Genomic DNA, 111,375 nt, shown 5'->3' on the forward strand with positions numbered 1-111,375 from the left:
GCGCTGTCCGTGAAGGCCCCGGATCAAACTGCGGCCGGAAGCCAGTAGGTACCTGAGACACCCTTGGCTCTAACCCGTCCTTACCACTCACGAGGGCGTCAGCAGCTCTGCTTGTAGAAGTACTGCGCGTTCGCGTCCATGTTCGCCTTGGTGATGGAGTGCAGCGAAGCGGTCAGGTTCCGGGTCACCGGCTTGCCCTCCAGGGCCGCGATGGCCTGCTGGACGCCCTGCTGCCCGATGGCGGCCGGGTCCTGCGCGATGAGGCCCTGGTACTCGCCCTTCTTCAGCCCCTCGATCTCCGAGGGCGAAGCGTCGAAACCGATCAGGTTGACCGCGCCGATCTTGCCCGCGTTCCGCAGGCCGGTCGCGGCGCCCTCACCGGTGTTGAGGTTGGTCGCGAAGATGCCGATCAGGTCCGGGGTCGACGCCAGCGCGGCGGTCACCTTGGACGCGGCCTGGTCGGGCTCGTTCTGGGTGAACTGCACGCCCGCCGACTTCAGGTTCGGGTGGTTCTTCAGCTCGTCCTCGAAGCCCTTCGCGCGGGTGTTCGTGGTCGAGGTGCCCGCGATGGTGTCGAGCACCAGCACCGAGCCGGTCTTGCCCGCGGCCAGCTCCGACATGGTCTTCGCGGCGAGCTTGCCGCCCTCGGCGTTGTCCGACGAAATGGACGACTCCGCGACACTGGTGTCCTTCAGCGCCGTGTCGACCTCGATGATCTTCGAGCCGCGGTTCTTGACCTGCTGGATCGGCGCGAGCATCGCCTGCGCGTCGGTCGGCGCGATGAGCAGCGCGGCGGGCGGGTTGGAGCCCAGCGCGTTGACGAGCTGGGTCTGCATGGCCGCGTCGAACTTCTGCGGCGCCTGCGTGGTGAGCTCGTAGCCCGCCTTCTTGGCCTCGGCCTCGGCACCGCACTGCATCGAGATGTAGAACGGCTCGGCCTGCACGCCCGGGATGAGCGACAGCTTCTTGTTGTTGGTCTTGGCGCCGGAGTCGCCCGACGGCGCCTCGCCGACGGTGCCACCGCCGCACGCGGTGAGCAGGAGGGCCGCGGACACGGCGGCACCGGCGGCGAGCAGGGTCTTCTTCATGGGGATAGCACCTCTTTGTGCGTAGGGATCAGCGAGAGTTGCGGCGACGACGGCGCCGCTGGTCGAACCAGACCGCGGCGATCAGCACCGCGCCGACCGCGATCATCTGCCAGAAGTCCTGGACCTGCGTGATGTTGAAGCCCTTCTTCAGCACGGCCGGGATGAACACGCCGATCACCGTGCCCAGCACCGAACCGACCCCGCCGAAGAGACTCGTGCCGCCCATCACCGTGGCGGCGATGGCGTTGAGATTGTCGGTGGTGTGCGCCGAAATGGTCGTCGACGCGTAGTACGCCAGCGAGAGGAAACCGGCGACACCGGCGAGGAAACCGGTGAGCGTGTACACCTTCAGCAGATGCGCGGTCACCCCGATGCCCGCCCGGCGCGCGCCCTCGGCGTTGGAGCCGACGGCGTAGGTGTAGCGGCCGAATTTGGTGGTGTGCAACAGCCACGCGCCGATCAGCGTGATCACCACGGCCACCAGCACCAGGTTCGGCACGCCGCCGAACGACGTCCCGTAGCCGAGAGTCTTGTTCAGCTCGGTCGGCACGCTGCGCACGTCGGACCCGTTGTTCAGCAGGTACGCGGCGCCGAGCGCGGCACCCATCGTGCCGAGCGTGACGATCAGCGGCGGGATGTTCGCCACCGCGATCAGGAAACCGTTGATCAGCCCCCAGATCGTGCCCGCGACGACCGCCGCGACGAGCCCGGCGGTGATGACGCCCCAACCCGCCTTGGTGGCGTCGCCATCCGGGCTCAGCGCCTCCATCGTCTTGCCGGCCACCATGCCCGCGAAGATCAGCACGGAACCGACCGAAAGGTCGATCCCGGAGGTGATGATGACGAACGTCATGCCGACCGAGAGCACCAGCAGCACCGACGTCTCGATGAGCAGGGTCTGGAAGGTGAACAGCGTCGCGAACTCGGCGGGCGCGATCGCGGTGAACACGATGATCAGCGCCAGCAGCACCAGCGCGATCCAGAACGTGTTCGCCCCGATCATCCGCTGCCCGATCGACCGCTTGCCGAAGCCACCGTCCACTGTGGTCTGGATCTCGGGGCCGTTCTTCGTCGGGGTGGACACGGTCACGCCGCCTCCTCTTGTACGAGGGCGCCCGTCATCGCGGCGACCAGGTCTTCCAGTTTCGTGTCCGCGCCGGTGAACCGGGCGACGCGTTTGCCGAGCCGCAGCACCTCGACGCGGTCGGCCACCGACAGCACCTCGGGCATGTTGTGGCTGATCAGCACGACGGCGATGCCCTTGTCCCGCACCTTCTTGATCACGTCGAGCACCCGTTCGCGCTGCACGACGCCGAGCGCGGCCGTCGGCTCGTCCATGAACACGACCTTCGACGCCCAGACGACCGACCGCGCGACGGCGACGCTCTGCCGCTGCCCGCCCGAAAGCGAGCCGATCGGGACGTCGGTGCTCTGCAGGGTCACGCCGAGCCGCTGGAACTCCTCCACGGCCTGGCGTTTCATCTCCTTCTTGTCCAGCATCCCGAGCTTGCCGAGGATCCCCTTGCGGTGGATCTCCCTGCCGAGGAACAGGTTCGCGGCCGGGTCGAGTTCCGGCGCGACCGCGAGGTCCTGGTACACCGTCTCGATCCCCATCCGTCGTGCCGTGGTGGGGGAATCCAGCACCACCTCGGAACCGTCGAGCAGGATCTTCCCCGACGTCGGCTGCTCCGCGCCGGAGAGGCATTTGACCAAAGTGGACTTCCCGGCGCCGTTGTCACCGATCAGCGCGGTGACCTCACCGGCCCGCGCCTGGAAGGACGCGCCTCGCAGCGCCTCCACCGAGCCGTAGCGCTTGACCAGGTTCCGTGCGTCGAGCAGGAGTTCGCTCACGATCGCTCCCTCTTCTCGGGTGCGGGCGGCCGGCAGCGGATGACGGTGACGTCGCCATCCAAAGTGGACTGACCGGCGTCGTGCGGGACCACGTACGTCTCGCCCTTGCGCAGCGCGTACTCGCCGCCGTGTTCGGTGCGGAGTGTCCCCGAACCGTCCATGACGACCAGCACCGCGAACGACGGATCGAGTGACAACGTTGTCGACCTACCGGAAAGGCCGGGGCGCAGCTGGTCGGCACGGAAGAACGCGTCGCTGCCGTCGGCGATAAGGTCCACAGTGGACGCTTCGTCGCCCGCGGTGCGCTTGACGATCGAGCCGAGCCGTTCTTCGTCCCAGCCGGTGGTGTCCAGGGTTTCGATGGCCGTCTCGAAGCCGATGCCGAGGTGCGCCTTCTCCGGGTTCGCCAGGAAGTCCCGCCATTCCAGGGTCAGCGAGAAGTCCGTCGGCTGCTGGAGCTCGACGACGAAGACGCCTTCGCCGATCGCGTGCGGCAGGCCCGCCGGGATGTAGACCGTGTCGCCGGGGGTGACCGCGACGCTGTTCAGCGCCCCGAGCATCGCGGGCGCGTCCTGCGTGCGGGCCCATTCGTTGACCGTCGCTTTGTCGACGGTCTCCTTGAATCCCGGGTAGACGCGCGGGTCGTCACCGTACGTGCCGACCACGATCCACGCCTCGGTCTTGCCGAAGTGCGAGTCGAAGTGCCGCTTCGCGAACGAGTCCGACGGGTGGAAGTGCACCGGCAGGCGCTGGCCCGCGTCGAGCAGCTTCACCAGCAGGCCGGTCGAATCACCGAGGGCCTCGACGTGCTTGGCGCCGAGCCAGGCGGACGGGTTCTCGCGGACGGCGTCGCGCAGCCAGACCCCGCTGGGCAGCTTGGTCAGGCCGTTGGTCTCCTGGCCGAACATCGTGGTGGCCGAGCCGACCCAGTCCTCCGGGCCGTACTTGGACTCGGAGGAAGCGCCCCGCAAGGCGGCGATGGCGTCGCCGCCGCGGTAGAACTGCGGCGGCTGGTTCGCCGGCAGGCGGATCGGTTCGAGGTGGCCGCTCATGAAGGGGCGACCTCCCCGGAACCGCGGGCTACGAGATGCACGGGCAGAACTACCTTTCTCGGTGCGGATTGATCTCCCTGGACCCGGGCGAACAGCAGTTCCGCGGCCGCCCGGCCCAGTGCGCTCACGTCGTGCGCGATCACGGAGACCGGCGGATCCAGCAGATCCGCCAGCTCGAAATCGTCGAAGCTGATCATCGCGGGACGCCGCTCCGCGTGCGCCAGCGCGCGCAGCAGGTGGACGGCGACCCGGTTGTTGCCCGCGATCACGGCGGTGGCCGGATTCGGCCCGGTGAGCAGCCGCTTCACCGCGTCGCCGACGCTCTCGGCGGTCGGCGTCCGCATCACGACGAGGTGCTCGTCGTAGGGGATCCCGTTGCGGACACAGCCTTCGCGGAAGCCGCGCAGCCGTTCGCCCGCGGTGAAGATGTCCGGGCTGTCGGCGAGGAACGCGATCCGGCGGTGGCCGTGTTTAGCCAGCTGGGCGACCGCTTCGACGGTGCCGCCGATGTTGTCGACCAGCACCGTGTCGGCCACGATGTCGCCGGCGGGCCGGTCGAGGAACACCACGGGCGTGCCCGCGCGCATCTCGGGGACCAGGTAGCCGTGCTGCATCCCGGCCGGGACGACGAGGATGCCGTCGACGCGGCGGGAGCAGAACTCCAGGACCAGTTCGCGTTCGCGGTCGGAGTTCTCCTCCGACGAACCGGTCAGCACCTGGCGGCCGAACGAGGTCGCGATCCGTTCGACGGCCCGGTTGAGCTCGGAGTAGAAGGGGTTTCCGACGTCCTCGACGATCAGGCCGATCGTCCCGGTCGTCGAGCCGCGCCGCAGGTTCCGCGCGCCGAGGTTGCGCCGGAACCCGAGCTGCTCGATCGCCGCCATGACGCGCTCCGCGGTGTCCGGATGGACGGCGGGCTCGTCGTTCACCACTCGCGAGACGGTTTTGATGCTCACGCCCGCGAGCCGGGCCACGTCACTCATCGTGGCCCGTCGGCCGGTGGTGCGGTGGCCGTTGTCCGGTCCGCTGGAAGACAACGTTGTCATAGTGGCGGGAATTGAACGCCAGCGGCGCGACGATGTCAATGCCCGGTTCGTCCTCGGCCCGTTTTCCGAGTTCGAACCGTTACGGCCCGCGCGGGTCGCTGTCCGGAATCGGACAGGGTTTGACGGACCTCTTGACCAGGTGGTCCGTTCTTGTCGAAGGTGAGCGGGCAGCGACAACGTTGTCAGGAGGCGGCCTTTCCCATGCCTGCACGTACTTCGACCCGCGTCGCCGGGTTGCTCACCGCGCTCGTCGTCCCCGCCGGGCTGGTCACGCCCGTCGCGGCGGCGGCGCCCGGTGGCGACCCCGTGGACGCGGTCAACACCTTCATCGGCACCAAGGACGACGGCAACACCTTCCCCGGCGCTTCGGCTCCTTTCGGGATGACGCAGGTCAGCCCGATTTCCTCGCATTACGCCGGTTATCGCTACGACGACACCGCGATCCGCGGCTTCGGGCATTTCTTCCTGTCCGGCGCGGGCTGCTGGGAGCAAGGCGGCCTCGTGTCGTCCCTGCCCACCACCGGCGCGGTCGGGCCGGGCGCGGCGTTCGACACCACGAAACCCGAGACGTTCGACCACAAGAAGTACGCCTCGCCGTACACGCACGAGGGCGAGGTCGGCAAGCCCGGCTACTACAAGGTGCGGCTCACCGGCTACGGCGGCGTCGACGCGGAGACCACCGCGACCACGCGGACCGGTGTCGAGCGGTACACCTTCGCGAAATCGGGCGACGCAAACGTTTTCGTCAACGTCGGGCAGGCCAACGACAAGGAGCCGGTGACGGCGAGCCAGATCCGCGTCGTCGGCGACCGGACGATCGAAGGAATGGTGGAGTCGCAGGCGTTCTGCGGTGGGAAGCCGTACAAGACCTGGTTCACCACGACGTTCGACAAGCCGTTCAAATCCTTCGGCACCTGGTCGCCCACGGGCGGCACGCCGGGCTCGAAGGAATCCGCGGGCGGTGAAGGCCTGCGCGGAGCCTGGCTGACCTTCGGTGGCGGGCAGGTCACCGCGACGACCGCGATCTCCCATGTGGACGCTTTCGGTGCCCGGCTGAACCTGGCGTCCGAGAAGGGGCGCTCGTTCGACTCGGTCCGGGAAGGAGCCCAGCGCGCCTGGCGCAAGGAACTGTCCTCAGTGGACATCAAGGGCGGGACGAAGGACGACCGCACGGTCTTCTACACCTCGCTCTACCACGCGCTGCTGCAGCCGCTGACCGGCAACGACGCCGACGGCCGCTACCGCGGGTTCGACGACAAGATCCACCGCGCGCTGGGCTGGACCTACTACGAGTTCTTCTCGTTGTGGGACACCTATCGCACGCAGAACCAGCTGCTCGCGCTCTTGCGGCCGGCTCGCGCGAAGGACGTCGCGAAGTCCGTGCTCGCCATCCACGACCAGGGTGGCTGGCTGCCGCGCTGGGCGTACGCGAACCAGGAGACGAACACGATGACCGGCGACCCGGTCACGCCCTTCCTGGTCGACCTGTGGCGATTCGGTGCGCTGTCGGGCCAGGAGTTCAAGGCGTACCAGGCACTCCTGCAGAACTCGCGCGAGATCCCGCCCGCGTCCTCGCCGTTCCAGGGTCGCTCGGGGAACGCGAGCTACCAGAAGGACGGGTTCGTCCAGTACGACAAGGACTTCCCGAAGAAGGGGCAGGACACCGACCCGAACCACGGTGCTTCGGCCACGCTGGAATACGCGCTCGGGGACTGCTCGCTGTCCATCATGGCCGCCGGGCTCGGCAAGAAGGACGACGCGAAAGCCTTGGCCGAGAAGGGACGCAGCTACCGCACGCTGTGGGACTCCTCGGTGACCGACCGCGGCTTCACCGGCTTCTACCGTCCCAAGCTGGAAGGCGGCGAATGGTTCAGCCCGGCGGGCAAGCCGTTCGACCCGCAGAGCCAGGACGGGTTCCACGAGGGCACGTCGTGGCAGTACCAGTGGCTGACCCAGCAGGACGTCCCCGGGCTCGTCGAGCGGATGGGCGGCAAGGAGAACGTCGGCAAACGGCTCGACGACTTCTTCGCCTACGGGGATCTGGTCAAGGATCCGGCGAAGACCGTGCGCGAGGAGTGGGTCGTCGGCCCGTACAACTACTACAACCAGTTCCGCTACAACCCGAACAACGAGCCGGATCTGCACTCGCCCTGGATGTACACGCTGACCGGGCAGCCGTGGAAGACCTCGGCCGTGGTGCGCGCCGCGCACACGTTGTTCACCAACGCGCCGAACGGTGTCACCGGGAACGACGACCTCGGGACCATGTCCGCGTGGTACGTCTTCAGTGCGCTGGGCCTGTACCCGGCGGTGCCGGGCACCGGGCAGTTCGTGCTCAACGCGCCGCGGTTCGAGAAGTCCGTGGTGCGTCTGGAGAACGGCCGCGACATCACGATCAAGGCCGACGGCGCCGACGGGTCGAAGCTCCAGTACGTCCAAGGATTGGGAACCGGTTCGCAGCGGGCATACATCGGGTTGGAACAGCTGACGCGGGGGACCACTTTGGACTTCCGCCTCACGGACGACGCGGCGAAGGCGACCTGGGCGACCGGTCCCGAAGGGGCGCCGAAATCGCCCTGCGCCGGGTGATCCGAGTGGTTTAGACCGGTTCGCACCGGGGGTCGTGAGCAGCATCACGGCCCCCGGTGTTCCGGTGAGGGCCGTCACGCCTCACACTGGTATTACCACGTCCGACAGCGCTGTTGACGTTCTTGGCGAGTCCGCCTTGGACAGTGCTCGTCGGACGTAGTCATGTGCACACACATAGTGGTGAGACCCCACAGGAGGAGAAAGTGTCCAGCAAGGCCGCTCTAGTATTCCGCGTGGCCGCGGTAGCCGAAGCCCTCTCGTGGGCCGGGCTGCTGGTCGGGATGTTCCTCAAGCGCGTCGTTGGGCTCGGCGAGGGCGGCGTTCCCGTCCTCGGCATGGTGCACGGCGTCGTGTTCGTCCTCTACGTGCTGGTCTCCCTGTCCGTGGCGAAGCCGCTCGGCTGGCGCCCGAAGACCCTGATCCTCGCGCTGCTCTCCAGCATCCCGCCGCTGTTCACCTGGCTGTTCGAGTCCTGGGCGCTGCGCAACGGCAAGCTCGACGGCCCGCAGCGGCTGTCGCACGGCGGGGTCGGCCTGTTCGCCAAGACCCCGGAAACCGCCGCCGCCTGATCTTCTTTTAAGCGCGTGAAGGCCCCCTTCCCTCGGCTCAGCCGAGGGAAGGGGGCCTTCACGCGCTATTCGGTGAAGTCGCCGGTGGCCTTGCGGACCTTGGTGAGCAGCTCGGTGAGCTGCTCGGTCTGCTTGCCGGTGAGCCCGGTCAGCCCGAAGTCGATCTCGGTGACCGCCTTCGTGGCCTCTTCGCGGCGTACGCGGCCTTCGTCGGTGATCTCGACCAGCGTGGTCCGGCGGTCGGTCGGATGCGGCACGCGTTTGACCAGGCCGTCCTTCTCCAGCCGGTCGACGATGTTGGTGACGCTCGTCGGGTGCAGTTGCAGCCGCTCACCCATCACGCGCATCGGCAGATGGGACGCGCGGGCGAAGGTCAGCAGCACCAGCGCCTCGTACCGGGCGAAGGTCAGCCCGTGCGGTTTGAGCGCACCGTCCACCGCGGACTGGATGATCTGTTGCACGCGCATGATCCCGGTCACCGCGGCCATGGTCTCGGACGGCCCGATACGGGCCTCCCACAGCTGCGCCGCGCGGGCGATCGGGTCGAACGGCAACGGACGGCTCATGGCGCTCGAAGTTACCAGCGGGTACCCGTGCCATGCCGCACCACCGGGTGTTATGCGTGGGAAAAGTGTCTGAACGAGGAGCAGAAGATGATCGTGGCCTTCAGTGTCAGCCCGTCCGCGGCCGAGGAGGACGGCGGTGTCAGCGAGGCGGTCGCCCGCGCGGTGAAAGTGGTCCGCGATTCGGGCCTGCCGAACTCGACCAACGCCATGTTCACGAACATCGAGGGTTCGTGGGACGAGGTGATGGACGTCGTGAAGCGCGCCGTCGAGGCCGCGGGCGAGGGCTCGTCGCGGGTCGGGCTGGTGCTCAAGGCCGACATCCGGCCGGGTTACGAGGGGCAGCTGACCGCGAAGGTGGAGCGCGTCGAGAAGCACCTGAGCGAATGAGTCAGGGGAGCGGCGGGGTGAACGAGACCAGCCACAGCTTGTCCTTGACCGCGATGGCCACCGGGTAGCCGAAGGAACTGCCGTCGCCCAGTTTCCCGCTGACGGTCGCCGACGTCGGCGCGAGCTCGTCCGGGGCGAACTTCACCGTGACGTCGTGGGCGCCGCGTTCGGTCAGCGCGTCGATATAGGACTTCGCGAAGTCGCCTGCCGACGCGGGCGGGTAGTCGATGAGTTCGGAGAGGGCCTCGACGTCGTGTTCGTTGAGCGCGGCGGTGAGGCCCTCCCGGAGTTGCCCGGGAGTGGCGACACCGGGATCGGGTTGATGGGCGATCAGGACCGTGATGACGCTCACCCACGTGACGGCGATGGCGATCGCGACGGCCACGGTGGCCGTCCTGCGTGTCGGAATGTCGATCACCCCCTCGTGGCGAGCCTGCCGGAACACCGACGTCCTGCCAAGCGGGCAGCCGGGGGCATGCGGTGAAACGCTCGGGGATGCGTGCCAGGATGGAACCGTGACACACCCACGCGGATCAGCATCGAAGACGGCGGCCCTCTCCGCCGCGCTTTCCGGCGCGGTCGACCTTTCCGCGCTCAAGGCGCGTGCCGAGGCGCCCCAGAAACAGCCTCCTGCCCCGCCGCGGCCCGCCGACGGCGCCGCGCCGAGTGGCCCCGCCACGGCGGGTGCCGTGATCGACGTCACCGAGGCGACGTTCCAGGCCGAGGTCGTCGAGCGCTCCCTGCAGCAGCTGGTGGTCGTCGACCTGTGGGCCGAATGGTGCGGCCCGTGCAAGCAGCTCAGCCCGGTGCTGGAGCGCCTCGCCGCCGACTCCGGCGGTGCCTGGGTGCTCGCGAAGGTGGACGTCGACGCCAACCCGCGCATCGCGCAGCTGTTCGGCGCGCAGTCCATCCCGACGGTCATCGCCATCGGCGGCGGCCAGCCGGTCGACGCGTTCTCCGGCGCGCTGCCCGAACCCGAGATCCGCAAGTGGCTCGGTTCGCTGCTCGACGCGCTGCGCGACCGGCTGCCCGGTATCAAGGCCGCCGAGCAGAACAGCGGCGGTGTCGAGGTGCCGGAGGACCCGCGGTTCACCGAGGCCGAGGAGGCCTTCGAGCGCGGTGACTTCGCGGCGGCACAGGCGGCCTACGAGCGCATCCTCGACGTCGAGCCCGCGAACGAGGAGGCCAAGACCGCGCTCGCGCAGGTCAAGTTCACCGCTCGCGCCGAGGCCGCGGGCCCGGACGCGATCGCGAAGGCCGACGCGAACCCGGCCGACCTCGACGCCCAGCTCGCCGCCGCGGACCTCGAAGTCGCGGGGCAGCAGCCCGAGGCGGGCTTCGCGCGGCTGATCGCCGTCGTGCGGCGCACCGCGGGCGACGAGCGCAACCGCGTGCGGGAGCACCTGGTGGCGCTGTTCGACCTGTTCGACTCGGCGGACGAGCGCGTCATGAAGGCGCGGCGGGATCTGGCGAGCGCTCTGTACTGAGGTTTCTCCGCGGTACATGAAGGCCCCCTTCCTTGCGCCAGGCGCAAGGAAGGGGGCCTTCATGTACTTGGGCGGGCCCGATCAGCCGTACTGGGTCGAGCAGACCGCCGAGCTCTCCAGGTAGCCCTTCCGCAGCGCCTCGATCCGCTCGAAACCGTTGTCCACACGCTTGCCGTTGACGTCGGCCGAGACGAGGCTCTCCGGGCTCAGCAGGTCCGAGATAGCCTCGTCGAGGTCACCGGAAGAGAGCCGCAACGTCGCGCCGGGCACGGTGCTGGCCTTCGCCCAGGCGCCGACCAGGCAGGCGGTGCGCAGACCCGCGTTCGCGTTGTCGATCGACGCGCCGACACCCTTCTGGATGCCCATCGCGTACCGGGACGCGATTTCCGAGAACGCGGCGAAGTCGCCCTTGCCCTCGCTGTGCCCGCTTTCCCATTCCTCCTGCTGGTCGACCGGCTGGGCGAGCTCGCGCAGCTTGGCCAAGTCGATGCTGACGGTGTTGTTCGACGGGCAGTACGACGCGGGCGGGGTGCTCGGGCCGCCGGGGCAGCTGCCGTTGCCGTCCTCGGTGATCTCCGGGCCGGGGACGCCGGCGCCCACGAAGGCCTTGTCCAGGCTCTCCTTCAGGATCCCGATGATCTTCATGTCGAGCTTCGCGTCGCCCTTGCCCTTGTCACCCTTGTCGAACGGGCGCTCGGTGATCCGCGCCTTGATGTTCTCCTCGTTCATCGCCGCGCATTCCTTCGGCCCCTTCTCGAACCCGACCTGGAACGCGTACGTGCGGTCGAACGCCGTGCCGTGCGCGCCCTGTTTGGTCGCGCTGGTGCCCGCCTGGTCGCGGATCAGGAACAGCGACGCCATGACCTGGTTGAGGCCCTCGGACGTGGAGACGCGGTAGAACTTGCTCTTGTCCTCGGCGACCCAGCGGAAGTAGCCGCCGGCGAAGCAGTCGGCCTGCTGCTCCTTGACGATCGACGGGGTGTTCTTCTTGATGCTGGCCTTCTCGCCGAGCCGGTACTGCACGGCGTGCCCGAGTTCGTGGGCGAGGACGACGGCGCCCGCCATCTTCCCGAACCGTTCGCGCAGCATCGGCAGCAGCACGCCGCGGTCCCACGCCACCAGGTCACCCGGCGGGCAGTAGAACGCGTTGACGAGCTTCTTGACGCTGCCGCATTCGGTCTCTTCGTCGTCGGTCTTCGCGCTGTAGGACAGCAGCGACTTCAGCGGCTCGTACGGCTGGCCGAAATCACGCGGCATGACCTCGGTCCAGTAGGCCTGCGCGTCGGCGATCGCGGCGATGGCGAGCTGGTCGTCTTCGGAGCCGTCCTCGTTGCGGACCTGCAGATCCGGCTTGGGCGCGTTCGGCTTCAGCCCGCTCTCGAAATGCGTGACCGGCAGCCCGGCGATGTCACCGGCGCCCGGCTGGCTGCCCTGCTGGCCGGTCGAGCTTCCCTTGTCGCTGCAAGCGCTCAGCCCGAGGGCCAGCACCGTCACGACCGCGATCAGAGCCGGGCGCTTGAAACCCCGCGCTCCCCCTTGGATCATGTTCACTCGCTTGTCGTCAGGGCCCCGACCGGGCCGCGTACTCCGGCAAGCAGGGACCCTACCCAGCGCTTATGGCCCGCGTGCAGGTAATCCCCGAAGTGGGTCTTGAGCGGGGCGGGGGCCGTGCCGATATGGTCGCTCTTCATGAGAGCAGTCCGCCGGTTCACCGTCCGCGCGAGCCTGCCGGAGTCGCTCTCCGGCCTCGGTGACCTCGCCACGAATCTGCGCTGGACCTGGCACCCGCCCACGCGCGACCTGTTCGCGTCGATGGACGCGGAGCTGTTCAACCGCGTCCGCGACCCGCTGCGGATGCTCACCGCCCTGCCCCCGGCCCGGCTCGACGAACTCGCCGTCGACGACGCCTTCCTCGCCCACGCGCGCGAGGCGGTCGCCGATCTGGAGCGCTATCTCGCCGAGCCGCGCTGGTACCAGAAGCAGGACGACGCAGACCTCCCGCCCGCCGTGGCGTACTTCTCGATGGAGTTCGGGGTCACCGAGGCGCTGCCGAACTACTCGGGCGGCCTCGGCGTGCTCGCCGGGGATCACCTCAAGGCGGCGTCGGACCTCGGCGTGCCGATGGTCGGTGTCGGGCTGCTGTACCGCGCCGGGTACTTCCGGCAGGCGCTCTCGCTCGACGGCTGGCAGGTCGAGCACTACCCGGTGATCGACCCGAACGCCTTCCCGCTGGAACTCGTGGCCGACGGCGGCAAGCCGGTGCTGGTCGAAGTCGCGATGCCCGCCGGGCGCACGCTGCACGCCCAGATCTGGAAGGCCCGCGTCGGCCGGATCCCGCTGCTGCTCCTGGACACCGACACCGAGGCCAACGACGAAGACCTGCGCGCGGTCACCGACCGGCTGTACGGCGGCGACGCCGACCATCGCATCCGGCAGGAGATCCTGGCCGGGATCGGCGGCTTCCGCGCGGTGCGGCGCTACTGCCAGCTGACCGGGCATCCGCAGCCGAAGGTGTTCCACACCAACGAAGGCCACGCCGGATTCCTCGGGCTGGAACGCGCCCGCGAGATCATCCAGGCCGACGGGCTGGCGTTCGACGAGGCGCTGCCCGCCGTCCGCGCCGGCACCGTGTTCACCACGCACACCCCGGTCAGCGCCGGGATCGACCGGTTCCCCGTCGATCTGGTCCAGCGGTACTTCACCGACGGCAGGCTGGTCCCGGACGTCGACCCGCGCCGCGTGCTCGCGCTCGGCGCGGAGGACAACCCCGGCCTGTTCAACATGGCGCATATGGGACTGCGGCTCGCCCAGCGCGCGAACGGCGTCTCCGCGCTGCACGGCCGCGTGTCGCGGCGGATGTTCTCGCGGCTGTGGCCGGGATTCGACTTCGACGAGGTGCCCGTCTCCTCGGTCACCAACGGCGTCCACGGGCCGACCTGGGTGGCGCGCGAGCTGAGCGCGTTGCTCGGGCGCAATCACGAGGAGCTGGGTCTCGACGGCGCACAGGGCAAGCCGCTGCGGGACGGCGTCAGCGACGAGCAGTTGTGGGCGCTACGGCGGGAACTGCGCGAGAAACTGGTCGCCGAGGTGCGGCGCCGGGTGCGAGCCGCGTGGATGCAGCGCGGCGCGTCCGCGCTCGAACTCGGGTGGACCGACACGGTCTTCGACCCGGACGTGCTGACCGTCGGCTTCGCACGCCGCGTGCCGACCTACAAGCGGCTCACGCTGATGCTGCGCGACCCGGAACGCCTGCGCGCGCTGCTGCTGGACGAGCGGCGCCCGATCCAGCTCGTCGTCGCGGGCAAATCGCATCCGGCCGACGAGGGCGGCAAGCAGCTGATCCAGCAGATCGTCCGCTTCGTCGACGATCCCGAGGTCCGGCGCCGGATCGTCTTCCTGCCGGACTACGACATGTCCATGGCGCGCTACCTCTACCGCGGCTGCGACGTCTGGCTCAACACGCCGGTGCGGCAGCTGGAGGCGTGCGGCACCTCGGGGATGAAGTCCGCGCTCAACGGCGGCCTCAACCTGTCCATCCGCGACGGCTGGTGGGACGAGTGCTACGACGGCAGCAACGGCTGGGCGATCCCGACCGCGGACGGCGTCACCGACCCGCTGCGCCGCGACGAACTGGAGGCCGCGGCCCTGTACGACCTGCTTGGCCACCAGATCGCGCCGCTGTTCTACGACCGCGGCGCCGACGGTGTGCCCGGCGGCTGGATGTCGATGGTGTGGCACACGCTGGAGACCCTCGGGCCGCGCGTGCAGGCCGCGCGGATGGTGCGGGAGTACGTCGAATCGGGTTATCTGCCCGCCTCGCGCATGGTCGCCGAAGCCACGGGTGACGGATACCGCGGCGCGCTGTCGCTGGCCGACTACCGGACCAAATTGGACGTCGCCTGGCCGCGGGTGCGGATCTTCGACACCGAACTGCTCGTCGAGGGTTCCGCGCCGATGGTCACCGGGACCGAGGTGACCATCCGGGCGCGGATCGACCTCGCCGGTCTCGAACCGTCCGAAGTGGACGTTCAGGCCGTCGTCGGGAAGGTGGGCGACGGGGACGAACTGAGCGATCCCGTCACCGTCCCGATGTCGGGCGACGGGATCGGCGCGTTCGCGGCGCGGCTGAAACTGCCGCATCCGGGCTCCATCGGTTACACCGTCCGCGTGCTGCCGAAACACCGTCTGCTGGCGACGCCGGCGGAATTGGCGCGGGTCGTCCACGCCTGAATCACCTCAAGAACGGCGCACCGGTCCCGTGCGGGTACCGGTGCGCCGAGACGTATCCGGCGTACCGCGCGTATTCCCATGCCTGGGCGAACTGAACGAGTTCCGCCCGGCGGCGCTGATGCCACCGTGCCGAAACGAGCCAGCCGGCCGCGGCCCCGAGCAGCATCGCCAGCCCGACGATCACGACGAGTTCCATTCCGTACTCCTGATTCCTGGCCGCTCGATCAGCGGCTGTCGCTCCGACGCTAAGCGGATTGATCGTCTTCGCGCACCCTCTGCCGGGCCTTGGCCAGTAAGTGGTCATGAGACGTACGTACGGTTTTCATATGCCACGGATTGGTCACCGGCGTTCGTTGTCAATTCGGTGGCGAACAAAAGGGGAGTTCGGGCCCTGATGGTGTCCAAAAAATGGCAAAGACACAGGTGAAAGGCGCTTTGTCAGGCGGTTGAGGGCGATTCGTGCGGCATATCGTGATCGCCTAGGCTCTTCGTCCTTGAGGTCGCGCAGGGGAGGAATAGTGACTTCGACGAGGAAAAGAAAAAAACCCGAGGACAGTGTGCTCGGCATCCACAAGCGCAACGGCATCTGGCAGGACGGGCTCGCCAGGGTGATGGGCCCGGAGCTGCTCGAACGCTGGGGGATCGCGGAAGACGCCGGTGTGTCCCGCGTGCGGGAGATCGTGCTCCTGCGCTTGAACCGGGTACTGGACCAGTTCCCGAAACCCGAAATGCATCTGATCGTCTGGACCGCGTACAACCTCGGCGCCGCTTCGCCCGACGAGGAGAGCGGCGTCGTCCGGCGGCTCGAAAAGCTGGTCGAACAGGACGGCATCGGGTACAGCGTCCGGACCTGCACCCGCCGGTTCAACGACACTTTCCTGCCTGCCGTCGTGAAGAGCTTGAGCGCGGAACAGAGTGCGATCACCGACGAGGACCTCGGCCGGGCTTCGCGCTGGCTGGCCGCGAACATCCGGCCCGGACCCCCGGAACCCGCCGCGGTCGCCGACGGACTGTCCGCCGCGATCCGAGGGTTGCGGACCCCCATGGACCCGGTGCTGAAGATGTTCCTCGACGGCCCTGTCCACGGCCCCGCGGACCGCGACGGTGTGCCGCTCGCGGCGAAGCTCGATACCCGGGGCGAGTGGCTGTGCGTCTTCACCGGAGAGCGCCTGCTGGCCGCCTATCGCGAGTCCACCGGCGCGGGCTGGGCCCGGATCGGCCGGTGGACCGGTCGTGACGTCGTGCGGACGGCGGCAGGCCGCATCTTCCCGACCGGGATCCTGATCGATCCGAGTCCGGTCCTGGGCGCGGGGGCCGACGCCACGCTCCCCCTCCCGCCGGCGGAGATCGACCGGCTCGCCCGTGAGTGCTGACCCGAGACGAGGACACCGGACATGTTCGATTTCGAGGCCGTTCCCGGCGAGCTTGGCCGGGCGGGCGACCGGCTCCACGACATCACCGAGATGATCACCAGGCAACCCGCGCTGAAGTTCAAGGCCACGGCGAGCGAAGCGGGGGACCCCGTGCTCGTCGCGGCGCTGGAGAGCTTCCAGGAGGCTTCCGCGCACAGCGTCGCCGTGCTCGCCGAGGATGTGCGGCGCCTCGGTGACCGGCTGGGCGAGGCCGCGCGCGCCTACCGGAACGGCGAAGAAGCGGCGATCGAGAAGGTCACTGCGATCGGTGCCGCCGAAAGCCTTGCCCGGCGGACCGGCGACTCGGACGACGGCACCATCCGGGCCGTTCTCGGCTGAGCGAACAGGACGGACGATGAAGCCGGAAGACCCGGACGGGCCGAGCGCGCCCTGGACGGCCGGGACGGTCAGCGTGCTCCGAAGCGAGGCGGAACGCTTGCGAGCGGTTTCCCGGACGCTGGAGGACCAAGCCGTCGAGGTGCGCCAGATCGATCCTCATGGCTGGTCCGGCCCTGGACATGACGCGTATTCGGGCCGTCGGACCGAGTTGGCCGCCCGGTGCCGGATGGTCGCGGAGGAGCACGCCCGCGCCGCGCGGGCGCTGGACGATTACGTGGCGGTCCTGGAGCAGTTGACCCGGACCGCGCGGGACACCGCGGATCCCGCGCTCATCCGAGGGTTGATCGCCCAGCGGACCGAGGCGGCGGCACGGGCCGCGGCCACGCTCACCGAAGTGGGCAGGGATCTCGCCGCGTTGAAGACGGTGCTCGGTGAGGTCGACCGGCGCGGGGTCCGGGAATCCCGGCCCGCGCCTACCGCTGGGCCGATTTCACCGCCGCCCGACACCGTCCCGGCGCAAACTGAACTTGTGCCCGCTCTCCTGCTGGCCGATCCGGTCGAATTCGACCGGCGGGCGCAGGGACTGAGTGACGCCATGTGGCGATTCTGGTCCATGCCCCCGCTTGTCAAGCCGGTGGCGAACAAAGGAAACCCTTGATCCGCGATTTCCGCCGGACAATACGGAACGGCGTGGTGAAATACACTTTGCCGGGCCGATCCGAATGGCGGAGGAATGGTGGCTTCGGCTAAGGAAACGAAAACATCGCGCAGAGCCAAGGACCGGCTGCACCATGTCCACGCCCGCGCCGGGATCCGGCAGGACGGGCTGCTCCACGCGCTGGGGCCGGAACTGCGGGGCATCTGGGGGATCGCCGAGGACGCCGATCCCGGCCGGACGCGTGAAATCGTCCTTCTGCGGCTGAACCGCGTTCTCGACCGGTTCGCCGACCCGCTCATGCCCGAGATCGTCTGGACCGCCTACAACCTCGGCGTGGACCCGGTGCACGGCGGGGCGGGCATGGTCGGCCGGATCAGGACCATGGTCGGCCGCGGCCGGGTGCCGGTCTCGGAGCGCACCTGCACCCGGCGCTTCTACGACTTCCTGGGCAGCGTCAAGAACAGCCTCGACGGCTTCCAGGAGGACCTCACCGGCGAAGACTTCAGGCTCGCTTCGCGGTGGATCGCCGAGAACGTCCGTCCCGAGCGGGAGCGAAGCCCGCGAGAGCCCGTCCCTTCGGTCATGCGGATGTTCCTTGACGGAACGGTATGCGGACCGGCGGACGAGGCGGGCGCCCCGGTCCCGGCCAGGCTCGGCGCGCACGGCGACTGGCTCTGCGTCTTCACCGACGAGCGGTTGCTGGCCGAGTACCGCGCGGTCACCGGCGCGGGCTGGGGCCGGATCCGGCACCGGACCGGCCGCGAGGTCGTGCTCGCGGCCGCCGGCCGCGCCGCGGCGACGGGCGTGCTGGTCAACCCCAGGCCGACGCGGGGCACCGGGATCCACGCCGCTCTCCCGCTCTCCCCGGAGTCGGTCGCCAGGCTCGCGGTCCGGCGGTAGCGGATCAGGGAACGGCGGGGGTGCCGCCTTCCCGGACCGGGAGCCCCGCCGAACGCCAGGCCCGGAACCCGCCTTCGAGGTCGGTGGCACCCGGCAGGCCGAGCCGCTGCAGATCGGCGGCGGCAAGGCTCGACGAGTACCCCTCGTTGCACACGACGATCACCGTCGAGTCCGGTTTCACCTCCGGCAGCCGCCATTCGCTGTCCGGCGCGAGCCGCCACTCGAGATGGATCCGCTCGACGACCACCGAGCCGGGGATCTCGCCCTCTTCGGCCCGGTTGACGTGCGGGCGGATGTCCACGATCAGGGCGCCGTCCCGTTGCAGCCGCAGTGCCCGCTCGGGCTCCGCCCGGTCCAGTCCGGCCCGGGCGGTGGCCAGCAGCGTGTCGATCGCGCTCATGCCTGCTCCTCGTAGTGGGTCGCTTTGCGTCGCATGAGCAGGCGCACTGTGTTGATCGATTCGCTCGCAAGCTCGCTCATCGGCCCAGTATCGGGGCCAGCGAGGGGATCTCGGCGGGAACGTCGGCGAGCGTGGCGTATTCGCGGGTCGCGACCAGCGGTGGCGAGTAGGCGTGGACGCTGGCGGCGGGCTCGGTGCCGATGCCGGTCACCTGGTGCGCGCGCCCCGCGCCGAAGCCGATGCCCTCGCCCGCGACATGGGTGCGGCGCCGCACCGGGCCGCCGGGGTAGCGGTACTCCTCGCCGATCTCACCCTGCAGCACGGTGAACGAGCCGGACGCGCCGCCGTGGTCGTGCGGTTTGGTCTGCTGGCCGGGCAGCCACGACAGCAGCCACAGCTCGACGCCGTCGGTCAGCGCGAGCCGCGCCCACCAGCGGTGGTCCGGGTCGAAGCGCAGCAGGCCGCGCAGGCCCGAGGTCAGCTCCGTGGTGACCGTGGAGGTCAGCTCGGCCAGTTCGCGGGGCGTCCAGAGCAGACGGTCGGGGTGCAGCAGTTCGGGGAGCAGCGGGTCGGCCAGCTGCGGGTGGATCTCGAAATCCTGGCGGGGCGTGATGGACGTGGTCACGGAAAGGCTCCTCGTGAAGGTTCGCGGGCGCGGAAGGCAAGGCGCGGCGCGACACGGGGAGTGCCGTCGGAAGAGGAACTCAGCCGTGTCGCGCGGTGGTACACCCGCACGAGGCGACGAGGAGCAGATCGATGGCCCGGCGGCGCCAGAAAGAGCCCCCGATGACGGGGAAGGCGGCGGACACGGACCTGATCACGTCGCCGATGGTGCCACAGTGTCCTGCCCGGGGCCGCCTTGTCCCACTTCCTGGACCAGCCGCTTTCCCCCGACCGGCGGCCCGGTGCACACACGCGCGCGAGTGCGGACACAATGGGCGCGTGAGCGAGCCGATCCAGCCCAGCGAACTTGACGACCTCGTGGTGAGGATGACCGGTGTCGGGGTCCGCCGAACAGGCAACGACCTCCTCGCCGACCTCGATTGGACCGTGGAACTGGACGAGCGCTGGGTGGTGCTCGGCCCGAACGGCGCGGGCAAGACCACCCTGCTCCGGCTGGCCGCGGCCGAACTCCACCCGACCACCGGGACGGTCGATCTGCTCGGCGACCGGATCGGCAAGGTCAACATCTTCGAGCTGCGCCCGCGGATCGGGTTCACCTCGGCCGCGATCGCCCAGCGTGTGCCGGGCGAGGAGCGCGTCGTCGACGTCGTGGTGAGCGCCGGTTACGCCGTCGTCGGCCGCTGGCGTGAGGAATACGACAGCCTCGACACCGACCGCGCCATAGAGCTGCTCGGCGCCCTCGGCATCGCGCACCTGGCCGACCGCACCTTCGGGACGCTGTCGGAGGGCGAGCGCAAGCGGACGCTGATCGCGCGGTCGCTGATGACCGACCCGGAGATGCTGCTGCTCGACGAGCCCGCCGCCGGGCTCGACCTCGGCGGCCGCGAGGACCTCGTCGCCCGCCTTTCCGAGCTGGCCCTCGACCCGGAGGCCCCGGCCATGGTGCTCGTCACCCATCACGTGGAAGAAATCCCGCCGGGGTTCACCCACGCGCTGTTGCTGCGCGACGGCCGCGCGGTCGCCTCCGGTCTCGTGGACGACGTCGTGACCAGCGACAACCTGTCCAAGACGTTCGACCAGGACCTCCTGCTCGAACGATCCGGTGATCGCTTCTTCGCCCGTCGCCGCTGACGGGTCGTACTGACCGGTAGCCTGCACTCTGTCTTGGACGGTTAAGGAGGACGGCGTGGGAGAGTTCGTAAGTCTCGAGGTCGAAGGCGGGGTCGGCACGATCCGGCTGGACCGCCCGCCGGTCAACGCGCTGAACAACCAGGTGCAGGCCGAGCTGGCCGAAGCGGCCCGTGAGGCCTCCGAGCGCGACGACGTGCGCGCCGTGATCCTCTACGGCGGCGAGAAGACCTTCGCGGGCGGCGCGGACATCAAGGAGATGGCCGAGCGCACCTATCCGGAGATCGCGAAGTTCGGCGCGGCGCTGACGGCGTCGCTGGCCACCATCGCGAATATCCCGAAGCCGGTCGTCGCGGCCATCACCGGTTACGCGCTGGGCGGCGGGCTCGAACTCGCGCTGACCGCCGACCGCCGGATCGCCGGCGACAACGTCAAGGTCGGCCAGCCGGAGATCCAGCTCGGCGTCATCCCCGGCGCCGGCGGCACGCAGCGCCTGGCGCGGCTCATCGGCCCGAGCAAGACCAAGGACCTCGTGTTCACCGGCCGCTTCGTGAAGGCCGAGGAGGCACTGGCGCTCGGCATCCTCGACGAGGTCGTGGCGCCGGACGACGTCTACGCCGTCGCGCACAAGTGGGCCTCGCAGTTCGCGAACGGCCCGGCCGTGGCGCTGCGCGCCGCGAAGGCCGCCATCGACGGCGGTCTCGACACCGACCTCGCGAGCGGGCTCAAGCTCGAATCCCACCTCTTCGCCGCGCTCTGGGCGACCGAGGACCAGCGCAACGGCATGAAGTCGTTCATCGAAAACGGCCCTGGCAAGGCCACCTTCGAGGGGAAGTAGGCCCGATGACGCAGGTGAACGATCCGGCGCCGAACCCGCACGCCACCGCCGACGAGGTCAAGGCCGCCTTCGACGACCCCAAGCTCGCCAACGTGCTCTACCACGACTGGGAAGCCGGGACCTACGACCAGAAGTGGTCCATCTCCTACGACGAACGCTGCATCTCCTACGCGACGGACGTGTTCAACGCCGTCGCCGGTGAAGACGGCCAGCCGTACCCGACCGCGATGGAACTGGGCAGCGGCACCGGTTTCTTCCTGCTGAACCTGATGCAGGGCGGGGTGATCAAGAAGGGTTCGGTCACCGACCTCTCGCCGGGCATGGTCCAGGTGGCGCTGCGCAACGCCGAGAACCTCGGCCTCGACGTCGACGGCCGGGTCGCCGACGCGGAGCGGATCCCGTACGAGGACAACAGTTTCGACCTCGTCGTCGGGCACGCCGTGCTGCACCACATCCCGGACGTGCGCGCGGCGTTCGCCGAGGTGCTGCGGGTGCTGAAGCCGGGCGGCCGGTTCGTCTTCGCGGGCGAGCCTACGAAGGTCGGCGACTTCTACGCGCGCAAACTCGGCCAGATCACGTGGTACCTCACCACCAATCTGACCAAGCTCCCGGTGCTGAACGGCTGGCGCCGCCCGCAGGAGGAACTCGACGAGTCCTCCCGCGCGGCCGCGCTGGAGGCCGTGGTCGACATCCACACCTTCGACCCGTCCGAACTCGAGTCGATGGCCCGCGGCGCGGGCGCGCAGGACGTCCGCGCGGTCACCGAGGAGTTCGCCGCCGCGCTCGCGGGCTGGCCGATCCGGACCTTCGAAGCCGCCGTGCCGCAGGAGAAACTGACCCTGCGCTGGCGTCTGTTCGCGTACCGCCTCTGGCTGCGACTGTCCGCTTTGGACAAGAAGCTGCTCGCCAAGGTGCTGCCGCGCGAGCTGTTCTACAACGTGATGATCACCGGTACCAAGCGTCCGTAGGTGCCGTACCAGTTCACGCTCGACGACGTCGCCTTCCTGCGCTCCGGCGCGGGAAGCGCGGCGCTCGCCGAATGCTCTTCCCTGCCACTGACCGACAAGACCCGCATCGCCGACGTCGCCGCCGTGCGCCGGATCGCCCCGGACCACGCGGCCGCGGTGCTGGAAACCGTGGTGCTGCGGCGGAAATCGGCGTACAAACTGGGCGCCGCGGGCTCGTGGCTGTTCACCGGCGACGCCCTCCAGCAGGCCAGCGCCACACTGGTCGCCCGGCACCGGGCTTCGCGGCTGGCCGGTCGTGACGTCCACGACGTGACGTGTTCCGTCGGCGCCGACCTGATCGAGATCGCCCGCGTCGCCTCGAAGGCGCTCGGGTCTGATCTGGACGACGTCCGGCTGGCGATGGCGCGGCACAACGCCGCCGAGGCCGGGGTTTCGCCGGTGTTGCTCAAGGCCGACGCTTTGCGGCCGGTCAGCCGGGCCGCGGTCGTCGTGGCCGACCCCGCACGTCGTGACTCCGCCGGGCGCCGGGCGTGGAAACCCGCCGATTTCCTGCCGCCGCTGGACGGGCTGATCGACGCCTATCCCGGACGCGAGCTTTCGGTCAAATGCGCGCCGGGCCTCGATTTCTCCATCGCGCCCTGGGCGGACGAGGTCGAACTGGTCTCTTTGGACGGTCAGGTCCGCGAGGCGTGCCTGTGGCGCGGAGTGGGCTCGACGGTGTCGCGCCGGGCGACGGTGTTGCGTTCGGACGGTACACAATGGACGGTCACCGACGCCGATCCCGACGAGATCCCCGCGCGTGAGCCGGGCGAATGGATCGTCGACCCCGACGGCGCCGTCGTCCGGGCCGGGCTCGTGCGGCACTACGCGGCGCGGCACGGGTTGTGGCAGCTCGACGAGCGCATCGCGTACCTGACCGGGGACACCCCGCCGCCCGGGATCCGGGCGTTCCGGGTGTTCGAGCACGGACCGTACAGCGAGAAGAACCTTCGTCTCCTGCTGAAGAAGCACGACATCGGCCGATTGGAAATCCTCGTCCGCGGTCTCGACATCGACCCGGACGCGTTGCGGCGCAAACTGAAGCCTCGCGGTGGCGAGGAAGCGACTCTGGTGCTGACCAGGATCGGTCGTTCCGGAGTGGCGTTCCTCTGCCGCGCGCGGCTACCCGCCTGAGGGAATATCCGCGCGGCCGGCGTCGCTGTGCCCGGTATCGGAAACCCTCGAGGGAGCTGATCCATGTCTGACAAGAAGGTACTGAAGCCCAGCGCCGGCCACCCGATCACGGTGGAGCCGAACAAGGCGCGGGTGGTCGTCACGGTGGGTGGGAAGGTCGTCGCGGACAGCGCGAACGCGCTCACGCTGCGGGAGGCGAACTACCCGCCCGCGCAGTACATCCCACGCGCCGACGTCGACTTCGGCCTGCTGGAGCGGACGGACCACTCGACGTACTGCCCGTTCAAGGGCGACGCGTCGTACTACAGCATCCGCACCGTTGACGGCGTCGCCGAGAACGCCGTCTGGACCTACGAGGCGCCGCACGACGCGGTCGCCGAGATCAAGGACCACGTGGCGTTCTACCCGGCGAAGGTGGACGCGATCGAAGAGCGCTGACCGTCACGGGAGCTGGTTGATCCGGTCCCCGTCGGCAGCCAGCGAGGTATCGGACTCGATCGGCCAGACCTCCAACCCCGGCGCCTTGACCAAGGCGTCGACGAGGGCCTGCTCGCCCGCGACCAGGGTCGAATCGAAGTCGACTTCGGTGGCGACGCACCACGCGCGGTCGTCCGGCCAGAACAGGTTGGGCGACTGCGCCTCGAACCAGTTCGGCCGGGGCCGCCAGCCTAGTTCCGTGGCAGACGTCAGCGGGCCTTGGAAGAGCAGGTAGTCCCGGCCGGGGTGGCGCAGGCGTGGCGCGTCGAGGTGCTCGCGGGACAACGTCGCCTCGTCGGCCCAGCCGTAGCCGTCCCAGAGGCCGAACCAGGCTTCCGAAGCGGACGTGTGCTCGCTTAGGACGGCCAGCAGCGCGGTGAGGCTGTGCGACGGCAGCGTGCCGCGTCCCGGCGGCGAGCCCCGCCAGAGCGAGCCGGTGAGATTCACCGGATCCGGGGAGCCGACCAGCGCGTGCCACTGCATGGCGCCATGGGCGCGCCGTCCCGTCTCGGCCGCGGCTTCGCTCCAGCTCGCCCAGCCGCCGCGGTCGCGCTCGGCGGGGTGGCAGAGACGCGCGTATGCGGCGTAACCACGCGGAACCGTGCGACCGGCCGCGCCGAACGTCCCGCCGAGCCTGGGAAAGATCCACTCGGCGGGGGACGGGTCGAGCACCGGTCGCAGCACGGCGGCAAGTCTTCAGCAAGATCAGGTGGAGCGCATCTTGTCGGTGGGCGGGGGCATACTGCCGGTCGTGGGTGTTCCGCTGCGTCGCCGTTCGGGCCGTTCGGTGTACCGCGAAAGCACGCCGGGCGCGGCCGTGGCCGGCGTGGTCGAGAGCGCCTGGACGGGTCTGGTGGGCTGCCGTCGGCCGCTGAGGGTGTTCCCGGACGGCTGTGTGGACCTCGTCTGGGACGGCACGGTGCTCGCCGCGGTCACCACGGTGCGCGGGGTGCTGCGGCACGAGCTGCCGCCGGCGGAGTGGACCACCGGGCTGCGCCTGAAGTGCGGCGTCGGCGGTGCGGTGCTGGGCCTGCCGATGACGGAGCTGGGCGCGGGTGTGACGCCATTGCGCGACCTGTGGGCCGCTGGGGCGCGCCGCGCGGAGTCCGAGCTGGCCGGGTGTGGGACGCCCGGCGAGGCGCGCTCGGTGCTGGAAACACTGATCGCCGAGAGGCTCCGGGACGTCGAGGTGGACGGGCTGTCCCTCGCGGCCGCTCGGGCGCTGCGTGCGCCCGGGGCACGGACCGACCGGGTGGCCGCGAAGCTGGGTGTGAGTGAGCGCGGCCTTCGGCGGCATATGCGGCATGACGTCGGCGTCGGTCCCAAGGAGTTGCAGCGGGTGCTGCGGTTCCGCCGGTTCCTCGAGCGCGTCGGGGCCGTGGCCCGGGGGCAGGCGTCGCTGGCCGCCGTCGCCGCCGATGTGGGCTACGCGGATCAGTCCCATCTCGGGCGCGAATGCCGCCGGCTGTCGGGCACTTCGCCCGGCGCGCTCGTGCGGTCGTGGACTGGCCGAAACGTTCCAGACTGAGCGGTCCGCCGGGGCGAAGATCGGGAGGTGCCCGAACCTTTCCGCGTCACCATCGACATCCGCACGGACGATCTCGACATCAACGGTCACGTCCGCGGCCCCGCCTACCTCGCGTACGCCGATCACGCGCGCTGGGAGTGCGTGTGGGCGGCCGGCGTGGACCCGTTGGCGCTCAAGGCCGGAAACCTCGGCCCGGTCAACCTCGAAACGACGATCCGGTTCCGCCGGGAACTACGTGCCCGCGCGCGGATCGACGTCCTGACCAGGTTCGCCTGGGAGCCGGGCAAGGTGTCACGGGTCGTCCAGGAATTCGTGGCACCGGACGGCGCCGTCGTGGCCGAGGTCGAGAGCCTTTCCGGGCTGCTGGATCTCGAAAGCCGCCGCCTCGTCCCGGATCCCGGGCAGCACTGGCGGCAATACGCCTCACGGCCGGAGATCCTCGGCTTGCCGTGACCCTGCCCGCCTTTCGTAGAGGCTGGTGGGCCATTTCGCCTCGGGCGGGTCGGCCACGTGCTCGAAACCCATGCGCTCGTAGAACCCGCGCAAGGCGGCGTTGTCCCTCGTGGTCGCCACCCGGACGAAGGCCTTGTGGTGAACCGCGGCCTTCTCGCCGACCCAGTCGATGATCCTGTTCCCGAGCCCGGCTCCGGCCGCCTCCCGTGCCACCGCGAGGCGGCCCACATAGTAGGCCGGTTCTGTCTTTTCGCCCCAGAGCTCGGGTTCCGCCTCGGTCACCACACAGGTCGCGATCGGCCCGCCGTGCCCGACGACCAGCAACGCCTCGCCCGCCTGGATCTGATCGCGCACCGGCTCCCGGGGAAAGCGTTGCGGCCATTGGTGGATCCCGCGCCCGGCGAGCCAGGCGGCGGCTTCGGCGAGGAGTTCGAGTACGGCGTTTTCCTCGCCCGGCCGGGCTGGGCGGATGGTGAGCTCCGGGGTGAGCGGCTCGGGGCCGGTGAGGATCGGCATGGCTCGATGATGCCCGCGCGATGGTCGGATGTCCGTCGTGGTCGACGAGAACCTGGTGCGGAAGCTGATCGCGGCGCGGTTCCCCCGGTGGGCGGGGCGGACGGTCGAACGGTGGCAGTCGGGCGGCACGGTCAACGCCATGTTCAGGTTGGGCGATGACATGGTCGTCCGGCTGCCCCTGACCGAAGGCGGCGCGAAAGACGTGGCGCTGGAGCAGAAGTGGCTGCCGCGTATCGCGCCACGGCTGCCGACGCAGATCCCCGAGGTGCTCGGCGCGGGGGCACCGGCCGACGGCTACCCGTGGCCATGGTCGGTGTATCGCTGGCTGCCGGGCGAGAACCCGCGGCCGGACGCGCTCCGCCTGCCCGTACCGCTGGCCGAAGACCTGGCCGAGTTCGTGCTTGCGATGCGGCGAATCCCCATGGCGCAAGCGCCGAAAGCGCACCGCGGCGGACCGCTCACGACGCTGGACGCGGAGACGCGGTCGGCGATCGAAAGCCTGCGCGCGATCCCCGAGGAGAACGTCGACTGCGACGCCGTCCTCGCCGTTTGGGAGGAGGCATTACGGGTTCCGGCGTGGGAGGAAGCACCGGTGTGGCTGCACGCCGATCTGATGCCGGGCAACCTGCTGGTGGACGGCGACCGGCTTTCCGCGGTGATCGACTTCGGTTGCCTGGGCGCGGGCGACCCGGCCTGCGACCTGTTCCCGGCGTGGAACCTCCTGCCCGCCGACGCGAGGGAAGTCTTCCACGAGGCGCTCGGCGTGGACGAGGCGACCTGGAGCCGCGGCCGCGCGCGGCCGCTTTCGCAGGCACTGATCGCGCTGCCGTACTACCGCGGGACCAACGAAGCGATGGCGGGGAACGCGAGGCACGTGATCCGGGCGGTGCTGGACGAAGCGTAAATCGCTTGATCCTGCGAATTACGGTTCCAGCATGACGAAGACACTCCGGCTGGCCGAAGTCACCGCCGCCAACTTCGAGGCCGCGATCGAGCTGAGGGTCCACCCGGCGCAAGCCCATTTGGTCGCGCCGGTCGTGAAGTCCCTCGCCGAGGCCTACGTGCACCCCGGCGTCGCCTGGCCCCGCCTCATCTTCGACGGTGACCGGCTGGTCGGTTTCCTCATGGCCTTCCTGGACATCGACTTCGCCGGCGACGGCACGGGTACGGACATCCGCTCGGGCCTGTGGCGGCTCAACATCGCGGCAGGCGAACAGGGCCGAGGCTACGGCCGGTTCGCGGTCGAGGCCGTCGCCGCCGAGATCCGCCGCCAGGGCGGCGACCGGCTCACCGCGTGCTGGCACCCAGGCGACGACGGGCCCGAGCGCTTCTACCTGAGGCTCGGGTTCCGCTTGACCGGGGAGACGAGCGGGGACCAGGTGGTCGGGGAGTTGGCACTGGATTAGGGATTACGCCTGGCGCCGTGGGTTGGGTCGGGTAGGTGAGGTGAAGGGACTTTCCTCGCGTCGGATGTGGGGGAAGGGGCCTTTCGTGCGGTGGCTTTGATGGGTGGCGGGNTAGTCGGTGAAGGCGTCGCCGTAGCGTTCGTCCTGGGTGCGGGAGTCCCGGATTCCGTCGATGGCTTTGTGGGGTTTGGCCAGGGGGTCCAGATCGGATTTCAACCGGGCGTAGGTTTCGAGATCGAGCCGAGCCTTGAGGCCGAGGGTGCCGTCGCGGTGTTTGACGAACCGCAGCTCCGGCCGGGTGTCTTTGGGGTCTTCGTTGCGGGGTTCTTTGCCGTCGGGGTCGAGTTCGTCGAGCAGGCGGCGTCCGGCGCGGGCGATCTGCCGCGGCCCCGCCCGGCGCGCCAGCTCGACCAGGATCTTCTCCCCGGCCCGCACGTCGTCCTCGGGCACGCTGGAGGGGATGCGGGCGAGGGTGCGGATGATCGCGTCGATCTGGCCACCGCCGATCGCGCCCTCAGCGGCGGCCTGGGCGGTCAACGGTGCCAGGGGTGGTTCAGGCTCACCGCCGATGGACGGGCCGGGATGCAGGGCCAGGACCCGGTCGGCGCGGGCGCTGGCTTCCTTGTCGGTCACGAGGAAGTCCTCGAAAATCAGTGCCGCCAACGTCGAATGACCACTACAACCACGGACGCCTCGGGAATTGATTTCCGCCAGGATCGCGTTCTGTTCCGCATCTGCCCATCGCTTCAGGATTTCGAGTTCTTGTTTGCGGGCATGCAGCGTCGCGGTGTCGACGCGCCACCACTCGGTGGACGTCCCCGGGGGTGCATCGTTGCTGGCCACGACACCGACACTACTCTGAATCGAACACCTGCGCTAGCCCAAACGGCCCAACGAAGAAAATTGCCGGAAAATGGCAACAGTGAAGGAATATAAACGCAGCGAAGTGCCTTTACGTGCGCGAAGGAGCCTTAAAGCAGCGAAGCGCCTTTAAGTGCACGAAAAGTCTTAGCGTGCCTTTCGGCAAAGCGAAAGCGGCACCACGAGGAAGGTGGTGCGCACAGGTCCAGGCCCGTGCTAACGTCGTCCTCGAGCCCCGTATGGGCCTACGCATGGAGGTAGCGGCTACTCGGCCACCAGAGATCGGCACACACCGTCTCTCGTATTCAGTCATCCCCTCGTCGTGGGACGACGCCTTCATGTGATGCGCCCGAAACCGGGTGCGTCCAGGCTCGTGTGCGCTCTTCCGGTGGCGGTTCCGCGCCCTCCTGTCGACACATCGACGGGAAAGGACCGCATTGACCGGCTTCAACGACCAGGTGATCGAGGAATTCAGGCGGAGCAAGGGAAAGCTCGGCGGCATGTTCGAAGGGTGGCGGCTGATCCTGCTCACCACCACCGGCGCCAAGAGTGGTGAGCGGCGGACGAATCCGTTGGGCTATCTGGAAATCGACGGCAAGACCGTCGTCGTCGCTTCGAACATGGGGGCGCCGGCGCATCCGGGCTGGTATCACAACATCCGGCGTGACCACCGGGTCACGATCGAGACCGGGAGCGAGACCTACGAGGCCATCGCGGCCGTTCCGCCCGCGGCGGAGCGTGACGCGTTGTTCGCGAAGATCGTCGCCGCGGAGCCGGGTTTCGCCGAGTACCAGGCGAAAACGACACGCGTGCTGCCGGTCGTGATCCTGCACCGGATCGACGACCGGGTGCGGGGGCTGGGGGACTTCCTGGTGGAGGTCCACGACTGGCTGCGGGAGGAGCTCAAGACGCTGCGCGCCGGGGTGGACGACATCGTGGCCGGACGTGCGGACACGCTCCTGATGGAGAAATCCCTGCGGGCACACTGTATTTCGTTCTGCGAGGCGTTGACCAAGCATCACACCGGTGAGGACATGGGCGCGTTCCCCATGCTGGCGCAACGGTTCCCGGCGCTCGGGCCGGTGCTGACCCGACTCGGGGAGGACCATGTCGTCGTCGCGGGCCTGCAGAAGCGGATCCGGGAGCTCGTCGAGGGGTACGTCCACGGCGAGAGCGACCCCGTTCGCTTGCGCGACGAGTTCGACGCGCTCGCGGGGACGCTCGAAGCCCATTTCGCCCACGAAGAGCGGACGGTCGTGGCGGCGCTCAACGTGACGGCACCCGGCTGATCGATGCGGACGCCCTGGGGTTTCGGCCCCGGGGCGTGTATCGTGGGGATGGCGGCGCCTTCGCGGCGCGACGCCGTTCCGGCACGAGGCGGGTGGAATTCGCCCCCGGCCTCGCCGAAGACCGCGAACCCAGCGGTCCTTCCGAAAGGTTTCACAGTCAAAACTCACAGCACCGACAGTGCGCTGTTCAGCCACCCGCTCGACACCCAGGTCGAGCGCCACGACCCCGCGACTCCCCAAGGGGAGCGATACATGGATCTTTTTCGCGAACCTTCTTACCCCACACCGGAACCTTCGGCCGGCGCCGTTCGTTGACCGGATAGACCAACGTTTTGGGTGTCGTGTTGTCCAAGCACGCTCGCGCAGAATTCGTCGCGGGCGTCGCCTTTCGTGCGTCGCGCCGTGACATCGGCTGACACAGCCGATACCAGGCTGGCAAGAGGCACAGCTTGGCCATCGACAAAGAAGTGACGATATGACTTCAGTTCTAAACAACCCGGACAGCGCAGAGCGGCAGGCGCCACAGCCCCTGTTGTCCGGGGAGCAGACCAACACCGAAAACTTTCTCGTCAAGCTGTTCGCGGTGGTGCCGCTGCTGGCGCTCGCCGCCTCCGTCCCCTTCGCGTGGGGCTGGGGCCTCGGCTGGGTGGACCTCGGCCTGGCCGCCGGGTTCTACTTCCTCACCGGCCTCGGCGTGACCATCGGTTTCCACCGCTACTTCACCCACGGTGCCTTCAAGGCCAACCGCGGCCTGCGGATCGCCCTCGCGGTCGCCGGCAGCATGGCCATGCAGGGCCCGGTCATCGGCTGGGTCGCCGACCATCGGCGCCATCACGCCTTCGCCGACCGCGAGGGCGACCCGCACTCCCCGTGGCGGTTCGGCACCACCCCGGCGGCGCTGGCTCGCGGCTTCTGGCACGCCCATATGGGCTGGCTGTTCGACCGCGAGAAGACCAACGCGCAGCGGTTCGCCCCCGATCTGCTCGACGACCGTGACATCGCCCGGATCGATCGCCTGTTTCCGCTGCTCACCGTCGTCACGCTGCTCGCGCCCGCCGTCCTCGGCGGTGTGATCACGATGTCGTGGTGGGGCGCGGTCACCGCGTTCTTCTGGGCCAGCCTGGTCCGTGTGGCGCTGTTGCACCACGTCACCTGGTCGGTGAACTCGCTCTGTCACATGATCGGCGACCGCCCGTTCGCCGCCCGCGACAAATCCGCGAACTTCTGGCCGCTCGCCATCGCCTCGATGGGTGAGTCCTGGCACAACTCCCACCACGCCGATCCCACCGGCGCCCGGCACGGTGTCCGCCGTGGCCAGCTCGACATGTCGGCGCGGCTGATCTGGCTGTTCGAGAAGGCGGGCTGGGCGACGGACGTCCGCTGGCCCAAGGCCGATCGCCTCCGCCGGAAGCTCAACCCCGGCCACGCGCTGTCACTGGGCCGGAGCGCGAACCGGGCCTGAGCCCGTCAGCGAACCGCGCCCGTGATGGCGCCGATCAGTTCCGGTCCGTCGGACAACGCCGGATCGTTGTGATCGGCGCCGGGGACCTCGATCGCCTCGGCACCGGCGGCCCGCGCCACGGCGCGGCTCTGCTCGGCCGGGACGATCGAGTCCGCGGCGCCGTACACCACGGTCACCGGTGCCTTCACCCGGGCGACGTTGTCCCTCGTCGGGAACTCGTCCCGCAGCAGCCAGCGGACCGGCAGGAACGGATAGTGCCGCTGCCCGACCGACGCGAGGTCGACGAACGGCGAACGCAACACGAGCGCTGCCGGCGGCCGCTCGGCGGCCAGTTCGGTGACGACCGCGGAGCCGAGGCTCTCGCCGAAGTAGATCAGCGGTGTCCCGGCCTCGCGGACCAGGAAGTCCTGTGCGGCGCGGGCGTCCAGCGCGAGCCCGTCCTCGGACGGCTCACCGGGGTTGCCGCCATACCCGCGATAGTCCAGAAGCAGCACCGAGAGCCCGCGCGCGGTCAGCGCGCGGGCCATCGGCACGCGGTACGACCGGTTCCCGGCGTTGCCCGGCGCGACCAGCACGGCCGCTTTCGCGCCGGCGACCGGGAAGTACCAGCTCGACAGGTTCAGCCCGTCCGAGGTGGTGAGCGTGACGTCCCGGCCGCCGGGCAGTACGGCGGCGGCACCGGTGAGCGGACCCGCCTCGGGGAGGTAGATCAGCTTGCGCTGGAAGGCGAACGCGCCACCGAAGACCACGCCGACGATGGTGACGGTCACCGCCAGCGCGATCAACACCCTCTTGCGCATGCTCAGGCCTTCGCCGGGGGAAGGCCGAACCGCGCGAACAGGTCCGCGTCGAGGAACGAGGTGATCTCGCGGATCCGGTCTTCGCGCAGGGAAAGCACGCTGATGGACCAGGCGCGATGGACGGCGTCGGCCGATTCGCCCAGGTAGCAGGCGACGGCGGGCTGCCCGTTGGCGGTGAGGACCTCGGTGCGCCAGCTCGGGCACCGGCCCAGCGGGACCGCGACGGCGAAGCCGGTCACCGCGTCGATGCCGCTGTACCAGCGCATGAGCGGTGGCATGGACCAGGTGACGTCCTTGGTCAGCAACGCCACGAGCGCGTCGGTGTCGCCACGCTCCAGCGCGGAGGCGAAGCCCGCGGCGATCTCGCGTGTCTTGGTGTCCTGGAGCTTCTCGGGCGGCGGGATCTTCTCGGCCACGATCGCCCGCGCGCGTTGCAGCGCGCTGTTCACCGCCGAGACCGAAGTGTCCATTGTGGACGCTATTTCGGCGGCGGAGAAGCCGAGGACGTCGAAGAGCACCAGCGCGGCCCGCTGGTTGCCCGGCAGGTGCTGCAATGCGGCGACGAAGGCCAGCTCGATGACTTCGCGCCGCTCGTACCGGGCGTCCGGTGCGTCCGGGTACGGGCTGAGCCACGCCACCTCGGTCACCGGGGCGTCTTCGAGCACGACTCGCTCGCTCGACGGGCCCAGGTCCATCGGCAACGCCCGCTTGCCGCGAGCGGCCACGACGTCCAGGCAGGTGCGGGTGACGATGGTGTAGAGCCAGGAGCGCATCGAGCCGCGGCCCTCGAACCGGTCCATCCCCCGCCAGGCCCGCAGGAGCGCGTCCTGCAGCGCGTCGTCGGCGTCGTGGACCGAGCCGAGCAGCCGATAGCAGTGGGCGTGCAGTTCGCGGCGCAGCGGCTCGACCAGGCGATCGAACTCCGCGTCGTCGGTGGGCACGACGGCTACTTGGCGCGAAGCGCGGTGACGGCCGGGGTGAACATCGTCGTCTTGATCGCGGACAGCGTGCCGCGATCCTTGCCCGCCAGCGGGCGGACGAGGTCGGCCGCGTACTCCAGCAACGCGGGCTTCTCGGCGACGGCGTCGACGAGCCCCAGGTCCCGCGCGTCCGTCCCGCCGAACCGGCGGCCCGTGGTCATCGACGCGATCGCGGCGGCGGGGGTGAGCTTGCCCTGGATCAGCGCCGCCATCCCCGGCGTGAACGGGATGTTGATATCCGCTTCGGGGAAGCAGAAGTACCCACGGTCGGCGCGCATCACCCGGAAGTCGTGCGCCATCGCGAGCATGGCCCCGGCGCCGAACGCGTGCCCGTTGATCGCGGCGACCGTGTGCACGCCGAGGGTGAGCACGCGGGCCAGCAGTTCGTGGACGTCGGCGACGTACTGCGCGGCCTGGGCGGGGTTGCTGGTGAGCCAATCGAGGTCGAGGCCGTTCGAGTAGAACTTCCCGGAGCCGACGGTGACCAGCACGGCCGGATCCGGATAAGCGACGACGGTGTCCAGCTGGGAATGGACGGTTTCCAGCCAGGAAGGCGAAAAGCGGTTCTCGTCGTCTCCGAGGTCCAGCAGGAACACCGGGGCGTCGTGGCGCAGTGTGGGCATGTCAGTCCTTTCGTGGGGGCGGGAGCAGGAGTATTGCGCGCACCGCGGCGGCGAGCCGGGTGCGGGAGTCTTCGGAGATCGGCTCGCCCGCGGTGAACGCGCGGCGGAACAGGGCCGTCGGCAGATCGACGACGCAGGTGGTGAGCACCTCGACGGCCTGCGCGTCCTGCCGGTCCCAGAGCCGTCCGGCGAGCCGGACCAGGAGCGCGATCAGGCGTTTGTCGAGCACCAGGAGGTCGCCGGCGAGATCGTCGGGGACCTGCGGGCCGAGCAGGTGCTCCTTCTTGACCGTGATGAGCAGGCGGGCGGCCTCGGGCCTTCGGTCGGCGAACAGGGCCGGCGCGCTCGCGGCGGCGACGACCGCCGCGGCGGGGTCTTCCGCTTGATCGGCCAGCTCGGTCTGGAGGTCGAGGAACTCGCCCGCCGCGCGCAGCCAGACGCGGGCCAGCAAGGCGCCGAGCGAGCCGAAGGCGTGATAGATCGAGCCGTTGGACACCCCGGCGGCGGTCGCGAGCGACCGGACGGTGACGCCCTGGGCACCGGCCTCGACCACCAGGCGCTCGGCCTCGTCGAGCAGCCGGTCGAGGTCGTGCACGCGGGGGCGGGGCATGGGGCGACGGTAACAGAGCGCTTGCTCCAGAACAATAAGAGAGCGGTCGCTCTAAAACGTGTGCCATGAGGGAAGGCGGCCGCCGCCGAGCAGGACGACGGCGGGCCCGGAGCCCGCCTGTTCACCGGCGATCGGGGTGCCGTCGCGGGATGTGACGCGGGTCATGTCCACCTCCGCCGCCAGGTTGTCACATCCGGCGTGCGGCCGGGGTCAACCCGCTGAACAACCGATCCCGAGGAGAAACCGAAATGACCACCGCCTATGTCATCGTCACCATCGTCGGAGCGTTCATGGCCGCGTTCTCGGCCGCCTCGATCTTCTCCCGTGCCAAGTGGGTCGTGCAGCCGCTGGCCGACTACGGCGTCCCCCGCGGTTGGTGGACGCCGCTCGGCGTCGCCAAGGCGGCGGGCGCGCTCGGCCTGATCGCCGGCCTGTGGGTGCCCGCGCTCGGCGTCGCGGCCGGGATCGGCCTGGTGCTCTACTTCACCGGCGCCGTGATCACGGTGCTCCGCGCGCACTGGCCGTCGCACGTCGCGTTCCCGCTGATGTACATGGCGCCCGTCGCCGCCTCCTTGGTGCTCGGCTTCGCCGCTTGAGGTCAGGAATCCGGGGTCCACACCGCGAGTTCGGCGCCGCCGGGCTCGCGGAAGTGGAACCGGCGCCCGCCGGGGAACGAGAACGGCTCGGCCGTGACGACCCCGCCCGCGGCCTCGACGGAAGCCTTCGCCCGTTCGAGGTCGTCGGTGCGGATCGTCACCAGCGGCGCGGCCGTCTGCTGCGCGGTGTCCTCCTGGAAGCCGAACGAGACCACGCCGCCGCCCTGGACGTCGGCGTACGCCGGGCCGTACGCCGCCGCCGTCCACCCGAAGGCCGTTTCGAAGAACCTGCCCGAGCCCGTCGCCGAACTCGACGGGAACTCGACGAAGTCGATTTCGTACATGGGCGCAGAAGCTACCCCGGACCACCGACAGAAAAGTGTCAGACGCTGCGCAGGACCGACACCACGACGCCGAGCACGCTCGCGCGGTCCCCGTCGATGACGTCGTAGGCGGGGTTGCGCGGTTCGAGGTACACGTGGCCGTCGCGGCGGCGGTACACCTTGACCGTGGCCTCCTCGTCGATCATCGCGGCGACGATCTGGCCGGAGTGCGCCTCCTGCTGCTGCTTCACCACGACGATGTCGCCGTCGCAGATCGCCGCGTCGATCATCGAATCACCGCGCACCCGCAGCCCGAAGACGTTGCCGCGCCCGGTGAGTTCACGCGGAAGGGTCATCACGTCGTCGACGTGCTCGACGGCCGAGATGGGCGTTCCCGCGGCGATGTCACCGACGACGGGGACCGGCACGGAGTCCTCTGTGGACGCCTTCGACGAGGTGCCGTGCAGGAAGGCGCGGACGTCGATGGGGCGGGAGATCGAGCTGCTGCGGCGGAGGAAACCCTTCTCCTCCAAGGCCGCGAGGTGCTTCGACACCGAGGACGTCGAACGCAGCCCGACCGCTTCGCCGATCTCGCGCGTGCTCGGCGAGTATCCGTACTCCATCACCCATTCGCGGATGGTCAGCAGGATCTTCTGTTGCCGTTCCGGCAGGGAAGCGGCTTCCTCGAACAGCTCGGGATCTTGGTAGGCGGTCATCATCGGAATGTTAGTTCGTACAGGCCGCCGCGATCGCCGCGGTGTCCCAGTAGAACGGCCGCACCTCGGTGATGCGCCCGTCCTCGACGGTGATCGTCTGCAGGATCGGGAAATCGAGCTCGTCGCCGGTGGCCCTGGCGCGGGCGTGCACGTGGGTCAGCACGACCAGGGGGCTGGTCTCGCTCAGGAAGCTCTGCTCCACCATGTCGAAGACGTCCCAGGTGTCGCTCATCGCGGTGAAGAACCGCTCCATGCCGTCGTGGCCGCGCCAAATTCCGCCGTAGGGCAAGGAATCCGCCTGGTGCAGCACCACGCCGGGGGAGAAGAACGGGGCGAGCGGCGCGAAGGTGGCGCCGCCCGCGGCGAGGTACTCGGCTTCCGCCGCGTACATGCCCTTGGGGACGGAAAGGGCGTCTGTTGTCGTCGTCACGAGGACCACTGTGACGCGCGGCGCCGCCGATCGCTGGCGGATATCCGTCGTGGAGATCGGCCGGATGGCGGCCAGCCCGGGCCGAAAGTCCGATCCCGCGGCGGTTTCCGCGCGGTTGACTCGATCGTATGAACACGAAGATCACCGCGGCGGTCCTCGCCGCCGCGACGGCCACGGTCGCCCTGTCCGGATGCGGTCTCAAGGAAGGGCTGACCGAAAAGGCGAACGGGCACGTCAAGACGGTCGGCTACGCGACCGGCGCGGAGGGAAAGCGGGACGCGGACGCCCGCCTGCCGGAGTGGGTGCCGGACGGGGCGACGTCGATCACGGAGGTCATCCGGACCACGGGTTCGGAGCGGCTCCTGAAATTCACCGGCGGAACGCTTCCCAGCCTCTGCGTGCCGGGGGCGGCCGCGACCCAGGCGGCCACCCTTGCCGCCCAGTGGTGGCCGGCGGGGCAGGAGAGCCGGACCGACAAGGTCTGCGGTGAATGGCACGTGCTGGTCCAGGGCGCCGACGTGTACGCGTTCAAGCCCGAGACGTTGGTGAGCAAGCGGTCCTGAATCACTCTTCGGGGGTGAGCGCGTCGGCGCAGGCGGCGAGGTCGTGCAGCAGCCGGTCCCGCTGGTCCGCCGAAAACGGCGTGAGCATCCGGTCCTGGACCGCGCGCACGGCGCCGCTGGCGGCGCGGAGCCGTTCGCGCCCCTCGGGGGTGAGCGTGCTGGGCAGGGCCCGGCCCTGGGGCGCAGTCGCCGGGCGGGTGATGAGCCCTCGGTCCTGCAGTCCGCGCAGGACCAGGTTCATCGACTGCCGGGTGACGAACACGGCCCTGGCCAGTTCCGCGTTGGACAGCCCCGGACGCTGCGACAGCACTTCGAGGCAGGAGTACTGCGGCACGGTCAGATCGAGGGGGCGCAACGCGGCCTCCATCGCCGTCCGGAGCGCCGTCGCCGCTCGTTTCAGCATGTACCCCACCGCTTGGTCCAGGGGCCCGACCTGCTCGCCTTGACTCATGTCAGCATCATGACATACGTTGGCTATGTCAACACCCTGACATGGAGGACGACATGACCGTGACCGGACCCGATTTCTTCTCGCTGCAGGTACGCGACCTCGACCGTGCCGCCGCGTTCTACGAAACCCACCTCGGGCTGAGCAGACTGCCCGTCGCACCGCCGCACGCGGTGGTGTTCGGCACGAAGACGATCCCGTTCGCGGTGCGGGAACCCGTGCCGGGCACGGATCTCGACGCCATCTCCCCGCGGCCGGGATCAGGAGTGGCGATGTGGCTGCACGCCGACGACGCGCAGGGCCTGCACGACCGGCTGGCCGGTGCCGGCGTCACCATCCTCACGGAGCCGTTCGACGGGCCGTTCGGCCGCACGTTCGCCTTCGCGGACCCGGACGGCTACGCGATCACCGTGCACGACAAGGCCTGAGCCCGCTTGCCGCAGCAGCGCGAGTGCTTGCGCGTCTGAGGAACCGGCGGGGGTCGTGCACACGACCAGCAGCTGATCCGGTGACCGGGCGATCGACAGGGTCTGCTGGGACACCGTGACCGAGCCGACGACCGGATGCCGCAGTTCGTAGCTTTCGGCGTCACAGGGCCGCACGCGGTGGTCGCTCCAGAGCGCGACGAACTCGGGGCTCTTCATCGTCAGCTCGCCGATCAGCTCCGCGAGCAGCGGGTCATCGGGATATTTGCCGACGGCGATCCGCAGGTTGCCGACCACCGCGCGGATCTTCCGCTTCCAGTCGGCGTACAGGTCCCGGCAGTGCGGGTCCAGGAACAGCAGCCGGCTCATGTTCGGCCGTCGCGCCGGGTCGTCCGGCGCGTGGAAGTCCAGATGCCCGCCCAGCAGGGCGTGGCCGAGGTCGTTCCACGCCAGGACGTCCGAGCGGCGGCCGAGCACCAGTGCGGGAGCGTCGACGGTGCCCAGCAGATCCCGTGTCTCGTCGTGAAGCTTCTCGGACCGTGGACGGCGTGCCCGCGGGGCGCGGCGGGCGGCGGTGGCGAGCCGTTCGAGGTGTTCGCGTTCGTGGCCGTCGAGCCGGAGCGCGCGGGCGATGGCGTCGAGCACCTCGGCCGAGGCTCCGCGCGACATGCCCTGCTCCAGCCGCGCGTAGTAGGAGACGCTGACCCCCGCGAGCTGGGCCAGTTCCTCACGCCGCAGCCCGGCCACCCGGCGGCGCGCCCCGAAGTCACGCAAACCGACGTCTTCCGGGCGCAGCCGGGCCCGTCGCGCCCGCAGGAAGTCGCCGAGCGGGCCAGATCCGTCCATGAACCCGAGTATCCGTGCCGTGGCCACACTCAGCCACACCCTCCCAGTGGGAGGAAAAGCGGGGCGTGGTCCGGTCGCTCCCCGGCCTCCAGGCTCGGTGACATGGACGAGATCACCATCGGAGACGTCACCGTCACCCGGGTCAAGGAGTTCTACGGTTCGCTCGGCATGACGCCTGCCGAATTCATGCCGGACAGCCCCGGCGGCGCGTGGGACGAACACCGCGACTGGCTGGCGCCCGACTTCTGGAACCCCGAGACGAACGAGTGCCGCACGGCGCTGCAGTCCTGGCTGATCCGCAGCGAAGGACGCACGATCCTCGTCGACACCGGGGTCGGCAACCACAAGGACCGGCCCTACGCGGCGGTGTGGAACCGCCTCGACACCGCCTACCTCGACAACCTCGCGACCGCCGGGGTGCGGCCCGAGGACGTCGACGTCGTGGTCAACACGCATCTGCACATCGACCACGTCGGCTGGAACACGCGGCTCGACGGCCGCACCTGGGTGCCGACCTTCCCGAACGCCGAGTATCTGATGCCGCGGCCCGACTTCGACTTCTGGAATCCGGCCGAAGCGCACGATTCCGTGCTGGGGCGTGGGAATCAGAACGTCTTCGAGGACAGTGTCGCGCCGGTGCACGAGGCTGGGCTGACCCGCCTGTGGGACGGCACGCACCGCATCGACCGGAATCTGCGGCTGGACCTCGCGCCCGGCCACACCCCGGGCTCGTCCGTGCTCACCCTGGAATCGGGTGGGGAGCGGGCGTTGTTCGTGGGCGACCTCGTGCACACCGCGCTGCAGATCGTGGAGCCGGACACCAATTCGCCCTATTGCGAAGACCCGGCCGGATCCCGCGCCACCCGGCACAAACTGCTCGGCCAGGCCGCCGACGACAACGCTCTCGTCTTCCCCGCGCATTTCGGTGCCCAGGGCGCTTTGCGGGTCGAGCGCCGGGGATCGAAGTTCGCGATCGCGCGGTGGGCCGGGTTCTCCGCCCTCTCCTGAGGAGTTTTCGTGTACGTGCAAGCAGAAACCCCGTCCGGTGTCGTGCGCGGCCGACGCGACTCCTTCGGTGAGCTCTACCAGGCCGTCCCGTACGCGGCGGCGCCGATCGGACCTGGCCGCTTCCTCCCGCCGTCGCCGCATCCGGGCTGGCCCGGCGTCCGCGACGGCACGCGGCCCGGGCCGACGGCTCCCCAGCCGGTGCGCGACTTCGGCGGGCTCGACATGTCCCCGTATTTCGGACCCGGCTGGGTGCGCGGCGACGAGTACCTCACCGTCGACGTCCGGACGCCCGCGGCGGACGGCGGCCGCCGTCCGGTCATGGTGTTCGTGCACGGCGGCGGCTTCGTCACCGGTTCGGCCCGCGCCGCGCTGTACGACGGAAGAGCGTTCTCACGCGACGGCGTCGTCCTGGTGAAGGTGAACTATCGCCTCGGCGTCCCCGGATTCCTCGACCTGGAGGGTGCTCCGCCCAACCGGGGGCTGCTCGACGTGCTCGCCGCGCTCGGCTGGGTGCGGGACACGATCGCGGTGTTCGGGGGCGATCCGGGCAACGTCACCGTCTTCGGGCAATCCGCGGGGGCGACGCTCACCGCCGCGCTGCTCGCGACGCCGGAGGCCAAGGGAATGTTCCGCCGGGCGATCGTCCAGAGCGGCAGCGGAACCGGCGCCTTCACCCCGGAGCAGGGCGCCCGGGTCACCGCGGCGGCCGCTTCGGCGCTGGGAACCGAGCCGACCGCGCGAGCGTTCGGAGAGATCCCGGACGAGCGGTTCGTGGAGATCCTGCCCGCGCTGGCCGGTCTCGATCTGCGGACCGGAACCGCCGAGGACCCGCTGGCCGGGCTGAGCCCGTTCAGCCTCGTGTCGCCGGTCCAGCCCGCCGACGGTCCTCTCGACGGCGACGTCGCGCTGCTCATCGGCACCAACACCGAGGAAGGAAACCTTTACGGCCGGCCGGATCTCGGGCACACGCTGTTCGGCGCCGGTACCGAGCGGCTGGCGATGGCGCACGCGCGGATCTCGGGCGGCCGCACCCACCGGTACTCGTTCGGTCATCGCTCGACGGCGTTGAACGGACGGCTCGGCGCAGCCCACACCGTCGAGCTGCCGTTCGTCTTCGACGTCGCGGGCGAGCCGTGGTTGCACGGGGAGGCGGGCCTGCTCGGGCCCGATCCCGCCCCGGAAGGTCTCGCGGCAAGGATGCACGGCGCGTGGGTCGCCTTCGCGAGGACCGGCGACCCCGGCTGGCCGGCGGACACCGTCGAATTCTTCGGCTGACAGCGCCTGCCAGACCGGTGCCAGCGTCGTGTGCGCCGCCTGCCAGCGGCCGGGAGCACGCTCTGGAATGTCATTCCAGAAGCGATCCGAGGGGTCACCATGAACACACCTGTCACGATCATCGGCGCCGGTCTCGGCGGGCTCACCCTGGCGAGGGTCCTGCACGTCCACGGCATCCCGTCCGACGTCTACGAAGCGGAAGCTTCCCCGACCTCGCGCCTGCAAGGCGGGATGCTCGACATCCACGACTACAACGGGCAGCTCGCCCTCGAAGCCGCCGGGCTCATGGACGAGTTCCGCGGCATCGTCCTGGAGGGCCGTCAGGCAATGCGGGTCCTCGAGTCGGACGGGACCGTCCTGTTCGAACGGGCCGACGACGGCACGGGCGGCCGCCCCGAGGCACAACGCGGGGACCTGCGGCGGATGCTGCTCGACTCGCTCCCCGAAGGCACCGTCCGGTGGGGGCGCAGGGCCGCCGGCGCCCGGACGCTCGACGACGGCCGTCACGAGGTGACCTTCGACGACGGCACCACCGTCGTCGCGGGACTCCTGGTCGGCGCGGACGGCGCCTGGTCGCGGATCCGGCCGCTGCTCACCGACGCCGTGCCCGAGTACTCCGGCAGCTCGTACGTCGAGACCTACCTGTACGACTCCGATACCCGTCATGTCGCCGTGGCCGAGACGGTCGGGGGCGGATCGATGGTCGGGACGGGACCCACCGAGGGCACGAGTATCAACGCCCACCGGGAGAAAGGAGACACGCTGCACGCCTACGTGGAGCTCACCAAACCGCTGGAGTGGTTCGACGCCCTCGATCTCACCGACGCCGAAACCGCCAAGGCGCGGATCGCGGCGGAGTTCGACGGCTGGTCGCCGGAGCTGACCGCGCTGATCACCGAAAGCGACGTCGCGCCGATCCATCGCCCCGCCTTCGCCTTGCCGTCCGGGCTGCGGTGGGAACGCGTCCCCGGCGTGACGTTGCTCGGCGACGCCGCGCATCTCGCGCTGGCGAACGGGGAAGGCGCCAACCTGGCGATGCTCGACGGCGCCGAACTCGCCAAAGCCCTCGCCGCGCGCCCGGACGACGTCGAGACCGCCCTCGCCGAGTACGAACAGGCCATGTTCGTCCGCTGTGAAACGCCCATGGAGGAGGACTTCCTGCTCGAAAGCATCTTCGGGGAAGACGTCCCCGAGCGGCTGCTGAAGCTGTTCGGGATCGAGGAACGGAAGGCGTCACACGCACAGCGTCGCGATGGCTAATCTGGAGCGATGCTGGTGGGTGCGCGCGAAGTCGAGGTGTTCGAGGCGGCCCGTGGCCGGTTGGAGGCGATCGCGTATCGCTTGCTGGGGTCGGCGAGCGACGCGGAGGACGCGGTGCAGGACACGTTCCTGCGCTGGCAGTCCGCCGACCACGGGTCCGTCGAGACCCCCGAGGCCTGGCTGACGAAGGTGCTCACCAACCTCTGCCTCAACCGGCTCACCTCGGCGCGGGCCCGGCGGGAAACCTATGTGGGCCAATGGCTGCCCGAGCCGGTCTTCGCGGGGGACCGGATGCTCGGGCCGTCCGACACCGTCGAGCAGCGTGAGTCGGTCTCCATCGCGATGCTCACGCTGATGGAGCGGCTCTCGGCCAAGGAACGCGTCGTGTACGTGCTGCGCGAGGCGTTCGGGTACTCGCACGCCGAGATCGCCGAGGTCCTCGACGTCACCGAAGCGAACTGCCAGCAGATCTACCGGCGTGCCAAGGGACATCTGGCCGTCGACCGGCGCAGGGTGGAGGTCGACGAGGCCGCCGCCCGCGAGATCGTCGAGGAGTTCCTCGCCGCGGCGCTCAGCGGCCGGACCGACACGCTGGTACGGCTGCTGGCCGGCGACGCGGTCAGCATCGGCGACGGTGGCGGTGTGCTCTTCTCGCTGCCGCGGCCGGTCACCGGCGCGCTGCGGGTGGCGAGGTTCCTGCGTGGGCTTTTCAAGCCGAGCGCGGCCAAGTGGTCGTTGATCGGCGGCAAGCCCGTGCTGTTCCCCACCGTCGCCAACGGTGCGCCCGCGCTGGTGCTGATGGTGGAGGACCGGGTCGCCGGTGTCGTCTCCTTCGACCTGACCGCCGACGGCATCGCGGCGGTCCACGCCCAGGTGAACCCCGCCAAACTCGAGCGCGCGACGCGCCGGTGGGCCGAATCCGGGCACGGGGAGCCACTCGCCGTTGACTGGTGACCCGGATCACAGTCCGCCGCTGTCAGGTTTCGTGCCGCTGGCCGGTTCAGGAAGCGAACACCGACCGGACAGGAGTGAGACCATGAAGCACCGAATCGTCGTCCTCGGAGCCGGATACGCCGGAGCCAACGCCGCCGGACGCCTCGCGAAGCGGCTGCACCCCGCCGACACCGAGATCACCCTCGTCAGCGCCGATGCCGAATTCGTCGAGCGGGTCCGCATGCACCAGCTCGCCACCGGGCAGGACCTGAAGCCCCGCCTGCTGACCGACGTCTTCGCGGGCACGGGCGTGGGGGTGCGGATCGCCCGGGTCACCGCTGTCGACACCGAAGGCAAGACCGTCGCCCTCTCCGACGGCGAGATCGCCTACGACACGCTCGTCTACGCGCTCGGCAGCGCGGCCGCCGACCGCGGCGTTCCCGGCGTCACCGAGCACGCCCACCACATCGACGGCAAGGTTTCCGCGCTGCGGTTGCGTGACCGCCTCGCCGATCTCGCCGCGGGCGGAACGGTCCTCGTCGTCGGTGGCGGCCTCACCGGCATCGAAGGCGTCACGGAGATCGCGGAAGCCCGGCCGGATCTCGAAGTCTCTTTCGCGATCCGCGGCGGCCTCGGCGACTGGATGAGCGAGAAGGCCCAGCGTCACCTGCGCGGAACCTTCGGCCGGCTCGGCATCACCGTGCACGAGGACACCGACATCACGAGCGTCGGGCGGACCGGAGCGATGACCGCGGACGGCCGCGCCATCCCGGCCGAGGTGACCGTCTGGACGGCGGGTTTCGCCGTCCACCCCATCGCCGCCGCCACGACGCTGGAAGTCTCCGCGACGGGCCGGATCGTCGTGGACGACACGATGCGGTCGGTCTCGCACGCGGACGTCTACGCGGTCGGCGACGCCGCGTTCGCGACGGGCGTGAACGGGACGCCACTGCGGATGTCCTGCGCCTCGGGGGTTCCCACGGCCTACCGCGCGGCCGACGCCATCGTCGCCCGCCTGACCGGAGGCTCGCTCCCCGAGAACAAGATCGGGTACACCGGCCAGTGCGTCAGCCTCGGCCGCCGCGACGCCGTCGTGCAGTGGGTGACCCCGGACGACCGGCCCAAGGACTCCGCGCTCACCGGCAAGACCGCCGCCCGGCTCAAGGAGATCATCTGCAAGGCCGCGGCCTGGAGCATCTCGAATCCGACGTCGATGCTCCCGGCCCGTCGCCGCCGTGTCGTCCCGGCCGAAGCGCCCGTCACCGTCTGACCACCCACCCGCCGAACAAGGGAACGATCATGATCCTGCTCACCGGAGCGAACGGCGTCGTGGGACGTCAGGTGACGAATGTCCTGCTGAACCAAGGCATCGACGTCGCCGCGGTCACGCGTGGCGACGGGTCCGGGCTCCCCAGCAACGCGGAAGTCGTTGCTGGGGACCTGTTCCGTCCCGCCTGGATCGAGACGGCGCTGGAAGGCGTCGAAGCGATCCAGATCAGCCCGCGTGCCACCGGCCCCGGTCTCGAAGAGCTGCTGAAGCTCGCGGCCGGGCGAGGGGTACGCCGTGTGGTGCTCCTGTCGGCCACAACCGTGGAGTACCCGGCCGGGGAAGCGCGCTTCGCCGCACAGTTCCAGCACGCCGAAGATCTCGTCATGCGCTCAGGTCTGGAGTGGACGGTGCTGCGCCTGGCGGATTTCGCCGCCAACGCGCTGGCATGGGCACCACAGATCAAGGCAGGCGACGTGGTGCGCGGCGCGTACGGCCGGGCCTCCACGTCGCCGATCCACGAAACCGACATCGCCGAGGTCGCCGCGCAAGCCCTCCTCGGCGGCCTTCCGGCGGAGTCGGTGTACACGCTGACCGGTCCGGGATCGGTGGACCAGCGCGAAAAGGTGCGGCTCATCGGCGCGGCCGTCGGCAGGCCACTGTCCTTTCAGGAGCTTCCACCCGAGCAGGTACGGCAGGGGATGCTCGCGCAGGGACTCCCCGAGGAAGTCCCCGCCCGGCTGATCGGCTCACTGGCCGACTACAGCGAGCGCCCCGGGCCGACGACCACCACGGTGGAAGAACTCCTCGGCCGTCCGGCGCGCACGTTCGCCGACTGGGCGCGGGACAACGCTCCGGCTTTTCAGGCCCAGCCGACCTTCGCGTAGAACGGCGTGATCCACGCCCGGAACCGTTCCCCGTAGGCCTCCTGAGTGGCGGCCACGACGCCGTCCGGATCCTCGGCCGGCGTCAGGCCGCGCTCACGGAGCCACTCGACGAACCGTTCGTGCGAGCCGCTGTGGTCGTCGTCTTCCTCGCGGTAGTAGTACGCCGAGTCGTGGCCGACCATGATCTCGGCGTCGAAACCCAGTAGCCGCAGGAAATCCGTGAAGTCGCGCGCGACGACGTGCTCACCGCCCTCGTCGCCGAAGACCACGACGGGCGACCGGGCGAGGTCCGTCCCGTCGTCGGCCCGCCAGATCGCGTAGGTCGAGCCGCTGCCGTTCGCCTGGGCGAAGGGGATCAGCCGCGAGAGGAACGCGGGGTCGTCCAGCTCCTGCGGGAAGCCGCTCTTGTCGTCGTAATCGGACAGCTCGAAACCGTCGGCCAGGTAGTCGCGGGCCGAGTCGTAGAGGTCCTTCAGCTCGTTCAGGACCGGGATCGGTGAATACACGCGGTCACCCTATGCCGCTTCAGGCCGTCGGGCGGCCCGCTCCGGCGTAATCGTCGCCCTGTTTCCGGTAGGTGTGCACCTGCACCGCCTGCCCGGTCTGCGGGGCGTCGATCATCTGCTGGTTCCCGATGTACAGCCCGACGTGGTGGATCTTCGTGTTCGGCTCGCCGTAGAAGATCAAGTCGCCCAGCTGGGGATCGGTCACCTTGTTCACGCTGTGGTACTGCGTGTGGGCGGTGCGCATGAGCTTCACACCGGCGCTCGCGTACGCGGCCGTCGTCAGGCCGGAGCAGTCGAAACCGGGGTCGCCGCCGCCGGTGCCGTTGCCGCCCCAGACGTAGGGCAGCCCGATCTTGTCGATGGCGAAGTTGACCGCGCTCAGGGCCGCCGCGTTCGGCGGCTGCGGGCTCTGGCCGACCGTGCCGTAGACGTTCACCGTCGCGAGCGTGCGGTGCATCAGCAGCGGCGCGGGCTGCAGGGTGCTCACCGCGTTCCACCACGTCTGGCCCTGGCCGAGGTCACGGCCGCCCGCGCACAGGGCCCGGCCGGCGGTGAGGGTGGCGTCGTCGATGTTCTGCGGATCCGGCTTCCCGCCGGTGGCCGAGGCCTGGAACTGGTTCCATACCGACGGCGTCAGCTGCAGCGGGCCGCTGGCGTTCGCGGACGAGACGACCTTGTTGTAGAAGTCGCGGACCTCGACCGCGCCGAGCGGTTTGGTCAGCACGCCGTCGGCGTTCAGGCCCGAACCGGCGGCGCGGCCGTGATCGGAGGCGATCTTGCCGAGCGCGGCCAGCGTCACCCAGGAAAGGCGGCAGCCCGGCGTTTCCTTGCTCAGCGTGACGGTGGTCTTCGCGTAGCCGGTCATCGCGCGCAGCGGGATGTCGAGCCAGCCGCTGGTCTTCGACACCCAGGCGTCGAACTCCTGCCCCATCTGCTGCGGGACCTTCGGCTGTTCCTTCGGCATCTCCGCCGGGGCGGACGACGACGGCGGCGGCTCGGGCGGAGCCGAGGACTGGACGGCGGCGGCTTCGGTCTTCGGCTCGTCCTTCGGCGCGAAGGTGATGGCGGCGACCAGAGCCGCGGCCGCGACGACCACGGCCGCGCCGATCACCGGAAGTCTGCGGCGGCGCGAGGTTTCCTGCTCCATCACCGGCCCCCGGTGATCCGGCCGAGGACGAAGTCGCGGAAGGCGTCGACGTCGGTGGTCAGCGCGACGTCGATGGTGCGGCCGGGCACGGCCTGCGGGTCGGTGCTTCGCAGCCTTCGCCGGTCTACCAGCGTCGCGCCGCGGGCGGGGCCGAAGCCGCACTCGACGTCCACGGGGTACGCCTCGACGTCGAGGATGCCCGGCCGGATCGCTTCGGCCACCGCGACCGCGTCGTGCATGACCATCCCCGGCATGCCGAGGATCGGGGTGTAGTGCTTCACGTACGTCGGGGTCAAAGCTTCGAGCGCCGCGCCGAGCGGGCCGGAAGCGGCGAGTTTGCCGAGCCAGTCCGTGTCGACCGAGCACTGGTGCGTGATGTCCAGCGGGACCAGCACCGTCGGGATGTCCTCGTCGACCAGCACCCGGCGCGCGGCCTCGGGGTCGCTCCAGATGTTGAACTCGGCCGCCGTGGTGGAGTTCCCCTTGGTCACGCCTCCGCCCATGATGACGATCCGCCCGATCTTCTCGCGGACGTCCGGATGGGCCGCCAGCAGCAGCGCGATATTCGTCAGCGGGCCGATCGGGGCGATGGTCACCGGCTCGTCGGCGGCCTCCAGCAGATCCACCAGCAGGCGGACGGCACCGCGTTCGTCGAGCGGGCGCTTCGCCTCCGGCAGCGTCCCGGCGTGGCCGGACAGGCCGTCCTGGCCGTGGACGAACCCGGCGGGTTTGGCGTTGTCGTACACCAGCGGCCGCGCGGCGCCGGCGGCGACGGGAACGTCGTCGCGGCCGAAGAGTTCCAGCAGGCGGCGGGCGTTGGAGGTGGTGTGGCTCAGCGGGACGTTGCCGAACACCGTGGTCACGCCGAGGAGTTCGACGTCCTCGGACTGCGCGGCCAGCGCCAGCGCGAAGGCGTCGTCGACCCCCGGGTCGGTGTCGATGATCAGCTTGGTGCCCATGCGCGTGATCCCCTTTGCGGTCGGCGGCCTGAACACAGGTTACGGTCACCGGTATGACGTCCATGTGGGGTGCGCCCGCGCTGTCGCGGCTCCGCGCTTGGGGCCAGGCCCGTCGTGATCCGCGTCAGGCGAAGTTCCTGACCAGGGACTCGCTGCGCTGGGTGCTGCGAAACCGCGCGTACACGCCTTGGTACCTGGTCCGCTACTGGCGGCTGCTGAAGTTCCGGATCGCGAACCCGCACATCATCCTGCGGGGGATGGTGTTCCTCGGCAAGGACGTGGAGATCCACTGCCGCCCCGGCTACGGGCGGCTGGAGATCGGCCGCTGGGTGCACATCGGCGACGGCAACGCGATCCGCTGCCACGAGGGTTCGCTGCGCATCGGCGACAAGGCGGTGTTCGGGCGGCAGAACGTCCTCAACGGCTACCTCGACATCGAGCTCGGCGCGGCCACGCTCGTCGCGGACTGGGTGTACATCTGCGACTTCGACCACGTCACCACCGACATCACCGTCCCGATCAAGGACCAGGGCATCGTGAAGTCGCCGGTACGGATCGGGCCGGACACCTGGATCGGCACCAAGGTCTCCGTGCTCAAGGGAACCCGGGTCGGCCGCGGCTGCGTCCTCGGCGCGCACGCCGTGGTGCGGGGCGAGATCCCGGACTACTCGATCGCCGTCGGTTCGCCGGCGCGCGTCGTCCGGAACCGGCAGGACGACTACGCCGCCGACGCCGCCCGCCGCGAGGCCGTCGCGGACATGGCGCGCAAGGCGAACAAGGCACTGCAGAAGACCCTGGGCGTCGACTCGTAACTCGCGTGATCGAAGGCGTAACTCGCGTGATCAGAGCCGTAACTCATGAGTTACGTTCCTGATCACGCGAGTTACGCGAAAGCTAGCCGCGCAGCTGCTCCCGGACCTCCATGAGCGCGAAGCCCAGGAGGTTCTGGCCGCGCCAGTAGTCGGGGCGCGTGGCGTTCTTGTCCTCACGGGCGAGGCCGCTGCCCCAGACCAGGTCCATCCTGGACGCCTCGACGATCACCTTGTCGCCCGTGCTCAGCAGGAACTCGCGCTCCTCGGCGTGCTGGCGGAACTTCTCGAGGTTGCCGTCGATGACGATGTCGAAGCGGTGCCGCTCCCAGACCTCGGCGTCGAATCCGGTGACCTCGCGGCCGAGGATCTTGGCGGTCTTGGGGTCCGGCGCCTGACGGATGTTGGCCGCGGCCTCGTGATCGCCGAACAGCTCCGCCTTGCTCGCCATCATGTAGTGCTCGGCGGTCGGGTACCGCTCGCCGCCCGCGACGAACGGCGCGCGCCACCACTGGCTCAGGCAGGCCGCGTTGATCCGGCCGCTCTTGAGCGGGGTGTGGCCGTAGAAGAGCTGGTACTCGGGCTCCGCGCCGCTGTGGACCAGCTCGCGCAACGCATCGAGACTCCGGACTCCGTCGACCTTGCTCACCATGGCGACCAGTGGACCACAGGCCACCGACAAGTCCCTCAGTGGCCCACCGCGGCGGTTCAGACCAGGAAGTGGAACAGCGGGCTTCCCGGTTCCACCCGCTCCACCTGCAGCGGGCTCGCCTCCAGCCGGTGCAGCAGGCCTTCCAGGTCACCGGGCCGCGCGAGTTCGACGCCGATCAGCGCCGGACCGGTCTCCCGGCTGTTGCGCTTCACGTACTCGAACCGCGTGATGTCGTCGTCCGGCCCGAGGACCTCGTCGAGGAACCGCCGCAGCGCGCCGGGCTCCTGCGGGAAACCCACCAGGAAGTAGTGCTTCAGTCCTTCGTGGATCAGCGACCGTTCGAGCACTTCGCCGTAGCGGCTGACGTCGTTGTTGCCGCCGGAGACGACGCACACCACGATCTGCCCGGGGTCGATCTTCACCGCCGTGCCCAGCGCGGCGGTCGCGAGCGCGCCCGCGGGTTCGGCGATCACGCCGTCGGACTGGTACATCGCGAGCATTTCCGTGCAGATCGCGCCCTCGGCGACGTCGGTGAGCTCGACACCGCCGTCGCGGACCAGCGGATACGTCACCGATCCGGCCTGCGCCACCGCCGCGCCGTCGACGAAGGTGTCGACGTTTTCGAGCCGCACCGGCTCACCGGCCGCCAGCGCGGCCGCCATGCAGGTCGCGCCCGCCGGTTCGACGCCGACGATCCGCATCTCCGGCGCCCGTTCGGCGGCCCACGCGGCGATCCCCGCGAGCAATCCGCCACCGCCGACCGGCACCACCATGACGTCCGGGATGAACCCGAGCTGCGCGACGACCTCCATCGCGACCGTGCCCTGACCGGCGACCGTCTCCGGCGCGTCGAACGCGGGGACCAGCGTCGCGCCGGTGGTCTCGGCGTCGTGCTTCGCGGCGCTGAAGGCGTCTTCGTAGGTCTCGCCGACGACGATGACTTCGATATGCGAGCCGCCCAGCGTCGCGATCCGCTCGCGTTTCTGCCGGGGAGTCGTGCCGGGAACGTAGACGCGGCCGTTCGCGCCGAGGCGGCGGCACGCGTACGCGACGCCCTGCGCGTGGTTGCCCGCGCTCGCGCAGACGACGCCGCGCTCACGGTGCTCCGCGTCGAGCTGGACGATGAAGTTGTACGCGCCGCGGATCTTGTACGAGCGCACGGTCTGCAGGTCCTCGCGTTTGAGCCAGACCCGGGCGTCGACCCGCGCCGAGAGCCGCTCGTTCGGTTCGAGCGGCGTGCGGGTCACCACCCCGGCCAATCGCTTGGCGGCCTCTTCGACCGTTCGGGCGCTCACCGTTTCGATCCCATGCACGAATGCTGAATGTACTGACCGGCCACGGCCACGACGGAGAGACGTCCGCTTTCCGCCGGGCACGGTGCAACCGAACCGGGCACGAACACCGTCTCCCGGACATGACGGTGTTCACCCGGTCCTTCGCGCTCGGCCTGGTCGTGCTGCTCACGGCCTGCGGAGCGGAACCCGCCCGCGAACAACCACCAGCGCCGCTGCCCGTCACCCGGCAGGTGGACTCCGGCACGGCCGCGGCGGTCACCGCTGCCGACGCCTTCGGGCTCGACCTGCTCACCGCGCCGGCGTTGGCGAGCGAAAAGAACCTGGTGCTGTCACCGGCGAGCGTCTCCACGGCGCTGCAGATGGTCGGCGCGGGCGCGATGGGCGACACCGCCGCGCAGATCCGGAAGGTGCTGCGTCTTCCCGGAGACGGGCCTCTCGTCCCGCCGGTCACCGGCCACGAGGATCTGAAGGTGTCGAACACCGCCTGGATCCAGCGGGGCCTCCGGATCAAGCCCGGGTACCGGGACGCGTTGCGTGATCGGTTCGGTGCGGCGACGAGCGACGAGGACTTCGTCACCGACCCCGGCGGCGCCCGCGAGCGGATCAACCGGACGGTGGCGGACCAGACCCAGGGGAGGATCGAAGACCTGTTCCCGGAGAAGTCGATCACCGGCGACACCAGGCTCGTCCTCGCCAACGCCCTGTACCTGAAAGTGCCATGGGCGCGGGAATTCCCCCGCGACCTCACCGTGGACGCGCCGTTCACCCGGGCCGACGGGTCGACGGTGACCGTCCCGATGATGCGCACGGCGCCGGAGATCCAGCTGGGTTACGCCGAAGGACCGGGGTATCAGGCGGTCACGCTGCCCTACCGCGGCGGGCGGCTGGCCTTCACCGTGATCGTCCCGGCCGCGGTCGACGCCTTGCGCGGCAAGGGAATCGCCGCGCTGCTCGGCGAGATCCGGCCTGCCACCGTGGAACTGGCCATGCCCAGGTTCACCGTCAGGTCCGCGCTGGACCTGTCGGCGCCGCTCAAGGAGGCGGGTATGCCCACGGCGTTCGAGCCCGGTGCCGACTTCAGCGGCATCACCGACGAAGCCCGGCTACGGATCGCTTCGGTACAGCACAAGACCTTCGTCCAGGTCGACGAGGAGGGCACCGAGGCCGCGGCGGCCACGGGGGTCGACGCCCGCGCCGTGTCGGCCGAGCTGCCGCGCACCGTGACCGCCGATCGCCCGTTCCTCTTCGTCATCACCGACACGGCCACCGGGTCGCCGTTGTTCCTCGGGCGGATCGGCGACCCGGCCGCCGGCTAGCGGAACGCGGCCAGATGCGTCCGCGCCCAGGTCGCGAACGGCCGCGGCGCCCGGCCGGTGAGGTCCTGGACGGCGCCCGTGACCGCCGAGTCGTCGAACTCGCCCTCGGCGAAGAAGCGGAAGAAGGCGTCGACGTACTTCTCCGGCATCTCCACGCTCATCGTCACGCGGGCCTCGGCGTCCGAAAGCGGTTCCAGCCGTAGCTCCCGCCCGAGCAGTTCACTCAGGACACGCAGCCGGTCGGCGGGCCGGAGCGAACCCGGGCCGGTGATGGCGTACGCGAGCCCTTCGTGTCCCGGCGTGGTCAGCGACTCCGCGGCGACGGCGGCGATGTCGTACGGATCGATCGTCGCCACCGGGACGTTCGCGAACGGCTCGCGGACGACATCCCCGGCGCGAAGCTGCGGGATCCACTGCAGCGAGTTCGACATGAACCCGCTCGGCCGCAGGAAGGTCCACGCCAGCTTCGAAGCGCGCACCGCCGCCTCGGCCGCCATGTGCATCCCCGCGACGGCGTTGTCCGCGTGCCCGCCGACGACCGAACGGGATGACAGCAGCGTGACCTGCTCGACGCCCGCGTCCCGCATCACCGCGAGCGCGCCCGGCATGTCCTCGTAGCCGCCGAGCAGGAAGACCGCCCGGACACCCTCCAGCGCGGGTTTCAAGCTCGTCGGCTCGTTGAGATCTCCTGTCACTCCCTCGACGCCGTCCGGCAACAGCCGCGGCGTGCGGACCAGCGCCCGGACGGGATGCCCGCCGCGCGCCAGGATTCCGGTCAGTTCCGAGCCGACGTTGCCGCCTGCCCCGGTCACCAAGATCATCTGTTTCTCCCCAGTGCGGTGGCCGCCGTCACAGGCCGCGGCCGTCGCCGGTCACCCTGCCAGGGAGATCAGGACGGCTCAAGGCGACTTGGGCACCGCCGGGTACGGGACGAACGTGCTGGTGTTCTCGTCGACGGTCAGCTGCTTGCCGATCGTCGGGAACGCGCGCTGCGAACACGCCGGGCGTTCGCAGACTTTGCAACCCATGCCGATCGGGGTGGCCGCGGCGCGGTCGTCGAGATCGAGCCCGGTCGAGTAGATGAGCCGTTTCGCGTGCCGAAGTTCGCAGCCGAGGCCGACGGTGAACGTCTTTCCGGGGCTGCCGTAGCCGCCGATGTTGCGGGACACCGTCCGCGCGACCCAGAAGTAGCTCTTGCCGTCGGGCAGGGTCGCGATCTGGGTGAGGATCTTGCCGGGCTGGGCGAACGCCTCGTAGATGTTCCACAGGGGACACGCGCCGCCGACGCGGGAGAAGTGGAAACCCGCGGCGGACTGGCGTTTCGACATGTTCCCCGCCCGGTCGACCCGCACGAACGAGAACGGCACGCCGCGGTTCTTCGGGCGCTGCAAGGTCGAGAGCCGGTGGCAGACCGTCTCGAAGCCGACGCCGAAGTGGTCGCAGAGCCGCTCGATGTCGTAGCGGAAGCGTTCGGCGCTCGCCAGGAACGGTCCATAGGGGAGGATCAGCGCGCCCGCGAAGTAGTTCGCGAGCCCGACTCGGGCCAGCGAACGCGCGGCGGGCCCGGAGAACGCCCACGAGTCGGCGAGTTCGGTGATCAGGTCGTCGTATTCCAGCAGCGCGATCTGCGAAGCCATCCGGAACGCCTGCTGCCCGACGCGCAGGCTCGGCGCCAGCCGCAGCACTCGCGGCCCCGGTTCGTAGCGGTGCTGTTCGCCGTTGGTCTCGTCGATGCCTTCGCTCGTGACGTCGACGCCGTAGCGCTGGATCAGGGTCTCCTTCAGCGCCGCGAGCACCTGACCGCGTTGCAGCGGGATGTCGTGCGCCATCCGTTCGGCGCGTTCGTCCAGCTCGGCGACGTAGTTCTCCCGTTCGTAGAAGAAGTCGCGGACCTCTTCGTGCGGCAGGGCGGTCGCGGCGCTGCCGTGCAGGCCGAGGCCGTTTTCCGTGGTCAGCGCGGCGGTGTTCTCGACGGCGTTGCGGTAGCTGCGGTGCAGTTTGACCAGGGCCTGGGCGATGGTCGGCAGGTTGGTGGCGAGGTCGTTGAGCTCGCTGTTCGTGACGTCCACGCCGAGGACTTCGTCGAGCAGCGCCTCCTTCACATCGGCCACCAGCCGGGCGGTGTCGTTGTTCGCGAAGAACTCGGTGTCCACTCCGAACGCCTGCGTGATGCGAAGGAGCACCGGGACGGTCAGCGGACGCGAGTTGTGCTCGATCTGATTGAGGTAACTGGGTGAGATCTCCAGCACACGAGCGAGATCCGCCTGGCTCATCGACCGGCTTTCGCGCAGATGCCGCAGCTTCGCTCCGGCGAAGGTTTTGTCCACTGAGGCCTCTCTGTCCGCAAGGTTTCCGGGCCTGAACGATTCAGTGAACGGTCAAGCCCGTGGATTTTGCCTCTGCTTGCGAACCTGCGATTCGCAACCTTTGCAAGATGCTACGGAAGCTTCGCAGAAATTGGCAAATTGGAGGCCTGGATCGGATTTCCCCTGTCATGTCAGGGTCGGATCAGGAAAGGCGATCACTCGCAAACTTCGCAACACCGGGAGAATCCGATGACTCAGCACGCGCAGCAGCTGGAGCAGGCGGCCGCCGAACTGGCCAAGCAGTGGGAGACCGACCCCCGCTGGGCGGGCGTGAAGCGTTCGTACTCCGCGGCTGACGTGGTCAAGCTGCGCGGCAGCGTGGTCGAGGAGCACACGCTCGCTCGCCGCGGCGCCGAGAAGCTGTGGGACCTCCTGCACACCGAGGACTACGTCCACTCGCTGGGCGCACTGACCGGTAACCAGGCCGTGCAGCAGGTGCGCGCCGGCCTCAAGGCCATCTACCTGTCGGGCTGGCAGGTCGCCGCCGACGCCAACCTCTCCGGCCAGACCTACCCGGACCAGAGCCTCTACCCGGCCAACTCGGTGCCGGCCGTCGTCCGCCGCATCAACAACGCGCTGGGCCGCGCCGACCAGATCAACTGGGCCGAGGGCAACACCGACATCGACTGGTACGCCCCGATCGTCGCCGACGCCGAGGCCGGTTTCGGTGGCCCGCTCAACGCCTTCGAGCTGATGAAGGGCATGATCGCCGCCGGTGCCGCGGGTGTGCACTGGGAGGACCAGCTCGCTTCCGAGAAGAAGTGCGGTCACCTCGGCGGCAAGGTGCTGATCCCGACCAAGCAGCACGAGCGCACGCTGAACGCCGCCCGCCTCGCCGCGGACGTGCTGAACGTGCCTTCGCTGATCGTCGCCCGCACCGACGCGCAGGCCGCCACGCTGATCACCAGCGACGTCGACGAGCGTGACCGCAAGTACGTCACCGGCGAGCGCACCGCCGAGGGCTTCTACAACGTCACCAACGGCATCGACCCCTGCATCGACCGCGGTCTGGCCTACGCCGAGTACGCCGACCTGCTGTGGATGGAGACCTCCAAGCCGGACCTCGAGGTCGCCCGCCAGTTCGCCGAGGCGATCAAGGCCAAGTACCCGGACCAGATGCTGGCCTACAACTGCTCGCCGTCGTTCAACTGGAAGAAGCACCTGGACGACGCGACGATCGCGAAGTTCCAGCGCGAGCTCGGCCACATGGGCTACAAGTTCCAGTTCATCACGCTGGCCGGCTTCCACGCCCTGAACTACTCGATGTTCGACCTGGCGCACGGTTACGCCCGCGAGGGCATGACCGCCTACGTCGACCTGCAGGAGCGCGAGTTCGCTTCGGAGGACCGCGGTTACACCGCCACGAAGCACCAGCGCGAGGTCGGCACCGGCTGGTTCGACAACGTCGCGACCGCGCTGAACCCGGAGAGCTCGACCACCGCGCTCGCCGGTTCCACCGAGGCCGAGCAGTTCTGATCCCTCGCAAGTAGGTGACCGGTGGCGGTCTTTCGACCCCCGGGAGACCGCCACCTCCCTTCCCTTCTATCTCTCGCGAAGCCCCAGCGGAGGCATACCATGGTTGAGAAGCTGAACTACCGGATCGACGTCTGCGGACCTGCCGGTGACCGGTTCGACGAGATCCTCACCCCGGCCGCGCTGGACTTCGTGGCCAAACTGGACAACGCGTTCGCCGGCCGCCGCCGCGAGCTGCTCGACGCGCGCCGTCTGCGCCGCGAGAAACTGCAGTCCGGTGAGGAGCCGCTGGGCTTCCTGCCCGAGACGCGCTCCATCCGCGACGACAGCAGCTGGTCGGTCGCCCCGGCCGCGCCCGGTCTCGAAGACCGCCGCGTCGAGATCACCGGCCCGACCGACCGCAAGATGACGGTCAACGCGCTGAACTCCGGCGCGAAGGTCTGGCTCGCCGACTTCGAGGACGCGACCTCGCCGACCTGGCACAACGTCATCGACGGCCAGCTCAACCTGTTCGACGCGATCCGCCGCAACATCGACTTCACCACCGAGGCCGGCAAGCGCTACACGATCGGCGACGAGCCCGCGACGATCGTCGCCCGCCCCCGCGGCTGGCACTTGGTGGAGAAGCACATCCGCATCGACGGCCGCCCGGTCTCGGCGAGCCTGGTCGACTTCGGCCTCTACTTCTTCCACAACGCGCGCCAGCTGCTGGCCCGAGGCAGCGGCCCGTACTTCTACCTGCCGAAGCTCGAGAACCACCTCGAAGCGCGGCTGTGGAACGACGTCTTCCTGCTGGCGCAACGGGAACTCGGCATCCCGCGCGGCACCGTCCGGGCCACCGTGCTGATCGAGACGATCACCGCCGCGTTCGAGATGGAGGAGATCCTCTACGAACTGCGCGAGCACGTCGCCGGGCTGAACGCCGGCCGCTGGGACTACATCTTCAGCGTCATCAAGAACTTCTCGTCGCACGGCGCGGACTTCGTGCTCCCGGACCGCGCGCAGGTGACGATGACCGTCCCGTTCATGCGGGCCTACACCGAACTGCTGGTGCGCACCTGCCACAAGCGCGGGGCGCACGCCATCGGCGGCATGGCCGCGTTCATCCCGAGCAAGGACCCGGAGATCAACGCGACCGCGCTGGAGAAGGTCCGCCAGGACAAGGAACGCGAGGCGAACGACGGTTTCGACGGCTCGTGGGTCGCGCACCCCGGCCTCGTCCCGGTCTGCCGCGAGGTGTTCGACGAGGTGCTCGGCGGCTGGCCCAACCAGCTCGGCAAGCTCCGTGAGGACGTCGTCGTCACCGCCGAGGATCTGCTCGACGTCGCCAGCGCGGGCGGCGAGGTCACCGAAGCGGGTGTCCGCGCCAACATCAACGTCGCGCTGCGCTACATCGACGCGTGGCTGCGCGGCACCGGCGCGGCGGCGATCCACAACCTGATGGAGGACGCCGCCACCGCTGAGATCGCGCGCTGCCAGGTGTGGCAGTGGATTCGCAACGGCACGAAGCTCGAAGACGGCACCGCGCTCACCCGCGAGCTTGCCGTGTCCTATTTGGACGAAGAGCTGGCCTCGGTGCGGGCCGAACTGGGCGAGGGCAACCGGCTCGGCGACGCCTACGAGATCTTCACCGAGACCGCGCTGGGCGAGAAGCTGCCGAGTTTCCTCACCACCGGCGCGTACGCGCGATACCTGACCACTCACTGATCCAGGCTCCGGCCGCCTCTACCTGACGCGGGGCGGCCGGGTTCCACACCGGTTTGGGACGGTGTGGCCCAACGGGTCCGGTGGCGGCGGCTCCCCGCCACCGGACCCGCTTCACGCGCGCGCCCCTCCGGTAGCGCCTGTCGGGCGTGCGCCCGTCGCGGAGGCCCCGTCCTCACCACACCACCGTGGACGGGGCCTTCGCGGCTTTCTCATGCCGAACATGCGTGATCGAAGGCGTAACTCGCGTGCTTGGAGGCGTAACACGATGATCCGGCTCCAAGCACGCGAGTTACGGCTCTGATCACGCGAGTTACGGCTCTGATCACACTCACGGGACCGGACGAAACGGTCACGGACCGCGATTAGGTAGGGGTACGTAGTGATACCCCCGTTGTTTCGGCGGCGGGTCGCGCGGATGCTCTGCGCCGGGTGGGGATTCCGCCCGTTTCCCGAGGAGCCACCATGAAGAAGCAGTTGAGAACCCTCTTGGCCGCGACCTTCGCCGTCCTCGCCGTCGCCCTCGCCGCCCCGGCGGTGTCCGCTTCGGCCGGGGTCACGGCGCAGCCGGACTGTGTCCGGCCGTGCCACTTCTGACCGGCGTCACCTAGAGCAGCCCCGGGGGTCGCGCCCCTCGCGACCCGCGACGCTCGTGGAGGGGGTCCGGGTCCCCCGACGTCCCGGATTCCCCTCCGCCCTGCCTTCCCTCGGCGGCGCGCATGTCGCGAAAGCCACTTTCGGGACATCAGACGTCGCGAAAGTGGCTTTCGAAACGTCGGCGGGGTGAGCGGCCGGCCGTGTCGAGGCATGTCGCGAAAGCCACTTTCGCGACGTCTGATGTCCCGAAAGTGGCTTTCGNGTGGCTTTCGCGACATGCCTCGACACGGCCGGCCGCTCACCCCGCCGACGTTTCGAAAGCCACTTTCGGGACATCAGACGTCGCGAAAGTGGCTTTCGCGACATGCGCCCTGCCGCGTTTAGTCCTCTGAATGCGCCGGGGCATCAGGGCTCGAAGGCGTTCCCGGTCGCGATCTTCGGCCGCCCCAGTTCCACCGGCTCCCCGACGCGAGCCCGCCGGTAGACCGCGACGGTCGCCTCGGCGATCCGCCCCCAGTCGAAGTCAGCAGCCAGCCGCGACTGCGCGGTCAGCGCACGGCGGGCGGCGGCGACCTCGTCGTCCAGCACCGCCTCGACGGCGTCCCCGAGGGCGTCGACGTCGCCGGGGCTGAACGCCAGGCCGGTCTCGCCGTCGACGACGACCTCGCCGAGCCCGCCCGCGGTCGAAGCGACCAGCGGCGCCTTCGCCGCGGCCGCCTCCAGCGCGACGATCCCGAACGGCTCGTACCGGCTGGGCAGCACGACGGCGTCGGCCGCGGCCAGCACGGCGCGCAATTCGCGGTCGGACAGATGGCCGACGAAGTCCACCGCGCGGCGCACGCGCAGCTTGCGGGCCTGGTCGACCAGTTCCTCCAGATGCCGTCCCTTGCCGGCGACGACCAGCCGCGTCCCCGGTTTGGCGCGGCGGATCCGGGGGAGCGCGGCGAGCAGGTCCTGCACGCCCTTCTCCCACTCCAGCCGTCCGAAGTACAGCAGCAGCGGCGCGCCGGAGGGGCTGTAGACCTCGCGCGCGTGCGCGACCTCCTCCGCGGGCACCTGCCAGGTGCGTTCCTCGATGCCGTTGTGGATCACGGTGACCGCTTCGCCGTCGACCTCGAACAGGTGCGCCACCTCGCGGCGCATGGCCTGCGAACAGGTGATCAGCGCGTCCGAACGGTTCGCGAGCCACCATTCGACGGAGTGCACCTGCTGGTTCAGCGGATGCGAGAGCCAGCCGGAGTGCCGTCCGGCCTCGGTGGCGTGGATCGTGCCGACCAGCGGCACCCGCGCGGCCTCCGCGATCGCGATGGCGGGATGGGTGACCAGCCAGTCGTGCGCGTGCACCACGTCCGGCTGCCAGGTGCGCAGCAGGTCGGTGGCGGCGCGGACCATCGCGTGCCCCATGGCCAGCGTCCACGCGACGAGGTCCCGTTCGAAGGTCACGTGCATCGGATCCTCGGCGACCCGGATGATCCGGACGCCTTCGACCACGCGATCGGTCCTCGGGTGGGTCTCGGCGTCGGTGCCCGCCGTGTGACGGCACAGGACGACCACGTCGTGCCCCTGCCGGGCGAGATGCCTGGCCAGGGCGTGGACGTGCCGTGCGAGTCCGCCGACGACCACGGGTGGGTACTCCCACGACAACATCAGCACGCGCATGGGTGGAGGTTACTCGTGAGTCGGTCGTCACCGGGACGGGGCGATCACCCCTCCCGGTGAACCCGATCGAGGGCGACAGGAGCGACGATCTTTGCCACCATCGGGTCGATGACGTCTTCGGTGAACGCGGCCGGACCGGCCTTCAAGTCCGTCGAACCGGTGCTCTCGACGCCGTGGTCCGCGCACGTCGGGCCCGGCGACGCGCTGCCGGAGTACCCCCGTCCGCGGCTGGTCCGCGAACGGTGGCTGAACCTCAACGGCGTCTGGGAGTACGCGGGCAGCGGCGCGCCCGGCCGGAACGGGTACGGCGAGCGGATCCTGGTGCCGTTCCCGCCGGAGTCGGCGCTCTCCGGTATCGGACGGCGGGACGAAACCCTCTGGTATCGCAGGGTTTTCGAGGTCCCGTCCGGCTGGGACGGTCAGCGCGTGCTGCTCCACTTCGGCGCCGTCGACCAGTCCGCCGAGGTCTGGCTCAACAACCAGAAGGTGGCCGTCCACGAAGGCGGATACACGGCCTTCAGCGCGGACATCACCGACGTGCTGCGCCCGTCGGGATCGCAGGAACTGACCGTCCGCGCGACGGACCGCACCGACGCCTCGACCCACCCCGTCGGCAAGCAGCGGAACGACCCGGAAGGGATCTTCTACACCGCCGCGTCGGGTATCTGGCAGACCGTCTGGCTGGAGCCCGTGCCGTCCGCGCACGTCCGGGATCTCCAGACGACGCCGGATCTCGAAGGAGTGACGGTTGTGCCGAAGGTCACAGGCGGCGCCCGGGTGGAGCTGATCGTGAGCGAGCCCGACGGCCCGGAAGTGGCACGCGTCGAGGGAGAGGCAGGACAGCAGTTGCGCGCGGAGGTCCCTTCGCCGCGCCTCTGGACACCCGACGATCCGTATCTCTACGACCTTCAGGTCCGCCTACTCGATGAAAGCGGCAACGCGCTCGACGTCGTCGAGTCCTACACCGGGCTCCGCACGATCGGGACGGTCACCGACGTCCAGGGCAGGCCGCGGATCGCGCTCAACGGCCGGATCACCTTCCTCCACGGCCCGCTCGACCAGGGCTATTGGCCGGACGGGATCCACACCGCCCCCACCGACGAGGCGTTGCGGTTCGACCTGGAGAAGACCAAGGAACTGGGCTTCAACTTCGTCCGCAAACACGTCAAGGTCGAGCCGGAGCGCTGGTATCACTGGGCGGATCGGCTGGGCCTGCTCGTCTGGCAGGACATGCCGTCGCTCACCGTCTCCTTCGACGGCCCGCCAGGGACGGCGCCCGATCCGGTGCCGGAGGCGAAGGCACGGTTCGAAGCCGAACTGATCGAGATGATCGAGCAGCTGCGCGGGGTGACCTCGATCGTCGGCTGGGTGCCGTTCAACGAGGGCTGGGGCGAATTCGACACCGCGCGGATCGCGAAGCTGGTGAAGGATCTCGACCCGACCAGGCTCGTCGTCGCGAACAGCGGGGTGAACTGCTGCTTCTCGCGGCCGGACACCGGCGCGGGCGACGTCTACGACGACCACACCTACGTCGGTCCGGGGAAACCCGTGGTGAAGGACGGCAGGGTGATCGTCGACGGTGAGTACGGCGGCCTCGGCCTGGTCCTCGACGAGCACCGCTGGCCGGGGGAGCCGCAGGCTTACGAGATGACGCCGACCTCGGCAGAGCTGACGAAGCGCTATGCCGAGGTCAGCGAACGACTCGAACGGATCATCGCCGGAACCGGCCTTTCCGGCGCGATCTACACCCAGACCACCGACGTCGAGAACGAGGTCAACGGCCTGCTCACCTACGACCGGCGGGTGGTGAAGGCGGACGCGGCGACCGTCGCGGCCCGCAATCGCGCGGTCATCGAAGCGGGTCAGTCCGGCTGAGCCTCCACCGGACCGCCCGAATCCCGGACCCGGACGGGCACCCCGAGCAGCTGAGAAGGCAGCTGCCCGGGGTCGTGACCGGGGTTCATCCACACGTCGACCGTGGGTGTCCCCTCGGCCTCGCCCTGCCCGACGCCGACCACTCCCGGGACGTCGTCGAGCCACCGGGACGCCGCCACCAGCGCGGCGTCGATGTCGGAGACTTCGTCGGCCACTACGGGTGCACCCGGATCCCGAGCGACGCTTCGACCAGCGAGATCCGGTTGATCACGGTGACCACCGGCGAGCCGGCGAACAGCAGGCCGACGGCGTTCTCGCTCAGGTCCGCCACGAGGCTGCCCGAGTCGCCGCCGGCCGACATGTCGGTGGTCAGCAGCTGCTGCGCGAACCGGGCCACCCGGCCGCCGCCGTAGTTCACGTCGACGGTGGCGTTGATGTTCGTGATCCGCCCGGTCGTCCAGTTCGTGGTCCGGCCGGTCTTCTGCACGAGCGTGCCGACCGCGGGCGCCACGTTGGTGCCCTTGAGTTCGCCGACCCAGAAGATCCGCCGGTCGAGGTCGTGGAACTGGCCTTCGGCGATCGCGGCGTCGACGAAGTTCAACGGCACCGGCTGCCCCGGCTGGATGAACTTGATCGGCACGAACCGGCTCAGCCTGGCGATGACGTCGGTGGGGACGACGCCGCCGTCGAACGGGCCGGGCTGCAGGATCGGGTCGCCGATGGCGGCGGCGTTGGAGTTCGCCAGCACGTGGTTGTTGCTCAGGATGTAGTACCGCGGCGGTTTGCCGGGCAGCGCCGTCGCGTCGTAGACCGCGGTGCCGTAGGTGCCGGCGGTGATCTTGAAGTGGCCGACGCTGAGCCCGCCGAACGCCGGACGGAACCGCTTGGCGAGGGTGAACGGACCGACCTGCTCACGGGCGAGCTCGTCGGGGCGGGCGAGGGTCGGAGCCTGGGGTTCGTCGAGCATCGTGGCGGCGCCGTTCACCTTCGGCGCGGCGATACTGCGGCCCGCCTGCAGCACGCCGACCTCCTGGACGTCGGTGGGCACGCCCGCCAGCGTCGCCGGGACGAGGTCGTCGTCACGCAGCATCTCGTGCGGCATCTTCGTGTCGACGAGGACGGTGATCGCCTTCTCACCGGTGTCCCTCCCGCCGGACCATTTGGTGCCGAGCGCGACACCCACCACGTTCTGCCGGTTCAGCAACGACTCCTCTTCGGCCGCCTGCACGCTCGCCAGTGAGAGGAATTCGTCCGGGATCATATTGTTCTCGATCATTTCGGCCACACTTTTCTGGTTGTCTGCGTTGGCGAAGAAGTGCGGGAGTCCCGACGAAAGAGTGTTCCCCTGTCCGCGGGCCGGCGCCATAGTGCAATCGGGTACGGCGCTTCACCGGGGAATGTCAGTATTTCCCTTGTGTGGCAAGGGTTTGTGATCGAGCAACCGGCCATCGCGCGAGTGCCGGGGATATTCGGGGACTTTGGTCACCGGATCGCCGGAAAAGGAAACAGGCCGGCTCCGCAGAGCCGGCCTGTTTGGTGGGAAGCGGGGTTCAGCCGATCGTGGCGTCGATCGCCTTGGTGATCTCTTCGTCCTCGGGTTCGGTGCGCGGGCGGAATCGTCCCACCACTTCACCGGACGGGGCGACGAGGAACTTCTCGAAATTCCACTGCACATCGCCGGCGGCGCCTTCCGCGTCGGCCGCCTTGGTCAGCTCGGCGTAGAGCGGGTGCCGGGTTTCGCCGTTCACGTCCAGCTTTTCGAACAGCGGGAACGAAACGCCGTACGTCGTCGAGCAGAAGGTCTGGATCTCCTCGGCGGTGCCCGGCTCCTGGCCGGCGAACTGGTTGCACGGGAACCCGACGACGGAGAAACCCTTGTCCGCGTAGCGTTCCTGCAGCTTCTCCAGCCCGGTGTACTGCGGCGTCAGCCCGCATTGCGACGCCACGTTCACCACCAGCAGCGTCTTGCCCTCGAGTGCGCCGAGCGTCGTGTCCTCGCCCGCGAGCGTCTTCAGCGGAATGTCGTGGATCCCCATGCTCTCCCTTTCGTCATTTCCTCAGCAGATCACGCGCGTCGACGTGGCCGAACGGTCCGTCGTCGCGCCGGAACGCGGCCGCGGTCTCCCGCGCGCGGTCGAGCGCGCCCTCGCGGAGCAGGCCGGCGAGCGTGTCGAACCGTTCGGTGTGCACCTTCGCCCGCCGCCGCGCGTAGTCGGCGGCGGAATCCTTGGTGACCATGAACGCCCAGTCGCTCGACAGCGCCAGCATCGCCTCGGCGACGGCCTGGTCGCGGACGGCGTCGCGGGTCGTCGTGTCCATCCCGGTGACCAGGTCCAGCATCCGGTGCTGCAGCGCGGCGTTGTCCCGCACCATGTCGGCGACCTGCTCGCCGTCCCAGACCCGCCAGTCCTTGCCCGAGCCCCACGACGACGCCGGGAGATCGACCTTCCCGCCGAGGTGACCCGCTTCGAGCGCGCCCTTGAGCGTGGTGACGCGGACGCCCGCCTCGGGCAGCGCGCGCAGGACACCTTCGAGCCAGGCCGGGCCCTCGTGCCACCAGTGTCCGAAGAGTTCGGTGTCGTACGCGGCGACGACGAGCGATTCGCGGCCGTGCTCGGCCTTGAGCGAACGCAGGCGGGCGACGACGGTGTCGACGAAGTCCTGGACGTGGCCGCCGAGGGTGGCCGTCGCCATCGCCGGGTCGTACGGCGCCTTGTCCGGTGGCTCGACGGTCTTGCCGGTCACCCTGGACGGTTTGAGGCCGACTTCGTGCGCCCAGGTGTGGAAGTCGCGGTACGCGGCGTGGCCGGGGTAGCCGGCCTTCGGCGACCAGACGCGGTACGTGACTTCGAGGTCGCGGCCGAAGCAGACGACGTCGGAATCGCCGACGGTCCGTGCCGCCGACGTGTCACCGTGCAGGGACGGCCCGTCGACCATGAACCGCTGGACGCCCGCGGCGGCGTATCCGGCCTCCATTCCGGGCGCGTAGCCGCATTCAGGTGCCCAAATGCCTTCGGGACGGCGCCCGATCCGCAGCGCGGTGTCGGTCAGCCCGCCGCGCAGCATGAAGTCGCGGACCGCCGGATCGAGCAGCGGCTGGAACGGATGCGCCAGGGGGCCGCCGAGCAGTTCGATCGTCCCGTTGTCCACAAAGGACCGAAGGATCGGCGAGAAACCGTGCCGCCAGTGGGTTTCGAGTTCTTCCGATGCCCTGAGCGCCGTCCGGTACTCGCTCGCCGCGAGCTCGCGCAGCAGCGGGTCGCCGCGCCACAGCGTGGACGCGTGCCAGGAGCGCAGCTGCCAATGCCCGAGCCAGTCGTGGAAGGCGTCGATGCAGTACGGGTCGTCGAGCTGGGCGGCGAGGATCGGCGTCATCCCGAGGGTGAGGACGTCTTCGCGGCCCTCGTCGGCGAAGCGGCGCAGGAGGTCGACCATCGGCAGGTAGGAGTGCGCCCACGCCTGGTAGAGCCATTCTTCGCCGACCGGCCAGGACCCGTGGTGCGGCAGCCACGGCAGGTGGCTGTGCACGACGAGGCAGAACGTGCCTTCGTACTCGCTCATCCGCGCACCGCCACGGCCACGAGGTCGAGGCTGGCGTCGAGGTCTTCGCCGTGGATCGCGAAGTCCGTGGCCTGGATGGCTTCGACGTCGGCGAGCAGTTCGGCAGGCCAGGTCGCCTGCCCGGGCAGCTGCCCCATGACGACGTCGAGCTGCGCGTCGATGATCGAGCCGCCGTACTTGGCGTCCAGCTTCGCGACGCCCTCGCCGTGGTGGAGGCCGTGCAGCGTCTCGACCTCGAAACCGGCGTCACGCAGCAGTCCGTCCAATTCGGACGGTGCGAGTTCCCTGGTGTGGAACGGGTTGAGCGGGGTGTCGCTGTCCGGGGTGAAGGTCAGCCGGTTGGGGGTGGTGACGATCAGGCGTCCGCCGGGGGCGAGCACGCGGCGGCATTCGGCGAGGAAGGCGGCCTGGTCCCAAAGGTGCTCGATCACCTGGAAGTTGGCGACGACGTCGATCGAGGCGTCCCGCAGCGGCAGGAACACCAGGTTCGCCCTGGCCACGCCGATGCCGGGGTAGCGGCGGGCGACGTGCTCCGTGGTGGGGACGTCGTAGTCGAGGGCGAGCACCCGCTCGGCGACCGTGGCGATGAGCCCGGCGCCGTAGCCCTCGCCGCACCCTGCCTCCAGGACGGTCTTGCCCGCGCACAAGGGCAGGAGCTGTTGATACGCGGCCTCGTGGCGGCGGTACCAGTAGTTCTCCTCGGCGATGCCCGGCACGGTGCGTTCACCGGTGAGGTGCAGCGCTTCGGCCCTGGTGGCTGGGGTGGTCACGCCGCGACCCTACCGGCCGGTCACTTCGGCCCGCGTGTCACGTTTCGCGGCGCTGTCCAGTCCAGGAGGTATGCAACGGACATTCACCCGCGTACTGCTCGTCGTCTTCGGTCTCATCGAACTGCCCGTCGGGCTGTGGCCGCTGATCAGCCCGGAGGGCTTCTACCGGGACTTCCCGGGGTTCCGCACCGGCTGGGTGGCGATGGACGGCCCCTTCAACGAACACCTGATCCAGGACTTCGGCGGCCTCAACCTGGCGCTATCCGCGATCCTGATCGGCGCCGCCGTGATCGGGACGACCGCCGTGGCCAGGCTCGCCGCGCTCGCCACCTTCTGTTTCGGGCTCCCGCACTTCCTCTACCACCTGGGGCACGTCTCGCATTTCGAGCCGGTGGACCAGGTGCTGATCGTCGTGACGACGGCGCTGGGCGCGGTGCTCCCGATCGTGCTGGCGCTGATCCCGTCGAAGCGGGTCACACCGGCGACACCGTGATGCCGATGGCGCCGGGGCCGAGGTGGGCGCCGAGGATCATGCTGGCGTCCACCAGGGTGCTGTCGACCATATGCGGCAGCCGCGCCCGCAGCCGTCCGCCGATCTCGAGATCGCGTTCGTCCGGGCCGAACCGGGTGATGGCGACCTCCACGTCCTGATCGCCCGCGCACTCCACCGCGAGGTCGACGAGTTTGTTGAGCGCCCGCCGCTGGCCCGGGACCCGGGTCAGCGGGGCGACCTCGCCGTTCTTCACCGTCAGCAGGGGTTTGATCGAGAACGCCGAGCCGAGGAAGGCCTGCGCGGCGCCGATCCGGCCGCCGCGGCGCAGGAACTCCAGCGTGTCGACGTAGAGGATCTCCCGGCTGCCGCGGAACCGGCGTTCGGCCGCGTCGATCACCCGGGTGGCCTGCCCGCCGGCGGCGGCGACCTTGGCCGCCGAGGTCGCCGCGAAACCGAGGCTCATCCCGGTGGTCCCGCTGTCGAGGACGTGCACCGGGACGTTCACCTGCTGGGCGGCCTCGCGGGCGGCGTTCACCGTCTCCGACATGCGGCCCGAGATGTGGATGCTGACGATCGCGGAGGCGCCCTTGCTCGCGGCGTCCTGGAACGCCCAGAAGAACGCGGCGACCTCGGGCGGCGCCGTCTTCACCGGGGTTCCGGCGCGCAGATGGCCGATGATCTCCTCGCGGTCGTAGCGGTTCTCTTCGTCGAACTGCTCTCCGACCTGCAGTTGCACCTGAACGACGCCGATTCCCCAGCGTTCGGCGACCGGGGCGGGGAGGCAGGCGGTGGAGTCCGTGATCACGGCGACGGGGCCGGGCATGGAACGCATGGTCGGGCAGGCTATCGCCTTGCCCTCGGCGCGAGTACCCCGGAATACGGCCGTTCGGGTTAGTCGGCCGGTAACACTCACTTACGGGTGAATTACCTGGACGATGGTCCCATTAAAACGTGCATCCAGGTGAATGAGGTCACCTCGGGGGGCCGCGGCGCTGAAATGGCCCTAATCTACCGGCCAGTAGAGCTGTTGCCCCGTGGCCGACGCCGGCCACCAACGGGAGGTCGAAGTAGACCCATGACGAACATCGTTGTCCTGGTCAAGCAGGTACCGGACACCTACTCGGAGCGGAAGCTCTCCGGTGCCGACAACACTCTTGACCGCGAATCCGCCGACGCCGTGCTCGACGAGATCAACGAGAAGGCCGTCGAAGAAGCCCTGAAGATCAAGGAAGCCGGCGAGGGCGAGGTCACCGTCGTCTCGGTGGGTCCCGACCGCGCGACCGACGCGATCCGCAAGGCGCTGTCCATGGGTGCCGACAAGGCCATCCACGTCTCCGACGAGGCCCTGCACGGCTCCGACGCGATCGCCACCGCCAAGGTGCTCGCCGCCGCGATCTCGAAGGTCGAAGGCTTCGACCTGGTCATCACCGGTAACGAGGCCTCCGACGGCCGCGGTGGCGCCGTGCCGGCGATCATCGCCGAGCTGCTCGGCCTGCCGCAGCTGACCCACGTGAACGAGCTGACCGTCGAGGGCACCTTGATCAAGGCCGACCGCTACACCGAGGACGGCGTCACGCACCTCGAGGCGAACCTGCCCGCGGTGGTGAGCGTCGGCGAGAAGATCAACGAGCCGCGCTACCCCTCCTTCAAGGGCATCATGGCCGCGAAGAAGAAGCCGGTCGAGACGCTGACCGTCGCGGACCTCGGCGTCGACGCCGGCGAGGTCGGCCTCGGCAACGCCTGGTCGTCCGTGCTCGAAGCCTCCCCGAAGCCGCCGCGCACCGCCGGCGAGCGCGTCGAGGACGAGGGTGACGGCGGCAGCAAGGTGGCCGCCTACCTGGTCGCGCAGAAGCTCATCTGAGACAGGTTTCGAGGAGGAATAGGGAAATGGCTGAAGTACTCGTCCTCGTCGACCACGTCGACGGTGAAGTCAAGAAGGTCACGCTCGAGCTGCTGACCGCCGCTCGTGAACTGGGTGAGCCGTCCGCGGTCGTCGTCGGCCCGACCGGCACCGCCGCCAAGGCGAAGGAAGCCCTCGCCGCGCACGGCGCCGCCAAGGTGTACGTCGCCGAGGGCGACAACGCCACCGGCTTCCTGGTCACCCCGAAGGTGGACGTCCTCGCCGCGCTCGCGGAGCGGACCTCCCCGGCCGCCGTGCTCGTCGCGGCCAGCGCCGAAGGCAAGGAGGTGTCCGCCCGGGTCGCGGTCCGCCTCGGCTCCGGTCTGCTGTACGACGCCGTCGGCGTGAACGGCGACGGCAGCGTCGACCAGTCCATCTTCGGTGGCGCGTTCTCGGTGAAGTCCAAGTCCACCAAGGGCATCCCGGTCATCTCGGTCCGCCCGGGCGCGGTCGAGGCGGCCCCGGCCGAGGGTGCCGCCGCCGAGGAGACCGTCGAGGTCCCCGCGGGTGACCCGGCGAAGTCCGCCAGGATCACCGGCGTCGAGCCGATCGTCGGCGGCGACCGGCCGGAGCTGACCGAGGCCTCGGTCGTCGTCTCCGGTGGCCGCGGTGTCGGCTCGGCCGACAAGTTCGACGTCGTCGAGGCGCTCGCCGACTCGCTCGGTGCCGCCGTCGGTGCTTCCCGCGCCGCCGTCGACTCGGGCTACTACCCGGCGCAGTTCCAGGTCGGCCAGACCGGTAAGACGGTCTCGCCGCAGCTGTACATCGCGCTCGGCATCTCCGGCGCGATCCAGCACCGCGCGGGTATGCAAACCTCGAAGACCATCATCGCGGTCAACAAGGACGCCGAGGCGCCGATCTTCGAGATCGCCGACTTCGGTGTGGTGGGCGACCTGTTCAACGTCGCGCCGCAGCTGACCGAAGAGGTCCAGAAGCGCAAGGGCTGAGTCCTTCGTTCGAAGCGGGACCGTCCGGGATTTATTTCCCGGGCGGTCCCTTTTCTGTGATCCGAAAGTGATCTTCCAGCCTGAGAGAACCCTGAGAACCCGCAATTAACTGAACGTGCACTATTCGGCCATCGGGCGCATTGTCGTTGGTACCCCCTGAGGGGTAGACCTGGGTCATGACGACGTCACAGCTCCTCGTCAGTACTGACCAGGCAGGTGTCGAACTCCCGGCCGATGCGCCGCGTTACTCCCTTCTCGTGGCGAACGGGAACGAAGAAGTCGTTGCCGCGCAACGCCTTCGCCATCAGGTGTTCGCCGAGGAAATGGGGGCGACGCTCAATTCCCTCGAACCCGGGCTCGACGTCGACTACTTCGACGAGTTCTGCGACCACCTCGTGGTGCGGGACGACAACACCGGCGAGATCGTGGGCACGTACCGGATGCTGCCGCCCGATCGGGCCGCGCGGGCGGGAAAGCTTTACTCCGACAGCGAATTCGATCTCACCGCGCTCGATTCGCTGCGGCCTTCGCTGGTCGAGACGGGGCGTTCGTGCGTGCATCCCGATCACCGCAGCGGCGCCGTGGTGAGCCTCGTCTGGGCGGGGATCGGGCGCTACATGCTGCTGGCGGGCCACCGGTATCTCGCGGGCTGCGCCTCCGTGCCGCTGACCGACGGCGGAGCCTACGCGGCGGGCGTCTGGGATGTCCTGCGCGCCAAGCACTACGCGGATGAATCCCTTCGGGTGACGCCGCTCAACCCGTGGCGGACCGAGGGTGTCGAGCGGCCCGCCCGCGCGATCCTCCCGCCGCTCATCAAGGGCTACACCCGCCTGGGTGCGAAGATCTACGGCCCGCCCGCGCTCGACGCGGATTTCGGTGTCGCGGACTTCTTCGTCCTGCTGGATCTGCACAACGTCGACGAGCGATACCTCAAGTACTTCCTGGGAGTGCAGGGATGACCCACGCCTGGATGCCGAAGTCGCCGTGCGGCGACGGCTGCCTGAGCGAAGGGGCGCCGACGGTGGCGTTCGGCCGGCGCGTCCTGCGGTTCACCGCGGCGATCGGCGTCATCTTCGGCGCCTTCCTGTCGGCGCCGCTGGTGCTCGTGCTGCGCGGTATGCCCCGGGAACGGTTGGTGCGCCTGCTCTTCGTCGGGATCTTGAAATCCTTCGGGGTGAAGCTGCGCGTGCTCGGCGACGAGCGGTTCCGTGCCGTGCCCGGCCGTGGCGCGCTCGTGGTGAACAACCACATCTCGTGGCTGGACATCATCGCGGTCAACGCCGTCCAGCCGATGCGGGCGCTCGCCAAGAAGGAGGTCGGCGCCTGGCCGGTGCTCGGCCTGCTGGTGCGCCGCGGCGGCAGCATCTTCCTCGACCGGGAGAACCTGCGGAGCCTGCCCGCGACGATGGACGAACTCGCCGACGCGATGCGCGGCGGATCACTCGTGAGCGTGACGCCGGAAGGCACCACCTGGTGCGGTCTCGGCTCCGGCCGGTTCCGCCCGGCGACCTTCCAGGCCGCGATCGACGGCGGGGTCCCGGTGCGGCCGCTCGCGCTGCGGTTCCGGCTCGCCGACGGGCGGGAGACGACCCAGCCGGCGTTCATCGGGCCGGAGTCGCTCATCGCTTCGCTGCGGCGGGTCGCGGCGCTGCGCGGTCTGGTGCTGGAGGTGCACGTGTGCCCGGAGATCGCGCCGGGCCGCGCCGCCGACCGGCGGGAACTGGCCGCGCTGGCGGAATCCGCAGTGCAGGCGGCGCTCGGCCGGGTGCAGATCCCGGTGCAGCGGCGGCGGCGTGCGGTGGCGGTCACTCCAGCGTCAGCGTGATCTTCCCGCCCGCACACCGCGCGCACGGTCTCGCGCGGCCTCGTGCTCGCCGCGCTGGAGCGGGGCGCCGGCCGGGTCCGGGCGTCCTGGCGGATCGACGGGCAGCACCTCCGGGTCACCGTGCGCGACGACGGCCCGGATGTCGCCCGCGCCGTGCCCGCCACCGGTCTCACCGAGCGGATCACCCCGCTCGGCGGCCGCTGGGAGGTCGACGCCGTACCCGATTGGGGGACCACGATCACCGCGGTCCTGCCGCTCGGCGTCCAGGAGACGCCGGAACTGCGCCCGCTCGACCGGCTGAACCCGCGCGAACTCGAAGTCCTCGCCGGGATCGCGCGCGGGAAACGCAACCGGCAGATCGCCGAAGAGCTGGCGCTGACCGAGCACACGGTGAAGTTCCACGTGCGGAAGATCTTGGGGAAACTGGAGGTCACGTCGCGCGGCGAGGCCGCCGTGCTGGCGCGTGAGCTGCGCCTGGAGTCGGTGTCTTGAGCTTGACCTCCACCGGGCTGGAGGTTGCAGGCTCGTCGTATGACGATCACTGGGGACGAGGCCAAGCCGAAGGGTGTGCTCTGGACACCTGAACACCGCGTGACCACCATCGGGCTGCTGCTCATGGTCACGCTCATCGCGTTCGAGAGCATGGGCGTCGCCACCGCGATGCCGACGATGGTGGCCGATCTCGACGGCCTCGCGCTGTACGCCTGGCCGTTCACCACGTTCCTGGTCGCCAGCGTGGTCGCGACCGTCCTTTCCGGACGTCTCGGCGACCGCAAGGGCCCGGCGCCCGCGCTGCTCGCCGGTACCGCGTTGTTCGCCGCCGGCCTGCTCGTCGCGGGACTCGCGCACGACATGCCGCTGCTCCTGCTCGGCAGGGGATTGCAGGGCTTCGGTTCCGGGCTCCTGCTGGTCTCGGTGTCGCTGCTGATCGCGCTCACCTTCAGCGACCGCGAACGCCCGGTGATCTACGCCGCCAACGCCGCCGCGTGGGTCCTGCCCGCGGTGATCGGGCCTTCGATCGCGGGCGTGGTGACCGTGAGCGTCGGCTGGCGCTGGGTGTTCCTCGGGCTGATCCCGCTCACCGGGATCGGGCTCGCGCTGCTGGTCGTCGTCACGCGCAAGCTGCCGGCCCACGTACCCGGCGAATCCGCCGGCCGGGCGGGAGTCGTGCCCGCGGTGGTCGCCGCCCTCGGTGTCGCCGCGCTCACCTGGGCGGCGCAGCACCCGTCTCTCCCGGCGCTGGCCTACGGTGGCGCCGGTCTGGCCGCCCTCGGGTACGCGCTCCGCAAACTCCTGCCCGCCGGGACGCTGACGTCGCGGCCGGGGTTGCCGACAGTGATCGCCTCCCGCGCGCTGATCGCGGGCGCGTACGCCGGGATGGAGGCCTACCTGCCGCTCACGATGACCGAGGTCCACGGCTACAGCCCCGCGCTGGCGGGGCTGCCGCTGACGGTGACCGCGCTGGGCTGGTCGGCGGGGTCGATGCTGCAGGGCCGCATGCTCGACTGGTCCCGTGAAGCGTCGCTGCGGACCGGGTTCGCGCTGGTCGCGGCCGGTCTGGCGATCTTCGTCTTCGTCCCGCTGCCCTCCTTCCCCGGCTGGATGGCGTTCGTGGCGTCGGCCGTCGGCGGCTCCGGGATGGGGATCGCGATGCCCGCGATCTCGGTTCTGCTGCTCCGCTACTCGCCCGAGGCCGAACGCGGGTTCAACACCTCGGCGCTGCAGCTCGGCGACTGGGTCGGATCGGCTCTGACCATCGGTTTGGGCGGTGTTCTGCTCGCTTCGCTGGCGTCGGCGAAGGAGCCTTCGGTGGCGATCTTGGTGCTTTCGGTAGTGCTGACCGGCATCGCGCTGCTCGGGGTGCGGCTGACCGGCCGGTGGCCGTCGGGTATGAGCGCCGCCACCCCCTGACCAAGGGTGGGCTTGGTCACGCCCCGGAACGGGCTACCCTGAAAGACGCGATGACCTATCTCGACCATGCGGCGACCACCCCGATGTTGCCCGAAGCCGTAGCGGCGATGTCCGAGGCGCTGTCCACAGTGGGCAACGCCTCCGCGCTGCATTCCTCGGGGCGCCGGGCGCGCCGCCGGGTCGAAGAAGCCCGCGAGGTGATCGCTGAGGCGCTGGGCGCCCGGCCGTCCGAGGTGATCTTCACCGCCGGTGGCACGGAGAGCGACAACCTCGCGGTCAAGGGCATCTTCTGGGCCCGCAACGGCGAGGACCCGAAGCGGAACAGGGTGCTGTGCAGCACCGTCGAGCACCACGCGGTCCTCGAGTCCGTCGAGTGGCTGGAGCAGCACGCGGGCGCCGAGATCACCTGGGTCGAGGTCGACCAGGCGGGCCGGGTCACCCCCGAGTCGCTGCGCACCGCCATCGGCGACAGCCCCGAGACGGTCGCGCTGGTCACCGTGATGTGGGCGAACAACGAGGTCGGCACGGTCAACCCGGTCGCCGAGCTCGCCGCCGTCTGCGCCGGGCACGAGATCCCGCTGCACACCGACGCCGTCCAGGCCGTCGGCGCGGTGCCGGTCGACTTCACCGAAAGCGGCGCCGCGGCGCTGACCCTCACCGCGCACAAGCTGGGCGGCCCGTACGGCGTCGGCGCGCTGCTGCTCGGCCGCGACACCGCGTGCGTGCCGGTCCTGCACGGCGGCGGCCAGGAGCGCGCCGTGCGTTCGGGCACGCTCGACGTCCCCGCGGTGATCGCCTTCGCGACGGCGGTGAAGGTCGCGGTCGACGGCCGCGAGGAATACGCCAAACGCGTGGCCGAGCTGCGGGACGACCTGATCGAGGCCGTCCGGCGCGAGGTGCCGGACGTGGTGCTCAACGGCGGCGAGGGCGAACGGCTGCCCACGCACGCCCATTTCACCTTCCCCGGTTGCGCGGGTGACAGCCTGTTGATGCTCTTGGACGCCAAGGGCATCGAATGTTCCACCGGTTCGGCGTGCACGGCGGGTGTCGCGCAGCCGAGCCACGTGCTGCTGGCCATGGGTGCCGAACCCGCGGCCGCGCGCGGGTCGCTGCGGTTCTCGTTCGGGCATACCTCGGCACCGGAAGACGTTGAAGCGGTTTCGAGGGAGATCGCGGGCGTCGTCGACAGGGCGAGGCAGGCGGGGCTCGCCGGAATGCGCAAGCAGACGCAGAAGCAAGAGGTGTGAGGAAGATGCGCGTACTGGCCGCGATGAGCGGGGGAGTGGACTCGGCGGTGGCCGCCGCGCGCGCCGTGGACGCCGGGCACGAGGTCGTCGGCGTGCACCTGGCGCTGTCGGCGAAGCCCGGCACGCTGCGCACCGGATCCCGTGGCTGCTGCACGATCGAGGACTCCGGTGACGCGCGGCGCGCCGCGGACATCCTCGGCATCCCCTTCTACATCTGGGACTTCGCCGAGCGGTTCACCGAAGAGGTCATCGAGACCTTCGTCGGCGAGTACGCCGCGGGCCGGACGCCGAACCCGTGCGTCACCTGCAACGAGAAGATCAAGTTCGAGGCGCTGCTGGACAAGGCGATGGCGCTCGGGTTCGACGCCGTCGCCACCGGGCACTACGCCCGTCTGTCCCTTGTGGACGGTGTGCCGGAGCTGCGGCGCAGCGTCGACACGGGCAAGGACCAGTCGTACGTGCTGGCTTCGCTCACCCCGGAGCAGCTGCGGCATTCACTGTTCCCGCTGGGCGATTCGTGGAAGACCGACGTGCGCGCCGAGGCCGCGAGCCGTGGCCTTTCGGTGGCGAAGAAGCCGGACAGCCACGACATCTGCTTCATCCCGGACGGGGACACGAAGAGCTTCCTGGAGAAGCGGCTCGGCCAGCGTCCCGGGCAGCTCGTCGACGCCGAGACCGGCGCCGTGCTCGGTGAGCACACCGGCGTGCACGGTTTCACCGTCGGGCAGCGCAAGGGGCTCGGCATCGAGGCGCCGGCGCCGGACGGGCGGCCGCGTTACGTGCTCTCGCTGGAGCCGGTTTCGGGCACCGTGAAGGTCGGTTCCGCGCGGGACCTCGGCGTGAACGTGATCGAGGCGGACCGCCCGATCTGGCCGAGCGAGCGGCCGCTGGACGGCCCGACCGAATGCGTCATCCAGGTGCGCGCGCACGGCGGGATCGTCGAGGCCGTCGCGGAGGCTTCCGGTGACTCGGTGACCATCCAGCTGCGTGAGCCGCTGCGCGGCGTCGCGCCGGGGCAGGTCGTCGTGCTGTACCGCACCGATGCGGCCGAAGGCGACCTCGTGCTCGGCAGCGCGAAGATCTCCGGCACCCGCTAGCCCCGTCCCGCATTTTGTCCTCTGGATGCGTTCCTTGCGCGTGCAACTACCGCATCCAGAGGACGAAATGCTGTGGGCACGTGCTCACGGCCCCTCGATATCCCGCTCGAAGGCGTGTCGCGAAAGCCACTTTCGCGACGTCTGATGTCCCGAANCCGATTTGGGTGCTTTGTCCGGGGGTTGTGAGTGGCAATGATGGTTCTATTGAGGGGTAGGGCAAACGTGGCGTGTCGTGAAAGCCACCATCGGGAACTCTGGTTCACCGAAAGTGGCTTTCGCGACACGGTGGGGTGCCATACCGCCGGCCGCCGCATCGAGAGGACTAAATGCGGCGGGGGACTAGAACTTCAGCTTGAAGCCGGTGTGCGTGGCCTCGAAACCGAGGCGCTCGTAGAACCGGTGCGCGTCCTCGCGTTTCACGTCCGACGTCAGCTGGACGAGGGCGCAGCCCCGCCGCCGTGATTCGTCGATCGCCCACCGCATCAGCTCGCCGCCGAGGCCGGAGCCGCGATGGCTCGCCCGCACCCGGACGGCCTCGATCTGCCCGCGCAGCGCGCCTTTCCTGGCCAGGCCGGGAATGATCGACAACTGGAGCGTGCCGACGGCCTCCCCGCCGTCGTCGGCGACGATCAGCAGGTGCGCCGGATCGGCGTCGATCTGCTCGAAGGCTTCGAGGTACGGCGTGAGGTCGTCGGCGGAGTCACGGGTGCTGCCGATCTGGTCGTCGGCGAGCATCCCGACGATCGCCGCGACGTCTTCCCGGTGCGCTTCACGGATGATCATGAGGCGTAGTGTCGCACCCCGTCGGTCTCGGCCGCGGTGAGTTTCCCTTGGGCCACCAGCAGATCCAGATGCGAGCCGGTCTCGAGTACGGCGAGCATCTGGTTGAACGGGTCCATGTCGGGAAGTTTGCGCCGCCTCCGCGTCCAGCCCAGCCGCAGCGCGACCTCGTACGCGGTCGTGACTTCCGCGGTGATCTCGGCGCCCATGACTTCGAGCCGGTCCCGGTGGTGCTCCAGCAGTTCGTCGACACGGGCGTGGACGCTGCCGGTGACCGGCCCGTGCGCGGGCAGCATGCGCCGGTCCGGCATCTCGCGAACCAGGCGCAGGGAGTCGAGGTAGTCCCTCAGCGGCAGCTCCGTGGGCACCGGCTGGAAGCCGATGGACGGCGTGATGTGCGGCAGCACGTGGTCGCCGGAGAACACCAGCCCTGCCTCTTCGTCGACGAAGACGACATGCCCGTCCGTGTGGCCGGGCGTGTGCACGATGTCGAACTCGCGACCGGGCACGATCGGGCGTTTGCCGGGGACGAGCCACTCGTCGGGCTGTTCCCACAGATGCGCCTCGGTGTGCCGGACACCGCCGAAGGCCTTGGCGAGTTCCTCGACGACCGGCCCCGCGCCGCAGCGTTCGAGCAGGCCGACCTGCGCCTCCATCGGGAAACGGTCCGGGTCGCCGGAGCGGACCAGCGACGGCTCCTCCCGCTTCCCGAGCCCGAGCGTGCCGCCGAATTCGCGGCGCAGTTCCACGGCGAGGGTGTAGTGGTCGCGATGCACGTGGGTGATCAGGAATTCGTCGATGTCGCCGAGATCGGCGCCGAGCGCCTTCAACCCGCGCGAAAGCCGTTCGCGCGCCGACTCCAGCGCCCAGCCCGAATCCACGAGGACCAGGCGGGTCCCGTCGGTGACGACGTAGACGTTGACCGCGCGCAACGCGTCGTGCGGCAGGGGGAGGGGGATCCGGTGGACGCCGGGCGTGACCGTGTAGACGCCTGGCTCGGCCCAGTCCCGTTCGCCGTCTTCGGGCAACGGCTCCATGGTGACCCTCCGTCCCGGACGCACTCCAGCGTGCCGCCTCAGTCACTCCACTTTGTGCCGCCGGAAGCCGAGTGTCCACTTCGGGAGTATGAGACCCCGGTCACTCGCTCGCGTTTAGTCCGCTGGATGCGGTCCTTGCGCGTGCAACTACCGCATCCAGAGGACGAAACGCGGTAGACGGCGCTCAGCCCTTGTCATCCTGCTTCAGGGCCGTGTCGATGGTCAGCGCCGAGGCCACCACCATCGACGCCAGCGGATCCCGCAGCGGCCGGTGGATCTCGACGACGTAGTTGTCGGCGGTGGTGAACGCGGCCTTCACGAAACCGCCCCACGTCTTCGTGATCCGCGCGATCTCGACGTCCGCCTCGTCCTTGATCGCGAAGTTCCACGCCCGCCAGTTCTCCGCGAAGATCCCGCCGGCCTTCCGCCCGTCGACCACGAACCCCAGCCGGATCTTGCCGAAGACGTTCTCCTGCACGATCTCGCCGATCGGGGAGTCGTCGGCCTTCGTCACCAGGAACCGGGATTTGAACACCTTCGCCGGCCGCGTCACCTTCAGCACGGTGCTGTGGTTCGCGTCGCGGATCTCGAAGCGATGGGTCAGGAACTGGTCGTAATTGGTGAGCAGCCGGATGGCCTTCTTCAGCGTGCTCTGCCCGACCTGGACGACGCCGCCGAGGCGGTTGCCGTTCTGGTCGAACACCCCGAACTCGTTGGCCATCTCGATGAGTTTCGCGCGCTGGTTGACCACCAGCACGGGTTCGGAGAACAGCGTCCCGCCGCCGGCGGCACCGACGCCGCGGCCTTGGGTGCCCCTCGCCGCCTGCGCCCGGATCTTGGCGGGGTCGTGCGCGCCTTCGACGTCCAGCTCGATCATCTCGGCGTCGTGCGACGGCCGCGTGTCCGCGGTCCAGGCCTGCCCGTCCCACCACCGGTACAGCCGGGGGTTCTGCCGGTCGGGATACCAGCCGGCGGGCTGTGGGGAGCTCGTCATGGCAGGTCAGCGTAATGCGCCGGGCCCCGGATCGGGCTCGCCGAGGGCAATTGCGCCGAATGTCCGTGTCCTCCCCCGCCCCGCCGTCCTCTCAGGCCGGACCAAGGGGAGAATCCGGGTGTGAACGAACGACCTTGGCCCCCTGGCGCGGCCACCGCGATCGGTTCCCTTCCCGGCACCGATCCGGTCGAGGCCGCTTCGATCGTGTTCGGCGAACTGCCCGAATTCCCCTGTATGCCCGAACTTCCCGCCCGCGGCGTCGGGGCCGACATGATCGGCCGGACGGCGGCGCTGCTGGTCGACCTCGCCGTCGAGGTGGTGCCGAGCGGCTACCGGGTCGCCGCCCGTCCCGGGCACGACCACCGTCGCGCGGTCGACCTGATGAACTGGGACCTCGACGCCGTCCAGGAGGCGCGGGAGAAGGCGGGCGCCGCGCCGCCCGCCTTCAAGATCCAGGTCGCCGGGCCGTGGACGCTCGCCGCGAACGTCGAGCTCCCGCGCGGGCACCGGATCCTCACCGACAAGGGCGCGCTGCGCGATTTCGCCGCGTCGCTGCTCGACGGACTGGCGGGGCACGTCGCGGAACTGAAGTCGCGGATCGGCGCGCCGGTGGTGATCCAGTTCGACGAACCGTCGCTGCCCGCGGTCCTCGCCGGCGACCTCCCGACGGCGTCCGGCTACGGCACCGTTCCCGCCGTGCCCGCCCCGGAGGCGCGCGAGCTGCTGTCGACGGTGATCTCCGGGGCGGAACGCGTCACCGGTCAGCCGGTCGCGGTGCACTGCTGCGCCGAAAAGCCGCCGATCCCGTTGCTGCGCGCGGCGGGGGCGCAGGCGATCGCCTTCGATTTCACCTTGCTGAAGGGCGCATCGCCCGCGCAGCTGGACGAGATCGGCGAGGCGCTGGATTCCGGCACGACGCTGATGCTCGGCCTCGTCCCCACGACCGATCCCGGGGCCCCGCTGGAACTGCGCGACGTGGTCACGCCCGTGTTCAAACTCGTCGACCGGCTGGGCTTCCGCCGCGAGATCCTCGCCGAACGGGTCGTGCCGACCCCGGCGTGCGGTCTCGCGGGCGCCACCCCCGACTGGATGCGCCGCGCGCTCACGCTCAGCCGGGAGGCGGGCAAGGCTTTCACCGAACCGCCTGAAGGCTGGTGAGCGGCGCGGTAGCGTGCCCGTCATGCGTTTGTTCCGCCGCTCCCGCAAAACCGAGGACGTTCCCGACCCCCGCACCGCCTGGCCGGAGCAGCCGGTCCCCGAGGACGCGGCCGCCGCGGCGGAGAAGTTCTGGGAAGCATGGTTCGCGCTCCTGCCCGAGGTCAGCGCCGCGCTCGGCGATCGTGAACCGCATCGGGTGGAACACGACCTCTGCACCATCGTCGAGGCACTGCACCCCCGGCTGCACTTTTCCCTCGATCGTGGGCACCGGGCGATCTACTCGCTGGTGCTGACCGGCCAGGAGGATCCGGAACTGCGCCCGTACACCGACGCGTGGAAGGCCGCGGCGCCGCCGGAGGACGCCATCTGGGAGTACCACGACTCGGTGCCGCCGGTCCCCGATCCGAGTGAGGTCACCGTCAACCTCGGCGAGACCCGGATCGCGCTCGCCGACGTGCGGGTGACCGCGAAGGTGGACGAATCGGCCGGTCGGGTGGACGTGACTGTGTTCCATCCGCTGATCGACGAGCTCGCGCCGGAGACCCGGACGACCATGACCTTCCTGCCGCTGGACGCCACGCTGGGTGAGCGGGTCGCGGCCGAACGGCTGGGCAAGGTCGAGCTGGTGACCGAGGCCCAGGAGGGGCAGCTGACCCTGCTGGAACTGCGCGAGGTGGTCGGCAGGCTGTCCGAAAATGTCGGTGCCTCCGACTAGAGTCACCCCCGTGAGCAGCGAACTTCCCCAGAATCCCGAGCCCGTGCAGGATGTCACGGACGTCCCGGCCGACGTCCGCGAAAGGCATGCCGAATTGGCGGAGGAGATCCGCGGTCACCAGTTCCGGTACTACGTGCTGGATTCACCGATCGTGTCCGACGGCCAGTTCGACGAGCTGCTCAACGAGCTCCAGGCCATCGAGGACGAGCACCCGGGGCTGGTGACGCCGGAGTCGCCGACGCAGAACGTCGGCGGCACGTTCTCCACCGAGTTCGTCGCGCACGACCACCTCGAGCGCATGCTCAGCCTGGACAACGTCTTCGACACCGGCGAGTTCGAGGCCTGGGCCGAGCGCGTCCAGAAGGAGATCGGCGCGACGAAGTACCTCGCCGAGCTGAAGATCGACGGGCTCGCGATCAACCTGCTGTACGAGAACGGCCGCCTGACCCGCGCGCTGACCAGGGGCGACGGCCGCACCGGCGAGGACGTCACGCTCAACGTCCGCACGCTGGAGCAGGTGCCAGAGCGGCTGACCGGTACGGACGAGTTCCCGGTGCCCGCGCTGGTCGAGGTCCGCGGTGAGGTGTTCTTCCGTGTCGAGGATTTCCTGGCGCTGAACGCGAAGATGGTCGAGGCCGGCAAGGATCCGTACGCGAACCCGCGCAACACCGCCGCCGGGTCGTTGCGGCAGAAGGATCCCAAGATCACGAAGTCGCGCAACCTGCGGCTGATCTGCCACGGTCTCGGCAAACGCGAGGGCTTCGAGCCGAAGCGGCAGTCCGAGGCGTACGACGCGCTCGCCGCGTGGGGCCTGCCGGTCTCGCCGCACAGCAAGGTGCTCGGTTCGGGCAAGGAACTGCTGGAGCACATCGAATACTGGGGCGAGCACCGCCACGACGCCGAGCACGAGATCGACGGCGTCGTCATCAAGGTCGACGAGGTCGCGCTGCAGCGGCGGCTCGGCACGACGTCGCGGGCCCCGCGCTGGGCGATCGCCTACAAGTACCCGCCGGAAGAGGCGATCACCACCCTGCTGGACATCCAGGTCAACGTCGGCCGCACCGGGCGGGTCACCCCGTTCGCGGTGATGGAGCCGGTGAAGGTGGCCGGGTCCACGGTGGCGATGGCGACGCTGCACAACCAGGAAGAGGTCAAGCGCAAGGGCGTGCTGATCGGGGACAAGGTCGTCATCCGCAAGGCGGGCGACGTCATCCCCGAGGTGCTCGGCCCGGTCGCCGACGCGCGCACCGGCGAGGAGCGCGAGTTCGTGATGCCGTTGCGCTGCCCCAACTGCGACACCGAGCTGGCGTACCAGAAGGAGGGCGACATCGACATCCGTTGCCCGAATTCGCGGTCCTGCCCGGCGCAGCTGCGTGAGCGGCTGTTCCATCTCGGCGGCCGGGGCGCGTTCGACATCGAGGTGCTCGGCTACGAGGCCGCGGTGGCGCTGCTGGAGGCCGGCGTCGTGCACGACGAGGGTGACATCTTCGAGCTGGACGAGGAAAAGCTGCTCCAGGTGGAGCTGTTCCGCACCAAGGCGGGGGAGCTGTCGGCCAACGGGCGCAAGCTGCTGGACAACCTGGAGACGGTGAAGGACCGTCCACTGTGGAAGGTCATCGTCGGCCTGTCGATCCGGCACGTCGGCCCGACGGCGGCGCAGGCGCTCGCACGGGAATTCGGTTCGCTGGAACGGATCGAGAACGCCTCGGAGGAGGAGCTCTCCAGCGTCGACGGCGTCGGCCCGACCATCGCCCGCGCGGCGAAGGAGTGGTTCGAGGTCGACTGGCATCGCGAGATCGTCGAGAAATGGCGCGCGGCGGGCGTGCGGATGGAGGAGGAGCGCGACGAGTCCATCCCGCGCAACCTCGAAGGCCTGTCCATCGTCGTCACCGGTTCGCTGAACGACTACTCCCGCGACGAGGCCAAGGAATACATCATGGCCCGCGGCGGGAAGGCGGCCGGTTCGGTGTCGAAGAAGACGGCGTTCGTCGTCGTCGGGGACGCTCCGGGCACGAAGTACGACAAGGCCGTCCAGCTGAAGGTGCCGGTGCTCGACGAGAGCGGCTTCCGCGTGCTGCTCGAAAGCGGCCCCGAGGCCGCGGCCGAGCTCGCGCTGCCGACCGAGGAGGGCGCCGGTGAGTGACCTGGAGATCCGGCCCGCCCGCCCCGAGGAGCTGACGGCGGTCGGGGAGCTCACGCTGGCCGCGTACTCCGCGGAGCGGAGCCTGGTCGACGGCGTCGGCTACGCCGCGGAGCTCGTCGACGCCGCCAAACGGGCGGAGCTGGCCGAACTCCTGGTCGCGGTGGACGGCGACGGCACGCTGGTCGGCACGGTCACCATCGCCCTGCCGGGCACCGAGTTCGCCGAGCTGTCCCGCGAGGGCGAGCTGGAGTTCCGGATGCTGGGCGTGCTGCCCTCGGCGACCGGGCGCGGTATCGGCGAGGCGCTGACCAGGGCGGTCATCGCGCGGGCGCGGGAACTCGGCGTCGCGAGGGTGGTGCTGTGCAGCCTGGTCACGATGGAGCGGGCGCACCGGCTCTACGAGCGGCTCGGCTTCGTCCGGCTGCCCGAGCGGGACTGGGAGCCGCATGCCGGGATCACGCTGATCGCCTACGGCCTGGAGCTCACCTGACCCCCCGCATTTAGTCCTCTGGATGCGATAGTTCGTAACGCCGACTACCGCATCCAGAGGACGAAACGCGGAAGTCAGCTGTCCAGCACGACGGCGACGATCCCCGCGAAGTGCGCCAAGCGCGCCACCTCCGCGGCCCGGAAGTTCGGCCCGCCGGGCCGGGCGACCAGCAGCGCCTTCCCGGGCTTCCCCAGCGGCGTCGCCGCGAGTTCGGTCCCCAGTTCCTTCCACGTCTCCGGCACCCAGGCCTCCTCGGCGTCGAGGATGGTGGCGCGTTCCAGCGGCAGCCACGGCAGGTCGGTGATCGGCGTCTCGGGCGCGGCGTTGGACGACGCGAGCCGGATCGCGCCCGCCTCGGCGTGCTCGACGACGACGGCCCACCCCGCCCGGATGATCCGCGGCACCCCTTCGGCGAGGATCTCCAGCCCCGCGGCGGGCTTCGCGGCGATCTCCTCGACCAGTTCGAGTTCGCGATGGGTGTCCAGCACCCCGGCGTATGGGCGGACGGCGTCGACCTCGACCCCGTCGACGCTTTCGGCGGCGGTGATGAGCGCGTCCGGCAGCCTGCCGGACGGGATTTCCACGACGAGGTCGTCGACGGCGACACCGCCGCCGCGTTCGACCACGTCCACGCTCAGGATGTCGGCGCCGACGGTGCCGAGCGCGGTGGCGACCGCGCCGAGGGTCCCCGGGGTGTCCGGTAATTGGACCCGGATCAGGAACGACACACGCGCCCCTCTCGCCTCAGGCGTCCCAGCCTCGCCGTGGAACGCGCTACGCCGGGCGCCGATTGTGACAGACCGGACGAGGTAATGGGGACCGACGTCCGGGGCGCGGGATAACGAACCAGGCACTCCTTACCCGACATGGGAGCGCAGGCCGCGGCATAACCCAGTCGAGTCCGCCGACGCCGCCACCATAGACTTGCAGCTTCCGACAGAACCCGCACAGCACACCCCGGGAGTCACCCGCGTGCCCAACATTTCCCGCGACGAGGTCGCACACCTCGCCAAGCTGGCCAGGCTTGCCGTCACCGAAGAGGAGCTGGACGTCTTCGCAGGCCAGCTCGACCAGATCCTGGACTCGGTGGCCAAGGTGAGCGAGGTCGCAGGCGAGGATGTCCCGCCCACGTCGCACGCCGTGCCGCTGACCAACGTGTTCCGTGAGGACACGGTCCGACCGGGGCTGACCCAGCAGCAGGCGCTGGCCGGTGCGCCGGCCAGCGAAGACGGTCGTTTCCGGGTGCCGCGGATTCTGGGAGAAGAACAGTGACCGAACTCATCAAGCTGACCGCCGCCGAGCTGGCGGAGAAGATCCAGTCCCGTGAGGTCTCGGCCGTCGAGGTCACCCAGGCCCACCTGGACCGGATCGCCGAGGTCGACGACCACATCCACGCGTTCCTGCACGTCGACACCGAGGGCGCGCTCGACGCGGCCCGCGCGGTGGACGCCGACGTCGCCGAGGGCAAGGCGCCGAAGTCGGCGCTCGCCGGTGTCCCGCTGGCGCTCAAGGACGTGCTGACCACCAAGGGCATCCCGACCACGGTCGGTTCGAAGACCCTGGAGAACTGGCTCCCGCCGTACGACGCCACCGTGACGCGCAAGCTGCGCGAGGCCGGTGTCGTGGTGCTCGGCAAGACCAACATGGACGAGTTCGCGATGGGCTCCTCCACGGAGAACTCCGCGTTCGGCCCGACGCACAACCCGTGGGACCACGCCCGCATCCCGGGTGGTTCCGGCGGTGGTTCCTCGGCGTCGATCGCGGCGTTCGAGGCCGCGATCGCGATCGGCACCGACACCGGGGGTTCGATCCGCCAGCCCGGCGCGGTCACCGGCACCGTCGGCGTGAAGCCGACGTACGGCGGTGTCTCCCGCTACGGTCTCGTCGCCTTCTCGTCGTCGCTCGACCAGGCCGGCCCCTGCGCGCGGACGGTGCTCGACGCCGCCCTGCTGCACGAGGTCATCGCCGGATACGACCCGATGGACTCGACCTCGATCGACGCGCCGGTCCCGCCGGTGGTCGCCGCGGCCCGTCAGGGCCTGACCGGTGACCTCAAGGGCGTCCGCGTCGGCGTGGTGAAGGAATTCGCCGGCGACGGCTACCAGCCGGGCGTGTTGCGGTCCTTCGAGGCCGCCGTCGAGCAGCTGCGCGCGCTCGGTGCCGAGGTCGTCGAGGTCTCGTGCCCGAACTTCACCTACGCGCTGCCCGCGTACTACCTGATCGCGCCGAGCGAGTGCTCGTCGAACCTCGCCAGGTTCGACGCCATGCGTTACGGCCTGCGCGTGTCCGACGACGGCGAGCACAGCGCCGAAGAGGTCATGTCGCTGACCCGCGAGAAGGGCTTCGGCCCCGAGGTCAAGCGCCGCATCATGCTCGGCACGTACGCGCTGTCCTCGGGCTACTACGACGCCTACTACGGCTCGGCGCAGAAGGTCCGCACGCTCATCACGCGCGACTTCGAAGCCGCCTACGAAAAGGTGGACGTGCTGGTCTCGCCGACCACGCCGACCACCGCGTTCAAGATCGGCGAGCGTGTCGACGACCCGATGGCGATGTACCTGGCGGACCTCTGCACCATCCCCTCGAACCTCGCGGGCAACGCCGCGATGAGTGTCCCGAGTGGACTGTCGCATGAGGACGGACTGCCGGTCGGCCTCCAGATCATGGCCCCCGCGATGGCCGACGACCGGCTGTACCGCGTCGGCGCCGCCTACGAGGTCGCGCGCGACGCCGCCAACGGTGGCTCGCTGGTGCACGAAGTTCCGGAGCTGGGAGGCAAGAAGTGACCGCCGTGGTTGAGTTGATGGACTACGCCGACGTCATCGAGCGGTTCGACCCGGTGCTGGGCCTCGAGGTCCACGTCGAGCTGAACACGAACACCAAGATGTTCTGCGGCTGCGCCAACGAGTTCGGCGGCGAGCCGAACACAAAGGTGTGCCCGACCTGTCTCGGCCTCCCCGGTTCGCTGCCGGTCGTGAACGGCAAGGCGGTCGAGGGCGCGATCCGCATCGGTCTCGCGCTCAACTGCGAGATCGCCGAATGGTGCCGGTTCGCCCGGAAGAACTACTTCTACCCGGACATGCCGAAGAACTTCCAGACCTCGCAGTACGACGAGCCGATCGCCTTCAACGGCTACCTCGACGTGACGCTGGACGACGGCGAGGTCGTCCGCGTCGAGATCGAGCGCGCGCACATGGAGGAGGACACCGGCAAGTCGCTGCACGTCGGCGGCGCCACCGGTCGCATCCACGGCGCCGAGCACTCGCTGCTCGACTACAACCGCGCGGGCGTGCCGCTGATCGAGATCGTCACCAAGACGATCGAGCACACCGGCGGCCGCGCCCCCGAGGTCGCCCGCGCGTACGTGAGCGCCCTGCGGGATCTGCTGCGCGCGCTGGACGTCTCCGATGTCCGCATGGACCAGGGTTCCCTGCGCTGCGACGCGAACGTCTCGCTGATGGCCAAGGACGCGACCGAATTCGGCACGCGCACCGAGACCAAGAACGTCAACTCGCTGCGCAGCGTCGAGCGCGCCGTGCGCTACGAGATGACCCGCCAGGCGGCGATCCTCGCCGAGGGCGGTTCGATCAAGCAGGAGACGCGGCACTTCCAGGAGGCCGACGGCACCACGTCGCCGGGCCGCACCAAGGAGACCGCCGAGGACTACCGGTACTTCCCGGAGCCCGACCTGGTCCCGATCGCACCGTCGCGCGAATGGGTCGAGGAGCTGCGCAAGACGCTGCCGGAGATGCCGTCGGAGCGCCGCAAGCGCATCCAGCGCGAGTGGAACCTGACCGACGAGGCACTGCGCGACCTGCTCAACGTCGGCGCGGTCGACCTGGTCGCCGCCACCGTCGAGGCGGGCGCGACGCCGGACGAGGCCCGTAGCTGGTGGGTCAACACGCTGGCGCAGGAGGCCAACTCCCGCGAGATCGAGCTGGCCGAGCTGGCGATCACCCCGGCGCAGCTGGCCGAGGTCATCGCGCTGGTCAACGCCGGCGAGCTGACCAACAAGCTGGCCAAGGAGGTCGTGCAGGGCGTGCTCGCCGGCGAGGGTTCGCCGTCCGAGGTCGTCGAGAAGCGCGGCCTGAAGGTCGTCTCCGACGACTCCGCGCTCATCGCGGCGGTCGACGAGGCGCTGGCCGCGCAGCCCGACGTCGCCGAGAAGATCCGCGGCGGCAAGGTGGCCGCGGCCGGGGCGATCGTCGGCGCGGTCATGAAGGCCACCAAGGGCCAGGCCGACGCCAAGCGCGTGCGCGAACTGATCGTCGAGCGAGTCGGTGCCTGATCTCGCTCTGAAGAAGGTCACCTGGCGTGAGTGGCTCGGCCTCGCGGCCGGGCTGCTCGCGCTGGTGGCCTTGTTCCTTCCGTGGACGACGCTGACCGCCTCGCGCCCGGAGATCGAGGACGCGCTGACGACGTTGCCCGCCGACGACGTCACGCGCGACGCGTGGCACGCGGGTTTCCTGGCCTGGGCGCCGCTCTTCCTTCTGTTCCTGCCCGGGCTGGCCGTCGTGCTGTTCGGCCGCGTCGACGCCGTCCGCCGCGCGGGCCTGCCGCATCTGTGGCTGATGGCGGCCGTCGGCGCGCTGCTGCTGATGGTGCTCGGCTGGACCACCCTCGACTGGCAGTTCGACGCCGATCAGCGCGGGATCTTCTCCGCCGCCGGTATCGAGATCGGGACCGGGCTCGGCCGCTACCTCGGCCTGGTGGCGGCGGTCGTCTCCGCCGCCGTCGCGGTCCTCGATGTCCGGTTCCTGCGCGCGGAAACCCGCACCCGCCGCCCCTGACCACTCCACGCGTTTAGTCCTCTGAATGCGCGGGGGCTGCGTAAGAAAGCGCTTTCTGGGCACGAGTCGCACTGGTTCGTCCGGTCGCACGACATCCCCACGGTGGCGATCTCCTGGGCGTTCTTCGAGGAGTTCGCCCTGCCGCCCGGCGAAAGGTTCCGTTACCGCTACCGGGTGGTGATCGCCGGCGGCGCCTGGGATCGCGACCGCGTCGGGCACTACCTGGAAACGCACGACTTCCGAGGAGCTCACCGTGTTCCCCTTGCCCGGCGGTATCGGCCTGTCCCATCTGTGCGCCTACGAATGGGAGGCCGCCGACGGCGTGTGCGGCGGCAGTCCGCATCTGCATCTCGCCTGCACCGAGGCCTACGTCGTCACGGGCGGACGCGGCGCGGTGCAGACGCTCGACGTCGGCGGCTACCGGGAGACCGAACTCGAACCCGGGGTCGTCGCGTGGTTCGCGCCCGGCACGGTTCACCGGATGGTGCAGCGCGACGGGTTGCGGATCACCGTGCTCATGCAGAACAGCGGGCTCCCCGAAGCGGGTGACGCCGTCTTCACCTTCCCGCCGCCGCTCCTCGCCGACCCGGACGCGTACGCGGAGGCCGCCGCGATGCCCGAGGACGACGACGCGGCCCGCCGCCGTCGCGATCTCGCGATCGAGGGCTATCTGCCGATCCGGGACGCGCTCGTCGCGGGGGATCCCGGCCCGCTGCGGGATTTCCATCGCGCGGCCGTCGCACTGGTCGCGCCGAAGGTCGGCGCGTGGACGTCGCGCTGGCGGACGGGCGCGCTGGCCGCCGCCGAGCTGACCGGTGAGCAGTTGAAGGCGCTCGCGAACGGGGACGCGAGCCATCTCGAACGGTCGGGCGTCCGCGTCATGAGTCCGTCCAAAGAGGACGGTTATGGGATGTGCGGGCGGAGGACCGAGTACCGCCTTGACATGTGACCATTTGGTCACCTATTTTGGTTCGTATGACTTCACCACGCAGGACCCTCGTCACCGTGCTCGTCGCGTTCCTCCTCGGCGCGCTGTTCACCGCCACGCCGGCGTCCGCCGAAGAGGGCTGGCGCACCCACGAAGGCACGATCAAGGGTGCCGACTACCTGGTCAAAGTCCCGAAACGCTGGAACGGCACGCTGGTGCTCTACAGCCACGGGCTTTATGTGGAGAAGTGGGGGAAGCCGGAGCGGATCTGGCTGGCCACCAGACCCGAGACCGAGACCTGGCTGCTCGAGCACGGCTACGCGCTGGCCGCGTCGAACTACAAGGGTGTCTTCGGGCACGCGATCGAAGAAGCCTTGACCGATCAGATCGCGCTGCTGGACTGGTTCGAGGCCACCGTGGGCAGACCACGGCGGACGCTCACCAGCGGGATGTCCATGGGCGCCGTTATCTCGGTGAAGCTGGCCGAGAACAACCCGGGCCGGTTCGACGGTGTCCTGGCACAGTGCGGCGAGTACGACACGAAAGGCACCTGGAACAGCGCACTCGACATGCTCTTCGCGCTCAAGACCCTGCTGACGCCCGATGCGGACATCGACCTGGTCCGGCCTCGTGATCCGGAGGCCGCGCAGGCGGCGCTCGAAGCCGTCGTGACCGAAGCTCAGAAGACCGAAGCGGGCCGGGCGCGGATCGCGCTGGCCGGAGCGCTGGGCACCATCCCCGGCTGGGCGCTCGCGCACGAACCCGAGCCGACGGCGCTCGCCGACCGCCTCGCCCAGCAGGCGCTGTGGGTCACCGGGGCCTACCTGTACGGCTACGGACCGGCCGCGCGCCCCGAAATCGAGGGCCGGGCGGGCGGGAACCCGTCGTCGAACACCGGGATCGATTATCGGCGGCAACTCGCCCGGTCCACCGGGCTCGACCTGGTCCGGCACGCGTACCGGGCGGGTGGCGTGGATCTGGGGGCCGACCTCGACCGGCTCGCCGCGGCCCCGCGGATTTCGGCGGATCCGCAGGCGGAGGCCTACCTGCACCGGTACGCCGTGGCGCGCGGCACCACACCCTCACCCGTGCTGACCGCGCACACCACCGGCGACGGCGGCGCCGTCGCGGGACAGGCCCGGTGGTACGGCGACCAGGTCCGGCGCAACGGCGATCCCGGCCTGCTGCGGCAGACCTACGTCAGCCGGGGCGGCCACTGTTCGTTCAACGCGGCCGAGGAGATCGTCCTGCTGCGCACCCTGTCGTCCCGGGCCGACACCGGCCACTGGCCGTCCACCGATCCGCGACGGCTCACCGCCGCCGCGACCGATCTCGGACCCGCCTATCGGCTCGTGCCGGAACTGTTCGACCCGCAGGGCAAGGAAAAGGCGATGCCACCGTTGTTCACCCGGTTCACCCCGCCTGCCCAGCCGAGGCCGTCCAGGTAAGGATCGCGTCGGGCTCGCCGCCGGTGAATATCGCGTCATCGCGATATTCACCGGCAGGCACTCAGTCCTTGCCGCCCCCGCCGGAGGCGGCCGACGGCGTGATGACGACGACGCGGTCGTCGCTCGAAACCGGGGTGCCGCCGTCCTTGTTGACCGTCCCGGCGAGCGCGATCTGCGGATTGACCATGCTCATCGCGGACAGCCTGCCGAAGGTCTTCGGCGGTTTGCCGACCTTGCCGTCCATGAAGACGTTCGGCTTGCCGGTCACCGCGCCGTCCGGGGTGACCGGCAGGTTCTGCAGGTTGCCCGCGACCGACGTCGTGATCGTGAGATAACCGGTGGCGCCGACGAAATCCGCGCAGCCCGCCACACCGGGCCGGTCGGTCCAGCTCCAGGCCGGGGTGGTCAGCGGCTGGCCGCCCCGAAGCCGGTACAGGACGTCCTTGTCGGCCAGCCGGTCGGTCAGCCATACGCGGGAGCCGGTCTGGTCGCGGCAGATCCCGCCGGGGGAGTGCACGCCGGTCGAGAAGACCGCCGAACCCGGCGTGGGGTTGCCCGCCGCCGGTTTGCCCGACGTGTCGACGCGCAGCACCTTCCCGGCCAGCGACGCCGGATCGGCCGCGAGCCCGGGGTTGCCCGCGTCGCCGGTGGCGACCAGGAGCGCGCCCTTGGCGTCGGTGCCGATGGCGCCGCGGTTGCCGGTGGCCCCCTTGGGGATGCCGGTCAGCACCGGTTTCGGCGCCTGGCCCTTCGCCAGCCGGACGACCCGGTTGTCGGTCGGGGTGGTGATGTAGGCGAAGACGAGCTGGTCTTCGGCGAAGCCCGGGGAGAGGGCGAGCGAGGTGAGGCCGCCGTCGCCCGAGCCGTCCACGGGGACGGTCGCCCAGGCGGCCGGGTCCTTCTCCGCGATGGCGAGCACGATCCGGCCGCTCTTGCGTTCGCCCGCGAGCGCGCTGGGCGCGGTGCCGTCGCCGGGGATCGCGGCCACGGCGGCGACGGTGTCCAGGCAGGTCGCGATGACGGCCTTGTCGAAGTCCTTGCACCCCTGCGGCGGCGGGACCGGCGACGGCGTCTGGTTCGGCCCGTTGCCACGGCCGGGGGCGGGGTCGCCGGCCGCACCGCCAGGCCCGACCTGCGGCGGGACCTCGGGGGACGGCGGGTTGACCGGGGTGAACTTCTGCCCGGCGGCGGTGTTGTCGAATTCGGCGCAACCGGAGAGCATCAGCGCGCCGCAGGCCAGCATGGCCAGCGGCGCGGTCCATTTCCGCCGGTACCGGGTACGCACGGGGCAAGCCTAGGCGGGCGTGCGTGAGCCACGGGTAAGCGGCAGTGGATACCGTGGTGATCATGACAGTGACCGTTCTCGTACCCGACGAAGAGGGAGTGGCCGCGCTTTCGGAGATCGGCGGCGTGCGTCCGGTGGTGTACCGCCGCGGGGAGCCGGTGCCCGCCGAAGCCGCCGAGGCCGAGGTCCTCGTGACCGGCGACCGGCCCAGCGACGAGCTCTGGCGCGAACTGCCGAACGTCAAACTCGTGCAGCTGCTGGCGGCGGGGGCCGAGGACTGGATCGGCAACGTGCCCGACGGTGTCCTGCTGTCGACCTGCCGTGGCGCGCACGGCGGAAGCTCGGCCGAATGGGTCGTCGCGGTACTCCTGGCGATCTACCGCGGTCTCGACGGCTTCGCCGAAGGCCTGCGCCGGAAGCACTGGGAGCGCCGGACCACCGACACCCTGCAGGGCAAGCGGGTCCTCATCATCGGCGCGGGCGACCTCGGCAGGCATCTGCGCCGACGGCTGGAGACCTTCGACGTGCGCTGCACGATGGTGGGCGCGAGCGCTCGCGAAGGTGTCCACGGCACCGACGAACTCCCCGACCTGCTGCCCGACCACGACGTCACGGTGCTCATGGTGCCGCTCACGCAGCACACGCGGGGCATGGTCGACGCGGAGTTCCTGGCCGCGATGCCGGACGACGCGATCCTCGTGAACGTCTCGCGGGGCCCCGTCGTGGTCACCGACGCGCTCGTCGCGGAACTCACGTCGGGACGGCTGCGCGCCGCGCTCGACGTGACCGACCCGGAGCCGCTGCCCGACGGGCACCCGCTGTGGGACTGCCCGGGACTGCTGCTGACACCGCACGTCGCTGGCTCCGTGAGCGGGAGGCGGCAGCGCGCCTACGCGGTGGTGGCCCGGGAATTGAGCCGCTATCTGGGTGGGGAGCTGCCGAAGAACCTGGTCCACGGCGAATACTGAGCATCGTGGCGAATCTTCATGTCGGCTGCGCGATGTGGACGCACAAGGCGTGGGCCGGGCGGTTCGTCCCGAAGTCGCTGCCCGCGGCGGAGCGACTTCGGGCGTACGCCGGCTGGTGCAACGCGGTCGAGGGCAACACCACCTTCTACGCGACGCCCGCCAGGGACACCGTCGCGGCGTGGGCGAGGCAGACCGGCCCCGGCTTCCGGTTCGTGGTCAAGCTGCCCAAGGTCGTCACGCACGAGAAGCGCCTCGCCGGTGTCGAGACCGAGATGCGGGCGTTCCTGGACGCGGTCGAACCCCTCGGCGACCGGGCGGTCCTGTGGACTCAGCTGCCCGGCTCGTTCGGCCCGCCGGACGCGGACGCGCTCGGCCGCTTCCTGCGCCGTCTTCCCGCCGGGCTCCGGCGTGCCGTCGAGGTGCGTCACCCGGCGTTCTACTCCGACACCCACGCGACGTCTCTGCTGGAGGGGACACTCGCCGGCGCGGACGCCGAGTGGGTGCCGTTCGACACCACGGTGTTCTTCTCCAGCCCGCCGGTCAGCGAGGCCGAACAGGACGCCTGGACCAAGAAACCCCGGCTGCCGCGGCGGACGCGGGCGCTGACCGACCGGCCGATCGTGCGGTACCTCGGCCGGGATTCGGCCGAGGAGACCGCGCGGGGATGGGAACCGTGGACCGAGGTGGTCGCCGGATGGCTGCGGGAGGGCCGGTCGCCGACGATCTTCGTGCACACGCCCGACAACGACGACGCCCCCGCGCTCGCCCGCCGGTTCCACGACGACGTGCGCGCCCTGGTGCCCGATCTCGATCCGCTGCCCGAGCCCGAACCGATCGAACCCGCGACCCTGTTCTGAGCCGCTCCGGCGGTTCGGTCGCCTGCCGGGCCGGTTTCCCTTACCCTTCGCGCGTGAGCGATGACTACCAGACCAGCATGATCTCGGACGTGGCCGAACCCGACAACGGCCCGGCCCCGGTGGAGACCAGGGGCGGGATCGATCTCGGTCTGCTCGTCCTGCGAGTGGTGCTCGGCGTGACCATGGGCGCGCACGGGCTCCAGCACCTCTTCGGCGCCTTCGGCGGGCCCGGGGTCGGCGGTTTCGCCAAGGTGCTCGGCGGCTTCGGCTACACCAGCCAGACCACGCTGCTTTCGTGGATCACCGGGATCAGCGAGGTGGTCGGCGGCGCGCTCGTGCTGGTGGGCCTGTTCACCCCGATCGGTGCCGCCGCGCTCCTCGGGGTCTGCGCGAACATCGTCTACGTCAAGTTCGGCGGCGGGTTCTTCCAGAAGCAGGGCCAGGGCTTCGAGTTCGAACTCCTGCTGGCCGCGGCCTCGCTGACCGTGCTGCTCGCGGGCTCCGGACGGATCGCGCTGGACGTCAACACCCCGTGGCGCAAGCGGCCGCTCTCGTTCGGGCTGATCGGGCTGCTGCTTTCGGCCGCGGCCTCGGTCGTGGTGATCGTCCTCTGCCGCTGACCACTTCCCGCATTGAGAGGACTAAATGCGCTCGGTGCGCATTTAGTCCTCTGAATGCGGGTTACTTGTTGGGGTCGCGGACGGCGCCGGTGTCGGCCGACGTCGCCATCCGCGCGTAGGCGCGCAGCGCGGCGGTGACCTTCCGGTCCCGCGAGACCGGCTGCCACGGCCGCTCGCTCGCCTCCATCTTCGCGCGCCGCTCGGCGAGGACGTCCTCGTCGACGAGCAGTTCGAGACGGCGTTCGTGGACGTCGAGCAGGATCCGGTCGCCGTTCTGGACCAGGCCGATCGTGCCGCCCGCGGCGGCCTCGGGCGAGATGTGCCCGACCGAGATGCCCGACGAGCCGCCGGAGAACCGGCCGTCGGTGATCAGCGCGCACTTCTTGCCAAGACCCGAGCCCTTGAGGAACGCCGTCGGGTGCAGCATCTCCTGCATCCCCGGGCCGCCCGCCGGGCCTTCGTAGCGGATCACCAGCACCTCACCGGGCTGGATCTCCTTCTTGAGGATGGCCGAAACCGCCTCCTCCTGGCTTTCCAGCACCCGGGCCGGGCCCTCGAAGTGCCACAGTTCCTCGTCGATACCCGCGGACTTGATGACGGCGCCGTTCTCGGCGAGGTTGCCGCGCAGGATCGCGAGTCCGCCGTCCTTGGTGTACGCGTGCTCGACGTCGTGGATGCAGCCGTCCGCGGCGTCGGTGTCCAAAGAGGACCACCGGTTCCCGGTCGAGAACGCCTCCGTGGTGCGGACCCCGCCCGGCGCCGCGTGGAACAGCTCGATCGCGCGCTCCGACGGCTCCTTCGAGCGGATGTCCCAAGTGGACAGCCACGACTCGAGATCCGGCGAGTGCACGGAGTGGACGTCGGTGTTCAGCAGGCCGCCGCGGTACAGCTCGCCGAGGATGGCCGGGATTCCGCCCGCGCGGTGGACGTCTTCCATGTGGTAGTCCGAGTTCGGCGCGACCTTCGACAGGCACGGCACCCTGCGGCCGATGGCGTCGATGTCGTCGATGGTGAAGTCGACCTCGCCCTCCTGCGCGGCGGCGAGGATGTGCAGCACCGTGTTGGTCGAACCGCCCATCGCCATGTCGAGGGCCATCGCGTTCTCGAACGCCTTCTTCGTCGCGATCGAGCGCGGGAGCGCGGACTCGTCGTCCTGTTCGTACCAGCGCTTGCACAGCTCGACGACCGTGCGCCCGGCGTCCTCGAAAAGCGCCTTGCGGGCGGCGTGCGTGGCGAGGGTGGAACCGTTGCCCGGCAGGGAGAGCCCGAGCGCCTCGGTGAGGCAGTTCATCGAGTTCGCGGTGAACATACCCGAGCACGAGCCGCAGGTCGGGCAGGCGGAACGCTCCACAATGGACAGGCCATCTTCGTCGACCTCGCTGCTGGCCGACGCGGCGATCGCGGTGATCAGGTCGGTCGGCGCCTGCGCGACCCCGCCGACGACCACGGCCTTCCCGGCCTCCATCGGCCCGCCGGAGACGAACACGACCGGGATGTTCAGCCGCATGGAGGCGTTCAGCATGCCCGGGGTGATCTTGTCGCAGTTGGAGATGCAGACCAGCGCGTCGGCCTGGTGCGCGTTCACCATGTACTCGACGGAGTCGGCGATGATCTCGCGTGAGGGCAGCGAGTAGAGCATTCCGCTGTGCCCCATGGCGATCCCGTCGTCGACGGCGATCGTGTGGAACTCGCGGGCGACCCCGCCCGCCTCCTTCACCGCGCCGGCCACGATCTCGCCGAGGTCCTTGAGGTGCACGTGCCCCGGCACGAACTGGGTGTAGGAGTTCGCGATGGCGACGATCGGCTTGCCGAAGTCGCTGTCGGTCATTCCCGTGGCGCGCCAGAGCGAGCGGGCGCCCGCCGCGTTGCGGCCGTGGGTGGTGGTCCGGGAACGGAGTTGAGGCACGGCTGACTCCAAGGTTCGGGATGGGGACCAGGGCGAACGAGCGCCAAACTGGTCCTACCAATCCTACTCCCCGGAATCGCCGCTCTTCTCCGGAGCCTTGCCGATGTCGTCGGTCAGCCCGGAGGGATCGGCCATGCGGCCCGCGCTGACCAGCGAAATCACCGGAAGGTGACGGGTGCGCACGGCGGGAAGTGGGATCTTGGACTCGTCCTTCAGCACCGCCTGCACCTTCGCCTTGTCGGTGATGGCGAGGCCCTTGAGCGAGGTCCACGGCAGGTCCCGCCGCCCGAACATCGTGCGGACCTCCAGCCCCTCGGCCGTCGCCGTCGTGCGGGTCCGGATGACGAACACCGCGAGCGCGATCGGGAAGATGTAGAGCCACTGGAGATACGGCACATCGCCGAACGCGACAGGCGTCACACAGACGACGAGGAAAGCGATCGCCAGCAACGCCGTGTTCGGGATCTTGAAGACGGCTTTGGGAGCCTCGTTCGCCTGTTCCTGCTGCTTTTCTTCTGCCACGTCAAAGATGGTGCACCGCCGCCTCGAAGGCCCCGAACGCGGGTCGCGCGACGCACCGATGGTGTCCAGCATGCGGAATCGCCGTCCCGCAGAGTTGACACTCTTGACGGCGACCGGCTAGCTTCACTCTCGTGACAACGCAGACCGGCCTCGTACTTCCCAAGCGCGTCGACGCTTAGGGAAGTCTCCGCTGCGTCGACGCGCGACCCTCGTGCGACCACTCCGGTCGGCGGGGGTTTTTTGTTGCCTGGAACAATTTCACTTGCCCGACCAGCCAATGAATACCCGAACGAGTGACTAGACAAGACGAGGCAAACAGCGATGACTAGTGCCACCTCGCGAGCTGATGCGAACGCCGGTACCACCGGTGCCCGACCCAAGCCGGCGCCGCCCGCCGGGACCCCGGTGCGGGTCACGGGCGCGCAGTCGCTCGTCCGCTCGCTCGAAGCGGTGGGCGCGGAGGTCGTGTTCGGTATTCCGGGCGGCACCATTCTCCCGGCTTACGACCCGCTGCTCGACTCGACGAAGGTCCGCCACGTCCTGGTCCGCCACGAACAGGGCGCCGGACACGCCGCCACCGGGTACGCGCAGGCCACCGGCAAGGTCGGGGTGTGCATGGCCACCTCGGGTCCCGGCGCGACCAACCTGGTCACCCCGCTGGCCGACGCGAACATGGACTCGGTCCCGGTCGTCGCCATCACCGGGCAGCAGTCCCGCGCGCTGATCGGCACGGACGCCTTCCAGGAAGCCGACATCTGCGGCATCACGATGCCGATCACCAAGCACAACTTCCTGGTCACCGACCCGGCCGACATCCCGCGCACCATCGCGGAGGCCTTCCACCTCGCCTCGACCGGCCGCCCCGGCCCGGTCCTGGTGGACATCCCCAAGGACGTCCTGCAGGAGATGACCTCCTTCTCCTGGCCGACGGAGCTGCGGCTGCCGGGTTACCGGCCCACGCTGCGCCCGCACGGCAAGCAGGTCCGCGAGGCCGCCCGGCTGATCAGCAAGTCGCGGCGCCCGGTCCTCTACGTCGGCGGTGGCGTGATCAAGGCCGACGCCTCGCGCCAGTTGATGGAACTGGCCGAGCTGACCGGGATCCCCGTCGTCACCACGCTGATGGCGCGCGGCGCGTTCCCCGACTCGCACCCGCAGCACCTCGGCATGCCGGGTATGCACGGGTCGGTCGCCGCGGTCGCCGCGATGCAGCGGGCGGATCTGCTGATCGCCCTCGGCGCCCGCTTCGACGACCGTGTCACCGGGCAGCTGTCCTCGTTCGCGCCGGACGCCGCCATCGTGCACGCCGACATCGACCCGGCCGAGATCTCCAAGAACCGCAAGGCGGACGTGCCGATCGTCGGCGACTGCGCGGAGATCATCACCGAGCTGATCGAGGCCGTCCGCGCCGAGACCGACAAGTCCGCGAAGCCGGACCTGAAGGACTGGTGGACGCAGGCGAGCGCCTGGCGCGACGACTACCCGGCCGGTTACGAGTGGCCCGACGACGGGACGCTTTCCCCGCAGTACGTCATCGAGCGCATCGGTTCGCTCGTCGGCCCGGACGCCGTCTACACCGCGGGCGTCGGCCAGCACCAGATGTGGGCCGCGCAGTTCGTGAAGTACGAGAACCCGCGCACCTGGATCAACTCCGGCGGTCTCGGCACGATGGGCTTCGCCGTCCCCGCCGCGATGGGCGCCAAGTTCGGCGTGCCGGACAAGCAGGTCTGGGCCATCGACGGCGACGGCTGTTTCCAGATGACGAACCAGGAACTGGCCACCTGCGCCATCGAAGGCGCGCCGATCAAGGTCGCCGTCATCAACAACGGCAACCTCGGCATGGTCCGCCAGTGGCAGAACCTCTTCTACTCCGAGCGGTACTCCAACACCGATCTCGGTACCCACAAGCACCGCATCCCCGACTTCACCCTGCTCGCGGAGGCGCTCGGCTGTGCCGGGCTCCGCTGCGAGACCAAGGAGGACGTCGACGCCACCATCCGGCGCGCCATGGAGATCAACGACCGCCCCGTCGTGATCGATTTCGTGGTGGGGAAGGATGCCCAGGTGTGGCCCATGGTGGCCGCGGGCACCGGCAACGACGAAATCATGGCCGTGCGCGGGATCCGCCCGCTCTTCGACGACGACGAGGTCGCCGCCGAGGCGGAGCTGAACGCCGCCACAGAAGGAGACGCCCGATGAGCGTGCACACCCTGAGCGTTCTGGTCGAGAACAAGCCCGGTGTCCTCGCGCGGGTTTCCGGACTGTTCTCCCGGCGTGGTTTCAACATCGAATCCCTCGCCGTCGGGCCCACGGAGAATCCCGAGGTGTCCCGGATGACGATCGTGGTCGCCGTTGAGGAGCTACCGCTCGAACAGGTGACCAAACAGCTCAACAAGCTGGTCAACGTCATCAAGATCGTGGAACTGGAAAAGTCCACAGCCGTGCAGCGTGAACTGCTGCTCGTCAAGGTCCGGGCCGACAACACCGTGCGCAGCCAGGTCCTCGAAACGGTGCAGCTCTTCCGCGCGAAGGTGGTGGACGTGTCGCCAGAGGCGCTCACCGTCGAAGCCACCGGGACGTCGGACAAGATCGGTGCCCTGCTGCGGATGCTGGAGCCCTATGGCATCCGCGAACTGGTCCAGTCCGGAATGGTCGCGGTCGGCCGGGGCGCCCGGTCCATCACCGCCACCTCCGCCCGCTGAATCTTCTTAAATTTGTAAGTCAGGAAAGGAAGTAGTACCCCTCATGGCAGTGGAAATCTTTTACGACGACGACGCGGACCTTTCGATCATCCAGGGTCGCAAGGTCGCCGTGATCGGCTACGGCAGCCAGGGCCACGCGCACTCGCTGAGCCTGCGCGACTCCGGCGTCGACGTCCGCATCGGCCTGCCCGAGGGCTCGAAGTCGCGGGCCAAGGCCGAGGAGCAGGGTCTCCGCGTGCTCACCCCGGCCGAGGCCAGCGCCGAAGCCGACCTGATCATGATCCTCGCGCCGGACACGAAGCAGCGCTTCATCTACGAGCAGGACATCGCGCCGAACCTCAAGGACGGCGACGCGCTGTTCTTCGGCCACGGCTTCAACATCCGCTACGACCTGATCAAGCCGCCGTCGAACGTCGACGTCGCCATGGTCGCGCCGAAGGGCCCGGGCCACCTGGTCCGCCGCCAGTTCGTCGACGGCAAGGGCGTCCCGGCGCTCATCGCGGTCGAGCAGGACGCCTCCGGCAACGCGCAGGCGCTCGCGCTCTCCTACGCGGCCGCCATCGGTGGCGCCCGCGCCGGTGTCATCAAGACGACCTTCACCGAGGAGACCGAGACCGACCTCTTCGGCGAGCAGGCCGTGCTCTGCGGTGGCGCCTCCGCGCTGGTGCAGACCGGTTTCGAGGTGCTCACCGAGGCCGGCTACGCCCCGGAGATCGCCTACTTCGAGGTGCTGCACGAGCTGAAGCTGATCGTCGACCTCATGTACGAGGGCGGCATCGCGCGTCAGCGCTACTCGATCTCCGACACCGCCGAGTACGGCGACCTGACCCGCGGCCCGCGCGTCATCTCGCCGGCGGTCAAGGAAGAGATGAAGAAGATCCTCGGCGAGATCCAGGACGGCACGTTCGCCCGCGAATGGGTCGCCGAGGACGAGGCCGGGCGGCCGAACTTCACCAAGCTCGAGGAGCAGGGCAACCAGCACCCGATCGAGGAGACCGGCAAGAAGCTGCGCGACCTGATGTCGTGGGTGGACCGGCCGATCACCGAGACCGCCTAGTCGTCACCACGAAGGGGCCCTTCATCGCGAAGGGCCCCTTCGTTTTGCGCATCGGAAAGCGATAGCGTGGGCACCATGAGTGAGCAGCCGGTGGACGACAAGGCTCATGTCAGGCCCGATCTGGACTTGAGCGACGCGGTGTGGATCCGGGCGGAACCCGAAGGCGCGAACCTCGAAGACCGTGCCGAGTACGCGCTGGTGCCGCACACCGACGGCGTCACCTATACCGCGATACGCCAAGCCTCGGATCCGGACGGCCACATCCTCGTCTTCACGCCGACGGAATGGGACGCCTTCGTGAAAGGCGTCCGGGACGGCGAATTCGACCTGCCGGCCTAGTTGCCGGCGGTTGTCGCGGCAGTGGCCGTGTCCCGTTGTGAGCGTGTCGCGTTGCGACCAGCCAAAAAGCCCGTCGGAGCGGTGTGCGTCCACGTTAGACGATCGGACTTGCGGTCGGTGGATGGGTGATGTCGTGTCGCGGTACTCCTTTGGAACAGATCTTCGTTCAGCTGCATGGTCCGGTGATCCTCGACTTCCTGGTGGTGGGGAGGGTGCGGACGTTGTTCGGCGAGTTGTGACAACGCGCGCTCCTTGAACTCGGTGAGCTCGGTGATCCGTGCATCGCGTTCCTGGACGCGTTAACGGAGCTTGGCGTTCTCGTCATTCAGCCGGGTGATCTGGAGTTCGCGCGGGTCTGAGACGGTGCCCGCCTCGCGGAGATCGGCCAGCCGACGCTGAAACTCCTCGGCCAGGTGCTGATAGGGCCCTGGCCGCTGGTTGCCCTGCGGGTCGGTGCGTGCGTAGAAGCCCGTTCTGGCGACGCCGGCTTCTCGTGCGAGAGTCTTGAGATCGCAACCGCCGCGGGGTGGAAGCTGCCCCAGCAGTAGGCGGTCCATCGCAGCACGGATGCCGGCCTCGTTGCGGCGGCACTGTTCGGTGGTCAGCGGCATGATGTGCTCTCCTGCATGCGGTCCGCGGAAACGCGGCGGAGGCCTGGGCCAGTTGGCTGGCCGATGATCGGTCTCTCTGCGTCGGCCGTCCACGAGGTCGTGATCATGGAATATCGTGCCGGTCATGACCACGGATGACTGGTTGGCCGACACCCGCACCTCTTATGACACGGTCGCGGTCAGCTATGCCGACCAAGTGCGAGGTGCCCTCGCCGGACACCAGTACCTTCGCGCAGCTCTGGCGTTGCTCGCCGACAGCGTGCGGACCGCTGGCGGCGGACCGGTCGCTGACGTCGGCTGCGGCCCCGGTGAAGTCACCGCCCACCTGCATGAGCTCGGTCTTGACGCCTTCGGTGTCGACCTCTCCCCGGCGATGATCGACGTGGCCCGGCGCGACCACCCCGGCCTGCGGTTCGAGGTGGGCTCGATGACGGAACTGGACCTCCCCGTCGCTTCGGTGGCCGGCCTGCTCGCCTGGCAGTCGTTGATCCACATCCCCGACGACGAGGTACCGACAGTCTTCGCGCACTTTCGCCGAGTATTGCGTCCCGGCGGACCGCTGCAGCTCCTGTTTCACGTCGGCGACGAGTCGCGGTTGATGACGGAGGGCTATGGTGGTCACCCGATGAAGGTCCATGTCCACCGCCGTCAGCCGGACAAGGTGGCATCCTGGCTGCGCGATGCCGGATTCGTGGTCGAGGCCCAGATGCTGCTCGACCCGGACGCGAAAGCTCAGCAAGCGATTCTTTTCGCACGCAGTAAGTCCTAACTTCTGCATATGTCGGGCTCGCCACTCGGAGCCGGAGGACATGCGGGTGTGCTCCCAGCGGTGCCGATGGTCTCCTCGAGGCTGTCGAGCACTCGTTGGACACGGTCGTGGTGTGCGGCTTCGGCGCTCGCACCTTCGCGAGATTGCGGCGGTATTCCCGCACCACACCCTCGGCAATCCGACGGCCGGTGGCGTAGGTGAACGGTTCCGCCGCGGCATGGCCCTCCGCGTGCGCCCACCGGTATAACCCGCCCAGTCGTTCGTGTGCAGGTTCCAAGTAGACGGTTCCCAGCGTGCCGCGAGCGGTCCTGAACACAACCGGTGCCCGGCGTACGCGCTCAGCGCTGACCGCAGCTCCTGTCGCCGTCCGAACACACTGACCCCGGCCTCGTCGAGGAACTCCATCCACGAGCGCAGCACATCCGCGTACACCCGCCAGGTGCGCTCGGCCGGGGCGCCGCTGATCGGCAGCTCCTGCAACCACCGGTTCACCGCCACCGCGGGACGCTGTGTGCCGTCGTCGTCTTCGAATCGCAGATCGTCGTCGATCAGTACCGGCATGCGTTCCCGGATCAGCGGCTCGCGGCTGACGTGCCACGACTGCCAGCCACTGGCTGAGAAGGTCGTCAAGATCATGGCTCCCGTACCTATGTCAAGGACAAGGCACGGCGCTGACGGACACTCCCAGCAGCCCGGCACACCATCCAAACGGGACACCGGAACAAAGCCGCGACTACTCAGGCGAACCGTCCCGCACCGACTGACGGCGTATTCCCAGTGCCTCGCAAACGCGGTCCCACGAGATGCCGTGGTGACGGGCCTCGCCGATCCAAGAGCGCAGATTGTGTCGGTCAGATGACGGAGCGCCTCGATATGCGGCAGACGTGCCAGGAGGACCGCGTAGTCGACACCTTCCTAACGGGTGTGGCGCGTTTTAACCCGGCGGGCCCGTTCTTGATCTCTTCAGCGCACAACACCACACACTCGTTTCAGGTGTAGACACCGGCCCCGGCGACCAGGTTTTCGACGTTGTCGGGCCGGACGTTGCAGCAGACGCGATGCGAGATGGTCGGCGTGGTCACGCGATTCGACGATCAGCTTCCACGCCAAAATCCAGCATGGCGATCCGATATTGTGGCTATAAGTTCGCGATGCCAGTGTCGGTTTCAGCCTGCGGGCGTCGAGTTCAGCTCATGGTTGGGCTGCTGCCAACTTGCCTACTCGGCTCGACCCAGCGTGCTAACAACTAGCACGCGGCGTGCGCGTTCAACGCGCCTGATCGGAGTAACTGCGATAGAGGCCGGCCTTCCGTTGCTCAGTCGGCCGACAAGTGCTCGAAGCTAGCAGCCTGACGTCTGTGCAGACCCACCGCGATCGTCTGACCCAGTGTGCCCGCCTAAGCGACAATTAAGGCGCTGCCTTCTGAAAGACGCCTGCGGAAAGCTCGTCGAAGACGTCGCGGGGTGTGGTCATGAGGTCTCCCAGTCGGACATAAACGGAGTCTGTAGTCCGGCCTGGGACGATACGGACTACAGACTCCACTTGTCCACCCGTCACTCCGCGACGGACAGGACGACCTTCCCCGTGGTCTTCCCCGCGGCGACGAGTTCCTGCGCTTTCGCGGCCTCTTCCAGCGGGAACACCGTGTCGACGGTCGGCTTGAGGTGTCCGCTGTCGACGAGTTCGGCCAGCGCGAGCAATCCGGCGCGGTCCGGTTCGGCGAGGGTGAACCCGGCGGTGACTCCGGCGGCTTCGGCCAGTTCCGGCATCCGCTCGTCGTTCGTGCGGGTGAGCTGGACGAGCCTGCCGCCACGGCGGAGCGTCTTGAGCGACCGTGGCCCGTACTCCAGGCCGATCGTGTCGAGGACGACGTCGACGTCGCGGACCTCTTCGGCGAAGTCCGTCGTGCGGTAGTCGATGAGCTCGTCCGCGCCGAGGCCGCGGAGGAGCTCGTGCTTGGCCGCGCTGGCCGTCCCGATCACGTACGCGCCGCGCGCCTTGGCGATCTGGACCGCGAGGTGCCCGACCCCGCCCGCCGCCGCGTGGATCAGAACCCGTTGCCCCGGCTGGATGTCCGCCGTGTCGACGAGGCTCTGCCAGACGGTCAGCCCGGCGAGCGGGACCGCGGCCGCGTGCAGGTGGTCCAAAGTGGACGGTTTACGCGCGAAGTGACGGCTCGGCGCGGCGACGTACTCGGAATACGCGCCTGCCTGGAACGGGAACGACGGCATGCCGAAGACCTCGTCGCCGGGGGAGAACAGGGACGCGCCCGCACCGGCCTCCTCGACGACGCCGGACACGTCCCAGCCGAGGATGAACGGCGGATCGCCCATCGGGCCGATACCGCCGGTCTCGCGGGTCTTCCAGTCGACCGGGTTGACGCCGGCGGCGTGCACCCGGACCAGGATCTGGGTCGGGCCGGGGACGGGTCTTTCGACGTCGACGAGTTCGAGGACTTCGGGGCCGCCGAGGCGGTTCTGGCTGATCGCTCGCATGGGGTCCATTGTTCGGCGAGCGTCGTACTTCCGGCGAGGTTCCGGTGGGCCAAAGCGTCGTCAGGATCGGGACAGCCGCTCATGCCTCCGGGGCCGCGGCCTTCTCGCCTGCCGCGGGGGTTGCGAAAGCCACTTTCGAGACGTCTGGCGTCGCGAAAGTGGCGTTCGCGACCCCCCCCCCGGCGGGTGCCCACCAGCCGGGCGNTCGGGACAGCCGCTCATGCCTCCGGGGCCGCGGCCTTCTCGCCTGCCGCGGGGGTTGCGAAAGCCACTTTCGAGACGTCTGGCGTCGCGAAAGTGGCTTTCGCGACACCCGCGCGGGCGGGTGCCCACCTGCCGGGCGCGCGTTCAGGCGCCCCGCAGCACCGCCGCGATCTCCGTCTGCTCGAAATGCTCGGCCCACCCCAAGGCCGACGACGAGTACAGCGAATCCTTGAGCGAAGGATCCGCCCCCACCTCCAGCAAGGCCCGCACCGCGTCGACATGCCCGCCCTGCACGGCCAGGTGCAGCGCCGTGACACCTTCTCCGTGCGAGAGCCCGCCGAAGGTGCCCTGGCGGTTCACCGAAGCACCGAGCTCCGCCAAGATCCTGATCGCCGACGCCTTTCCCTGGGCGGCGGCCCACGTCAACGCCGTGCCCCGGTAGACGTCTGCGTCGACCGAGGCGCCCCGCTCCACGAGGGTGCGTACAGCCGAGGCCCGGTCGTTCCGCGCGGCCCACGAAAGCGCTTCGTCGACGACCTCGGCCGGGTCGTCGCTCGGCCGCCATTCCGGGAAACCGCTGTGCGGCCGGTGGAATTCGCGATGCGCGCCCGCCGCGAGGGAGAGCGTGCCGTCCGGCGCGAGCAGTTCGTCGAGCAGATCCGCCCGGCCGAGCCCGGCGGCGACGCGCAGGTTGCCGGGGGAGACGCTGCGCGAAGCCAGCAGTTCCGCCGCCTCGCGATGGCCCCAGAACAGCGCGACCACCAGCGGCGTGCCGCCGTCGCCCCGGGCGGGAACGTCGACCGGGGCGCCCGCGTCGAGCAGCATCGAGACCAGCAGCGGCAGCCCGGCGTACCCGGCCTGGTGCAACGCCGTCCAACCGTGCACGTTGGCCGAAGCGGGATCGGCGCCGTGGTCGAGCAGGATCCGGCACAGCCGCTCGTCGCAGGTCGCGGCGGCCATGCCGAGCAGGTCGTTCCCGTTCTTCCCGTGGGCGTGGACGAGCGTGGGCAGGTCGCCGATCAGGCGCGCGAGCCCGGCGAGGTCCCGCGCGTCGATCAGTTCCCGTGCCTTTTCGAAGGCGAGCTCAGCCGGTGACGTCACGCTTCCGCACGCTACCCCCGACCCCCGACAGAACCCGCCATTCGGCCAGCGGGATCCGGTCGTCGCCGGTCAGGACCTGCAGGCAGACGTGATCCGCGCCCGCCTCCAGGTGTGCCTGGACGCGCGCGGAGATCGCGTCCTCCCCGACGGCGACCAGCGCGTCCACGAGCTTGTCGGAGCCGTGATCCTCCTCGGTGAACCCGAACCGCCGCAGATTCGCCCGATGGTGGGCGGCCAGGCCCAGGTACGTCGACACGTGCCGCCGCGCGATCTCCCGGTCTGGCCCGAGGACGACGGCCTGTTCGACGGCGAGGAAGGCCGAAGGTCCGATGGCTTCCCGCGCCAGCGCCGTGTGCTCGACGGGGACGAAGTACGAATGCGCCCCATCGGTGCGTTCCGCGGCCAAGACGAGCATCTTCGGGCCCAGGGCGGCCAGCACGCGCCGACGTGGGGAGTCCGGTGTGGACAGTTCGGCCGCGTCCATTTCGTCGAGATAGCCGCGCATCGCCTCCAGTGGTTTCGCGCCCGGCAGGTGACCGCCCAGCCCGAGGACGAACCGGCCAGGATAGGCCTCGGCGAGGGTCCGCTCGGCGGCCGCCGCCGCGACGGGGGCCCGATGGGAGAAGCGCGCGATACCGGTGGCGACGGTCAGCCGCGACGTCGCCGCCAGCAGCAACCCCGCCTGCGTGAACGCCTCCCGCCCCAGGTACTCCCCGAACCACAGCGTGTCGAAGCCGAGTTCCTCGACCTCCGCGGCCGCCTCGCGGACCTTGCCGATTTCCTTGCCGTCGAACGAGAACGTCCAGATGCCGACGCTCATCGGGTCACCGCCGTCAACGCCGGGGCCAGCCGTTCCAGCTGATCCACTATGGACTGGAGATCGTCACCGGCGGGATGGAGGAGCACGGTGTCCGCGCCGGCGTCCACGAGTTCCTTGATCCGCCCGGCGATCCGTTCCTCGTCGCCCCACGCGATCAGCCCGTCCACGAGCCGGTCGCTGACGCCGTCGATGTCGGCGTCGGTGTAGCCGAGCCGCTTCCAGCCCTTGAAGTAGTGCGGGATGCCGTACTGCTTCATCAGTCCGATATCCCGCGTCACGCTCGCCCGCGCCTGTTCGCGGTCGCCGAGCAGCACCGAATGGGTGGGGATGAGCAGCTTGTCCCGGCCGAGGATCTCGCGGGCGTACGGCGTGTGCTCGAAAGGCTGGGCGAACGGATGCGCGCCGTCCGTCAGGTCCCGCGCGAGTTCGAGCATCTTCGGCCCGACCGCGGCGAGGACACGCGGGAACGGTATCGGTGAAGGGAATTCTTCCGCAGCCGCGGACATGGCCGTGAGGTATTCGCGGGTCTGTTCGAGTGGCCGGTAGTCCGAGCCCGCCTTCTCCGCCTGATAGGAGTGCCCGATCCCGACGCCGAGCACGAACCGGCCGGGGAAGGCCTGCGCGAGCGTCCGCCCGCCGCTGTGCGCGGTGTACGCGGGCCGCGACCAGATGTTCGCGATCCCGGTGCCGACGACCACCCGTTCGGTGGCGGCCAGCGTGATGGCGCTGTACGCGAACAACTCCCGGTTCCCCGGCCCCTCGCCGCCCCACACGGTGCGGTAACCCAGCTCCTCCAGGCGTCGTACCGCCCGCCGTTCCTCGTCCGGAGTCGGCGTGAACATGCCGACCGGCAGCCAGACACCCACCGGGCCCAGCCGCTCCCGGATCTCTTCGATCAAGGTCATTCTCGTCTCCCCAGCTAACATGAGGCAGCCTCCGCTTACGTCGACCGACTATACGGAGGCTGCCTCCGATTTGTCGAGACTAGGCTCTGGAGCGCGATGGACACCGAGAAGAAGCCGCTGCGGGCGGACGCCCGGCGCAACTACGAGCGCCTCCTCGAAGAGGCGAGGCGTGCCTTCGCCGCGCATGGGGTCGAGGCGTCGCTGGAAGAGATCGCCCGCAGGGCCGGTGTCGGCATCGGGACGCTCTACCGGCACTTCCCGACGCGGGAAGCCCTCGTCGAGACGGTGCTTCGCGAAGGCTTCGACGCGCAGGCCGCCGCGGCCCGTGAACTCCTGGACTCCCCGGAACCGCTGAACGCGCTGAAGGCCTGGCTCGCCGGGATGGGTGAACAGTCGGCGCGCTACCGCGGGCTACCCGAACTGATGGTCGACGTCCTCAACGACGAGACCTCGCCGCTCTACGCGTCCTGTCACGCGATGCGGGACCAGGTGTCCCACCTGGTGGAAAGGGCGAAGGCCGTGGGGGGGCTCCGGGCGGACGTCACAGTGCCCGAAATCCTGGTGGTGCTGCACGCGCTTTCCTGGGCCAGCGAACACCTTTCGGGTGACAAGGGGCTCGAACGCCTCCTCGATCTCGTTTTCGCGGGATTACGGGCGAGTTAACAATCCCCTGTCACCAGGTCTAAACTGCGGCGCAACCGGGCACAACGGCGTGACCGACCAATAGTGAGTCGCAGGCACAGACCAGATAGTGGGAGCCGTATCGTGACCAAGCCGAACAAGCCCGTCGTCCTCATCGCCGAGAAGCTCGCCCCCTCCGTGTTGAGCGTCTTCTCCGACGAGGTCGAGGTCCAGCATGTGGACGGCACGGACCGCCCCGCGCTGCTCGAGGCCGTGAAGACGGCGGACGCGCTGCTCGTGCGGTCCGCGACGAAGGTCGACGCCGAGGTCCTCGGCGCCACCACCTCGCTCAAGGTCGTCGCCCGCGCCGGCGTCGGGCTGGACAACGTGGAGGTCCCCGCCGCCACCGAACGCGGTGTCCTGGTGGTCAACGCGCCGACGTCGAACATCGTCTCCGCCGCCGAACACGCCGTCGCGCTGCTGCTCGCCGTCGCCCGCCGGGTCCCGGCCGCGGACCAGAGCCTCCGGGGCGGCGCGTGGAAGCGCAGCGCCTACTCCGGCGTCGAGATCCAGGGCAAGACCATCGGCGTGGTCGGCCTCGGCAAGATCGGCCAGCTGTTCGCGCAGCGGCTCGCCGCCTTCGACACCAAGCTCATCGCCTACGACCCCTACGTCTCGGCCGCCCGCGCCGCGCAGCTCGGCATCGAGCTGGTCACGCTGGACGAACTGCTGGAGCGTGCCGACGCGATCTCCATCCACCTGCCGAAGACCCCGGAGACCAAGGGCCTGATCGGCGCCGAGGCGCTGAAGAAGACCAAGCAGGGCGTCATCATCGTCAACGCCGCGCGCGGTGGCCTGATCGACGAGCAGGCGCTGGCGGACGCGGTCAGCTCCGGCCACGTCGGCGGCGCCGGTATCGACGTGTTCGTCACCGAGCCCACCACCGAAAGCCCGCTGTTCGGCCTGCCGAACGTCGTCGTCACGCCGCACCTCGGCGCCTCGACCGCCGAGGCGCAGGACCGCGCGGGCACCGACGTCGCGAAGTCCGTGCTGCTCGCGCTGCGCGGCGACTTCGTGCCCGACGCGGTGAACGTCGCGGGCGGCGGCACGGTCGGCGAGCACGTCCGGCCGTACCTCTCGCTCACCCAGAAGCTCGGCACCGTGCTGACCGCGCTGAACCCGAAGGCCCCGGCCTCGGTCACCGTCGTGGTCAAGGGCGAGCTGGCCGCCGAGGACGTCAGCGTGCTGCCGCTCGCCGCCGAGCGCGGCGTGTTCTCCGGCGTCGTCGAGGACCAGGTCACCTTCGTGAACGCGCCGCGCGTCGCCGAAGAGCTGGGCGTCCAGGTCGATCTGGTCACCGAGACCGAAAGCCCCAAGTTCCGCAGCCTGGTCACCGTCCGCGCGGTCCACGCCGACGGCTCGACCCTTTCGGTGTCCGGTTCGGTCACCGGAAAGGACGAGGTCGAGAAGCTGGTCGAGGTCAACGGCCGCCACTTCGACCTGCGCGCCGAGGGCAACGTGCTGCTGCTCGAGTACCCGGACCGCCCGGGCATCATGGGCCGCGTCGGCACGCTGCTCGGCGAGGCGGGCCTCAACATCGAGGCCGCGCAGATCAGCCAGACCACCGACGGCGCGGACGCGGTCATGCTGCTGCGCGTGGACCGTTCCGTGGACTCGCACCTGCTGGAGCCGATCGGCGCCACCGTGGGCGCGCACACGATTCGCGCGGTCAACTTCGGCTGACCTGCGAAGCGCGTGAAGGCCCCCTTCCCCCGGCTCAGCCGAGGGAAGGGGGCCTTCACGCGCATTTCGCGATTAGTCGACTAAATGCGAACGTGGTGTGTGCAGGGTTCGCGGGATCGCAGAGCAAGATTCAATAACGGTGAAAAATGCCTACTGAAGTCGGGCTGGTCCCCGGATAGGTTCTTCCGGCGAGGCCGAACCATCGCGTCGTCAAGGGCACGGCGCGGCGCCGGGGCTCACCGTCGGGGGTGTGTTCGAGCGGCAGGCAGGTTCCGAGTCCAGGCCTCGAGTGAGGGCACGTACTCATGAACAGATCCCGCGTACCCCGATGGGCGATCCGCTCGTCGGCCGCGGTCTTCGCCGCGTTGCTCGTGACGTCCGTGACCGGGGCGTCCGCGGCCGCGCAGGATGTCCCTCTCGCGGACGGCGTCACGCCGGCGAAGATCGACCGTAACGGATTCCAGGGGAAGGTCGAGCCGAAGCTCAAGGCCGCCCAAGGCAAGATCACCGCCTTCGTCGAGCTGGCGAAGCAGCCCGCCGTCGACGCCTTCAACGCCGAGCAGAACAAGGGCGCGGGCAAGGAAAAGGCGAAGAAAGCCGCGAAGGACGCCAAGGCCGACGCCGCCGCGACGGTGAACTCCGTCGTCGGGCAGCTCAAGGCCGCCGACGCCGGCACCCAGCTGGTCACGCAGACCGCCAACGCGGTCGCCGGCGCGGTCGTCACGGCCGACGCGGCGAAGATCCGCGAGCTGGCGAAGCGGCCGGACGTCGTCTCGGTCAAGAAGGTCGTGCCGAAGACCCGTACGAACTCCAGCGCGGTCCAGCTGACCAACACGCTCGCCTCTTGGCAGCAGACCGGCCGCTACGGCGACGGCATCCGCGTCGGCGTGATCGACGACGGCATCGACTACACCCACGCCACCTTCGGCGGTCCGGGCACGGCCGAGGCGTACAAGGCGATCAACCGCGACCAGGCCACCCCCGCCTTCCCGACCGACAAGGTCGTCGGCGGTATCGACCTGGTCGGCGACGCCTACGACTCGGGCAGCGACGACCCGGCCCTCAACACCCCGAAGCCGGACCCCAACCCGATCTCGTGCGGCCACCACGGCACGCACGTGGCGGGCACGGTCGCCGGATTCGGTGTGGACGAAGCGGGCAAGACCTTCACCGGTGACTACAAGAAGCTGAACAAGAAGAAGATCGAAGCGATGCAGATCGGCCCGGGCACCGCGCCCAAGGCCCTGCTGTACGCGATCAAGGTCTTCGGCTGCGACGGCTCGACCAACGTCACCTCGCAGGCGCTCGACTGGTCGCTCGACCCGGACGGCGACGGCGACTTCACCGACCACCTCGACGTGGTCAACCTGTCGCTGGGCGGCGACTTCGCCACCCCGGACGACCCGGACTCGCTGTTCGTGCGCAAGATCGCCGCGAACAACGTCGTCCCGGTGTTCTCCGCGGGCAACGGCGGCGACCTCAACGACGTCGGCGGCGCGCCGGGCAACACGCCCGAGGCGCTGACCGTCGCCAGCAGCCGTGACGCGTCCGTCCTTCGCGACGCCGTCGAAGCCGTCGCTCCCGACGGTGTGAAGGGCGCGAAGACCGGCCAGTTCAGCCAGAACTACGCGACCTACGACACGCTCGACGTCACCGCGCCGGTGGTCACGCTGTCGGCCGACAACGCCGCGGGCTGCAAGCCGTACTCCGAAGCCGACAAGGCCAAGGCCGCGGGCAAGATCGTGTTCCTCGAATGGGACGACAACGACGCGACCCGTGCCTGCGGTTCCGGCGCCCGTTCGAACAACGCGCAGGCCGCCGGTGCCAAGGGCGCGCTGTTCTCGTCGACGCTGGAGCACTTCACGGCGGGTATCGCGGGCAACGCGGCCCTGCCGACGTTCCAGCTGACCGGCAGCGCGACCGCCTCGGTTCGTCCCGCGGTGGCCGCGGGCACGCTGCAGGTCCGCATGACCG

At 69.6% G+C, this 111,375-nt stretch carries 112 protein-coding genes and 3 pseudogenes (1 of these 115 only partly in view); 66 read left to right on the plus strand and 49 right to left on the minus strand.

Annotated features, from left to right (window positions below; genetic code table 11):
- Positions 1-98: 98 nt before the first annotated feature.
- From ACXIZN_RS00005 to ACXIZN_RS00025, 5 genes are read right to left on the minus strand one after another with little or no spacing between them, the layout of a single operon-like run.
- Positions 99-1,088, minus strand: coding sequence for an ABC transporter substrate-binding protein (locus ACXIZN_RS00005; RefSeq protein WP_457951697.1), 990 nt, complete (start codon positions 1,086-1,088; stop codon positions 99-101).
- A gap of 28 nt (positions 1,089-1,116) precedes the next feature.
- Positions 1,117-2,178, minus strand: a complete 1,062-nt coding sequence (locus ACXIZN_RS00010) for an ABC transporter permease (RefSeq protein WP_240600417.1) — start codon at positions 2,176-2,178, stop codon at positions 1,117-1,119.
- A complete protein-coding gene (locus tag ACXIZN_RS00015) occupies positions 2,175-2,939 on the minus strand; it encodes an ATP-binding cassette domain-containing protein (protein WP_457951699.1) in 765 nt (254 codons plus the stop codon). The genes ACXIZN_RS00010 and ACXIZN_RS00015 overlap by 4 nt, the downstream gene beginning before the upstream one ends.
- Complete coding sequence (locus ACXIZN_RS00020; RefSeq protein ID WP_457951700.1) at positions 2,936-3,991, minus strand: class I mannose-6-phosphate isomerase; 1,056 nt, start codon at positions 3,989-3,991, stop codon at positions 2,936-2,938. Before ACXIZN_RS00020 ends, ACXIZN_RS00015 begins: the two co-directional genes overlap by 4 nt.
- Positions 3,988-4,974, minus strand: coding sequence for a LacI family DNA-binding transcriptional regulator (locus ACXIZN_RS00025; RefSeq protein ID WP_034315485.1), 987 nt, complete (start codon positions 4,972-4,974; stop codon positions 3,988-3,990). The genes ACXIZN_RS00020 and ACXIZN_RS00025 overlap by 4 nt, the downstream gene beginning before the upstream one ends.
- Positions 4,975-5,238: 264 nt before the next feature.
- On the opposite strand from ACXIZN_RS00025, the gene ACXIZN_RS00030 reads away from it, so the two are divergent.
- Both ACXIZN_RS00030 and ACXIZN_RS00035 read left to right on the plus strand, forming a co-directional pair.
- The gene (locus tag ACXIZN_RS00030) at positions 5,239-7,626 is read left to right on the plus strand and encodes a GH92 family glycosyl hydrolase (RefSeq protein ID WP_457951702.1); all 2,388 of its coding nucleotides are present in this window, start codon (positions 5,239-5,241) and stop codon (positions 7,624-7,626) included.
- A 203-nt stretch (positions 7,627-7,829) separates the two neighbouring features.
- Entirely contained in the window at positions 7,830-8,195 is a 366-nt protein-coding gene (locus ACXIZN_RS00035; RefSeq protein ID WP_378343086.1) for a DUF3817 domain-containing protein, read from the plus strand.
- A gap of 65 nt (positions 8,196-8,260) precedes the next feature.
- Here the strand turns inward: ACXIZN_RS00035 and ACXIZN_RS00040 are convergent, their stop codons facing one another.
- Positions 8,261-8,761, minus strand: coding sequence for a MarR family winged helix-turn-helix transcriptional regulator (locus ACXIZN_RS00040; protein WP_126732839.1), 501 nt, complete (start codon positions 8,759-8,761; stop codon positions 8,261-8,263).
- 87 nt (positions 8,762-8,848) lie between these two features.
- On the opposite strand from ACXIZN_RS00040, the gene ACXIZN_RS00045 reads away from it, so the two are divergent.
- Entirely contained in the window at positions 8,849-9,148 is a 300-nt protein-coding gene (locus tag ACXIZN_RS00045) for a thiamine-binding protein (RefSeq protein ID WP_457951704.1), read from the plus strand.
- Position 9,149: 1 nt separating this feature from the next.
- On the opposite strand, the gene ACXIZN_RS00050 is transcribed toward ACXIZN_RS00045, so the two are convergent.
- Positions 9,150-9,533 (minus strand): hypothetical protein, encoded by a 384-nt coding sequence (locus tag ACXIZN_RS00050; RefSeq protein WP_457951705.1) that lies wholly within the window; start codon positions 9,531-9,533, stop codon positions 9,150-9,152.
- 130 nt (positions 9,534-9,663) lie between these two features.
- Between ACXIZN_RS00050 and ACXIZN_RS00055 the strand changes: the two genes are divergently transcribed.
- Positions 9,664-10,635, plus strand: coding sequence for a tetratricopeptide repeat protein (locus tag ACXIZN_RS00055; protein WP_457951706.1), 972 nt, complete (start codon positions 9,664-9,666; stop codon positions 10,633-10,635).
- A gap of 81 nt (positions 10,636-10,716) precedes the next feature.
- Here the strand turns inward: ACXIZN_RS00055 and ACXIZN_RS00060 are convergent, their stop codons facing one another.
- Complete coding sequence (locus ACXIZN_RS00060) at positions 10,717-12,180, minus strand: neutral zinc metallopeptidase (protein WP_457951707.1); 1,464 nt, start codon at positions 12,178-12,180, stop codon at positions 10,717-10,719.
- 144 nt (positions 12,181-12,324) lie between these two features.
- On the opposite strand from ACXIZN_RS00060, the gene glgP reads away from it, so the two are divergent.
- Positions 12,325-14,865 (plus strand): alpha-glucan family phosphorylase, encoded by a 2,541-nt coding sequence (gene glgP, locus ACXIZN_RS00065; protein WP_457951709.1) that lies wholly within the window; start codon positions 12,325-12,327, stop codon positions 14,863-14,865.
- Position 14,866: 1 nt separating this feature from the next.
- Here glgP and ACXIZN_RS00070 read toward each other — a convergent pair whose 3' ends face one another.
- Complete coding sequence (locus ACXIZN_RS00070; protein ID WP_192743073.1) at positions 14,867-15,061, minus strand: LapA family protein; 195 nt, start codon at positions 15,059-15,061, stop codon at positions 14,867-14,869.
- Between the two features lie 322 nt (positions 15,062-15,383).
- On the opposite strand from ACXIZN_RS00070, the gene ACXIZN_RS00075 reads away from it, so the two are divergent.
- From ACXIZN_RS00075 to ACXIZN_RS00090, 4 genes are all read left to right on the plus strand, one after another.
- Complete coding sequence (locus tag ACXIZN_RS00075) at positions 15,384-16,238, plus strand: hypothetical protein (RefSeq protein ID WP_457951710.1); 855 nt, start codon at positions 15,384-15,386, stop codon at positions 16,236-16,238.
- Positions 16,239-16,259: 21 nt separating this feature from the next.
- Positions 16,260-16,616, plus strand: a complete 357-nt coding sequence (locus ACXIZN_RS00080; RefSeq protein ID WP_257484738.1) for a hypothetical protein — start codon at positions 16,260-16,262, stop codon at positions 16,614-16,616.
- Between the two features lie 16 nt (positions 16,617-16,632).
- On the plus strand, positions 16,633-17,274 hold the full coding sequence (locus tag ACXIZN_RS00085) for a putative T7SS-secreted protein (RefSeq protein ID WP_457951712.1): 642 nt from the start codon (positions 16,633-16,635) through the stop codon (positions 17,272-17,274).
- Positions 17,275-17,349: 75 nt separating this feature from the next.
- Positions 17,350-18,174 (plus strand): hypothetical protein, encoded by an 825-nt coding sequence (locus ACXIZN_RS00090; RefSeq protein ID WP_457951713.1) that lies wholly within the window; start codon positions 17,350-17,352, stop codon positions 18,172-18,174.
- 4 nt (positions 18,175-18,178) lie between these two features.
- On the opposite strand, the gene ACXIZN_RS00095 is transcribed toward ACXIZN_RS00090, so the two are convergent.
- Together ACXIZN_RS00095 and ACXIZN_RS00100 are read right to left on the minus strand one after the other, a co-directional pair.
- Positions 18,179-18,574, minus strand: a complete 396-nt coding sequence (locus ACXIZN_RS00095; RefSeq protein ID WP_457951715.1) for a rhodanese-like domain-containing protein — start codon at positions 18,572-18,574, stop codon at positions 18,179-18,181.
- Between the two features lie 76 nt (positions 18,575-18,650).
- Positions 18,651-19,199, minus strand: coding sequence for a cysteine dioxygenase (locus ACXIZN_RS00100; protein ID WP_457951717.1), 549 nt, complete (start codon positions 19,197-19,199; stop codon positions 18,651-18,653).
- Between the two features lie 317 nt (positions 19,200-19,516).
- Here ACXIZN_RS00100 and ACXIZN_RS00105 point away from each other — a divergent pair, with 317 nt between their 5' ends.
- From ACXIZN_RS00105 to ACXIZN_RS00125, 5 genes are all read left to right on the plus strand, one after another.
- Positions 19,517-20,329 carry an ABC transporter ATP-binding protein gene (locus ACXIZN_RS00105; protein ID WP_034315517.1) on the plus strand — a complete coding sequence of 271 codons (813 nt, stop codon included), beginning with the start codon at positions 19,517-19,519 and terminating at the stop codon, positions 20,327-20,329.
- A 55-nt stretch (positions 20,330-20,384) separates the two neighbouring features.
- Positions 20,385-21,164, plus strand: a complete 780-nt coding sequence (locus ACXIZN_RS00110) for an enoyl-CoA hydratase/isomerase family protein (RefSeq protein ID WP_457951719.1) — start codon at positions 20,385-20,387, stop codon at positions 21,162-21,164.
- A gap of 5 nt (positions 21,165-21,169) precedes the next feature.
- On the plus strand, positions 21,170-22,132 hold the full coding sequence (locus ACXIZN_RS00115; RefSeq protein ID WP_192743068.1) for a class I SAM-dependent methyltransferase: 963 nt from the start codon (positions 21,170-21,172) through the stop codon (positions 22,130-22,132).
- Positions 22,133-23,305 carry a THUMP-like domain-containing protein gene (locus ACXIZN_RS00120; protein ID WP_457951720.1) on the plus strand — a complete coding sequence of 391 codons (1,173 nt, stop codon included), beginning with the start codon at positions 22,133-22,135 and terminating at the stop codon, positions 23,303-23,305. It abuts the gene before it with no gap.
- A 63-nt stretch (positions 23,306-23,368) separates the two neighbouring features.
- Positions 23,369-23,743, plus strand: coding sequence for a DUF427 domain-containing protein (locus ACXIZN_RS00125; RefSeq protein WP_457951721.1), 375 nt, complete (start codon positions 23,369-23,371; stop codon positions 23,741-23,743).
- A 3-nt stretch (positions 23,744-23,746) separates the two neighbouring features.
- Here ACXIZN_RS00125 and ACXIZN_RS00130 read toward each other — a convergent pair whose 3' ends face one another.
- Positions 23,747-24,466, minus strand: a complete 720-nt coding sequence (locus tag ACXIZN_RS00130; protein ID WP_457951723.1) for a hypothetical protein — start codon at positions 24,464-24,466, stop codon at positions 23,747-23,749.
- A 67-nt stretch (positions 24,467-24,533) separates the two neighbouring features.
- Here ACXIZN_RS00130 and ACXIZN_RS00135 point away from each other — a divergent pair, with 67 nt between their 5' ends.
- Both ACXIZN_RS00135 and ACXIZN_RS00140 read left to right on the plus strand, forming a co-directional pair.
- Entirely contained in the window at positions 24,534-25,310 is a 777-nt protein-coding gene (locus ACXIZN_RS00135; RefSeq protein WP_457951725.1) for a helix-turn-helix domain-containing protein, read from the plus strand.
- A gap of 27 nt (positions 25,311-25,337) precedes the next feature.
- On the plus strand, positions 25,338-25,763 hold the full coding sequence (locus ACXIZN_RS00140; protein ID WP_457951726.1) for an acyl-CoA thioesterase: 426 nt from the start codon (positions 25,338-25,340) through the stop codon (positions 25,761-25,763).
- Here ACXIZN_RS00140 and ACXIZN_RS00145 read toward each other — a convergent pair.
- Positions 25,734-26,279 (minus strand): GNAT family N-acetyltransferase, encoded by a 546-nt coding sequence (locus ACXIZN_RS00145; RefSeq protein ID WP_457951727.1) that lies wholly within the window; start codon positions 26,277-26,279, stop codon positions 25,734-25,736. The genes ACXIZN_RS00140 and ACXIZN_RS00145 overlap by 30 nt on opposite strands.
- A gap of 28 nt (positions 26,280-26,307) precedes the next feature.
- On the opposite strand from ACXIZN_RS00145, the gene ACXIZN_RS00150 reads away from it, so the two are divergent.
- Complete coding sequence (locus ACXIZN_RS00150) at positions 26,308-27,183, plus strand: aminoglycoside phosphotransferase family protein (protein WP_457951728.1); 876 nt, start codon at positions 26,308-26,310, stop codon at positions 27,181-27,183.
- A gap of 31 nt (positions 27,184-27,214) precedes the next feature.
- A complete protein-coding gene (locus ACXIZN_RS00155) occupies positions 27,215-27,685 on the plus strand; it encodes a GNAT family N-acetyltransferase (protein ID WP_457951730.1) in 471 nt (156 codons plus the stop codon).
- Positions 27,686-27,688: 3 nt separating this feature from the next.
- Here the strand turns inward: ACXIZN_RS00155 and ACXIZN_RS00160 are convergent, their stop codons facing one another.
- Positions 27,689-28,528, minus strand: a complete 840-nt coding sequence (locus ACXIZN_RS00160; RefSeq protein ID WP_457951732.1) for a DUF222 domain-containing protein — start codon at positions 28,526-28,528, stop codon at positions 27,689-27,691.
- A gap of 455 nt (positions 28,529-28,983) precedes the next feature.
- Between ACXIZN_RS00160 and ACXIZN_RS00165 the strand changes: the two genes are divergently transcribed.
- Together ACXIZN_RS00165 and ACXIZN_RS00170 are read left to right on the plus strand one after the other, a co-directional pair.
- Positions 28,984-29,835, plus strand: a complete 852-nt coding sequence (locus tag ACXIZN_RS00165; RefSeq protein ID WP_457951733.1) for a nitroreductase/quinone reductase family protein — start codon at positions 28,984-28,986, stop codon at positions 29,833-29,835.
- Positions 29,836-30,310: 475 nt separating this feature from the next.
- Positions 30,311-31,297, plus strand: a complete 987-nt coding sequence (locus tag ACXIZN_RS00170) for an acyl-CoA desaturase (protein ID WP_457951735.1) — start codon at positions 30,311-30,313, stop codon at positions 31,295-31,297.
- Between the two features lie 5 nt (positions 31,298-31,302).
- On the opposite strand, the gene ACXIZN_RS00175 is transcribed toward ACXIZN_RS00170, so the two are convergent.
- The 4 genes from ACXIZN_RS00175 to ACXIZN_RS00190 are packed head-to-tail and all read right to left on the minus strand — an operon-like array spanning position 31,303 to position 34,310.
- The gene (locus ACXIZN_RS00175; protein ID WP_457951736.1) at positions 31,303-32,097 is read right to left on the minus strand and encodes an alpha/beta hydrolase; all 795 of its coding nucleotides are present in this window, start codon (positions 32,095-32,097) and stop codon (positions 31,303-31,305) included.
- 2 nt (positions 32,098-32,099) lie between these two features.
- The gene (locus tag ACXIZN_RS00180; protein WP_457951738.1) at positions 32,100-33,038 is read right to left on the minus strand and encodes a sigma-70 family RNA polymerase sigma factor; all 939 of its coding nucleotides are present in this window, start codon (positions 33,036-33,038) and stop codon (positions 32,100-32,102) included.
- A 5-nt stretch (positions 33,039-33,043) separates the two neighbouring features.
- The gene (locus ACXIZN_RS00185; protein WP_034315833.1) at positions 33,044-33,700 is read right to left on the minus strand and encodes an enoyl-CoA hydratase/isomerase family protein; all 657 of its coding nucleotides are present in this window, start codon (positions 33,698-33,700) and stop codon (positions 33,044-33,046) included.
- 1 nt (position 33,701) lies between these two features.
- Positions 33,702-34,310, minus strand: a complete 609-nt coding sequence (locus ACXIZN_RS00190) for a TetR/AcrR family transcriptional regulator (RefSeq protein WP_457951739.1) — start codon at positions 34,308-34,310, stop codon at positions 33,702-33,704.
- A 248-nt stretch (positions 34,311-34,558) separates the two neighbouring features.
- Between ACXIZN_RS00190 and ACXIZN_RS00195 the strand changes: the two genes are divergently transcribed.
- A complete protein-coding gene (locus ACXIZN_RS00195) occupies positions 34,559-34,906 on the plus strand; it encodes a DoxX family protein (protein WP_457951741.1) in 348 nt (115 codons plus the stop codon).
- 2 nt (positions 34,907-34,908) lie between these two features.
- On the opposite strand, the gene ACXIZN_RS00200 is transcribed toward ACXIZN_RS00195, so the two are convergent.
- From ACXIZN_RS00200 to ACXIZN_RS00210, 3 genes are read right to left on the minus strand one after another with little or no spacing between them, the layout of a single operon-like run.
- Positions 34,909-35,250: a VOC family protein gene (locus ACXIZN_RS00200; RefSeq protein WP_457951743.1), complete on the minus strand. Its 342-nt coding sequence runs from the start codon at positions 35,248-35,250 to the stop codon at positions 34,909-34,911.
- Between the two features lie 38 nt (positions 35,251-35,288).
- On the minus strand, positions 35,289-35,945 hold the full coding sequence (gene lexA / locus ACXIZN_RS00205; RefSeq protein WP_257484757.1) for a transcriptional repressor LexA: 657 nt from the start codon (positions 35,943-35,945) through the stop codon (positions 35,289-35,291).
- Positions 35,946-35,955: 10 nt separating this feature from the next.
- The gene (locus tag ACXIZN_RS00210) at positions 35,956-36,375 is read right to left on the minus strand and encodes a nuclear transport factor 2 family protein (RefSeq protein ID WP_457951744.1); all 420 of its coding nucleotides are present in this window, start codon (positions 36,373-36,375) and stop codon (positions 35,956-35,958) included.
- A gap of 128 nt (positions 36,376-36,503) precedes the next feature.
- On the opposite strand from ACXIZN_RS00210, the gene ACXIZN_RS00215 reads away from it, so the two are divergent.
- Positions 36,504-36,938: a hypothetical protein gene (locus ACXIZN_RS00215; protein WP_457951745.1), complete on the plus strand. Its 435-nt coding sequence runs from the start codon at positions 36,504-36,506 to the stop codon at positions 36,936-36,938.
- A 1-nt stretch (position 36,939) separates the two neighbouring features.
- On the opposite strand, the gene ACXIZN_RS00220 is transcribed toward ACXIZN_RS00215, so the two are convergent.
- A complete protein-coding gene (locus tag ACXIZN_RS00220) occupies positions 36,940-37,389 on the minus strand; it encodes a MarR family winged helix-turn-helix transcriptional regulator (RefSeq protein WP_457951746.1) in 450 nt (149 codons plus the stop codon).
- Positions 37,390-37,442: 53 nt separating this feature from the next.
- Here ACXIZN_RS00220 and ACXIZN_RS00225 point away from each other — a divergent pair, with 53 nt between their 5' ends.
- Entirely contained in the window at positions 37,443-37,814 is a 372-nt protein-coding gene (locus tag ACXIZN_RS00225) for a VOC family protein (RefSeq protein WP_321183586.1), read from the plus strand.
- Positions 37,815-37,886: 72 nt separating this feature from the next.
- Here the strand turns inward: ACXIZN_RS00225 and ACXIZN_RS00230 are convergent.
- Positions 37,887-38,657 (minus strand): annotated as a pseudogene (locus tag ACXIZN_RS00230) (helix-turn-helix domain-containing protein); the annotation flags it as partial.
- Between the two features lie 102 nt (positions 38,658-38,759).
- On the opposite strand from ACXIZN_RS00230, the gene ACXIZN_RS00235 reads away from it, so the two are divergent.
- The 6 genes from ACXIZN_RS00235 to ACXIZN_RS00260 all read left to right on the plus strand — a co-directional run bounded on the left by ACXIZN_RS00235 (position 38,760) and on the right by ACXIZN_RS00260 (position 45,287).
- Complete coding sequence (locus ACXIZN_RS00235; protein WP_457951748.1) at positions 38,760-39,665, plus strand: MBL fold metallo-hydrolase; 906 nt, start codon at positions 38,760-38,762, stop codon at positions 39,663-39,665.
- 9 nt (positions 39,666-39,674) lie between these two features.
- Positions 39,675-40,940: a carboxylesterase family protein gene (locus ACXIZN_RS00240; protein ID WP_457951750.1), complete on the plus strand. Its 1,266-nt coding sequence runs from the start codon at positions 39,675-39,677 to the stop codon at positions 40,938-40,940.
- 99 nt (positions 40,941-41,039) lie between these two features.
- On the plus strand, positions 41,040-42,200 hold the full coding sequence (locus tag ACXIZN_RS00245) for an FAD-dependent oxidoreductase (RefSeq protein WP_457951752.1): 1,161 nt from the start codon (positions 41,040-41,042) through the stop codon (positions 42,198-42,200).
- A 9-nt stretch (positions 42,201-42,209) separates the two neighbouring features.
- Positions 42,210-43,154, plus strand: a complete 945-nt coding sequence (locus ACXIZN_RS00250; RefSeq protein ID WP_457951753.1) for an RNA polymerase sigma-70 factor — start codon at positions 42,210-42,212, stop codon at positions 43,152-43,154.
- A gap of 82 nt (positions 43,155-43,236) precedes the next feature.
- A complete protein-coding gene (locus ACXIZN_RS00255) occupies positions 43,237-44,403 on the plus strand; it encodes an NAD(P)/FAD-dependent oxidoreductase (RefSeq protein WP_457951755.1) in 1,167 nt (388 codons plus the stop codon).
- Positions 44,404-44,432: 29 nt separating this feature from the next.
- Positions 44,433-45,287, plus strand: a complete 855-nt coding sequence (locus ACXIZN_RS00260; protein ID WP_457951756.1) for an NAD(P)H-binding protein — start codon at positions 44,433-44,435, stop codon at positions 45,285-45,287.
- Here ACXIZN_RS00260 and ACXIZN_RS00265 read toward each other — a convergent pair.
- The 3 genes from ACXIZN_RS00265 to ACXIZN_RS00275 are packed head-to-tail and all read right to left on the minus strand — an operon-like array spanning position 45,263 to position 47,899.
- The gene (locus tag ACXIZN_RS00265) at positions 45,263-45,793 is read right to left on the minus strand and encodes a hypothetical protein (protein ID WP_457951757.1); all 531 of its coding nucleotides are present in this window, start codon (positions 45,791-45,793) and stop codon (positions 45,263-45,265) included. The two genes, ACXIZN_RS00260 and ACXIZN_RS00265, sit on opposite strands and share 25 nt — an antisense overlap.
- 19 nt (positions 45,794-45,812) lie before the next feature.
- Positions 45,813-46,940 carry a C40 family peptidase gene (locus ACXIZN_RS00270; protein ID WP_457951758.1) on the minus strand — a complete coding sequence of 376 codons (1,128 nt, stop codon included), beginning with the start codon at positions 46,938-46,940 and terminating at the stop codon, positions 45,813-45,815.
- Complete coding sequence (locus ACXIZN_RS00275) at positions 46,940-47,899, minus strand: nucleoside hydrolase (protein WP_257484775.1); 960 nt, start codon at positions 47,897-47,899, stop codon at positions 46,940-46,942. The genes ACXIZN_RS00270 and ACXIZN_RS00275 overlap by 1 nt, the downstream gene beginning before the upstream one ends.
- A gap of 53 nt (positions 47,900-47,952) precedes the next feature.
- Between ACXIZN_RS00275 and ACXIZN_RS00280 the strand changes: the two genes are divergently transcribed.
- On the plus strand, positions 47,953-48,711 hold the full coding sequence (locus tag ACXIZN_RS00280) for an acyltransferase (RefSeq protein ID WP_126734537.1): 759 nt from the start codon (positions 47,953-47,955) through the stop codon (positions 48,709-48,711).
- Between the two features lie 82 nt (positions 48,712-48,793).
- On the opposite strand, the gene ACXIZN_RS00285 is transcribed toward ACXIZN_RS00280, so the two are convergent.
- Both ACXIZN_RS00285 and ilvA read right to left on the minus strand, forming a co-directional pair.
- Positions 48,794-49,360, minus strand: a complete 567-nt coding sequence (locus tag ACXIZN_RS00285; protein WP_457951759.1) for an NADAR family protein — start codon at positions 49,358-49,360, stop codon at positions 48,794-48,796.
- Positions 49,361-49,416: 56 nt separating this feature from the next.
- On the minus strand, positions 49,417-50,673 hold the full coding sequence (gene ilvA, locus ACXIZN_RS00290) for a threonine ammonia-lyase IlvA (RefSeq protein ID WP_457951760.1): 1,257 nt from the start codon (positions 50,671-50,673) through the stop codon (positions 49,417-49,419).
- A 2-nt stretch (positions 50,674-50,675) separates the two neighbouring features.
- Here ilvA and ACXIZN_RS00295 point away from each other — a divergent pair, with 2 nt between their 5' ends.
- Positions 50,676-51,971 (plus strand): serpin family protein, encoded by a 1,296-nt coding sequence (locus ACXIZN_RS00295; protein WP_457951762.1) that lies wholly within the window; start codon positions 50,676-50,678, stop codon positions 51,969-51,971.
- Here ACXIZN_RS00295 and ACXIZN_RS00300 read toward each other — a convergent pair.
- Positions 51,968-52,792: an NAD(P)H-binding protein gene (locus tag ACXIZN_RS00300; RefSeq protein ID WP_457951763.1), complete on the minus strand. Its 825-nt coding sequence runs from the start codon at positions 52,790-52,792 to the stop codon at positions 51,968-51,970. The two genes, ACXIZN_RS00295 and ACXIZN_RS00300, sit on opposite strands and share 4 nt — an antisense overlap.
- Positions 52,793-52,870: 78 nt before the next feature.
- Complete coding sequence (locus tag ACXIZN_RS00305) at positions 52,871-54,298, minus strand: short-chain fatty acyl-CoA regulator family protein (RefSeq protein ID WP_457951764.1); 1,428 nt, start codon at positions 54,296-54,298, stop codon at positions 52,871-52,873.
- 228 nt (positions 54,299-54,526) lie between these two features.
- Between ACXIZN_RS00305 and aceA the strand changes: the two genes are divergently transcribed.
- The 3 genes from aceA (at position 54,527) to ACXIZN_RS00320 (ending at position 58,111) form a co-directional block, all read left to right on the plus strand.
- Complete coding sequence (aceA, locus tag ACXIZN_RS00310) at positions 54,527-55,813, plus strand: isocitrate lyase (RefSeq protein ID WP_016336576.1); 1,287 nt, start codon at positions 54,527-54,529, stop codon at positions 55,811-55,813.
- A 99-nt stretch (positions 55,814-55,912) separates the two neighbouring features.
- On the plus strand, positions 55,913-57,517 hold the full coding sequence (gene aceB / locus ACXIZN_RS00315; RefSeq protein WP_457951765.1) for a malate synthase A: 1,605 nt from the start codon (positions 55,913-55,915) through the stop codon (positions 57,515-57,517).
- Positions 57,518-57,979: 462 nt separating this feature from the next.
- Positions 57,980-58,111, plus strand: a complete 132-nt coding sequence (locus ACXIZN_RS00320) for a hypothetical protein (protein WP_457951767.1) — start codon at positions 57,980-57,982, stop codon at positions 58,109-58,111.
- A 405-nt stretch (positions 58,112-58,516) separates the two neighbouring features.
- Here the strand turns inward: ACXIZN_RS00320 and ACXIZN_RS00325 are convergent, their stop codons facing one another.
- On the minus strand, positions 58,517-59,770 hold the full coding sequence (locus tag ACXIZN_RS00325; protein WP_457951768.1) for a glycosyltransferase family 4 protein: 1,254 nt from the start codon (positions 59,768-59,770) through the stop codon (positions 58,517-58,519).
- Positions 59,771-59,878: 108 nt separating this feature from the next.
- Between ACXIZN_RS00325 and ACXIZN_RS00330 the strand changes: the two genes are divergently transcribed.
- The gene (locus ACXIZN_RS00330) at positions 59,879-61,645 is read left to right on the plus strand and encodes a glycoside hydrolase family 2 protein (protein WP_457951770.1); all 1,767 of its coding nucleotides are present in this window, start codon (positions 59,879-59,881) and stop codon (positions 61,643-61,645) included.
- Here ACXIZN_RS00330 and ACXIZN_RS00335 read toward each other — a convergent pair.
- The 5 genes from ACXIZN_RS00335 to ACXIZN_RS00355 all read right to left on the minus strand — a co-directional run bounded on the left by ACXIZN_RS00335 (position 61,633) and on the right by ACXIZN_RS00355 (position 65,976).
- Positions 61,633-61,860 (minus strand): hypothetical protein, encoded by a 228-nt coding sequence (locus tag ACXIZN_RS00335; protein ID WP_457951772.1) that lies wholly within the window; start codon positions 61,858-61,860, stop codon positions 61,633-61,635. The two genes, ACXIZN_RS00330 and ACXIZN_RS00335, sit on opposite strands and share 13 nt — an antisense overlap.
- The gene (locus tag ACXIZN_RS00340; protein WP_457951773.1) at positions 61,860-62,921 is read right to left on the minus strand and encodes a serine protease; all 1,062 of its coding nucleotides are present in this window, start codon (positions 62,919-62,921) and stop codon (positions 61,860-61,862) included. The genes ACXIZN_RS00335 and ACXIZN_RS00340 overlap by 1 nt, the downstream gene beginning before the upstream one ends.
- Before the next feature lie 274 nt (positions 62,922-63,195).
- Positions 63,196-63,681 carry a glutathione peroxidase gene (locus ACXIZN_RS00345; RefSeq protein WP_457951775.1) on the minus strand — a complete coding sequence of 162 codons (486 nt, stop codon included), beginning with the start codon at positions 63,679-63,681 and terminating at the stop codon, positions 63,196-63,198.
- Between the two features lie 13 nt (positions 63,682-63,694).
- Positions 63,695-65,206, minus strand: coding sequence for a 1,4-alpha-glucan branching protein domain-containing protein (locus ACXIZN_RS00350; RefSeq protein WP_457951776.1), 1,512 nt, complete (start codon positions 65,204-65,206; stop codon positions 63,695-63,697).
- The gene (locus ACXIZN_RS00355; protein WP_457951778.1) at positions 65,203-65,976 is read right to left on the minus strand and encodes a methyltransferase domain-containing protein; all 774 of its coding nucleotides are present in this window, start codon (positions 65,974-65,976) and stop codon (positions 65,203-65,205) included. Before ACXIZN_RS00355 ends, ACXIZN_RS00350 begins: the two co-directional genes overlap by 4 nt.
- A gap of 70 nt (positions 65,977-66,046) precedes the next feature.
- Here ACXIZN_RS00355 and ACXIZN_RS00360 point away from each other — a divergent pair, with 70 nt between their 5' ends.
- A complete protein-coding gene (locus ACXIZN_RS00360; protein ID WP_457951779.1) occupies positions 66,047-66,469 on the plus strand; it encodes a hypothetical protein in 423 nt (140 codons plus the stop codon).
- Here the strand turns inward: ACXIZN_RS00360 and ACXIZN_RS00365 are convergent.
- A complete protein-coding gene (locus tag ACXIZN_RS00365; protein WP_457951781.1) occupies positions 66,450-67,301 on the minus strand; it encodes a DegV family protein in 852 nt (283 codons plus the stop codon). The genes ACXIZN_RS00360 and ACXIZN_RS00365 overlap by 20 nt on opposite strands.
- Before the next feature lie 243 nt (positions 67,302-67,544).
- Here ACXIZN_RS00365 and ACXIZN_RS00370 point away from each other — a divergent pair, with 243 nt between their 5' ends.
- From ACXIZN_RS00370 to mnmA, 8 genes and pseudogenes are all read left to right on the plus strand, one after another.
- Positions 67,545-68,330, plus strand: coding sequence for an electron transfer flavoprotein subunit beta/FixA family protein (locus ACXIZN_RS00370; protein ID WP_457951783.1), 786 nt, complete (start codon positions 67,545-67,547; stop codon positions 68,328-68,330).
- 26 nt (positions 68,331-68,356) lie between these two features.
- On the plus strand, positions 68,357-69,316 hold the full coding sequence (locus ACXIZN_RS00375; RefSeq protein ID WP_126734520.1) for an electron transfer flavoprotein subunit alpha/FixB family protein: 960 nt from the start codon (positions 68,357-68,359) through the stop codon (positions 69,314-69,316).
- Between the two features lie 176 nt (positions 69,317-69,492).
- On the plus strand, positions 69,493-70,275 hold the full coding sequence (locus tag ACXIZN_RS00380; protein WP_257484789.1) for a GNAT family N-acetyltransferase: 783 nt from the start codon (positions 69,493-69,495) through the stop codon (positions 70,273-70,275).
- Entirely contained in the window at positions 70,272-71,141 is an 870-nt protein-coding gene (locus tag ACXIZN_RS00385; RefSeq protein WP_457951785.1) for a lysophospholipid acyltransferase family protein, read from the plus strand. Before ACXIZN_RS00380 ends, ACXIZN_RS00385 begins: the two co-directional genes overlap by 4 nt.
- A gap of 12 nt (positions 71,142-71,153) precedes the next feature.
- Positions 71,154-71,633, plus strand: a pseudogene (locus ACXIZN_RS00390) (helix-turn-helix transcriptional regulator); the annotation flags it as partial.
- Positions 71,634-71,657: 24 nt separating this feature from the next.
- Positions 71,658-73,052, plus strand: coding sequence for an MFS transporter (locus ACXIZN_RS00395; RefSeq protein ID WP_457951786.1), 1,395 nt, complete (start codon positions 71,658-71,660; stop codon positions 73,050-73,052).
- A 50-nt stretch (positions 73,053-73,102) separates the two neighbouring features.
- A complete protein-coding gene (locus tag ACXIZN_RS00400) occupies positions 73,103-74,299 on the plus strand; it encodes a cysteine desulfurase family protein (protein WP_457951788.1) in 1,197 nt (398 codons plus the stop codon).
- 5 nt (positions 74,300-74,304) lie between these two features.
- On the plus strand, positions 74,305-75,396 hold the full coding sequence (mnmA, locus tag ACXIZN_RS00405) for a tRNA 2-thiouridine(34) synthase MnmA (protein WP_457951789.1): 1,092 nt from the start codon (positions 74,305-74,307) through the stop codon (positions 75,394-75,396).
- 339 nt (positions 75,397-75,735) lie between these two features.
- Here the strand turns inward: mnmA and ACXIZN_RS00410 are convergent, their stop codons facing one another.
- From ACXIZN_RS00410 to ACXIZN_RS00420, 3 genes are all read right to left on the minus strand, one after another.
- Positions 75,736-76,179, minus strand: coding sequence for an N-acetyltransferase family protein (locus ACXIZN_RS00410; RefSeq protein ID WP_457951790.1), 444 nt, complete (start codon positions 76,177-76,179; stop codon positions 75,736-75,738).
- Complete coding sequence (locus ACXIZN_RS00415) at positions 76,176-77,213, minus strand: MBL fold metallo-hydrolase (protein WP_457951792.1); 1,038 nt, start codon at positions 77,211-77,213, stop codon at positions 76,176-76,178. The genes ACXIZN_RS00410 and ACXIZN_RS00415 overlap by 4 nt, the downstream gene beginning before the upstream one ends.
- Positions 77,214-77,397: 184 nt before the next feature.
- The gene (locus tag ACXIZN_RS00420; RefSeq protein WP_457951793.1) at positions 77,398-78,207 is read right to left on the minus strand and encodes a phospholipid scramblase-related protein; all 810 of its coding nucleotides are present in this window, start codon (positions 78,205-78,207) and stop codon (positions 77,398-77,400) included.
- Between the two features lie 120 nt (positions 78,208-78,327).
- Here ACXIZN_RS00420 and ACXIZN_RS00425 point away from each other — a divergent pair, with 120 nt between their 5' ends.
- The 4 genes from ACXIZN_RS00425 to ACXIZN_RS00440 are packed head-to-tail and all read left to right on the plus strand — an operon-like array spanning position 78,328 to position 82,713.
- Positions 78,328-79,365 carry a methionine synthase gene (locus tag ACXIZN_RS00425; RefSeq protein ID WP_457951794.1) on the plus strand — a complete coding sequence of 346 codons (1,038 nt, stop codon included), beginning with the start codon at positions 78,328-78,330 and terminating at the stop codon, positions 79,363-79,365.
- A gap of 22 nt (positions 79,366-79,387) precedes the next feature.
- Positions 79,388-80,080 carry a hypothetical protein gene (locus ACXIZN_RS00430; RefSeq protein ID WP_457951795.1) on the plus strand — a complete coding sequence of 231 codons (693 nt, stop codon included), beginning with the start codon at positions 79,388-79,390 and terminating at the stop codon, positions 80,078-80,080.
- A complete protein-coding gene (gene ligA, locus ACXIZN_RS00435) occupies positions 80,061-82,223 on the plus strand; it encodes an NAD-dependent DNA ligase LigA (protein ID WP_457951796.1) in 2,163 nt (720 codons plus the stop codon). Before ACXIZN_RS00430 ends, ligA begins: the two co-directional genes overlap by 20 nt.
- Positions 82,216-82,713, plus strand: coding sequence for a GNAT family N-acetyltransferase (locus ACXIZN_RS00440; protein ID WP_457951798.1), 498 nt, complete (start codon positions 82,216-82,218; stop codon positions 82,711-82,713). The genes ligA and ACXIZN_RS00440 overlap by 8 nt, the downstream gene beginning before the upstream one ends.
- A 74-nt stretch (positions 82,714-82,787) precedes the next feature.
- On the opposite strand, the gene ACXIZN_RS00445 is transcribed toward ACXIZN_RS00440, so the two are convergent.
- Entirely contained in the window at positions 82,788-83,441 is a 654-nt protein-coding gene (locus ACXIZN_RS00445; RefSeq protein WP_034315734.1) for an ACT domain-containing protein, read from the minus strand.
- 244 nt (positions 83,442-83,685) lie between these two features.
- Between ACXIZN_RS00445 and gatC the strand changes: the two genes are divergently transcribed.
- The 7 genes and pseudogenes from gatC (at position 83,686) to ACXIZN_RS00480 (ending at position 89,879) form a co-directional block, all read left to right on the plus strand.
- A complete protein-coding gene (gene gatC, locus ACXIZN_RS00450) occupies positions 83,686-83,985 on the plus strand; it encodes an Asp-tRNA(Asn)/Glu-tRNA(Gln) amidotransferase subunit GatC (RefSeq protein ID WP_457951800.1) in 300 nt (99 codons plus the stop codon).
- Positions 83,982-85,499 carry an Asp-tRNA(Asn)/Glu-tRNA(Gln) amidotransferase subunit GatA gene (gene gatA / locus ACXIZN_RS00455; protein ID WP_457951802.1) on the plus strand — a complete coding sequence of 506 codons (1,518 nt, stop codon included), beginning with the start codon at positions 83,982-83,984 and terminating at the stop codon, positions 85,497-85,499. The genes gatC and gatA overlap by 4 nt, the downstream gene beginning before the upstream one ends.
- Positions 85,496-87,001: an Asp-tRNA(Asn)/Glu-tRNA(Gln) amidotransferase subunit GatB gene (gatB, locus tag ACXIZN_RS00460; RefSeq protein ID WP_240600545.1), complete on the plus strand. Its 1,506-nt coding sequence runs from the start codon at positions 85,496-85,498 to the stop codon at positions 86,999-87,001. Before gatA ends, gatB begins: the two co-directional genes overlap by 4 nt.
- Positions 86,994-87,503 carry a hypothetical protein gene (locus ACXIZN_RS00465; protein ID WP_457951803.1) on the plus strand — a complete coding sequence of 170 codons (510 nt, stop codon included), beginning with the start codon at positions 86,994-86,996 and terminating at the stop codon, positions 87,501-87,503. The genes gatB and ACXIZN_RS00465 overlap by 8 nt, the downstream gene beginning before the upstream one ends.
- Positions 87,504-87,539: 36 nt before the next feature.
- Positions 87,540-87,710, plus strand: a pseudogene (locus tag ACXIZN_RS00470) (DUF6807 family protein); the annotation flags it as partial.
- A gap of 46 nt (positions 87,711-87,756) precedes the next feature.
- Positions 87,757-88,452, plus strand: a complete 696-nt coding sequence (locus tag ACXIZN_RS00475) for a cupin (RefSeq protein ID WP_457951804.1) — start codon at positions 87,757-87,759, stop codon at positions 88,450-88,452.
- A gap of 26 nt (positions 88,453-88,478) precedes the next feature.
- Positions 88,479-89,879: a DUF6351 family protein gene (locus tag ACXIZN_RS00480; protein WP_457951806.1), complete on the plus strand. Its 1,401-nt coding sequence runs from the start codon at positions 88,479-88,481 to the stop codon at positions 89,877-89,879.
- A gap of 61 nt (positions 89,880-89,940) precedes the next feature.
- Here the strand turns inward: ACXIZN_RS00480 and ACXIZN_RS00485 are convergent, their stop codons facing one another.
- Positions 89,941-91,164, minus strand: a complete 1,224-nt coding sequence (locus ACXIZN_RS00485; RefSeq protein ID WP_457951807.1) for a PQQ-dependent sugar dehydrogenase — start codon at positions 91,162-91,164, stop codon at positions 89,941-89,943.
- A gap of 62 nt (positions 91,165-91,226) precedes the next feature.
- Here ACXIZN_RS00485 and ACXIZN_RS00490 point away from each other — a divergent pair, with 62 nt between their 5' ends.
- The 3 genes from ACXIZN_RS00490 to ACXIZN_RS00500 all read left to right on the plus strand — a co-directional run bounded on the left by ACXIZN_RS00490 (position 91,227) and on the right by ACXIZN_RS00500 (position 93,609).
- On the plus strand, positions 91,227-92,132 hold the full coding sequence (locus tag ACXIZN_RS00490; RefSeq protein ID WP_457951809.1) for a 2-hydroxyacid dehydrogenase: 906 nt from the start codon (positions 91,227-91,229) through the stop codon (positions 92,130-92,132).
- Positions 92,133-92,164: 32 nt separating this feature from the next.
- Positions 92,165-92,989 (plus strand): DUF72 domain-containing protein, encoded by an 825-nt coding sequence (locus ACXIZN_RS00495; RefSeq protein ID WP_457960431.1) that lies wholly within the window; start codon positions 92,165-92,167, stop codon positions 92,987-92,989.
- A gap of 77 nt (positions 92,990-93,066) precedes the next feature.
- A complete protein-coding gene (locus ACXIZN_RS00500; protein ID WP_192744082.1) occupies positions 93,067-93,609 on the plus strand; it encodes a DoxX family protein in 543 nt (180 codons plus the stop codon).
- Positions 93,610-93,670: 61 nt separating this feature from the next.
- On the opposite strand, the gene ilvD is transcribed toward ACXIZN_RS00500, so the two are convergent.
- Together ilvD and ACXIZN_RS00510 are read right to left on the minus strand one after the other, a co-directional pair.
- Positions 93,671-95,515, minus strand: a complete 1,845-nt coding sequence (gene ilvD, locus ACXIZN_RS00505) for a dihydroxy-acid dehydratase (RefSeq protein WP_457951811.1) — start codon at positions 95,513-95,515, stop codon at positions 93,671-93,673.
- A 63-nt stretch (positions 95,516-95,578) separates the two neighbouring features.
- Positions 95,579-96,037 carry a PH domain-containing protein gene (locus ACXIZN_RS00510; RefSeq protein ID WP_457951813.1) on the minus strand — a complete coding sequence of 153 codons (459 nt, stop codon included), beginning with the start codon at positions 96,035-96,037 and terminating at the stop codon, positions 95,579-95,581.
- Between the two features lie 321 nt (positions 96,038-96,358).
- On the opposite strand from ACXIZN_RS00510, the gene ACXIZN_RS00515 reads away from it, so the two are divergent.
- The 4 genes from ACXIZN_RS00515 to ACXIZN_RS00530 all read left to right on the plus strand — a co-directional run bounded on the left by ACXIZN_RS00515 (position 96,359) and on the right by ACXIZN_RS00530 (position 100,132).
- A complete protein-coding gene (locus tag ACXIZN_RS00515) occupies positions 96,359-98,233 on the plus strand; it encodes an acetolactate synthase large subunit (protein WP_457951815.1) in 1,875 nt (624 codons plus the stop codon).
- Entirely contained in the window at positions 98,230-98,736 is a 507-nt protein-coding gene (ilvN, locus tag ACXIZN_RS00520) for an acetolactate synthase small subunit (RefSeq protein WP_034315713.1), read from the plus strand. The genes ACXIZN_RS00515 and ilvN overlap by 4 nt, the downstream gene beginning before the upstream one ends.
- A 43-nt stretch (positions 98,737-98,779) precedes the next feature.
- Positions 98,780-99,793, plus strand: coding sequence for a ketol-acid reductoisomerase (gene ilvC, locus ACXIZN_RS00525; protein ID WP_016336537.1), 1,014 nt, complete (start codon positions 98,780-98,782; stop codon positions 99,791-99,793).
- A 75-nt stretch (positions 99,794-99,868) separates the two neighbouring features.
- Complete coding sequence (locus tag ACXIZN_RS00530; RefSeq protein WP_457951817.1) at positions 99,869-100,132, plus strand: DUF397 domain-containing protein; 264 nt, start codon at positions 99,869-99,871, stop codon at positions 100,130-100,132.
- Positions 100,133-100,431: 299 nt separating this feature from the next.
- On the opposite strand, the gene ACXIZN_RS00535 is transcribed toward ACXIZN_RS00530, so the two are convergent.
- A complete protein-coding gene (locus ACXIZN_RS00535) occupies positions 100,432-100,743 on the minus strand; it encodes a hypothetical protein (RefSeq protein WP_457951819.1) in 312 nt (103 codons plus the stop codon).
- Positions 100,744-100,867: 124 nt separating this feature from the next.
- On the opposite strand from ACXIZN_RS00535, the gene ACXIZN_RS00540 reads away from it, so the two are divergent.
- Positions 100,868-101,512, plus strand: coding sequence for a methyltransferase domain-containing protein (locus ACXIZN_RS00540; protein WP_457951820.1), 645 nt, complete (start codon positions 100,868-100,870; stop codon positions 101,510-101,512).
- A 1,553-nt stretch (positions 101,513-103,065) separates the two neighbouring features.
- On the opposite strand, the gene ACXIZN_RS00545 is transcribed toward ACXIZN_RS00540, so the two are convergent.
- The 4 genes from ACXIZN_RS00545 to ACXIZN_RS00560 all read right to left on the minus strand — a co-directional run bounded on the left by ACXIZN_RS00545 (position 103,066) and on the right by ACXIZN_RS00560 (position 107,037).
- A complete protein-coding gene (locus tag ACXIZN_RS00545) occupies positions 103,066-104,007 on the minus strand; it encodes an NADP-dependent oxidoreductase (RefSeq protein WP_457951822.1) in 942 nt (313 codons plus the stop codon).
- 348 nt (positions 104,008-104,355) lie between these two features.
- Complete coding sequence (locus tag ACXIZN_RS00550) at positions 104,356-105,312, minus strand: ankyrin repeat domain-containing protein (RefSeq protein WP_457951823.1); 957 nt, start codon at positions 105,310-105,312, stop codon at positions 104,356-104,358.
- Positions 105,296-106,132, minus strand: a complete 837-nt coding sequence (locus tag ACXIZN_RS00555; protein WP_457951825.1) for a TIGR03620 family F420-dependent LLM class oxidoreductase — start codon at positions 106,130-106,132, stop codon at positions 105,296-105,298. Before ACXIZN_RS00555 ends, ACXIZN_RS00550 begins: the two co-directional genes overlap by 17 nt.
- The gene (locus tag ACXIZN_RS00560; RefSeq protein WP_457951826.1) at positions 106,129-107,037 is read right to left on the minus strand and encodes a TIGR03620 family F420-dependent LLM class oxidoreductase; all 909 of its coding nucleotides are present in this window, start codon (positions 107,035-107,037) and stop codon (positions 106,129-106,131) included. The genes ACXIZN_RS00555 and ACXIZN_RS00560 overlap by 4 nt, the downstream gene beginning before the upstream one ends.
- Before the next feature lie 96 nt (positions 107,038-107,133).
- Between ACXIZN_RS00560 and ACXIZN_RS00565 the strand changes: the two genes are divergently transcribed.
- From ACXIZN_RS00565 to ACXIZN_RS00575, 3 genes are all read left to right on the plus strand, one after another.
- Positions 107,134-107,700, plus strand: a complete 567-nt coding sequence (locus tag ACXIZN_RS00565) for a TetR/AcrR family transcriptional regulator (RefSeq protein WP_457951828.1) — start codon at positions 107,134-107,136, stop codon at positions 107,698-107,700.
- 102 nt (positions 107,701-107,802) lie between these two features.
- Positions 107,803-109,401, plus strand: coding sequence for a phosphoglycerate dehydrogenase (serA, locus tag ACXIZN_RS00570; protein ID WP_457951829.1), 1,599 nt, complete (start codon positions 107,803-107,805; stop codon positions 109,399-109,401).
- A gap of 305 nt (positions 109,402-109,706) precedes the next feature.
- Positions 109,707-111,375, plus strand: partial view of a S8 family serine peptidase gene (locus ACXIZN_RS00575; protein WP_457951830.1) — the 5' end (the start) only. The gene runs 1,736 nt beyond the window's last position; the window shows 1,669 of its 3,405 coding nt (coding positions 1-1,669); its start codon is at positions 109,707-109,709; the stop codon falls past the right edge of the window.

The sequence above is a fragment of the Amycolatopsis sp. TRM77291 genome (assembly GCF_054166285.1).

Coding starts and splice junctions, on each gene's coding strand:
- ACXIZN_RS00005 (WP_457951697.1), bottom strand. CDS start 1,088: ATGAAGAAGACCCTGCTCGCCGCCGGTGCCGCCGTGTCCGCGGCCCTC.
- ACXIZN_RS00020 (WP_457951700.1), bottom strand. CDS start 3,991: ATGAGCGGCCACCTCGAACCGATCCGCCTGCCGGCGAACCAGCCGCCG.
- ACXIZN_RS00025 (WP_034315485.1), bottom strand. CDS start 4,974: ATGAGTGACGTGGCCCGGCTCGCGGGCGTGAGCATCAAAACCGTCTCG.
- ACXIZN_RS00030 (WP_457951702.1), top strand. CDS start 5,239: ATGCCTGCACGTACTTCGACCCGCGTCGCCGGGTTGCTCACCGCGCTC.
- ACXIZN_RS00040 (WP_126732839.1), bottom strand. CDS start 8,761: ATGAGCCGTCCGTTGCCGTTCGACCCGATCGCCCGCGCGGCGCAGCTG.
- ACXIZN_RS00045 (WP_457951704.1), top strand. CDS start 8,849: ATGATCGTGGCCTTCAGTGTCAGCCCGTCCGCGGCCGAGGAGGACGGC.
- ACXIZN_RS00060 (WP_457951707.1), bottom strand. CDS start 12,180: ATGATCCAAGGGGGAGCGCGGGGTTTCAAGCGCCCGGCTCTGATCGCG.
- glgP (WP_457951709.1), top strand. CDS start 12,325: ATGAGAGCAGTCCGCCGGTTCACCGTCCGCGCGAGCCTGCCGGAGTCG.
- ACXIZN_RS00070 (WP_192743073.1), bottom strand. CDS start 15,061: ATGGAACTCGTCGTGATCGTCGGGCTGGCGATGCTGCTCGGGGCCGCG.
- ACXIZN_RS00080 (WP_257484738.1), top strand. CDS start 16,260: ATGTTCGATTTCGAGGCCGTTCCCGGCGAGCTTGGCCGGGCGGGCGAC.
- ACXIZN_RS00085 (WP_457951712.1), top strand. CDS start 16,633: ATGAAGCCGGAAGACCCGGACGGGCCGAGCGCGCCCTGGACGGCCGGG.
- ACXIZN_RS00090 (WP_457951713.1), top strand. CDS start 17,350: ATGGTGGCTTCGGCTAAGGAAACGAAAACATCGCGCAGAGCCAAGGAC.
- ACXIZN_RS00095 (WP_457951715.1), bottom strand. CDS start 18,574: ATGAGCGCGATCGACACGCTGCTGGCCACCGCCCGGGCCGGACTGGAC.
- ACXIZN_RS00115 (WP_192743068.1), top strand. CDS start 21,170: ATGACGCAGGTGAACGATCCGGCGCCGAACCCGCACGCCACCGCCGAC.
- ACXIZN_RS00125 (WP_457951721.1), top strand. CDS start 23,369: ATGTCTGACAAGAAGGTACTGAAGCCCAGCGCCGGCCACCCGATCACG.
- ACXIZN_RS00145 (WP_457951727.1), bottom strand. CDS start 26,279: ATGCCGATCCTCACCGGCCCCGAGCCGCTCACCCCGGAGCTCACCATC.
- ACXIZN_RS00150 (WP_457951728.1), top strand. CDS start 26,308: ATGTCCGTCGTGGTCGACGAGAACCTGGTGCGGAAGCTGATCGCGGCG.
- ACXIZN_RS00155 (WP_457951730.1), top strand. CDS start 27,215: ATGACGAAGACACTCCGGCTGGCCGAAGTCACCGCCGCCAACTTCGAG.
- ACXIZN_RS00170 (WP_457951735.1), top strand. CDS start 30,311: ATGACTTCAGTTCTAAACAACCCGGACAGCGCAGAGCGGCAGGCGCCA.
- ACXIZN_RS00175 (WP_457951736.1), bottom strand. CDS start 32,097: ATGCGCAAGAGGGTGTTGATCGCGCTGGCGGTGACCGTCACCATCGTC.
- ACXIZN_RS00185 (WP_034315833.1), bottom strand. CDS start 33,700: ATGCCCACACTGCGCCACGACGCCCCGGTGTTCCTGCTGGACCTCGGA.
- ACXIZN_RS00190 (WP_457951739.1), bottom strand. CDS start 34,310: ATGCCCCGCCCCCGCGTGCACGACCTCGACCGGCTGCTCGACGAGGCC.
- ACXIZN_RS00195 (WP_457951741.1), top strand. CDS start 34,559: ATGACCACCGCCTATGTCATCGTCACCATCGTCGGAGCGTTCATGGCC.
- ACXIZN_RS00200 (WP_457951743.1), bottom strand. CDS start 35,250: ATGTACGAAATCGACTTCGTCGAGTTCCCGTCGAGTTCGGCGACGGGC.
- lexA (WP_257484757.1), bottom strand. CDS start 35,945: ATGACCGCCTACCAAGATCCCGAGCTGTTCGAGGAAGCCGCTTCCCTG.
- ACXIZN_RS00215 (WP_457951745.1), top strand. CDS start 36,504: ATGAACACGAAGATCACCGCGGCGGTCCTCGCCGCCGCGACGGCCACG.
- ACXIZN_RS00220 (WP_457951746.1), bottom strand. CDS start 37,389: ATGAGTCAAGGCGAGCAGGTCGGGCCCCTGGACCAAGCGGTGGGGTAC.
- ACXIZN_RS00225 (WP_321183586.1), top strand. CDS start 37,443: ATGACCGTGACCGGACCCGATTTCTTCTCGCTGCAGGTACGCGACCTC.
- ACXIZN_RS00235 (WP_457951748.1), top strand. CDS start 38,760: ATGGACGAGATCACCATCGGAGACGTCACCGTCACCCGGGTCAAGGAG.
- ACXIZN_RS00245 (WP_457951752.1), top strand. CDS start 41,040: ATGAACACACCTGTCACGATCATCGGCGCCGGTCTCGGCGGGCTCACC.
- ACXIZN_RS00250 (WP_457951753.1), top strand. CDS start 42,210: ATGCTGGTGGGTGCGCGCGAAGTCGAGGTGTTCGAGGCGGCCCGTGGC.
- ACXIZN_RS00255 (WP_457951755.1), top strand. CDS start 43,237: ATGAAGCACCGAATCGTCGTCCTCGGAGCCGGATACGCCGGAGCCAAC.
- ACXIZN_RS00260 (WP_457951756.1), top strand. CDS start 44,433: ATGATCCTGCTCACCGGAGCGAACGGCGTCGTGGGACGTCAGGTGACG.
- ACXIZN_RS00270 (WP_457951758.1), bottom strand. CDS start 46,940: ATGGAGCAGGAAACCTCGCGCCGCCGCAGACTTCCGGTGATCGGCGCG.
- ACXIZN_RS00275 (WP_257484775.1), bottom strand. CDS start 47,899: ATGGGCACCAAGCTGATCATCGACACCGACCCGGGGGTCGACGACGCC.
- ACXIZN_RS00280 (WP_126734537.1), top strand. CDS start 47,953: ATGACGTCCATGTGGGGTGCGCCCGCGCTGTCGCGGCTCCGCGCTTGG.
- ACXIZN_RS00285 (WP_457951759.1), bottom strand. CDS start 49,360: ATGGTGAGCAAGGTCGACGGAGTCCGGAGTCTCGATGCGTTGCGCGAG.
- ACXIZN_RS00295 (WP_457951762.1), top strand. CDS start 50,676: ATGCTGAATGTACTGACCGGCCACGGCCACGACGGAGAGACGTCCGCT.
- ACXIZN_RS00300 (WP_457951763.1), bottom strand. CDS start 52,792: ATGATCTTGGTGACCGGGGCAGGCGGCAACGTCGGCTCGGAACTGACC.
- aceA (WP_016336576.1), top strand. CDS start 54,527: ATGACTCAGCACGCGCAGCAGCTGGAGCAGGCGGCCGCCGAACTGGCC.
- aceB (WP_457951765.1), top strand. CDS start 55,913: ATGGTTGAGAAGCTGAACTACCGGATCGACGTCTGCGGACCTGCCGGT.
- ACXIZN_RS00320 (WP_457951767.1), top strand. CDS start 57,980: ATGAAGAAGCAGTTGAGAACCCTCTTGGCCGCGACCTTCGCCGTCCTC.
- ACXIZN_RS00325 (WP_457951768.1), bottom strand. CDS start 59,770: ATGCGCGTGCTGATGTTGTCGTGGGAGTACCCACCCGTGGTCGTCGGC.
- ACXIZN_RS00330 (WP_457951770.1), top strand. CDS start 59,879: ATGACGTCTTCGGTGAACGCGGCCGGACCGGCCTTCAAGTCCGTCGAA.
- ACXIZN_RS00340 (WP_457951773.1), bottom strand. CDS start 62,921: ATGATCGAGAACAATATGATCCCGGACGAATTCCTCTCACTGGCGAGC.
- ACXIZN_RS00345 (WP_457951775.1), bottom strand. CDS start 63,681: ATGGGGATCCACGACATTCCGCTGAAGACGCTCGCGGGCGAGGACACG.
- ACXIZN_RS00350 (WP_457951776.1), bottom strand. CDS start 65,206: ATGAGCGAGTACGAAGGCACGTTCTGCCTCGTCGTGCACAGCCACCTG.
- ACXIZN_RS00360 (WP_457951779.1), top strand. CDS start 66,047: ATGCAACGGACATTCACCCGCGTACTGCTCGTCGTCTTCGGTCTCATC.
- ACXIZN_RS00365 (WP_457951781.1), bottom strand. CDS start 67,301: ATGCGTTCCATGCCCGGCCCCGTCGCCGTGATCACGGACTCCACCGCC.
- ACXIZN_RS00370 (WP_457951783.1), top strand. CDS start 67,545: ATGACGAACATCGTTGTCCTGGTCAAGCAGGTACCGGACACCTACTCG.
- ACXIZN_RS00375 (WP_126734520.1), top strand. CDS start 68,357: ATGGCTGAAGTACTCGTCCTCGTCGACCACGTCGACGGTGAAGTCAAG.
- ACXIZN_RS00380 (WP_257484789.1), top strand. CDS start 69,493: ATGACGACGTCACAGCTCCTCGTCAGTACTGACCAGGCAGGTGTCGAA.
- ACXIZN_RS00385 (WP_457951785.1), top strand. CDS start 70,272: ATGACCCACGCCTGGATGCCGAAGTCGCCGTGCGGCGACGGCTGCCTG.
- ACXIZN_RS00400 (WP_457951788.1), top strand. CDS start 73,103: ATGACCTATCTCGACCATGCGGCGACCACCCCGATGTTGCCCGAAGCC.
- mnmA (WP_457951789.1), top strand. CDS start 74,305: ATGCGCGTACTGGCCGCGATGAGCGGGGGAGTGGACTCGGCGGTGGCC.
- ACXIZN_RS00410 (WP_457951790.1), bottom strand. CDS start 76,179: ATGATCATCCGTGAAGCGCACCGGGAAGACGTCGCGGCGATCGTCGGG.
- ACXIZN_RS00415 (WP_457951792.1), bottom strand. CDS start 77,213: ATGGAGCCGTTGCCCGAAGACGGCGAACGGGACTGGGCCGAGCCAGGC.
- ACXIZN_RS00420 (WP_457951793.1), bottom strand. CDS start 78,207: ATGACGAGCTCCCCACAGCCCGCCGGCTGGTATCCCGACCGGCAGAAC.
- ACXIZN_RS00430 (WP_457951795.1), top strand. CDS start 79,388: ATGCGTTTGTTCCGCCGCTCCCGCAAAACCGAGGACGTTCCCGACCCC.
- ligA (WP_457951796.1), top strand. CDS start 80,061: ATGTCGGTGCCTCCGACTAGAGTCACCCCCGTGAGCAGCGAACTTCCC.
- ACXIZN_RS00480 (WP_457951806.1), top strand. CDS start 88,479: ATGACTTCACCACGCAGGACCCTCGTCACCGTGCTCGTCGCGTTCCTC.
- ACXIZN_RS00490 (WP_457951809.1), top strand. CDS start 91,227: ATGACAGTGACCGTTCTCGTACCCGACGAAGAGGGAGTGGCCGCGCTT.
- ACXIZN_RS00495 (WP_457960431.1), top strand. CDS start 92,165: ATGTGGACGCACAAGGCGTGGGCCGGGCGGTTCGTCCCGAAGTCGCTG.
- ACXIZN_RS00500 (WP_192744082.1), top strand. CDS start 93,067: ATGATCTCGGACGTGGCCGAACCCGACAACGGCCCGGCCCCGGTGGAG.
- ACXIZN_RS00515 (WP_457951815.1), top strand. CDS start 96,359: ATGACTAGTGCCACCTCGCGAGCTGATGCGAACGCCGGTACCACCGGT.
- ilvN (WP_034315713.1), top strand. CDS start 98,230: ATGAGCGTGCACACCCTGAGCGTTCTGGTCGAGAACAAGCCCGGTGTC.
- ilvC (WP_016336537.1), top strand. CDS start 98,780: ATGGCAGTGGAAATCTTTTACGACGACGACGCGGACCTTTCGATCATC.
- ACXIZN_RS00530 (WP_457951817.1), top strand. CDS start 99,869: ATGAGTGAGCAGCCGGTGGACGACAAGGCTCATGTCAGGCCCGATCTG.
- ACXIZN_RS00535 (WP_457951819.1), bottom strand. CDS start 100,743: ATGCCGCTGACCACCGAACAGTGCCGCCGCAACGAGGCCGGCATCCGT.
- ACXIZN_RS00540 (WP_457951820.1), top strand. CDS start 100,868: ATGACCACGGATGACTGGTTGGCCGACACCCGCACCTCTTATGACACG.
- ACXIZN_RS00545 (WP_457951822.1), bottom strand. CDS start 104,007: ATGCGAGCGATCAGCCAGAACCGCCTCGGCGGCCCCGAAGTCCTCGAA.
- ACXIZN_RS00555 (WP_457951825.1), bottom strand. CDS start 106,132: ATGAGCGTCGGCATCTGGACGTTCTCGTTCGACGGCAAGGAAATCGGC.
- ACXIZN_RS00560 (WP_457951826.1), bottom strand. CDS start 107,037: ATGACCTTGATCGAAGAGATCCGGGAGCGGCTGGGCCCGGTGGGTGTC.
- ACXIZN_RS00565 (WP_457951828.1), top strand. CDS start 107,134: ATGGACACCGAGAAGAAGCCGCTGCGGGCGGACGCCCGGCGCAACTAC.